The sequence below is a fragment of the Geobacter argillaceus genome, assembly GCF_007830735.1.
Lineage (GTDB): Bacteria > Desulfobacterota > Desulfuromonadia > Geobacterales > DSM-12255 > Geomobilibacter > Geomobilibacter argillaceus.
On the sequence record NZ_VLLN01000002.1, the window covers coordinates 1 to 115,343 of the forward strand.

The following is a 115,343-nucleotide window of genomic DNA, read 5'->3' on the forward strand; positions in this document are numbered from 1 at the left end:
AAGTAGAACTGCGGACGGTAGCCGTTGAAGAACGGGGTGTGGCGGCCGCCTTCTTCCTTGGTCAGGATGTATGCCTCGGCCTTGAACTTGGTGTGCGGGGTGATGCTCCCCGGCTTCGCCAGTACCTGGCCGCGCTCAATGTCTTCTCGCTTCACACCGCGCAAGAGGGCGCCGATGTTGTCGCCGGCACGTCCTTCGTCCAGAAGCTTGCGGAACATCTCCACCCCGGTGACGGTGGTCTTGGTGGTGGTCTTGATCCCAACGATCTCCACTTCCTCGCCGACCTTGACGATCCCGCGCTCTACACGACCGGTAGCAACCGTACCGCGACCGGAGATGGAGAAGACGTCTTCCACCGGCATCAGGAACGGCTTGTCAATGGCGCGCTCCGGCTCCGGGATGTAGCTGTCAACGGCATCCATGAGGGCAAGGATGGCAGGCTCGGCCAGTTCGCCCTGCTCGCCATTAAGAGCCTGAAGGGCGGAACCCTTGATGATGGGGATATCGTCGCCCGGGAAGTCGTAGGAGGAGAGCAGTTCGCGAATCTCCAGCTCAACCAGTTCCAGCAGTTCGGCATCGTCCACCATGTCGGCCTTGTTCAGGAAGACAACGATGTACGGTACGCCTACCTGGCGGGCCAGGAGGATGTGCTCACGGGTCTGGGGCATCGGACCGTCGGCAGCGGACACGACCAAGATTGCGCCGTCCATCTGCGCCGCACCGGTAATCATGTTCTTGACGTAGTCGGCGTGGCCCGGGCAGTCGACGTGGGCGTAGTGACGCTTGTCGGTCTCGTATTCCACGTGGGCCGTGGCGATGGTGATACCACGCTCACGCTCCTCGGGGGCGTTGTCGATCTGGTCGAAGGCCTTGAACTCTGCCTGTCCCTTGCCTGCCAGCACCTTGGTGATGGCCGCGGTCAGGGTCGTCTTACCATGGTCGACGTGACCGATAGTGCCGATATTTACGTGCGGCTTCTTACGCTCGAATTTCGCCTTTGCCATTGGCTTACCTCCCGGGCTGATACTAATATTTCAGAGTACGTTCTCTGGTCGCGTAGGTGATACAGAATATTCAATATTGTCCAAAAATGGAGCCCACATCCGGACTCGAACCGGAGACCTCTTCCTTACCAAGGAAGTGCTCTACCTCCTGAGCTATGTGGGCTTAGTCAACATTGGAGCGGGAAACGGGACTCGAACCCGCGACCCTCAGCTTGGAAGGCTGATGCTCTAGCCAACTGAGCTATTCCCGCCTAATTCTGCATATTACTTCTTTGAGATGACAGCCCTTGCTCCGGCCCCAGTTCTCACGACCCTTCGGCCTCCTGGACATCGGTGCGCATACTAATCATCTCTGCGGATTTTCTGGTGGAGGGAGGAGGATTCGAACCTCCGAAGTCGTACGACGACAGATTTACAGTCTGTTCCCTTTGGCCGCTCGGGAATCCCTCCAGGGTGAATTGGCCGTTGTTTCATTCAGTGGAGCTGGCGATGGGACTCGAACCCGCAACCTGCTGATTACAAGTCAGCTGCTCTACCAATTGAGCTACGCCAGCAGAGCCCGCCTTCAACTGCGGACGCGAAGCGAATTCTCTATTTAAAGCAAGCCCGCATTATTGTCAAGATTTTTTTCGCCTGTTGTTTGCATTTGCTCTGCCGGTGCCGGCCCTTCTTTGAGCGGAGCGAACCGGTTGCGCCTGCCACCCGTCCAGCAGCCGCGCCGCATCACTCTCCCGGCCACACCCCCGCAGGGCCTCCAGCACCTGCTGTCGTTCAGCCGGAAGGTGCCAGAGGAGTAGCGCCTTTTGCCGGCGCTTCTCCTTGTCGCTTCTGGCCACATACACCGCCTCTCCCGTAAAAGGATCGATTCCGGTATGGTAGATACAGGTGGCAACGGTCCCAGGGGTGGGGGTAAAGTCCTGGACCTGCTCCACGCGGATATTCAGCTGCTTCAGCATGAGTGCGAGGTCGACCATATCGGCAACGGTGCAGCCGGGATGGCCGGAGATGAAATACGGCACCACCGCCTGCCGCTTGCCGATCCTGGCGCTTTCCTGCCGGAACAGCTCCAGAAACGTTTGGAACGCCTTCCCTCCGGGCTTGCGCATCACCCTGGTCACCCGCTCCACCAGGTGTTCCGGCGCCACCTTCAAGAGCCCCCCCACCTGATGCGTCAGAAGCTCGCGAAAATATGCCGGCTGCCTCGACAGAAGGTCATAGCGGATACCCGAGGCCACGGCGGTGTGGCGCACCCCCTTGATCTGGCGCGCCTTGGCCAGCAGCCGGGCACCTTCCCCGTCGGGCACCTCAAGGTGCGGACAGATCGCCGGAAAAAGACAGCTCTGCCGGCGGCAGTTGCCCCCGGCGTCGGGACCGGTGCAGCGCATAGCGTACATATTGGCGGTCGGGCCGCCGATATCGCTGATACTGCCGCGGAACCAGGGCGCTGCCGCCAGCCGGCCGATCTCTTCCAGCACCGATGCCTCGCTGCGCGATTGGATCGTCTTTCCCTGGTGATGGGTGATGGCACAGAAGGCGCAGCCGCCGCTGCACCCCCGGTGTGTCGTTATGGATGCCTTGATCTGTTCCCAGGCCGGAATCGGCTCATGGTACGCGGGATGGGGCAGCCTGGTAAACGGCAGGGCATAGACCCGGTCCAACTCCCTGGTGGCAAGGGGGGACGCAGGCGGGTTACACACGAGCCAGCGTTCACCGTGACGCTGCACCAGCGGCTTGCTGCTGCCGGGTTGCTGTTCGAGAGCGCTCAACCGGAACGCCTCGGCATATTTAAGGGTATCGCTAGCCACCTCTTCAAATGACGGAACAGCCGTTCCGGCCGGGGGGAAGTTGCGGGCGATGACCGCCGTGCCCGGCAGATCCCGGATCGCAGCGAACGGCTCTCCGTTGCGCAGTCGCTCCGCCAGCTCCAGCAGCGGCCGCTCCCCCATGCCGTAGACCAGCAGGTCGGCCTTGCTGTCAAAGAGGATGGAACGGCGAACCTTGTCCTCCCAGTAATCGTAGTGGGCCAGGCGGCGCAGCGACGCCTCGATGCCGCCGACCACCACAGGCACATCCCGGTAGGCAGCCTTGCAGCAGGAGGTATAGACAATGGTCGCCCGGTTGGGGCGGGCACCGTGACGATTGCCCGGCGTATAGGCATCGTCGTGACGCAGCTTTTTGGCCGGCGTGTAGTGGGCAACCAGGGAGTCCATGGCCCCGGCGGAGACCGCAAAAAAGAGTCGCGGCCGGCCGAGCAGGGTAAAGGCGTCCTTACTTCGCCAGTCCGGCTGCGCAATGATGCCCACCCGGAATCCGTGCGCCTCCAGCCAGCGGGCCAGGAGCGGCACCCCGAAGGCCGGATGGTCGATGTAGGCGTCACCGGTGACAAAGATGACGTCCAACTCGGCCCAGCCGCGCTGGTGGACCTCTTCGGGTGTTATGGGAATAAAGGACATGCGGCTCCTGGTCAGGGAAACAGTGCCAGACCTTCCAGCCCCATATTTTCGGGCAGGCCGGCCAGGATGTTCATGTTTTGGATCGCCTGGCCAGCGGCCCCTTTTACCAGGTTGTCGAGCGCACTGGTGACGATCACCCGGCCGGTTCGCTTGTCAACCGCCAGGCCGATGTCGCAGAAATTGCTCCCCCGCACAAAGGCGCTGGACGGATAGCTCCCTTCGGGGAGAATCCGGACGAAAGCCTCACCGTCATAGAACTCCCGGTACAGGGCAAGGAGTTCGGCCGTGGTGGCCTCGGCCGCCAGCCGGGCGTAGATGGTGGAGACGATCCCCCGGTCCATCGGCACCAGATGCGGCGTAAAGGAAATAGTGATGGTTTCGCCCGCCAGGACCGACAGCTCCTGCTCGATCTCGGGGATATGACGGTGGACCCCGCCGACACCGTACGGCTTGAAGCTGTCGTTCACCTCGCAGAAGAGGTTGTCCACCTTGGCACTCCGCCCGGCCCCGGTAACGCCGGACTTGCTGTCGGAAATAATGGAATCGGTTTCGATGAGCCCCTTTTGCAGCAGTGGCGCCAGCCCGAGGATGACGCTGGTGGGATAGCAGCCGGGATTGGCCACCAGCCTGGCACCGGCAATCTCTTCCCGCCGGATCTCCGGCAGACCGTACACTGCCTCGGCCAGCAGGTCCGGGCTCGTATGGCTCGCATACCAGGCGCCATAGGTTTCGGCATCATGCAGCCGATAATCTGCCGAGAGGTCAACGACCTGCTTCCCCAGACGGAGGAGGGTCGGCACCACGGCCATGGCTGCCTGATGGGGCAGTGCGGTGAAGATCAGATCGGCCTTTTCTGCCGCGGCCTCGGCATCTGCCTTCTCCAGCACCAGATCACACCGGTCCCGAAGAGAGGGGAAAATATCCGATATCCTTTTGCCGGCGCTCTGCTCCGAGGTAACACAGGTCACGGCCAGCTCCGGGTGGGTGTAGAGAAGCCGCAGCAGCTCGACCCCGGTGTAGCCGCTGGCACCAATAACAGCAACGTTCAGCATGAGAAACCTCCTCGCAGAAGTTTGGATTCAATCAGTTTTGTCCGATTAAGAAATTGCTGTACAGTTTTGAAGCCCCGTTAGGGGCGCTCGCTTGTAGCCGGGGGATTCATCCCCCGGCAGAGTGTCAATACATCTCTTCGTCACGTAGGTGACGAAAGTGGCGTTTTGCCAAAGCGACCGGGGAATAAATTCCCCGGCTACAGGCATTCAGTCCCGATGGAACGTAAGCAAAAACTTACGAACACTGCTGGGACGCAATACAGAAAAAGGGGAAAACCCTGACGGATTTTCCCCTTGTCGACCGTATGGCCTTTAGCGTTAACGCTTGGAGAACTGGAAGCTCTTCCGTGCAGCGGCCTTGCCGTACTTCTTCCGTTCCTTCACGCGGGAGTCACGGGTGATGAAGCCGGCCTTCTTCAGGGTGCCACGCAGTTCGGTGTCAGCCTCAAGGAGGGCCTTGGTGATGCCATGCTTGATGGCACCGGCCTGCCCCGAGTCGCCGCCGCCGCGGACCGTGACGTAGATGTCGAACTTGTCCACGTTCTCGGTCAATTCGAGCGGCTGCCGCACGACCATCTTCGAGGTCTCGCGACCGAAGTAATCGTCGAGGGACTTGCTGTTGACCATGATCTTGCCGGAGCCGGGCTTGAGCCATACCCTTGCAATGGAGGACTTGCGCTTGCCTGTACCGTAGAAACTCTTAGTTGCTGCCATCTGTGCTATCTCCTACGAGGAACTTTCTCGCTGTGCGATCGATTAAATGTCCAGCACCTTGGGCTGTTGGGCCTTGTGCGGATGCTCGGGACCGGCGTAAATCTTCAGCTTGCTCAGCATGTGCCGGGCCAGCTTGTTCTTGGGAAGCATTCCCTTGACTGCCTTCTTGATGACATCTTCCGGCTTCTTCTCAAGAAGCTTGCCGGCAGTGATGGTCTTGAGCCCGCCCGGGAAACCGGTGTGATGGTGATAGGCCTTGTCAGCCAGCTTGTTGCCGGTAAGAGCGATCTTGGCGGCGTTCACCACGACGACGAAGTCACCGGTGTCAACGCTCGGGGTGTAGATCGGCTTTTTCTTGCCGCGCAGCACATTGGCTATCTCGGTGGCAACCCGGCCGAGCACCTTGTTATCAACGTCAACCAGGAACCATTCCCTGGTGATATCCTCTTTTTTTGCTACCTGCGTTGTCTTCATTGCTCCCTCACGACTGCGGTAAATAAACCCGGTATCCACGGAAAGTTCGTAAACTAATTCATTCCCCCCATCCTGTCAAGGAAAAAATCCTACGCAAAAACTCTTTAGTAGTAAACTTCCATCAAACAAAGCCCGTGGGCCGGGGCCGTCGGACCAGCGGCGCAGCCCTCCTCCAGGCAGCGGCTGACGCGATCGGGCTCAAAACGCCCCGCCCCCACCGCCACCAAGGTACCGACCATGATCCGCACCATATTCCTGAGGAAGCCGGTGCCATAGACGTCAATATGGATAAACGCCCCCTCCCGGACTATTTCCAGGGCAGTGATCCGCCTGACCGTGGTTCTGGCGGCACAGCCGGTGGTACGGAACGCCGCGAAATCATGTTCCCCGACAAACAGCGCCGCTGCCTGCCGCATCCGCGCAAGATCCAACGGCTTCCGCAGGTGCCAGGCATACAGACGTGCCAACGGGGAGCGGCATTGTGCGGCCAGGATGGTGTAGCGGTACTGTTTCCCAATGGCGTCCCGGCGCGGATTGAACTCTAAAGCCGCCTCGACTGCCTGACGCACGGCGATGTCCGGCGGCAGAAGCGCGTTCAACCCGTCGCGAAACGCCTGTACCGGAACGGCGGTTTCCGTGCCGAATGCCGCCACCATCCCCCTGGCATGCACCCCGGCATCGGTCCGGCCCGACGAGGACAACCGGACAGGATGTTTCACCAGCCGCGCCAATCCCTCTTCCAGCAGTTGCTGGATCGCCAGGCCGTTGGGCTGCACCTGCCAGCCGGCGTAGTTGGTGCCGTCGTATTCGATAATCAGCTTGATCGTACGCACATGCTCTCCAGCGGATGGGCTAGCCCCACCCACGTTGTCACCCGCCGCTACGACACATCCAGTTCGCGGTTTCGGTACATTTTACCATCTCCATACAACCGTTGCGGTGCTATAATTTAATGAGAGAGGAGGGAGGTCTCTGGTCATGATAGACCTCCGCATCGATACCACGCCATACCGGCTGCTTTTGAACGCTCCCCGGGAGCAGAAGAAACCGTCACCCGGCAGATCCCTACCGCTGAAGGACGCGGCAGAGAATCCGGCAGTCAATCTGAAACGAGCACCAATCGACCTGCTGGCAATCCCCCCCCAGAGCGTCAGCCCTGCCCTTGCCGCCAGCATCTACCAGGCGAACATCCCCACGGAGATCTATACCTACCCATTCCACGTCCCCCCGAAAGAGCAATCCGACACCACTGGCAACAGCGGCAACGTCCGGGGCGGGCAGGGCCATGAAGCCGTCACCTTGATCCAGTACGAACCAGGCACCCTGGTCGACTGCCACGCATGAGTCGACAAGGAAGCTGTCCCGGAAATAAAAAGCGCCCCTTGAGAAGGGGCGACTTTTCATCCACCATTGAATTCTTCACCAAGGAGAAAGGCGCTACTTCTCCAGCAGTATCCGCAGCATGCGGCGGAGCGGCTCGGCCGCCCCCCAGAGGAGCTGGTCGCCACAGGTGAAGGCCTGGACGAACTGCGGCCCCATCTTCATCTTCCGTACCCGGCCGATGGGAACCGTCAGGGTCCCGGAAACCGCCGCCGGCGTAAGGTGGGTAAGGGTATCGGCCTTATTGTTGGGCACCAGCTTTACCCACTGGTTGTCGTTCTTGATCAGGCTTTCGATGTCGCCGAGCGGCACGTCCTTGTTCAGCTTGATGGTCATGGCCTGGCTGTGGCAGCGCATGGCGCCGACCCGCACGCAGATGCCGTCCACCGGGATCGGCGAGCTGGTGCCGAGGATCTTGTTGGTCTCGGCAAACCCCTTCCACTCTTCACGGCTCTGGCCGTCCTCGACCTCGCGGTCGATCCAGGGGAGCACGCTTCCCGCCAGCGGGAACCCGAACTCCTTCTTGGGGAGGGCATCGCTCCGCAGGGTGGCGGTGACCATACGGTCGATCTCCAGGATGGCCGAGGCCGGGTCCTGGAGCAGGTGGGCAACGGAGCCGTGCAGCACCCCTTTCTGGGCCAGCAGTTCGCGCATGTTGGGTGCGCCGGCACCGGATGCCGCCTGATAGGTCATGGAGGAGAGCCACTCCACCAGACCGGCGCGGAACAGGCCGCCAAGGGCCATCAGCATCAGGCTGACCGTGCAGTTGCCGCCGATGAAGTCCTTGTCGCCCCGCGCCAGGGCCGCGTCGATAACGTTGCGGTTGACCGGATCGAGAATGATGACCGCGTTGTTTTCCATCCGAAGGGTGCTGGCGGCATCGATCCAGTACCCCTGCCACCCCTGCTTGCGCAGTTCCGGATGCACCGCCTTGGTGTAGTCGCCACCCTGGCAGGTGATGATCACATCAAGCTTCTTCAGCTCCTCGATGTCCGAGGCGTTCTTAAGGGTCCCGGCGTTCAGCGGCGCCGGAGCACCTGCCTGGGAGGTGGAGAAAAAGACCGGCTCAAAACCGAGGCTAAAATCTTTCTCCTCTTCCATCCGCTGGAGGAGAACCGAACCGACCATACCGCGCCAACCGACGATTCCGACTTTCATAGTCCAGATTCCTTTTCTTTGGGTGAAATTTCGTGAATCCGTGAGCCCCGAGCGCCACCGTTACGCTCCAAGTGCCGCTCGCACCGCCGCTGTACGGCTCATTACGCGCCAGCCCATCAACTCGCCCTGACGGGCTCAGACACGATGGTCCGACTATGCTTCATTTCGCCTACAGCGGCTGGTGTTCGGGCACAGTCGCTTCACGGGACACCAGGTTCTCACGGATTCAGATACTGTGGTTACAGCGCAGCGATGATCGCGGCGCCGATCTCTTTCGTGTTGACCAACTTCTCGCCTTCCTTGTTCTGGTAGATGTCCCTGGTCCGGTACCCCTGATCAAGCACCGTGGCCACGGCCTTGTCGATGGCGTCGGCCGCCTCAAGCATGCCGAAGGAAAACTTGAGCATCATGCCGGCGGAGAGGATCTGGGCGATGGGGTTGGCAATCCCCTGCCCGGCTATGTCAGGCGCCGAGCCGCCGGACGGCTCGTACATGCCGAAGGTCCCCTCGGCCAGCGAGGCGGACGGGAGCATCCCCAGCGAACCGGTCAGCATGGCCGCCTCGTCGGAGAGGATATCGCCGAACATGTTCTCGCACAGGATGACATCAAACTGCTTGGGCCAGCGGACCAGCTGCATGGCCGCGTTGTCCACGTACATGTGGGACAGCTCCACGTCCGGATACTCCTTGGCAATGCCGGTCACCACCTCGCGCCAGAGCACCGACGAGGAGAGGACGTTGGCCTTGTCGATGGAACAGACCTTCTTGCCCCTTTTGCGCGCCGCCTGGAAGGCGACATGGGTAATCCGCTCGATCTCCGGCACCGAGTAGCGCATGGTATCAAAACCGACCCGGTCGCGCCCCTGGCCGTCGATCCCTTTCGGCTGGGCAAAGTAGATGCCGCCGGTCAGTTCGCGGATGACCAGCACGTTGAAGCCGCCGGCAATGACCTCTTCCTTGAGCGACGAGGCACCGGTAAGCGACGGGAAGATGATGGCCGGCCTGAGGTTGGCGTAGAGGCCGAAGATCTTCCTGAGCGGCAGGAGTGCGCCCCGCTCGGGCTGTTCGTCCGGGGGAAGGGTCTCCCACTTGGGCCCGCCGACCGACCCGAACAGGATGGCATCGCTGTTTTTGCAGATAGTGACGGTCGTGTCGGGCAGCGCCTTCCCTTCGTTGTCGATGCCGGCCCCGCCAACATTGGCATGGGTCCGCTCGAACGTCACGTCATAGCGCTTCTCCACGGCATCCAGCACCTTGAGGGCCTCTGCCATCACCTCCGGCCCAATGCCGTCACCCGGCAGAACCGCAACCTTGTACACCTTGCCCATCCCGATCCTCCTCGTCGAAAAAACCTGGAAATTTCCCGCTTTGTCTGGTTAGAAAATTGACTGTAAGTTTAAGCCCCGTTAGGGGCGCTCGCCTGTAGCCGGGGGATTCATCCCCCGGATGAGAGTTGCCAATCATCTCTTCGTCACGTACGTGACGGGTGTGGCATCTTGCCAAGTTACCGGGGAATAAATTCCCCGGTAAAAATTCCCCGATATTATTCAGCCGGCCTGCGCCTTGTCAATAAGAAAAGGGGGGCATAAGAAGAGGGGGGCTACTGACCTCATCCGATCTCCTCGATCGCCCCGCCAGGGAGGAGCCGGAACAGATGTCCGCGCCAGCGGACCCGGTTGCCGAGGAACGCCAGCGCCCAGGTGGCAAAGGCGAGCAGGTCGCGCAGCGGCAGAAGCCACAGATAGCGGGGGAGAAGCCGGTCCCGCACGTACCAGCGACTGAAGATCGTGACCACCAGACCCCGCACGGCATAGAGGAGCAGGAGTGCCCACCAGCCGGCCGGGGAGAACCCGGCGATCAGGAGGGCGGCGAGCAGCCCCGCGAACGGCTGGGTGATCCCCGAGGCAAAATAACCGCCGGTACGGGAGGCCCGCATGGTCCGGCACCAGCGGAGTTGGCGGGAGAGGATGCCGGTCAGGCTCTCCCGCTTCATGACGCTCTCCACGAAATAGCCGGACAGCTCCAGCCGGTACCCGGCTAGGTGGATCTTGTTCCCCAACTGGTAGTCGTCGGCCAGGTAGTTCACGAGAGAAGGAAAGCCGCCAATGGCGTCCAGCGCCTCGCGGCGGCAGGCCATGGAGGCGCCCAGCGCAAAGGAAAGCCCTTCCAGCCTGAGCGCCACCATGACATTGGGGATCATCTCCGCCGTAAAACCGAGCGCCTCGAAGACCGTTGCCAGGCCGTCCACCCGGGAGCTCCGGTACAGGGAGGTGACCAGCCCGACGGCCGGGTCGGCAAAGGGGGCGCAGACCCGGGCGAGATACTCCGGGCCCACCCGGATGTCGCTGTCGCAGACGATGACGATCCCGTGCTTCGCCCTTGGCCAGGCGTTCATCAGGTTGCAGACCTTGTAGTTGGGACCGTGGATCGCCGGGTTGATCACCAGCTCGATATCAACCATTGAGAAGGCCTCGATCAGCCGGCGGATTACCGCTACTGCCGGGTCATCGGCCGCGGCAACGGCGAAGAGCAACTGGAACTCCGGATACTCCTGTCGGCAGAAAGATGCGAAGTTCTCGAAGCTCTCCGCATCCATCCCCTTCACCGGCTTGATGACGGTAACCGGCGGCGTGTGGTCCGCTGCCAGGGGGCGGCCGCCGAAAAAGGAGCGGGCGCAGAACAGGCTGATCAGGCCGTAGGCAAGCGACGGGAGAATGACGATAAAGGGGAGCATGGATCGGAGCATAAAACCGGTTCGAGGTTCGAGGTTCGAGGTTCGGAAAAGACATCGAACGTCGAACTTCGAACAGAATTTTACCGGCAGGGTACCACTCCATCCGGCGGCACGCAAGAATTTCGGCGCCACTCGGCCTTCCGCGGATATTGCAGTGCTGCCGCGCCTGTGGTAACGTTGCCAAAACGCGCGCGGAGGAACCCGCATGGACTTTACGGCCGCCCTGGCCCAGATCAAACCAAAACTCGGCTGCCTGGCCGACAACCTCACCCTGGTGGAAGAGGCGGTCGAAAGGGGTATCCGGGAACAGGCAGACCTGATTCTCTTTCCCGAACTGGCCCTGACCGGCTATTTCCTCAAGGACCTGGTGCCGGACGTGGCCCTCTCCCTGGACGCGCCGGAGATCGCCCGGCTCGCTGCACTCTCCCGCCACATCGCCATCGCCGTCGGCCTGGTGGAGGTCACTCCGGACTACCGCTTCTTCAACACGGCCCTGTACCTGGAGGATGGCGCCATCCGCCACCTGCACCGCAAGGTCTACCTCCCCACCTATGGCCTGTTCGACGAACTGCGTTACCTTGCCCGCGGCGACCGGTTCCGGGCTTTCGACAGCAAGTTCGGCCGGATGGGGATACTGATCTGCGAAGACATGTGGCACCTCTCCGCTCCCTACATCCTGGCCATGGACGGCGCTACCACCCTTCTCTGCCTCTCCAGCAGCCCGGGCCGCGGCATCTCCACCGACGACAGGCTCGGCTCGACCGCTGCCTGGCAGCGGCTCACCGCCACGACCGCCACCTTCCTCAACGCCCGGGTGCTCTACTGCAACCGGGTCGGCTACGAAGACGGGGTCAACTTCTGGGGAGGGTCGGAGGTGGTGGCCCCGTCCGGCAGCGCCATCGCCCGGGGTGCGATCCTGGCCGAGGATTTCGTCCTCGCCGGGCTGAAGGAAGGGGAGCTCCGCCGGGAGCGGATCTTCTCCCCCATGATGCGGGACGAAAACCTGGCCCTGACCGTCCGCGAACTGTGCCGGATCGAGGAGGAGAGCAGCCGATGAGCCAGTTGACCGTCAATACCGTGCTGCTGCGCCAGATCCTGGTCGGTTTCATCCGGGACGAGGTCTGCAAGGTGGGAGTAAAAAAAGGGGTGCTGGGATTATCGGGCGGGATCGACTCGGCCCTGGTGGTCTTCCTGGCGGCCGAAGCGCTGGGGCCGGAGAACGTCCATGCGGTCTGCATGCCGTACCGGACCAGCAACCCGCAGAGCGAGGCCCACGCCCGTCTGGTGGCCAAGGCCTGCGGCGTCCGCTTCTCCGTGGTACCGATCACGCCGATGGTCGACGCCTACTTCGACAGCTTCCCCGATGCCGACAACATGCGGCGGGGGAACAAGATGGCACGGGAGCGGATGACCATCCTCTTCGACCAGTCGGCCCTGCACAGCGCCCTGGTGCTGGGCACCAGCAACAAGACCGAGCTGCTCCTCGGCTATGGCACCCTCTACGGCGACATGGCCAGCGCCCTGAACCCCATCGGCGACATCTACAAGAGCCATGTCTGGCAGCTCTCCGAGGCGATCGGCGTACCGCGGGAGGTGATCGAAAAAAAACCGTCCGCCGACCTGTGGGACGGCCAGACCGACGAACAGGAGCTCGGCTTCACCTACCGGGACGTGGACGAACTGCTCTACCGGCTGGTGGACCTGCGGATGACCAGGGCCGAACTGGTGGCCGAGGGGTTTGCCCCGGAGTTCATCGACACGGTCTCCCGCAAGGTGCAGAACTCCCACTTCAAGCGGCGCCTGCCGGTCATCGCCAAGGTCTCCAACCGGACCATCGACCGTGACTTCCGGTATTCGCGGGATTGGGGGAAGTGAGCGGCGTTCTCTACATAATAGCCACCCCCATCGGCAACCTGGAGGATATCACCTTCCGGGCGGTGCGGACCCTCAAGGAGGTCGATCTGATCGCCGCCGAGGATACCCGCCACAGCCGCAAATTGCTCTCCCATTTCGGCATCGGTACAAAGCTCACCGCCTATCACGACCACAACGAGCGGCTGAAGAGCGACCATCTTCTTAGCCAGCTCCGGGAAGGGAAAAACCTGGCGCTGATCACCGATGCCGGCACCCCGTGTATCGCCGATCCCGGGTACCGGATCGCCCAGGCCGCTGTCGCGGCAGGCATCCGTGTCGTGCCGATCCCCGGCCCGTCGGCGGTCATGGCAGCCCTCTCCGCAGCCGGCCTGCCGACGGACCGTTTCGCCTTCGAAGGGTTCCTCCCCCCCCGTCAGGGAAAGCGCCGGGCACACCTTGCCGAGCTGGCCGCTGAAGAGCGGGTAATGCTTTTCTACGAGGCACCGCACCGGCTCGCCGCCACCCTGGCCGACATGCTGGCCGTGCTCGGCAACCGTCAGGTCGTGGTGGCCAGGGAGCTGACCAAGATCCACGAAGAGTTCCGTCGCGGCACCGTCGCAGAGTTGATTGAGTGGTGTGCCGCGCAGGAGCCGCGGGGCGAGGTGGTCATCCTTGTGACCCCGGCAGAGGTGGGCGAGGCGCCGGTTCAGGACCTGGGGACGCTCCTGGCCCGGCACCTTGTCGACGAGGGTTTCAGTGTCAAGGAAGCCGTGGCCAGGGTCACGGCAGAGACCGGCCTTCCCCGCCGGGAGGTCTATGCAGCGGCGTTGAAGATCAAGACGGCTCAGGGCTGAGGGTTCGGGGTTAGATTTTTTTTTGGGGGGGGGAATTAATTTGTTCAGGGGGATTTCGGGCAACATTCTGGCCTTGGGGCTGATCAGCCTCCTGACCGACGTCTCCAGCGAGATGATCTATCCGCTGCTCCCGCTGTTTGTCACGTCGGTACTCGGTGCCGGCCCCGCCTTCCTGGGGATGCTGGAAGGGGCTGCGGAATCCACCGCGGCCCTGCTCAAGCTGGCATCGGGGATTGTCTCCGACGGTCTGCCGCGCCGCAAACCCCTGGTCCTCTTCGGCTACACGCTTTCCTCCTGTGCCCGGCCGCTCATCGCCGCCGCCACGTCACCACTGGCCGTGCTCCTGATCCGGCTTGCCGACCGGGTGGGCAAAGGGGTGAGAACCTCCCCGCGGGACGCCCTGATCGCCGATTCTGTCGATCCATCGCTCCGCGGCAGGGCCTACGGCTTCCACCGCTCCATGGATCACGCCGGCGCGCTCATCGGCCCCTTGGTGGCCACCCTGCTCCTGGCCACCGTGGTGCACGATCTCCGCACCCTCTTCTGGCTCGCCGCCATCCCCGGCATTGCAGCAGTGCTGGTCATCGTCTTCTTCGTCAGGGAACCTTCCCGCCGTGATGCACCCGGCGCCGCCATCCGCCTGGTCACCCCACGTGGCGACCTCCGCGGATTTCTCCTGATTCTCTTCCTCTTCACCCTTGGCAACTCGTCGGACGCCTTCCTGCTCCTGAGGGCCGGGACCCTGGGGGTGACACCTGCCAGGATTCCGCTCCTCTGGTCCTTTTTTCACCTGAGCAAGATGCTCACCGCCACCCCGTTCGGCGCCCTCTCCGACCGACTCGGCCGCCGGCAACTGATCATCGCGGGCTGGCTGGTCTATGCCCTCGCCTACCTGGGTTTCGCCGTTGCCACCAGCGAATGGCAAATCTGGGCGCTCTTCGCCTTTTATGGCCTTTTCTACGGGCTTACGGAAGGGGTAGAAAAGGCGCTGCTGGCCGATCTGGCGCCGACCACGGAGCGAGGCAGCGCCTTTGGCTGGTACAACTGCGCCATCGGCGCCGGTGCGCTTCCTGCCAGCCTCATCTTCGGCTTCGCCTGGCAGCGGTTCTCGCCACAGGCGGCCTTCGGCATGGGAGCGGGATTGGCGCTCATTGCCGCACTGTTGTTGGGGTCTATGGTTAAAGAGAAGACCTGATGAACAACCCCGCCGCAAGCAGCGGGGTATCTTGGATAATTATTTTCTCTCATCGCAGCAAGCTGCGGGGAATTGCACCCCAAGAGATTAAAACATCTGTCCTTGTTTTCCTTCGTTCCCGAGCATCCAAGTCTGCCCCCTGTACCAGGGCAGAAATCATAGATAGCAAAAAGCCCCGCCTCATGGGAGGGGGGGCTTTTTGCTAAACGGTTCGAACCTTCCTTGCTACGGGCGCTCTAAGGGAGTCGTCCAGGCGCCCGTTGTCCTGCTCCACCCTATCAGATACAGCATACTGTCGGTAGTGCCGGTACCAAGGGTCGTAAGGGTCCCATCGGTGTATGCCGCCGAACCCTTGCCGTAGAGGGCCGGGTTCTGGGCTATGGCTGTGGCGCCTGCAGACCAGTTCATCACGCCGTCATCAAGGAAATCGATGGTGTCATACACGAGACGACGGGTGTAGGTGCGGGCATGGACATAGGCTGCCGGCTCACGCTGCAGCAGGTTCAGGTTGAAACAGGCTCCCGCAAGCTTCCTGGCACTGGCAAGAGTCAGAGTGCCGCCGCGGGTCCAGTCTTTTATTGCCTGCTTGTTACCGTTAACAAGCGGCAGGCTCTCGTCGTAGAAGTAAGGATATGCAGCCTGATTATAACTGATGTTGTATCTGGTCTTGAGAATATTAAAGGCCAGGTTCAGCGCGTTCTGGAACACTGCACCCTGCGGATCGACAAAAACGGACAAGAAATTGCTGGAGGTGAGTGTCGTTGCGCCTTCTTTGGTGTGACAGTTGCCGCATACCCGGGTGAAGGAGTCCGCATTGATCGCCAGAGAGTGGCCCCCCGTCATATGACAGGTAACACAGGGACCGCCGGAGTTGAGAGCAACGCCATTGAAGGCAACGTTGCCGGGAGTCCCCAACCGGCGATGGTAACTGCCGATGGCGCCGCCGTCATCAGTAGAGGTAAGCGACTGGCCATAGGTACTGGTCCCCAGCACCGCCCCGGCGGAGGTGAACCCGGTGAAGCCGGCTTTGACATACATCAGGCCGGCAGCGGCCATGTAATGGGAGTTAAAGGCGGCAAAACTGGTGTTGGTCAGATCTGCGGTTGAGGTCTCCACAGCTTGGTAACCGCCGTTCAGACCAGTATGACAGGGGATGCAGAGCTGGGTATCGCCGTTGGTAGCGGCAGGCGGGAAGCTTGTGGATGCCCCCAGTGACGGAGTGTAGGGAGTCACGAACGCAGCGGCAGGAGTAATCCGCTTCCAGCTGTAGTCGGTATGGCAGCCTTTGCAGCCGAGCGCCTCGTGGCCGGCGGTATATTTGCCGAATATGGCGGAAGTAGGAGCAGTACCGGTCGTCATTAAGTAACGGAAACCGCCTGCGGTGTGACAGCGCTGGCAGAAGTTAAAGGAGGTTCTTCTCCACTGGTAGTGTGTCCACGGATCTGCGGTGACGTTCCCATGCCCCGACTGTCTCCACTGCCGGTTAACGGTCAGCAAGGAGGTGGTGTCGTGGGGGTTATGACAGACCCGGCAGCTGTTTGCGTCATAAGGCGTCACAAAAGAGGCCTTGCCCGCCTGGTATGTTGCACCGCCATTGAAGTGGCTGCTATAGGTTTTCATGACGGCAGAGGTGTGACAGTTGAGACAGACCGTATCACCAGGTATGTTCGGCAACGCTCCACTGGACGGGTGTCCGTTGGTGGCATGGCAATCGGGGCAGGCAGCACCATTTCTGGTATTATGGGCAGAATTCTGCCATTCGGTAACGATGCTGTTACCGGTTACCGGTGATGTTATTGTGGTATGGCACGCGATACATGCCTGGGATGCGGTAAACGACGCTGTTGCCGAGCTTTCCCGGTTGTCGCTGCCACAGCCGGCAAGGGATGCTATGGCTGCTGCACCCAGCAAGGAAGCGATGAGATTCATACGTTTCATGCGTTCACTCCTCCTTCTGATGTTGGTTTAGTTAGTGACAGACCCTGCAGGTCTTATTGGTGCGGGAACTGATGTTTCCACCCTTGAAACTCTTGGGATGCGGATTGACCCTGGCACCGCTCTTGGAGCTGTGGCAGCGCAGACAGACGTCCCCTTCCGGGTGACAGGTCTGACACGACTGCAGGTTGCGCCGGGCCTCGCTGGCATGCTCGCTGCTCCAGATAAACGTCTGCCCCGAACGGCTGCTGGGGAGGTGGGACTTGATCCGCATGCTCCCTTTGGGGAAGCGGGCGTGACAAGCGTTGCAGTATTTCTGGTCATGGCAGCGGTAGCAGGTCTGCGGGTTATCCAGCGCCTTGACCGGGTGCAGGTTGACGAAGTCGCTCCGATGGCTCTTCGGGATGTAATCACGTCCGAAGGCGTCTGTAGAGAGGTCGGCGTTGATCCCCCCACCCTGGTGACAGTCGAGGCAGAATGACTGGATGTGGCACTGGGAGCAGTTGCTTCCAGCCTTACTGGCCAAGGTGCGATGGCTGCGCAGCCAATCGCTGTCGTGGTTGGGCGCAATCCCTTCAGCCTTGTGGCAGCTGTTGCACTCGGAGAGCTTTGTGTCAGCATACTCCTTGTGCTGCTGTTTCTGGGCAGACGCCTGCTGTACGTACAAGGCAGACATGACCAGAAGCAGACAGACGAAAAACAGTTTTTTCACAGAAGCACCCCCTTTCTAAAAGTCGTAATCGAACACCAGGCGTCCGGTGATATTCTCGGTGAAACGTGCATTGACGTCGTCCTGGATACGGCCTGACACGGCAAGGGCCTTGGTCAGCTTGTACTTGCCACCGATCCAATACCTGCGGGCGATCTCGTCGTTGGTCAAAGAGTCGCGCTGATAGACGTCGTACTGGAAGCCGGCCGCCACCTGGGCATTCTTGTTGATCTCTAAGTCGGCGTCCACGATGACCCCGTTCGTGCTGCCGTAGTAGCCCTGGCGGTTGTCGTATTCCACATTCAGCTTGAGCTGCTCGATCGGCCGAATCCCCGTTCCGAGGTGGTAGACGTTGGCCGCTGCTCCTTCCCCGTATCCCTGCCGGCTATACCCACCGTTGACCGACACCATGTCGTTGATGGCGTAGTCAACACGGAACAGACCTTCCTGATACTGGTTCACGGCGAATACGGAGTAGATGGAGGTGGTATCGAAGGTTGGGTAGCTCTGATAGTACTCACCGGTAAAGACCAGGTTGGACAGGGGATAATACTTCAACCCGGCCTGAACCTCGTTGAACGTTTCCGAGACGAGGTCGAAGCGGGCGTTGCCGTAGACCCTGATGCTGTTGAACAGGTACTGCTTGAATGAAGCTCCAAGAACATCGCGAGCCACGTCGCTCCGGTCCCACTTGCGAAACCAGCTGATCTCCGCGTCCGTGTTCTTGAAGCCGGTCAGGTAGGCAGCCAGCCCCAGATCGGCATTCCCGCCGTTTCCGATCTCGCCGTTGAGACCAAACAGTACATCCCGCCCGCCGAGCAGGGTGAAGCCGACCGGCCCGACGTTTTTCAGGTCGACCTGCAGGCCGTCGATGATGGCGCTGCCGGCGGCGAGGTTGACGAACTGGCGGCCAAGCTTGAAGTCGACCTTGTCGTACAGATCCCGGTAGTCCGCATAGAGGTAATACAGCCGACCGTTCAGCGCCTCGCCTTTGGTAAAGTCCTGGGATAACCGGCCATACCCGTAGAGGGATAGCTTGCCGGCCTTGTCGATGTTGGTGATCCCCACCCTAAGGTATTCGGCGGCCTCGAATTGGCGGCCATCGACGAATTCGTTGTTGTACCATAAGAGTTGGGTGGAGCTTCGGCCATGGATTTCCGCGCCCCAGCCGACAGCGGCAGGGAATAGCATCAGCGAGGCCAGAAGTAATCTCGTTACTCCTTTAATGACCATCAAGTGAACCTCCTTTCGTGAAATTGCATAGTTCAACTTCTTTGCTGACAGACTTTTTCTTGACCGTTCCTCCCTTCGTAAGAGTATTGGCAAGTTCTTCCGGCGACTCTCTACGTTCGGTGCCAGCGGCAAAGATACGCACGAATTCCGCCACAGCCCGGCTACGCTCGGTAGCCCGGTAACTCTTCCGCTGCAGAATCTCTTCAATATTGAAAAAACTGAAAAGCATCCCGTGAAACGCCCTGGCCGCCAGTTCAGGGTCGAAATCGCGCAGGCTGCCCCGCTGCTGCATGGCCCGGAAATAGGAGGCATACGTGGCAAAGAGCGTATCGAGAAAGGAATGATAGATCTTATGCATCCTGTCGGGGGAGTGCTGCAGTTCGTCATGAAGGATCTTTATCCAGTCCCGCAGGCCATCAAGTTTTGTCAGCAGCTGACTAGCCAGGATGGCAAGCCCCTCTTCATACGGGTAATCGACGATATCGGGAATGAGTTCCTGCACCTCGGACAAGGAGTAGCGGTTGATGACCTCCCCCAGCAACTGCTCCTTGGTGGGGAAATGACGAAAGAGAGTGACTTCAGAGATTTCCGCACTGCGGGCGATCTCGCGGGTGCTCGCCCCGCAGACCCCTTTAGCGGAAAAAAGCTGGAGGGCAGCTGCCAGAATGCGCTCGCGAGTACCCTCACCGGTCTTTCCGGAACGGTGATCAGGCTTCTTTGTCTGTGAAAGGGGCATAGTTTGCATGTAAGTACTTAAGTACTATCGACGGATAATATTTTTCTTTAGTGTATCAGTTAAAAAAGTTATTGCGAGTGCATTAATAACTTTTTTTGTTTCCTAACATACCGTAGGTCAACGAGTAATTCTCGGCTTACCCGTTAAACAACCATATACTGTATGCTCTCAAACGTTGGGATATTATTAATATTTTCTCTTTATCAAGCATCATTCGGTCACCGACACGCCGGTATAACCGTACGTAATGCTGGGACCATATGTTTTCGGGTTGAGGGATATTGGGCCGTGTGGTATCAATTGTTTCTGGCAACGATCATGTCGATAGCCAAGGCCCACCCCAACACTCAAGAATTCTGTGCCGCACTCCCCACTCGGATGAACATGTATCCATCTGTCCGGCTCTATCGAACACTCAGCGTCTTCTACCTTGCGACTTCCCTGGTTGCCCTCTCTCCTGGCATGCCGGTCAGCGCAAAACAGCAGCCCACTGCCACGCCGGCCGCAACTCTTGACGACGCCAACGCCTGGATTCGCCAGGGTCTCGCTAGCAACGCGGCCGGTCGTTTCCAGGAGGCACTGGATGCCTTTCTGCAGGCAGTGGCCATTGATCCGGCCAATTCCTTTGCCCTGTTCAACCTGGGCACCACCTCGGCACTGCTGGGCCGCTACCGGGAGGCTGCCGATTACCTGAAGCAGGCGGTCCGGATCACACCCGACCTCCTGCCGGCATGGAGCAACCTGGGAGCCATGTACAACCACCTGGAGCAGCCCGCCGAGGCCCTGGCCGCCTTCCGTCAGGTACTTCGGCTGCAGCCGGGCAACGCCGATGCCCATTACCAGGCAGCCCTATCCCTCCTCGCCCTGGGCAGAAGGGACGAGGCGTGCACCGAATACGAAGCACTCCGCAGCCTCGATCCTTCCCTGGCAGAAAAGCTGCTCCCCCTGCTTTCCGAACGGAACAAATAAAAAGCCGCCCTGCGGGGTGCAGGGCGGCTTTCGTAACGGTCGGAATGGCCTTTTTTCGTCTCAGGTCAGGTTCCAGATCGCCATTTCCACGATATCTTTCCAACTCTTTGAAATCTCGTTCACCACGGTCGGCTCGAAGCCGCAGTGCATCATGCACTGGGCACAGCGCTCATCCCGCCCGACCCCGTAGCGGTTCCAGTCGGTCTTCTCCATCATCTCCCTGAACGTTGGGTAGTGGGTGTCGGTGATCAGGTAACACGGCGCCTTCCACCCCTGCGGGTTGCGGGTCGGGTTCCCCCACGGGGTACACTGGAGCTTCTTCTCCCCCTTGAGGAAACGGAGGTACATGGGGGTCGACCAGAAGCGGAACCGCTTGCTCATTTCGTACACCTGCCCGAACTTCCGCTCGATCTCCTGCCGCTCCAGGAACAGCAGCTCGCCTACGGCCTCGTAGCTGAAGCCGGGGGCCACCAGCAGGCCGTCCACGCCAATTTCGGTAAGCATGGAGAAGAGCATGTCGATCTCCACCAGATCGGTGTCCTTGAAGATGGTGGTATTGGTGCAGACCCTGAAGCCGAGCTGCTTCGCCTTCCTGATCCCCTCGATGGCGGTTTTGAAGGTCCCCTTGCGTTCCAGTATCCGGTCGTGGGTCTCTTCCATGCCGTCCATGTGGACGTTGAGGGTGAAGTTGGGATGGGGCCGCAACCGGTCCAGTGACTTTTCCAGCAGGAGACCATTGGTGCAGAACTGGATATGCTTGCCGCGCTGCAGCACCGCCTCCACCAGGTCGAAGACGTGGGGGTAGAGAAACGGTTCGCCGCCGGTAATGGTGACGATGGGGGCCGGACATTCGTCCACCGAACGGAGACACTCCTCCAGGCTCATCATCGCCTGAATGGTATCGGCATACTCCCGGATCCGGCCGCAGCCGGAACAGGCCAGGTTGCACAGGTGGGTCGGCTCCAGCATCAGGACCAGGGGATATTTCTCCACCTTGGCCAGCTTGTTCTTCGCAATGTATTTCGTTAGATCGTAATTGAGTCGCCAGGGAAAACGCATCTGCAGTTCTTTCCTTTCAATCATGTAGGGGCGCCGCTTGCTGCGCCCGGTTCGGCAATTTGTCGCAAGCAAGGGCGCGGCAAGCAGCGCCCCTGCAATATCGTCTATTTCGCCACGGCCAGGACCGGCCTCTCCTTACTTCTCATGAACGCTTCCACCGTGGCGGCAATCCCTTCGGCATCAAGTCCCAGGTCCTTGCGCAGTTGGGCTTGGCTACCATGTTCGACGAACCGGTCGGGAATGCCGATCCGCTTGACCCGGACAGCGGTTTCCCGCTCGTCGGCGAGGAGTTCCAGCACGGCAGTGCCGAAGCCGCCCTGTAGGGCATTCTCTTCAACCGTGACAACGGTGCCGCACCGGCGGGCAACGGCGAGGATCAGCTCCCGGTCCAGCGGCTTGACGAAGCGGGCATTGACCACCGTGGCCCGGATACCGGCGGTCGCCAGCCGTGTCGCTGCCTCGACTGCCGGGTAGACCGTGCTGCCGATGGCGATGATGGCCACGTCGTCCCCGGCAACCAACTGCTCCCCCCTGCCAATGGGAAGTTCACGGATTTCCTGATCAAGCTGCACGCCGTAACCAGTGCCGCGCGGATAACGAAGGGCCATCGGCGCACCGGCATAGAGGGCGGTCTTGACCATGTGCCGCAGCTCGTTCTCGTCTTTCGGCGCCATCAGGGTCATCTCCGGCAGATGACGGAAAAGTGAGAGGTCGAAAACCCCGTGGTGGGTCGGCCCGTCATCCCCCACCAGACCGGCGCGGTCCATGGCCAGCGTCACCGGCAGTTTCTGCAGGCAGATGTCGTGGAAGATCTGGTCATAGGCGCGCTGGGCAAAGGTCGAGTAGATGGCCGTCACCGGCCGGTACCCCTCGGTCGCCAGGCCGGCGGCAAAGGTCAGAGCATGCTGCTCGGCAATTCCCACATCGAAGAAGCGGTCAGGATAGGCCTTGGCAAAGGGGGTCAGGCCGGTGCCGTCGGGCATGGCCGCGGTAATGGCAACGATCTTTTTATCGTCCGCGGCGAGTTGGACCAGGGTCTCGCCAAACATTGCCGTGTAGGAGGCGGGACCACCCTTGGCAGCAGCCACTTCCCCGGTGGCAATATTAAACGGACCGACGCCGTGGAATTTGCCCGGATTGTCTTCTGCCGGCTTATAGCCGCACCCCTTGCGGGTCATGACATGCACCAGCACCGGCCCCTCTACACTCTTCAGGTCACGCAGGATCTCCACCAGGTGCGGCAGGTCGTGCCCCTGGACCGGCCCCACGTAATCGAAGCCGAGCGCCTCGAACAGGGAGCCGGGGGTGAGAAACCCCTTCAGGGAATGCTCCGCTCGTTTGGCGAAGTGAAGGATGTTGCGGCCAAAGGCCGGGATGCTGGACAACAGCCCTTCCATCTCCTTTTTGAGGTCGCGGTAGTAGCCGCCGGTCATCTTGCGGGAGATGAAGGTGGAAAAGGCTCCCACATTCCTGGAAATGGACATCTCATTGTCGTTCAGGACAACGATCAGGTTCTTGCGCAGGTGGCCGGCCTGGTTCAATGCCTCGAAGGCCATGCCGCCGGTGAGGGAGCCATCGCCGATCACAGCCACCACCTTGTGCTTCTCGCCTTTCAGGTCATTGGCAACCGCCATGCCGAGTCCGGCGGAGATGGAAGTGGAGGAATGGCCGGCACCGAACGGGTCGTGGGGCGACTCACTGCGCTTGGGGAAACCGGAGAGACCGCCGTACTGACGCTGGGTATGGAACCGGTCCCGCCGGCCGGTGATGATCTTGTGGGTGTAGGCCTGGTGCCCCACATCCCAGATGAAACGGTCATTGGGGGAGTCGAAACAGTAGTGCAGGGCCAGGGTCAACTCCACCGCCCCCAGGTTGGACGCCAAGTGGCCGCCGGTCCTGGAGACGTTCTCCAGGAGAAACTGACGCACCTCGCCGGCCAGGGTGCCGAGCTGCTCCAGCGAAAGCTGTTTCAGATCGGACGGACTGTTTATCGTTTCGAGTAACTTGGACATGGCAATCTCCAAAAATGTTCGACGTTCGATGTTCGACGTAAAAACTGCGAGCCGTTAACCTCGAACCTCTAACGTCGAACGTCGAACAGCTTTACGACGCATACCCATTGGCGCGAAACCAGGAAACCGCCCGCTGCAGCGCCTCACTGGCCGGCCGCCGGGGCAGCCCCAACTCCCGGACCGCCTTGCCGGAATCGAAGAACATGAATTTTTTCGCCATCTGGACCCCGGCCAGGGGGATCAGCGGCTCGCGGCCGGTCAACCGTGAGATGGCTTCGTTCAGATAGGCCGCGGCCAGGATCGGGCGGTACGGCAGCCGGAACCGGGGGGCCGGCTGCCCGGTGAGAGCGGCCAATTGGCCAAAGATCGCCTTCAGGGTGAGGTTTTCCCCACCCAGGATGTATTTCTGCCCGACACGCCCCTTTTCCCGGGCCAGGAGGTGCCCACGGGCACAGTCTTCCACGTCGATGATGTTGAGGCCGGTGTCCAGGAAGGCGGGCATCTTCCGGTTCAGGAAGTCGACGATGATCTTGCCGGTGGGGGTGGGCTTCACGTCATACGGCCCGACCGGCGTGGACGGGTTGACGATCACCAGCGGCAGCCCTTTGGCTGCCAACTCTTCCGCCACCCGCTCCGCGAGGAACTTGCTCCGCTTGTAGTGCCCCACCATGTCGGCCAGGGTCACCGGGGTATCCTCTGTGCCGGGCGTGCCGTCGCCGGGATTACCCAGGGTGCCGACGCTGCTGGTGTAGACCGTGTGCTGCACTCCCGCCGCCAGGGCAGCTTCCAGGATCGTGCGGGTGCCGTCCACGTTGGCCGCGTACATGGCGGCCGGATCGTTCGTCCAGAGGCGATAGTCGGCAGCGGCATGGAACAGGGCCTGGCAACCGTCGAGGTCACGCGCAAGACGGTCCCGGCTGCGGAGATCCCCTTCCCGCACATCCACGTCAAGTCCCCGGAGATTGCGCCGGTCAGAGTCGGGGCGGGCCAGGACCCGAACCGCCCAGCCGTCCTTAAGGAGCTCCCTGACGATGCTCGCCCCGAGAAAACCGGTGGCGCCGGTAACAAATGCCTTCATTGCTGAACCCATAAATAAGTTGAGTGGTTGAGTAGTCGAGGGAGAAACTGCCCCCTCCTCAACCACGCAACCACCCAACGATTCTCCTGATGTAGGGGCGCTGCTTGCCGCGCCCCTGCCATTCCCACCGAATTACGCCTTTTCCCGCGTCAGCGTCCGGTAGGTGCCGAGCGCGGTCAACGGAAAGCAGTTGCGGTAGATATGGTACTTGATCATGAAAAACTTCGGGAACCCGGTACCGGTGTACTGGTCCTCGTCCCAGGTGCCGTCCCCCTTCTGGCTGGCCAGGAGATACTGGATACCCCTGTTGACCGAGGGGGATTCCGCTTCGCCGGCCGCCATCAGGGCCAGGAGCGCCCAGCCGGTCTGGGAAGGAGTGGTCTCGCCGACTCCCGCAAGAGACGTATCGTAGTAGGACTCGCAGGTCTCACCCCAGCCGCCGTCCAGGTTCTGCCTGGACTTGAGCCAGTTCACCGCCTTCTGGATGTACGGCTGGGACATATCCTCGCCAATGGCCGTCAGGCCGCAGAGCACCGACCAGGTGCCATAGATGTAGTTGACCCCCCAGCGGCCCCACCAGGAACCGGACGGCTCCTGCTCGCGCTTCAGGAACTCAAGCGCCCGCACCGCGGCAGGATGGTCTTTCGGATAACCGAAGGCACCCATCAGTTCCAGCATCCGGCCGGTAAGGTCGGCAGTGGGAGGGTCGATGAGAGCCTCCAGGTCGGCGAACGGGATCTTGTTCAGGAGGTGCTTGGTGTTGTCCTTGTCAAAGGCACCCCAGCCGCCGTTCTTGCTCTGCATCCCCAGGCACCAGTTGATACCGCGGACGATTGACGCTTCCTTGGCCTTCCCGTCCTTGGTCTTGATATCCTTGATGGCCATCATGACGAAACCGGAATCGTCCACGTCCGGGAACCAGTCGTTGAGGAACTCGAACGCCCAGCCACCTGGCTCAAGTTCGGGACTCTTGATCTTCCAGTCGCCAGGCTTGCGCACTTCCCGGTCCAGCAGCCACTGGGCACCTTTTACCAGGGCCGGGTGATCGGTGGGCACGCCGGAATCAACCAGGGCCTTGAGGGCCAGGGCCGTGTCCCAGACCGGCGAGACGCACGACTGGAGCACCAGTTCATCCTCGCCTTCGATACAGAAGTTGGCCAGCGCCTCCAACCCCTTGGCAACAGCCGGGTGGTCATTGGCATAGCCGAGGCTGTGAAGCGCCAGGACCGAATTGAGCATGGCAGGCTGGATGCCGCCCCAGTCGCCGGTGGTCTCCTGGTGATCGAGCACCCACTGTTCCGCCCGCGCCATAGCCTTGTTCTTGAAGGGGCGGATCGGGCTCGACTCGTATATCTTCAGCATATGGTCGACACCGACGAAAAAGTTCTTCCAGGTCAAGATGCCGTCTTCCTTGCTGAAGGTGTAATCGATCGGCCGGGGGGGGCGTACGTAGAGTTCCTGCACCCGCGCGCTCGGAGGGAGCTTGCGGACCGGCCGCTCGGCCATGACCAGCGAAAGGGGGATGATGGTTCCGCGCGCCCAGCTGGACAGCTCGTACATGTTGAAATAGGCCCAGTTGGGCAGCAGCATCAGCTCGATCGGCATGGAGGGAACGCCGAACCAGGCGAATTCACCGAAGAGCGCCAGGAAGATCTTGGTGAAGACCCGGGCCTTGATGATTCCCCCCTTGTCGAGAACGAACGCCCTCGCCTTGGCCATGGCCGGATGATCGGCCTGGTAGCCGGCCAGCTTCAGGGCAAAGTAGGCCTCGATGGTGGTGGAGAGATCGCCGGGGCCACCGTACCAGATGGTCCAGGACCCGTCCTCGGTCTGTTTGCTGAGGAGATAGTTGGCGATCTTCCGCTCCCGCTCCTTGTCCACCATGCCGAGAAAGTGGAAGAGCATCAGGTACTCGGCGGTAATGGTGACGTTGGACTCCAGTTCGGCCCACCAGTAGCCGGCAGGGAGCTGCTCGCGGAAGAAAAAGTCCCGACTCCGCTCAATGGCGAGATCCAGGGGGCTTTTCGCCTCTCCTCCCTGCTTTTTCCAGATGGAAGCCGGCAGGTGATGGACCTTGCCGGAAGATTTCGTTGCCGGGGCCGGCACAGGTTCAACGGCAACGCCGTTGAACGAGGTAAGCGCATGGGAGATGGGATGCTTCAGGGGTCGCATGGACGCTTGCTCTCCTTGATAGTCAATGTAGCGGCAACGGTTTCCCGAGGGACACTCGCTGGCGCAGGGCACAACAAATTTGGGTTTTTACCACATTCTGCCAAAAAGGTATACCCTTTTCAGCCCGGGCCTGGCCAAAATTGCGGCGAAACCGTTGATTTTCCTAGCCCCGTGTGGTAGATGTTCACTCCGGTTCTTATTCCCATCAGATGTCCTGAAAACGGCAATTGAAACACTGAGGCACGGAGAACACGGAGTTATCACCGACTCTGAATCCCCGTTATGGCCGATACGCGGCTGCTCAAGCGGAGACGGACTTCCAATACCCGCAATGTCGGTCTCTGTTGTTCTTCTCCGTGACCTCCGTGTCTCCGTGTTGATACTGTTTCTGGATTTAGAGGTCCCATGCGCAACCAAGCATCATACCGCGGCCTGTACGGCTTCGTCGTCAGGTTCCCGCGCCTGATCATTTTTGTGGCACTCCTGCTCGCCGTGGTCTCGGTTATCTACACGAAGCAGAACATGACCTTCCTCACCGGCAGGGATCAGTTGATGCCGGCCAACACCACGTTCAACCGCGACTATCAGGCATACCGCCAGGAGTTCGGCGACCAGGAAGAGATCGTCGTCGTCATCGAGGCGAACGATACCGAACGGGCCGGCCGCTTCGGCACACGGCTGTTCGATAAGTTCAGCAAAGACCAGCAGCATTTCCGCGAGGTCTTCTACCCCTTTGGCCTGGAATTCTTCAAAAAGAACGGCCTTCTGTTCGTTTCTCTGGACGAGGTGCGGGCACTGCGGCGCAACCTGACCCTGGCCAAGCCCGTCCTTAAGGAGTTGGCCGCCAACCCGTCGGTGGAAACCCTCTTTTCCTTCCTCACCAGGGAGATGGACGGGTATCTCCAGGCGGACCGGAATACGCCGGCAGCGAGGGAAAAGCTGGCAAGCCTCGCCTTCATGCTGGACAAGCTCGGGCTCGGCTTTCAGCAGTTCGGCACAAACGGCTCGACCGACTTCTCCCTGGAGGAGTTCTTTTTCAACGGCCCCGGCGGCCAGGCGTCCAGTTTCAGCAAGGCCGGTCGGCAACAGGTACTGACCCTGCTGCCGGTCAAGGATTCGGAGAGCTTCGTTCCGGCCGAGGAGGCGATCCGGATCATTCGCCGGGAAATCGCCGCCCTCAAGAAGCTCCCCGAGTTCAAGGGGGTGACGGTGGGGCTCACCGGGACACCGGTCCTGGAGCATGAGGAGATGACCACCAGCGAGCGCGACATCACGCTGGCCACGGTCATCTCCCTGGCGCTCACCGTGGTCCTCCTGGTGCTTGCCTTCCGCGGCGTGCTGAACGTCGGCGCAGCCGTCGTTTCCCTGGCCGTTGCCATCTGCCTCGCCTTTGGCTTCGCCACCCTGGCGGTCGGCCATCTCAACATCCTCTCCATGGTCTTCGCCATCATGCTGATCGGCATCGGCATCGAATACGGCATCCAGGTGGTGCTCCGTTACCAGGAGGAACTGACCGGAGGGGCGACCCACCTTGACGGGATCGCCACCGGCCTCAACCGGAACATCTGGGCCATCGTCATGGCAGCGGCCACGGTGGCCGCCGCCTTCCTTACCTTTGTCGCCACCGACTTCAAGGGGATCGCCGAGCTGGGGATCATCGCCGGCGGCGGCATCGCCATCTGTGTTCTCGTCACCTTCACGGTCCTGCCGGCACTGCTGGTTGTTCTTGCGCCGTACAGGAAGAAAGGAGTGAGGAGTAAGGGGTTAGGGGCAAAATCCGACCCCTCGCTCCTCACCCCTCACTCCTCACTCCGAAGAGCGGGCGTGAAACGCCTGCTCTTCGGCTATCCGAAGGCGGTCATCGCCCTGACCGTCATTCTCTGCGCTGCCGCCATCTATCCGGTTTCCCGTGTTTCCTTCGACTTCAACCTGATGAATCTCCAGGCCAAGGGGCTGGAGTCGGTGGAGTACGCCTACAAGCTGATGAAGAGCAAGGAAAACGCCGGCTACTTCGCCGTGGTCATGGCCAACTCGCCGGCCGAGGCCGCGGAAAAGGCGAAGCGGCTGGAGCGGCTGCCGACGGTGGACCATGTAGTGAGCCTCGCTACCTTCGTCCCGGAACAACAGCGGGAAAAGCTTGCCGAGCTGGCCGCCCTCCGCGCGGATCTGGCCGACATCAAGGGTGGGGCCTACGAGGAGAACCTGAATCTTATGGCCCTGCCGGCCGTGTTCGAGCACTTCCGTAACAGCGTGGAGCGGCTGAAGAAGCAGCTCGTTGCTGAGCAAAGACCGGAGGCAAAGCAGGTCGGCAGCTTTCTGGCAACCCTGGACAGTTTTTTCGCCTCCCTGGAGAAGGAAAAGGACAAAAACGCCGTGGGGATGCTGAAGAATTTTCAGGGTGGGATGCTCTCCGGGCTGCCACAGCAGATCAGCCTGCTCAGGGAGAGCCTTGCCGCCACACCGGTGACCGAGACGGACATCCCGCCCCAACTGCACGGCAGGTTTGTCGGCAAGAGCGGCAAATACCAACTCCAGGTGGCGCCGAAGAAGGAGATCTTCGACCGGGCACCGCTCAAGGAATTTCTTGATGACGTCCGCACCGTCGATCCCCATGCCACCGGCGAACCGGTCATGGTCTACGAGTCGATGACGATCCTCAGGAACTCCTACTTCGGCGCCTTTATCTACGCCTTTGCGGCCATTGTCCTGATCCTGGTGGCCACCTTCCGGAGCCTCAAGTTCGCCCTCATCGGCCTAGTGCCGCTGGTGGTCGGCATCCTCTTCATGGTGACCGGCATGTGGCTCTTCGGCATCAACTTCAACTCGGCCAACATCATCGTCCTGCCGCTGGTCCTGGGAATAGCGGTCGACTCGGGCATCTACCTGATCAACCGCTTCCGGCGCGAGGACGGTGACGGGGTCTCGGTGGTCTTCAGCAGTACCGGCGTCGGCGTCCTGTACAACACCCTGACGATCATGGCCAGCTTCGGAGCCCTCATTGTCGCCCACCACCAGGGGGTCTTCAGCATCGGCGCAGTCATGTCCCTGGGGATGGTGGCCTGCCAGATCGCCTTCGTACTGGTGCTGCCGGCGGTGCTGTCGCTGGTGAATAAAGGATGAGGAACGAGGAACGGGGAACGAAGAGCGGGGAAAACCTGCGGGGGGCCGTTCCTCTCTGCCATCTCTTTCTGCGGGAACGGGTCCGGCCAGGGGACCGGGTGGTTGACGCCACCTGCGGCAACGGTAATGATACCCTCCTGCTGGCTGGGCTGGTCGGGCCGCAGGGAAAGGTCTGGGCCTTCGACAGCCAGGAGACGGCCATCACTGCCACCGACGCGGCTCTACGCGCAACCGGGTGCCGGGAATGGGTGGAGATGGTGCAGGATGGCCATGAGCGGCTGGCACAGTATGTGGCCGGGCCGGTCGCTGCCGTGGTCTTCAACCTGGGGTATCTGCCCGGCGGCGACAAGGGATTCGTTACCAGGCCCGCATCGACCCGGGCCGCCCTGGAGCAGGCAGCATCATTGATCGCGCCGGGCGGCTTTGTCCTGGTCGTGGTCTACACCGGCCACCCGGGTGGAGACGAGGAATGGGATGTGGTCCGCACCTGGGGGGAAGCACTCGTGCCAGGGGAGTTCAATGTCTGGCAGGCCCGCCAGTTGAACCGGTCGGAGGCGGCGCCGTTTCTGGTGGTGGTGGAAAAGACAGCAGGACGCTAACCTTTTCACGCGAGCGAGATCTGATGGCTTACGTCTCGCGGAAGTTAATAGGCCAGGTCAAAGGCGTTGGGAATATGTTCGATCCGGTGGGTGCCGTTCGCAAGGAGCATGACGGCGATGACGTCGAAACGGGCCGGGGCGTCCTGCTGTCGGTTCTTGGCCAGCCAGGTAAGGGCAGCCTTGCTGATCTGGCGCTGTTTGAAGGAGGTCACTGCCAGCTGTGGCGGGCCGTAGGTCATGCTGCGGCGGGTCTTCACCTCCACAAATACCAGGGTCTTCCCGTCACGGGCCACGATGTCCGCCTCTCCCCCCTTGCAGCGGAAGTTGCGCTCCACGATCCGGTAGCCGGCCTTACGGAGAAAGTTAGCCGCTAACTCCTCCCCCTGTGCGCCTACACTCTGGTTATTGCCAACGGGTTTCTCCTCGCCCGTCACTCCCCACTCCTCACATGTTCCCGGACCCCCCGGAATGTCGTCCGGTGGATCGGCGACGGACCGAGGCGGGCAATGGCTTCCAGGTGGGCCTGGCTGCCGTACCCCTTGTGGCCGGCCAGACCGTAACCGGGGTAGAGCCGGTCGTACTCCACCATCATCCGGTCCCGCGTCACCTTGGCGATGATGGAGGCGGCGGCGATGGAGACGCTACGGCCGTCACCCTGCTTGATGGTACGCTGGGGCACGGCGAGCGGAATCATGGAGATGCCGTCGATCAGCAGGAAGTCGGGTGCCGTTGCCAGCTGCGCCACCGCCTGCTTCATGGCCGCCAGGGTCGCCTGCAGGATATTGTCCCGATCGACGACGTCGTGGTCCATGATCCCCACCCCGACCGCCAGTGCGGTCGCCATGATCCGGTCAAAGAGTCCCTCCCGCTGTTTTTCCGTCAGCTTCTTGGAGTCGTTGATACCGTCGACCACAGACCCGCTATCGAGGATCACCGCAGCCGCCACCACCGGTCCTGCCAGTGGCCCCCGGCCGGCCTCGTCAATACCGGCAATGGAGCGGTATCCCTGGCGGCGGGCAAGGTCTTCGAACTCCCACATGGTCGGTGCCGGCTCGTCGCCAAACAGGGTCAGGGTCATGGTTGCTCCGGATGGTTGTCCACAATAAGCAAAAGGCCCCGGTTTCCCGAGGCCTTTTCTTGCTTAGATGGCGCCTGCAACGTACTTTTTCTCGCGGATACGGGCCGCCTTCCCCCGGAGCTTCCGGAGGTAGTAGAGCTTGGCGCGGCGCACGTGGCCCCGGGTGATCACCTCAACGGTCTCCACTGTCGGGGAGTGCAGCGGAAACACCCTTTCGACACCAACGCCGTTGGAAATCTTCCGCACGGTGAATGACTCGCGGACCCCACCGTTCTGACGGCCGATGCATACGCCCTGGAAGGCCTGGATACGGCTCTTGTCGCCTTCCACGATCTTCACGTGGACCTTGACGGTGTCGCCCGGCTTGAACGGTACCACGTTCTTCTTCATCTGCTCCATTTCGATTCTGTCTATCGTGTTCATGTTTTCCTCCCTACGGTTAAAGCCGAAGCTTTTGATAGTAGTAACCGTCCTGACGACCGGACTGATTGCTGTTAGTGTCTGTCAACCCTGCCGTCCGCGGTCGCCCCGGAGCCGGTCCATGATGATGGCGGCTGCGGCCCGCACCGACAGGTGGTTGTATGTATCATACCCGCGAATCGGTTCCAGGACCATGTCGGCCCGGGCAAAGACCTCTTCCGTAAGCCCCCAGCCGGTGCCGAACAGCAGCAGGTGGGGTCGTTCATCCCTTGCCAGCCGTGCAGCCAGGTCAGGACAACCGATGGTATCCGTCCGCTCGGCAGCGCCGGTTGCCACCAGCAGCGGTTTGACTCCCGTTTCCCTCGAAAGGTCGGCCACTGCCTCATCCAGGCTCGGCACGACCCGCACCAGGGACAGGGCCTCTTTCCGCTTGGGGTTGTAACCGGCCCCCCACCCTTCCTGCCAGTGACCGACGATCCGGTTGGCCAGTGCCTGTTGTTCCTTCACCGGTGTCACCACGTAGTAACGAAACAGGCCGTAGGTTCTGGCGGCGCGGGCAATATCATGCAGGTCCAGATTGGTCACGGCCGTGGCCACCACCTGCCGGTTCTTGTCATAGACCGGGTGATGGATCAGGGCGATACTCAGACTGCTCATGGCGCCGCTTCTCCGGCAAGCTCACGGAGGAACTTCTCATCCTCCCGGGTCAGGTGCGCCGTGGCCAGCAAGTCGGGCCGGCGCTGCACGGTCTGGCGCAGAGCCTGCTGGCGACGCCAGCGATCGATCTCCCGGTGGTTGCCGGAAAGAAGAACCGGCGGCACCGTGCGTCCCCGGAACTCCGGAGGCCTTGTGTACTGCGGATACTCAAGGAGTCCGTCGCTGAACGACTCGTCCAGTGCCGACTCCTCGCTCCCCAGGACACCGGGAACCAGTCGGGAAACCGCATCCACGATCACCATGGCCGCCAGTTCGCCGCCGGTCAGGACAAAATCGCCGATGGAGAGTTCCCGGTCCACGTACAGCTCCAGGACCCGCTCGTCGATCCCTTCGTACCGGCCGCAGAGGATGATCAGACCATCTTCGGCAGCCAGCTCCCGGGCCATTGCCTGGGTAAACGGCTCACCGCGCGGCGAGGTGAGAATTACCCGCGCCCGCGGTGCCTGTGCCTTCACCGCTTCGATGCAGGCGGCCAGCGGCTCGACCTTCATCACCATCCCGGCGCCGCCGCCATAGGGGGCATCATCGACGGTCCGATGTCTGTCCAGGGCGAAGTCGCGGATGTTATGGAGGTCGACGCTGATGGCGCCGCTCTCCACGCCCCGCCGGAGAATGCTCTCGGTAAGCGGTCCCTGGAACATGGCCGGGAAGAGGGTCAAAATCTGGAATTTCATAGATCAAGCAGCCCTTCGAGAGGGCTTATGGTCATGATGCCGGCTTCGAGGTCGATGGCCTTGACCACCTCGTCGATCGCCGGTATCAGGTATTCCTTTTCATTGGCCCGGACCAGATAGACGTCGTTGCTGCCGGTCTCCATGATATTTTCGAGACGGCCCAGTTCCGTGCCGTCGTCGGTGACCACCCTAAGCCCAATCAGATCGAACCAATAGAACTCGTCATCTGCCAGGGGCGGAAGCTGACTGCGCTGGACGTAAATCTCACGTCCCACCAGATGCTGCACCTGATTGATATCAGCCATCCCTTTAAGGGTAAGGAGAATCTTCCGGCCATGGGCTGCTGCACCTGCTACGAAATACGTCTCTTCTTTACCGCCCGTATCTTTCAAAATAACCCTGTCGAGGGAGAGAAACGTCCCGCTCTCCCCCGAAAAGGGTGCTACCCGCAACTGGCCCTTGATGCCATGGGTGCCAGCCACCTTACCCAACAGAACCAGCTCACTGCTACCGGACATTACTCGACGATCTTGAGGACGGCCTTCTTGTTGTCCTTGGTCGAAACAGCGTTCAACAGAGTCCGGATGGCCTTTGCGGTCCGCCCTTCCTTACCGATGATCCGGCCCATATCCTCCTTGGCCACCGTCAGCTTGATAACTGTCGTATCCTCTTCCAACTCCTCGGTGGTCCTGACCTGGGTCGGGTCGTCAACAAGTGCTTTGGCGATGGTCTCTACGAGCTGTTTCATGTCGGTATCCTCGTGCTCTGGAGTGTCCGGCGGACCGGGGAAAGTCGAGCTCAGGCAGCGGTAACGAACTTGGCCCAGATTCCTTCTTTTTTCAGGAGCTGCTTCACGGTGTCGGTCGGCTGTGCTCCCTTGCCCAGCCAATCCAGGGTCGCCGTTTCATCGATGCGGCAGGCGGCCGGATTCTGGTTCGGGTCATACGTGCCAACGTTGGCGATGAAGCGACCATCCCTGCGAGCCCGCTCATCAGCTACGACAACCTGGTAGAAGGGCTTCTTCTTTGCGCCGGCCCGGGCGAGTCTGATCTTTACTGCCATTGTTTCCTCCTGGTGTTACAGCGACTGTCGCCGCCGTTCGTTTATTGGTGTATGGTGAACGCCATGCTTTACATGAAAATCAAAAAGGAAGCATCCCCTTCATCCCGCCGAGCCCCTTCATGAGCCCCTTAGGTCCCAGCTTCTGGAGCTGCTTGATTACCTTCTGGGCCTCGGTGAAACGCTTGAGCAGCTGGTTCACTTCCTGAACCGTTGTTCCGCTCCCCTTGGCAATCCGCAGCCGCCGGCTGCCGTTGATGATCGTATGGTTGGCACGCTCGCCGCGGGTCATGGAATCGATGATCGCCTCGATCCGCGTCATCTCCTTCTCGGACGGCTGGGCGTTACCCATCTGCTTCATCATCTTCCCCATACCGGGGATCATGCCCATGATCGACTCCAGGGAGCCCATCTTCTTGACCTGCTGGAGCTGATTCTTAAAGTCTTCCAGATCGAAATCGCCCTTTTTGACCTTTTTCTGGAGCCGCTCTGCCTCCTTGGCGTCAAAGGTCTGATGGGCCTTTTCGATCAGGGTGAGAACGTCACCCATGCCAAGGATACGGGAAACCAGCCGGTCGGCGTGAAATACCTCCAGGGCATCCAGCTTCTCGCCCAGGCCGACGAACTTGACCGGCTTGCCGGTGACCGCCCTGATGGAGAGGGCCGCGCCCCCCTTGGCATCGCCATCCAGCTTGGTCAGCACCACGCCGGAAATCTCCAGCTGCTCGTTAAAGCCGCTGGCGACGTTTACCGCCTCCTGGCCGGTCATGGCGTCGGCCACGAAGAGGATCTCCCGCGGCTCAACCTCGTCCCTGATCCGGACCAGTTCGTTCATCAGGTAGTCATCGATCTGATGACGGCCGGCAGTGTCCAGAATCACCGTATCCAGACCGTTCAGCTCGGCATAACGGATCGCGCTGCGGCAGATCTCCACCGGGTCCTGGTCGGCCCGCGAGTCAAAGGTCTCGATCCCCAGCTGCCGACCGAGGGTCTTCAACTGCTCGATGGCGGCCGGACGGTAGACGTCGGCCGGCACCAGCAACGGACGGCGGCGCTGTCCCTTGAGAAAGCGCGCCAACTTCCCGCAGGAGGTGGTCTTGCCGGCACCCTGGAGGCCAACCATCATGATGGCCACCGGCGGTTTGGCCGCCAGATCGAGGCCGTTCTCCTCGCCACCACCCATCAGAGCGACCAGTTCGTCATGGACGATCTTGATCACCTGCTGGCCGGGACTGAGGCTTTGCAGCACCTGGGAGCCGACGGCCTGCTCACGCACCCGCTCGACAAAATCCCTCACGACCTTGAAGTTGACATCCGCCTCAAGGAGAACCAGCCGCACCTCGCGGAGCGCCTCCTTGATATTGTCCTCGGTCATTACCCCCTGGCCGCGGAGCTTTTTGAATACCAGTTCAAGTTTGTCGGATAGTGTATCAAACATCAAGATCACTTATATTTCAGTTAATTACCCCACCCAACCACAACGGACAAACCACGGGCAGCAGTGGGACTTGTAAAGGATGGAATATAGAGGAGCACCCAAAACTTTGTCAAGACAAAAATCGGACGTTACCGTGGATTGGCAATGGTGATTGTGGCCGGTCGGTTGGTCTGGTATATACTTACGCAATGTCCAAAACGCTCGACGCCATGCCGACCGCCTCAATCGCCCTGATAGCCGCCCTTCCGGAAGAGATCAAACCTCTGCTGGCGAGGGTCGACATCATCAAAAGGGACCGGGTTGCAGGCTTCCCGCTCTACCGCGGCCGCGTTGGCGACCAGGATCTCATCCTGCTGCAGTCCGGCATGGGGCCAGCAAATGCCGAAGCAGCCACCAGGGCATTTCTGGAGACCACCAGCCCGGACCTGATCATCAACTTCGGCCTGGGAGGGGCCGTTGCCCCCGGCCCGCAGGTCGCCGACCTGGTGGTCGCCACGCGCCTCCTTGTCAGCGACGGAGTCGGATTCAGCGAGCAGAACGGCCCGGACTTGTCGCTTGCTGACGAATTTATGGTAAAGGCCGGCAACAGTCGCTGCCATCTCGGCACCTTCATCACCGCTGCCGAGACAATGCCCAAAGCAGCACTGCGCGGAAAACTTCCCGAGAACACCGAAACACCGGTCCTGGAGATGGAGACCGCCGCCATAGCCCGGGTAGCGTGCGAGCACGGCATTCCGTTCCTGGCCATCCGGGCCATCAGCGATGACTGTGATGAGGAACTCGGCTTCACCGTTGCCGAATTCTGCGACGCAAACCTGCGCATCCGGCCCGTCAAGGTCCTTTCCACCATCCTGAAACGGCCAGGGATCATCCCCCAGCTCATTCGGCTCGCCAGAAACAGCAAGCTGGCAGCCGAGGCCCTTGCAACAGGCATCATCAACTATCTGGAGCAGAGCCATGCATAAGAGAGCACTCATCGCAGCACTTGTCGCCAGCCTGACCATCCCGGCCGCGGGTCTGCCGATGGGAAGCCGGCCCGACGATAGCCGCACCATGTACTTTGACGGCAGCGCGTTCCGAGAGGAGAGCAGAGTGGGCCAGCCGGCAATAGCAACCAGGATCGGCCACTACCCCAAGCTGCTCCAGGAAGGTTCTCCCGGGAAAACCCGCCCCCTTCCCCCGGAAACCGGCGCGCTGGCCGGCATCTGCTATATCCAGCAGAGCGGCGGCAAGCTCGGCAGCCACCCGGCATTTCTGCCGCGGCCCGACATGCCGGTGACGGTGCGCGGCGCCGGCGTAGAAAAGGAAACCCGTTGCGACGGGAACGGGTTCTTCACTCTCGCCCTGCCGCCCGGTCGTTATGAAGTGCGCAGCGGGGCCGACTCCGGGACCGTGACCATCGAACCGGACAAGACAACCCTCATCCCCCTGCGGGGCGGAAAAAGGATGGTGGACTGACATGAAACGGCTGACGATGTTTCTCTGCTCATTGGTGCTGGCAGCATTGCCGCTTCTGGCCCACGGTGGCGAACTGGATGACTACTACCTCAACGCCTTCACCGGCGCCAGTGGTGGGAACCCCCCTCTGGCCGGCGCCATCCTCCAGACCGAACCAGCCACTGTCGGCGCCCACTGCGGCATGCCGCTCCGTCGCGGCGTCTCGCGGGACTGGAGCAAGCTGGCCACCGCGACCCAGGTGGTCCTGGCCAAGTATGTTGCAGCACCGGTGCTCACCGGCGAAACCATCATTCCGTCAAGCGGCGGCCACTTCAGAATCCACTACGCCACCTCCGGAACTGACCTGCCTACCCCACTTGTCCCGCTCAACACATGGATCACCACCGTTGCAGATACATTCGAGAATGTCTATAAGACCGAAATCACCTCGATGGTATATAACGCTCCACCCGTATCTGGCGGAATCTACGACGTCTATCTGCAGGCACTCAGCACCCAGTCGGAATTCGGCTTCACCCAGTCTGATGCGGCTATAACCGCAACGTCTTATTCAAGCTACATAGTCATTGACAAAGATTTTCTCAATACTATTTTTCAAAACTCGATCCCGGGTAACGACACCGCAAGCGTAAAGGCCACAAAGGCGCTCCAGATCACAGCGGCCCACGAGTTCCACCACGCCATCCAGTACGGCTACAATTTCTTCTTCGACGTATGGTACGCCGAGGCCACCTCCACCTGGATGGAAGACGAGGTGTATGATTCGGTTAACCAGCTTTACAACTACCTGCCACCGTTCATGCAGAACACCAACCTGAGTCTCAATACTGCCGTGGATGTCAACACCGGCGGTGGTTACAGCCGCTGGATATACAACCGGTATCTGGCCGAGACCTATAACCCGACCATCATCAGGAACTTCTGGGAACAGCTAGCCAAAATCCCGTCACCGACAGGCGCCGATATCCCCATGACCCCGGTGATGGATGCCGTCCTTCAAGGGAAGGGGACCACAGTCGGCTCCTCTTATTTCGACTTCAGCCGGCGCCTTTACAAACGCGACTGGCAGAGTCATGTCGGCGATATACCCATCATCTACCAGCACCCCATTGTGCCAGTCGCCTCCTATTCGGCCTTTCCCATCACATCAACCACCACCCCTTCACCGGTCATCACACTTCCCCACTACTCCATCGGGTATGTGAAGCTGTCAAAGGATACCTCAGCACCTACCGACCTGTCTCTCACCTTCAGCACGAAACCGGTGACCATGGCCATCACTGCCCTGAAAAAGCTCACCGACGGTACCTTCGTCGAGTTCCCGTTCGACACGTTCGCGAGCAAAATCGTCATCACCGGCTTCAGCAGCGCCACCACATCCGAGGCGATGCTCATCATCACCAACACCAGCACGAGCGACAACCAGTCCATCGCCTTTGCCAGCGACGGCAGCACGCCTACCGTCCCACCGTCAGGCCCTCCACCAACGACGACAACCCCGACGACTTCAACAGGCGGAGGCGGCGGTGGCGGCTGCTTCATCGCCACGGCCGCCTACGGCAGCTACCTCCACCCGAAGGTCCAGGTGCTGCGGGATTTTCGCGACCGATTCCTTCTGACCAACGCCGCCGGCCGGCAGATGGTTGCGCTCTACTATCGCCTCAGCCCGCCACTGGCCGACGTCATAGCCCGCCACGAAACGCTCAGGACCGCTACCCGCTTCCTTCTCACGCCCGTGGTCTTCGCCGTAGCTCACGGGAAAGGGACCGTCATCGCCCTCATATTAACCCTGATGGTCATTGGTAGCACAGTAACCGGAAGAAGGCGTTCTGGGCATTAATTCTTATTTTGTCAGATTACGTCCCGTTGGGACAGAATGCCCGTAGCCCGGCGATTTATCGCCGGGACGCGCGGATTATATTATATCGTTTTCGTCACGTACGTGACTGAAGGACTGCGCTAGCCCCTACCGGGGGATGAATCCCCCCGGCTACAGGCATTCTGTCCCGATAGGACGAAACTGAATGTGCGAAGTAAAACTTCTTAGTAACTTCAGCCTTGATCCATCCAGACCTCTCCCTCTGGAAGAGAGCAAACACAAAAAAGCCCCACTGGCATCCCAGCGGGGCTTTTCTGATTTCGGGTTTACCCGACTGCCTGATTAGGCCTTGCGAACGTTGGCAGCCTGCAGACCTTTCGGTCCGTTGACCACGTCGAAGGTAACCGCTTCACCTTCTGCCAGCGATTTGAAGCCTTCGCTCATGATTGCCGAGAAGTGTACGAACACGTCGTCGCCGTTCTCCTGCTCGATGAAACCGAACCCTTTAGCGTCGTTAAACCACTTAACCCTACCCTGTGCCATTTTTCCTGCCTCCTTTTGCCTTTTGTTGCTCCGGCCTGGTGCCGGATTGTGAAGGTTACTGCAGCTGCCGGAGTCTTGAGGCAGGAAAACTACGGTTCTTCTGGCGAACGGCGAGATTTCCTGATACTGCAAAAACTTCCGAATCCTACTGCGGTGGATAGCATACCATCCACCGCAAATACTGTCAAGGCATTTTCCACCTTTTCAACCAAAACATTACAACGTGTTCACTTTTCTGATAAAGGCCATCAACAGCCCATAGTGCTGGTGATCAAACTTCATAACCAGCCGGGGAAGCTCCAGCAGATCCGGCTCGTCAGACTCCTCGGAAAGCGGCCCCGACCGCTCCATCCGGCTGCCGGGACGAAGAAGCTCCGGGAACTCGCTCTCCAGTTCGGCGATCTCACCATCCGACAGCTCCTTGTTGAGCCGGATAACCAGCAGACCGTCGACAAAACGCAGCGAATGATAGTTCCGGTAAAAATCCTCGATGGCCTGAACTGCCTCTTCGACACTCTTCGTTATGGTAAAGAGCGAAAAATCCTCGCCGGAAATCAGCCCCCGTACCAGAAGCGCCCTCTTGATGAATTCGAACCAGCGATCCCAGTAGCCACTCTCGTCATCCACCAGCACGAGCGGCTTGGGAGAGGTCTTGCCGGTCTGGATAAGGGTAAAGACCTCCATCGCCTCATCCAGGGTACCGAACCCGCCGGGGAAGACGGAAATGGCGTCCGACTCCTTGACAAAGGCCACCTTGCGGTTGAAGAAGTACTTGTAGGTAACGAGCCGCGGATTCCTGGCCATTACCACGTTGGGCGACTGTTCAAACGGCAGCCGGATATTGACGGCAAAGGAATTCTCGCTGCCGGCCCCCTCGTTCCCCGCCCGCATGATCCCCCCACCGCCACCCGTGATGATCATATAGCCACGGGCGGCCAGCTCGCGACTGAACTGGATGCAGGTCTGGTAGATCGGTTCACTGGGCTCGGTACGCGCCGAACCGAAGATGGTCACCTTCTTCCGGTGTCGATAGGGGCTGAAGACCTTGTTGGTGTAACGCATCTCCTTCATGGTGTTGTTGAGCATCTTCAGGTCGGCCAGGTAGCTGGTTTCCTGTCCCGCCTTGAGGGCAGAGATGATCATCTCGCGCACCAGGCCGGCATGGTGCACCCCTTCAGCCTTCGCGACCAGTTGGTCAATCAGGGCATCGATCTCTCCGTTCTTGTGTGTAAAACTCAGCTCCATCGGCACGTGGCTCCCCATGAGAAAATGAGCGCGGATTATAACACCGTGTCGCAGGGGTAGCAAATGTTAAAGGATATCGAACAAAGATTACATTGCACGCTCACCACGTTTTGTTTACAGTATGCTGGCTACGCGACTCAAGCCCTGAAAGGAAGCTGCTACTTATGGGAAAAACCACTGCTGAAAAGATTTTTGCCACCCACCTGGTGAACGAGCCATTCCCGGGAACCAAGGTTCTGAAACTTGACGTGGTCCTCTGCCACGAAATCACCACCCCCATTGCCATTGCCGACCTGATGGCCCGCGGCAAAGACCGAATCTTTGATACCGGGAAGATCAAGGCGGTCGTAGACCATGTGACGCCGAGCAAGGACTCCAAAACAGCCACCCAGGCCAAGATCCTCCGGGACTGGGCCCGCCGGCACAATATCAAGGACTTCTTCGACATCGGCGCCAACGGCGTCTGTCACGCCCTCTTTCCGGAAAAAGGGTTCATCCGGCCCGGCTATACGGTCATCATGGGCGATTCCCACACCTGCACCCACGGTGCCTTCGGCGCCTTTGCCGCCGGGGTGGGGACGACCGACCTGGAAGTGGGCATCCTCAAAGGGGTCTGCGCCTTTCGCGAGCCGAAAACCATTCGGATCAACCTTAACGGCTCGCTGCCGAAAGGGGTGTTCGCCAAGGACGTCATCCTCTACATCATTGGCCAACTCGGCGTGAACGGCGCCACCGACCGGGTCCTGGAATTCCGCGGACCAGTGGTCGATGCCATGACCATGGAATCCCGCATGACCCTCTCCAACATGGCCATCGAGGCCGGCGGCACCTCCGGCATCTGCATGCCCGACGCCGTTACCGTCGACTACCTCTGGCCGTTCATCCAGAGCGATTACGCCTCTAAAGAGGCAGCCCTGGCCGATTTCCGCACGTGGTGGTCCGACGAAGACGCTACCTACGACAGGGTCCTGGAGTTCGACGTCTCCAAGTTGGAGCCGACGGTCACGTTCGGCTACAAACCGGACCAGGTGAAACCGGTCGGCGAACTCGCCGGTGAGCAGGTCGATCAGGTATACCTCGGCTCCTGCACCAACGGCCGCCTGGAAGACCTGCGGATTGCCGCGCAGATCCTGAAAGGGAAGAAGATCGCCCCGACGGTGCGCGGCATTCTGTCGCCGGCCACCCCGAAGATTTACCAGGACGCGCTGCACGAGGGGCTGATCGACATCTTCATGGAAGCCGGCTTCTGTGTCACCAACCCGACCTGCGGCGCCTGCCTCGGCATGAGCAACGGCGTGCTGGCGGAAGGAGAGGTCTGCGCCTCCACGACCAACCGGAACTTCATGGGTCGCATGGGAAAGGGTGGCATGGTGCATCTCATGTCGCCGGCCACCAGCGCGGCCACGGCCATAGAAGGAAAGATCGCCGACCCGAGAAAGTACCTGTAGGGGCGGGGTCTCCCCGCCCGGGCGCGGCAACCGCTCCACTACATTCATGCATAAGGAGAACGAATATATGAAAACGTTTGGCGGACCGGTCCTTTTCCTTGACCGGTCGGATATCAACACTGACGAGATCATCCCGGCAAAGTACCTGACTGAAATCACCAAAGAAGACCTAAAGCCCTACATCCTTGAAGACCTGAAGCTCCCCGGCTTCGATCCCAAAGGGGAGAAGACGAAAGCGGCCCGGGTCATCGTCAGCCGGGCGAACTTCGGCTGCGGCTCGTCCAGGGAGCACGCCCCCTGGGTCTTCGAGGTAAACGACATCACGGCGGTCATCGCAGAATCGTTTGCCCGCATTTTCCGGCAGAACATGTTCAACTGCGGCATGGCGGCCATCGAACTCCCCAAGGAAGACCTCGACCTGATCTTTTCCCATGTGAACGATGCCGATGCCACTATCTCCATCGACATTGAAGCCCAGACCCTTACCATGAGCGGCGGAGGGAAGCAGAAAACCTTCAGCTTCGACGTCTCCCCCTTCGACAAGGCGCTGGTGACGGCCGGCGGCTGGGTCGACTTCGCCGACCAGAAGTATTGATTAACCAGCTCTTCCCCCTGCAAACGAAAAAGCCCGCCGACAAAGCGGGTTTTTTCGTTTGCAGCAGCTGTCAGTCCGTATTTTATACCGCTTTCGGGTTGACTCTGCGCCTCTGGCAGGGATAATATGCACTGCTTTCGCGTTGTACCGGGAACCAGATTCGTACATCCCGGCAGCGCCCCGGACAAGATACCCGTGAACATGCGCCTGCTTCCCATATCGCAGATCTGCCTCCTGGTCGCCCTCCTTGCGGTCCTCGTACCGCATCGGTCTGCCCTGGCTGACGGGACAGGCTCTGCCGAAGGGACCATTTTCACCCTCTGGCCCCTGATCGACTACCGGGAAAGCCCGGCTGAAGGGTTCAGCAATCTGAGCATCCTCGGGCCGCTTTTCAAATTCCAGAACCAGAAGGACCAGTCGACCGTTGCCGTTCGCCCCCTCTTCTTCCGTACCGGCAACAAAAAAAACGAAACAGCCGCCACCGAGTACCTCTACCCGCTCGCCTCCAGCGAGAGCACTCCGGATGTCACCCGTTTCCAGGTACTGAAGCTCTACCAGAAGAACCTGTTCCGGAAGGACCGGGAAGAAGAGCGGGAGCGGGACTTCATGGTCTTCCCGTTCTACATTACCGGAACATCGAAGAAATACGGCCCCTACACCTCGGTCCTCCCCTTCTACGGGGATATCTACGAGCGGTTCTGGCGGGACGAATACCACTATCTCCTCTTCCCGCTCTACGGCCGGACTGTCAACAAGGGAACCACCAACTACAACGTGCTCTACCCCTTTTTCTCGGTCACCCGCGGCGAACGGGAGTCAGGCTATGCATTCTGGCCCCTGTACGGACAGTCGGCCAAGGAAGGGGTCTACCGTAAGCGCTTTGCCCTCTGGCCATTCTTCCACCAGGAAGAAAAGGGCCTCAATACGGACAACCCCATCAGCAGGTTCCAGATCCTGCCGCTCTACGCGACCGTAGACTCCCCCAAGCTGACAGTACGGGACTACCTCTGGCCATTTTTCGGCCACTACGAGAACCGGGACCCGAAAGAGGAGGGGTGGAATCTACTCTGGCCATTCTGGCAGGTTGTGCGGGGCGAAAAACGGAACGTCACCCGCTTCCTGCCGTTCTTCGACCGGGAGCGTAACGGCGACGACGAAAAACGCTGGTACCTGTGGCCGCTCTACAAGGAAGAAACGTCGGTCGCCCCCTCCTTTCGTCAGGAAAAGGAGCGGTTGCTCTATTTTCTGTACAGCAACAACCGCGAAAGTTGGCCGGCCGACGGCGCCAGCCGGCAACGGATCGCCTTCTGGCCCCTCTTCGTCTACAATCGCACCACCGACAACGTGAAGTCGTTCAGCTTTCCCGCACCAGTGGAGCCGGTGCTGGACAGGGAGGGGATCGAGCGCAGTTGGGCCCCTTTCTGGCGGCTCTATCAGCAAAGGTGGAACGATAACGGCGACTCGGCAGCATCCTTTGCCTGGAACCTCTACTGGCACGAGGCGCGTAAAGACGCCCTTGCGTACGAGCTGTTCCCGCTGCTGCGCTACCGTTCCACCACGGCTACGTCCGACCTCCAACTCCTCAAGGGGCTGTTCCGCTATACGACCGACCGGGAAGGGAAATCGGTCCGACTCTTCTGGCTCCCCTTCGGCATCTCCTGGGGAAGCGGATCGCCCGAGCACAAGACCGTGACGCGCGCCAACGGGGGCATTAACCCATGAAACCGTTCGAATTCATCGGCAGACATCTGATCCGTTTTAACGAGATCGTCGGGGAGATGATCATTCTCCTCGGCCAGACCTTCTATTTTTTCAGGGAGATCCCCCGCAACCTGCCGAGCATCGCCACCCAGATGATGATCATCGGCTACGAAACCCTGCCGGTTGCCTCGGTCATGGCCTTTTTCGTCGGCATGGTTCTGGCGCTCCAGACCGGGGTGGAATTGAACAAATACGGCAGCCAGGACATCATCGGCGCCATTGTCGGCCACTCCATGGTGCGGGAACTTGGTCCGGTCATGACCAGCTTCCTGGTTGCCGGCCGGGCCGGCTCGGCCATGGCTGCCGAAATCGGCGTCATGAAGGTCTATGAGGAAATCGACGCCCTGAAGACCCTGGACATCAACCCGGTCCGCTACCTGGCCATGCCGAGGCTCATTGCGTGCCTGATCTGCGTTCCGGCCCTCGTGGTATACTCGGACCTGATCGGCATCACCGGCGGGGCGATCATCAGCAACCTGCATCCGCAGATTTTTGTGTCATACTACACCTACTATGACAGCCTGACCAACGCTCTAAAGATCAAGGAAGTGGGCAACGGACTGATCAAGGCAACTGCCTTCGGCGGGATCATCGCCCTGGTCTCATGCTACGTCGGTTTCAACACCAGCGGGGGCGCCCGCGGGATCGGGGTATCCACCACCCGTTCCGTAGTCCTTTCATTCATGCTGATTCTTGTTGCCGACTACTTCCTCACCCGCATCCTGATGTGAGGTTCGAAACGATAGGAGCAGTCCATGGCATTTTCCACTGAAAAGAAAGTAGGCTTATTCTTTATCGTCAGCCTGATCATCCTTGGCGGACTTCTGGAAGTGGGTGAAAAATGGAACCCCTTCGAAAAACAGATCCGTTACCGGACCTATCTCTCCAGCGTCACCGGCCTCAAGCTCGGTGACCCGGTACGCTTGGTCGGGGTGGACGTGGGCCGGATCAAGGAGATCAACGTCAAGGATGAAAACGTCGAGCTTGTTTTTGACGTCAAACCGGGAACCCAGATCAAAACCGACAGTGTGGCCAGCCTCCGTCTCACCAACCTCCTGGGGGGACAGTTCCTGAGCATCTCTCTGGGGACACCGAAGGCTCCTGTCCTGGAACCGGGCGGCACCCTGTACGGCAAGGACTCGGCCAACATCGACGTCATCGTCGACAACGTGGGCGCGCTGACCAAGGACGCCAAGACCTTGATCAACAACCTGAACCGGAACCAGGACGAGGTCCTGAAAAAGATATCGGCCATGCTGGACGATAACCGGACCAATCTGCAACAGAGCGTGGCCAATTTCCGGAGCATCACCGACAAAATTGACCGGGGCGACGGCTCATTGGCCCTGCTGTTGAACGACAAGGCGCTCTACACAAATGCCAACGATGCCATCGTCAGCCTAAAGAGTGTGACTACCAAGATCGATAAGGGTGATGGCACCATCGGCAGGCTGGTCAACGATCCGGCCCTGTACAACGATGCCAGGGAAGCGGTTGCCAGCCTGAAGGACGGGGCCAGGGAGATGAGCACCGGCTTCAAGGACATCAAGGAGATCGCCGGCAAGATCAACCGCGGAGAGGGGACGGCAGGCAAGCTGGTTAATGACGAGGCCCTTTACACCGAACTGCGCGACGCCTCCAAAAACATCAAGGAGATCAGCCAGAAGATCAATTCCGGCGAAGGAACCCTGGGCAAGTTGGTGAACGAGGACAAACTCTACCGGGATACCACAGCCGCCATGAAGAAGGTGGAAAAGGCGGCCGAAGGTCTGGGTGACAGCGGCCCGATCTCGGTCCTCGGCAGCATCATCGGCACGCTTTTCTAAGCAGGTTGCTGAAAAACAGCCATCTTGCCGCCGTCCTCGCGAGCCGCCTTGTGCGGCGTAGCGCTGCTACGCCTCCGCGGTGCTCGCTGCGGGTGCGACAATCTGACTATTTTTGAGCAACCTGCATGTTCCAGCTACCTTCTGGGCTCTGGATCAAACTGACGGCTTTCTTGTACGCTGTTTCTCTTTCATTTTCTTCTTTGCGGTAACCCTGATACTTACTTCCGGAGTACTGTCTTGCCTGACTTCCTGCAGATCGCCGTTGGTACGGTCACCATGCGGCCGTACGTTTTCGCCTTCTTTGCCGCCTTTCTCCTGGCTGCGGTCCCCCATATCGGCTGGCGCCGGACCCTGGCCTTTACCGGCTGCGGCTACCTGATCTCCTTTGCCTCCGAAGTCTCCTCCATCAACACCGGCTTCCCCTACGGCTGGTACTACTACGTCGACAAGACCAGTGCAAAAGAACTCTGGATCGCGGGGGTGCCGTTCTTCGACTCCCTTTCCTACGTTTTCCTTTGCTATTGCAGCTATGCCACGGCCCTGTTCGTCCTCTCGCCACTCAAGTCCTGGCGCTGGCAACTGGTTCCGCTGGAGACCCGCGCCATCCGGAGATCGTTTGCCGCACTCTTCCTCGGTTCCCTGCTCCAGGCCTACCTGGACATCATCATCGACCCGGTCTCGCTCCAGGGGAACCGCTGGTTCCTGGGGCAGATTTACGGCTATCGCGAGCAGGGGTACCATTTCGGCGTTCCCCTTTCCAATTACCTGGGGTGGTGGCTGGTGAGCGCGGCCATGATCTTCACCCTACAACGACTGGCAGCCTCCGGCAAGCCCACCGACAAGCCGCCGGCCGGGGTGGGGAACTTCTTGTTCAGTGCGCTCCTGGGGCCGATCCTCTACCTATCGGTGCTCGGCTTCAACCTGACCATGGCCATGGTAATCGGTGAGATGACCATCGCGGTCACCGGCTTGTTCATCATCGTCCTGCCCCTGGCGCTGGTCGTCACCCTGGCGCTGCGCCGGGTCAACCGTTACACGAAGGATGAACTCGCCGCCCATATCAGGGACGTTCCCTGGTCTCCCGCAGCAGGGAAGCGGTAAAGCAATTCTTTCGCAGATGCAAAAAGGCCCACCGGCAATGCCGACGGGCCTTTTCTGCGCTATGCATGTAACGAGTTATTTCTTGCCGCCGGAGGCGATGGCTTCATGCCCCTTGTGCACGGCCTTCTCCAGGCGCCGGCGCCTGGGCCAGGTAACGAGGTAGGTAATCGGGCCGGACAGGATATAGCAGAGGAAGAACACAAACATCATGATTGCCGGCTCTGCGGCAATGATGATGATGAGCAGGACCGCCAGGACCAGGAACCCGAACGGCTGGCGCTTGATCAGTTCCGGGTCCTTGAAGGAATAATACTTGACCCCGGAGACCATCAGGAACGCCAGGAAGTAGATGAGAACCAGGATGGCCAGCTTTTTGTACGAACCGGGCCAGCCGAAATGGTAGAAAAAGATGACCGTTGACGAGACCATGCTCGCCGCTGCCGGAATGGGAAGGCCGATGAACCGCTTGCTTTCGACGGTGTCCACCTGCACGTTGAAGCGGGCCAACCGCAGTGCCCCGCAGACGACGAACAGGAAGGCCGCCAGCCACCCCAGGCGGCCGAACGGCTTCAGCGCCCAGGAGAACATCAGGAGGCCGGGCGCCACGCCGAACGCCACTAGGTCGGCCAGGGAGTCGTACTCCACACCGAATTTGCTGGTGGTGCCGGTTGCCCGGGCCACCTTGCCGTCCAGACCGTCAAACACCGACGACACCAGAATCCAGATGGCCGCGGTCCGGTAATCCCCCCCCATGGTGGCCACCATGCTGTAAAAACCGGCAAAGAGGCTGCCAGTAGTAAAGAGATTGGGGAGGATATAGATCCCCTTACGCATGCTCTCGATTCGGTGGCTCTTTTCCTCGCTCACGGCAGTATCCCCAGCACTGTTTCGCCACAACGGGTCTTCTCACCCATGGCGACCTTGATTTCGGTCCCCTTGGGAAGATATACGTCGAGCCGGGAGCCGAAACGGATCAGCCCGTACCGTCTTCCCCGTTCGAGTGTATCACCTTTTTTAGCATAACAGACAATCCGACGAGCAATAAGTCCGGCCACCTGCACCACGACAATCTTCACTCCCCTGGCCGTCTCCAGGATGATGCCAAGCCGCTCGTTTTCGAAGGTGGCGCGTTCGTCCCGCACGTCCAGAAACTTGCCGGACACGTAGAAGGTATCAACCACCCGACCGGTAAGTGGCGCCCGGTTCACGTGCACATTGAAGACGGACATGAAGATGCTCACCTTGCTCATCTCCTGCCCCAAATGTTCCTCGTGGGCATCGCCCAGGTAGACGATGACCCCGTCGGCCGGGGCCAGCACGGCACGTTCGTCACTGGTACCGGTCCGCTGGGGATTGCGGAAAAAGAAGACAATGAAGCCGGTCAGGAGCAGCAGGAAACAAACTAACGCAAGCAGCCAGGCAGAGCAGGTGCGCCAGTACAGAAAGGCAACAACGGCCGTGAACGCGGCAGCGATGGCAATGAACGGGAAACCTTCGACAGCTATCGGTGTATGTGTATTGCGCATAATACGGAGACACCTTCAGCAGAAAGGCCGGGCAAGGGCACTGGAAATTACCAACCCCGCCCGGCCCTTACGGAAAGTGCCGCTGTTCTCCTAGTTCTTGGTCTTGTCGACGATCTTCTTGATCCAGGGCATCATGCTCCGCAGCCGCTCGCCAACCACTTCGATCGGATGGGCGGCATTGAGCCGGCGGCGTGCCGTCATCTCGGGATAGTTGGCCGCCCCTTCGAGGATGAAACGCTTGGCGTACTCACCGTTCTGGATATTGGCCAGACACTCCTTCATCGCCTTACGGCTCTGCTCGTTGATCACCTGCGGACCGGTGACGTATTCGCCGTATTCGGCATTGTTGGAGATGGAGTAGTTCATGTTGGCAACGCCACCTTCGTACATCAGGTCAACGATCAGCTTGAGCTCGTGCAGGCACTCGAAGTAGGCCATCTCCGGGGCATACCCCGCCTCCACCAGCGTCTCGAAGCCGGCCTTGACCAGCTCCACCGCCCCGCCGCACAGCACGGCCTGCTCGCCGAACAGGTCGGTCTCGGTCTCGTCCTTGAAGGTGGTTTCGATGATGCCGGTACGGCCGCCGCCAATGGCGCTGGCATAGGAAAGCGCCACCTCGCGGGCCTTGCCCGAAGCGTCCTGGAATACCGCGATCAGGTCGGGAATCCCGCCCCCCCTGACGAACTCGGAGCGGACCGTGTGACCCGGTGCCTTGGGGGCAATCATGATCACGTCGAGGTCGGGCCGGGGGACGACCTGGTTGTAGTGGATGGCAAAACCGTGGGCAAAGGCCAGGGTGGCGCCCTGCTTCAGCTGCGGCTCAATCTCGTCGCGGTAGAGCCGGGACTGGAACTCGTCGGGGGTAAGGATCATCACCAGGTCTGCCGCGGCCACGGCGTCGGCAACGCTCGCCACCTTCAGACCGGCATTCTGTGCCTTGACCGCCGAGGTCGAACCGGCGCGAAGGGCCACGGTCACGTCAACCCCGGAATCCTTGAGGTTGCAGGCATGGGCGTGCCCCTGGGAACCGTAGCCAACCACCGCCACTTTTTTGCCCTTGATGATCGCGAGATCACAATCTTTGTCATAATAAACGTTCATGTGCTTCCTCCATGTATTTTCTGCGCAGATAAACTCTGGCACGTGATTCTATTGCCATTCGGGATGGCTCGTGTAGGGGCGCTGCCGGGCTACGGTTCTTAACCTTTCCAACCTTTGGAGCCGCGACCGATAGCCACCGCCCCGGTCCTGACCAGCTCCTTCAGCCCCAGTGGCCGGAGCAGTTCCAGGATGGCATCGATCTTTGCCGGCGCGCCGGTTGCCTCGATGGTATACGACTTGGGGGTGACATCGATGATCTTGGCCCGGAAGATGTCCACGATCCTTAAGACCTCGGTCCGGCTGTCGTCCTCGGCCGACACCTTCACCAGCGCCATTTCCCGCTCGATGGCGCTGCCGTCCGTGAAATCGATCACCTTGATCACGTCGATCAGCTTGTTCAACTGCTTGGTGATCTGCTCCAGAATCTGCTCGTCACCGCGGGTAACCAGCGTAATCCGGGAAATAGCTTCATCATTGGTCGGCGCCACCGCCAGGGAGTCGATATTGAACCCCCTGCCGGAGAAAAGCGCCGCCACCCGCGATAGTACTCCGAATTCGTTCTCGACGAGAACCGAAATTGTGTGTGTCATGGAAGAACCTCCATCAAAAGGGTCATTACGCGTTCAGCACCATCTCGTTCAGCGACGCCCCGGCAGGCACCATGGGGAGCACCTTCTCCTCCCGGGCGATCTTGAACTCCATGATGACCGGTCCGGGTGTGGCAAACCCCTTCCTGATGGTCTCCTCCACCTCGTCATGCCTGGTGGCCTGAAAACCGGTGGCGCCGAACGCCTCGGCCAGCTTGATGAAGTCGATCGGCAGTTCCATGCAGGTCTGCGAGTAGCGTTTGTCGAAGAAAAGTTCCTGCCACTGGCGGACCATCCCCAGGAAGTTGTTGTTCAGGATGACGATCTTGACCGGCAGGCGGTTCTGGACCAGGGTGGCAATCTCCTGCATGTTCATCTGAAAACCGCCGTCGCCGCAGACCGCGATCACCTGCCGGTCCGGGAAGGCCGCCTGGGCACCCATGGCCGCCGGCAGACCGTACCCCATGGTGCCGAGTCCGCCGGAGGAAAGGAGGGTGCGGGGGCTGGTAAAGGTGAAGAACTGGGCGGTCCACATCTGGTGCTGTCCCACGTCGGTGGCAACAATGGCGTCCGGTTCCGAGAGTTCGCGCAGCTTCTCAATGACGTACTGAGGCTTGATGACCGCAGCGGCATGCTTGTAGGTCAGCGGATGCTTGGCCTTCCACCCCTCGATCTCGGTCTGCCAAAGTTTGATCCCTTCCAGGAACTCTGCCAGCTTGCCGGGATGCGCCTCGACCTCCTTGATCATCTTGGCGAGGACGTCCTTCACGTCGCCCACGATGGGGAGGTCTACCCGGACATTCTTCTTGATGGAAGTCGGGTCCACGTCGATGTGGATGATCTTGGCATGGGGCGCAAAGGTGGAGAGCTTGCCGGTCACCCGGTCGTCGAAGCGGGCACCGACTGCCACCAGCACATCGGTATGGGTCACGGCCATGTTGGCATAGTAGGTGCCGTGCATGCCGAGCATCCGCAGGGCATTGGGCGCATTTTCCGGATAGGCGCCGAGCCCCATGAGGGTGGTGGTCACCGGTACGTTCAGCATTGTGCAGAGCCGGGTCAACTCCTCGGAAGCATTGCCCAGGATGACGCCCCCCCCCACGTAGACCACAGGTTTCCTGGCAGTCATCAGCATGGCCACGGCCCGCTCGATCTGCTTCGGGTGCCCCTCAACGGTCGGCTTGTAGCTGCGGATCTCGATGGTCTCCGGGTACTTGAACTCGGCCAGGGCGATCTGCACATCCTTGGGGATGTCCACCAGCACCGGGCCGGGACGGCCGGTACGGGCAATGTAGAAGGCCTTCTTCATAATGGTCGGCAGTTCCTTGACGTCCCGGACCAGGAAATTGTGTTTGGTGCAGGGACGGGTAATGCCGATGATGTCCACTTCCTGGAAGGCATCGTTGCCGATCAGGGCCGTGGGGACCTGACCGGTAATGATGACCAGCGGAATGGAATCCATGTACGCCGTGGCAATGCCGGTAACGGTGTTGGTTGCGCCGGGGCCGGAGGTGGCGATGGCGACACCGACCTTGCCGGTGGCGCGGGCATAGCCGTCGGCCGCATGCACGCCGGCCTGCTCGTGGCGCGGCAGGATGTGCCGGATCCCCTTGAAGCTGAATATTTCGTCGTAGATATTGATGACCGTGCCGCCGGGATAGCCGAAAACCGTATCGACCCCTTCCCGCTTCAGGCACTCCAGAAGCATTCGTGCTCCGTTTATTTTCATATATATGTCCCTCTGTAGGGGCAAACCTTGTGTTTGCCCTGAACATGGGCGATCACAAGGATCACCCCTACAATCATGGTTATTCCGCCGTGGTTACCGCACCGGTATGGGCCGAGGTCACCACCTTGGCATACCTGGCCAGCCAGCCGGTCCTGATCTTCGGTTCCGGGGCCGTCCAGCGCGTCCGTCGGGCCGCCAGCAGTTCGTCGTCCACCAGGAGCTGCAACTGGCGGTTGGGGATATCGAGACGTATCCGGTCCCCCTCCTCGATCAGGGCGATGGGTCCCCCCTCGGCTGCTTCGGGAGAGATGTGGCCGATGCATGGCCCGCGGGTGCCGCCGGAAAAGCGTCCGTCGGTGATCAGCGCCACCGAATCGCCGAGCCCCATCCCCATAATGGCGGCCGTCGGAGCCAGCATCTCCCGCATCCCCGGACCACCCTTCGGCCCCTCGTACCGGATCACCACCACATCGCCGGACGTGATCCGGCCTTCCATGATGGCAGCCATGGCAGCCTCCTCGGAATCGAAGCAGCGGGCCGTCCCTTCGAACTGCATCATGGCCGCTGACACGCCGGACTGCTTGACAACCGCCCCCTTCGGCGCAATGTTGCCGAAGAGGACAGCTATCCCTCCTTCCTGCTTGACCGGGTTGTCGAGCGGCCGAATAACCGTTTCGTCGACATTTTCGACACTGGCAGCCAGCTGCAGGGTCGAAATACCCAGTACCGTAGGATTGTCTTTGATTTTGTTGCCTAACTGTTTGAGCACGCCGGCCACGCCGCCGGCCGTGTCCAGGTCCTCCATGAAATGCTCGCCGGCCGGGTTCATGGACGCCAGCTGCGGGGTCTCCTTGGCCAATTGGTCGAAGGTCTCCAGCGGCAAGTCGACTCCTGCCTCGCGGGCGATGGCCAGCAGGTGGAGAACCGTATTGGACGAGCCTCCCAGGGCCAGGTCGACCCGGATGGCGTTTTCGAAGGCAGCGCGGGTCAGGATGCTCCGCGGGGTCACATTGTTCTGTACCAGCTCGACGATCCGCTCGCCGGAGGCAAAGGCGATCCGCCGCTTCAGCGCCGACACCGCCAGGGCCGTGCCGCAGCGGGGCAGACTCATCCCCAGGGTCTCGGTCAGGATCGCCATGGTGTTGGCGGTGAACAGCCCCTGGCAGGAGCCCATTCCGGGACAGGCGTTATCCTCGCAAACCTGGAGCTCCTTGGCGTCGATCACGCCGGCCTTGTAACGGGCCATCGCCTCGAAGGTATCGGTCACGAAGGAGTACTTGCGATCCCCCTCCCCCCGGCCGCTCATCATCGGTCCGGCAGTTACCACGATGCAGGGGATATCGAGCCGGGCGGCAGCCATCAGCATGCCCGGAGTGATCTTGTCACAGTTGGTCAAAAGGACCAGGCCGTCCAGCCGGTGGGCCTCGGCGACCGACTCCACCATATCGGCGATCAGTTCCCGGGTGGGGAGGGAGTAGTGCATTCCCCGGTGCCCCATGGCAATGCCGTCACAAACGCCGGGGATACCGAAGAAAAAGGCATAGCCGCCGCCGGAGTGCACTCCCTTCTCGATGAACCGCTCCAGATCACGCATCCCCACATGGCCGGGGATCAGGTCGGTGAAACTGGTGGCCACACCGATGAACGGCTTGTCGAAAGCGCTCTGGGGAACGCCGGTCCCCTTGAGGAGCGCCCGGTGGGGGGTCCGCTCCAGCCCCTGCTTTATGGTATCACTGCGCATATGCACGCTCCACTTTGGCCATCTGCACGGAAAAACTGTCAGTGCGTAAATAAGATTGTTGAAAATACTACAGGATAGAATCGGTGTCAACCGCAATGAAAATGGCACTATACCCATGTTTCGGGGGGTCAAATTTCAGTTTCGCGAAGACGGCCATCAGCGGCACAACCGAAGGGATCAGGAGGCGGCCAACCTGGCCACTTCGGCCTCGGAAAGACGGTGGTAGACGGGATTGAGGAGGGGGAGCGGCGGAATGTCGCCCTGGGCAAAGGCAGCAAGGGCAAGTTGGGCGCCGGCAGAAGCGCGGGGAGTGTTCGCCGACTCCGGCGCAAAAATGGCGAGATCACCCAGGCGCTCCGCAATCAATGCACGGTAACGCACTGCCCCGTCGCCCACAAAGATGGTCGGCTCGCAGATCCCGTCGACAAGTTCGGCGGGCGGTACTGCCCGGACTGCCACCAGCGGTTCCGGCAGCTCACGGCAGCGGTAGATGCCTGCGTACACCTCTCCCTTGCGGGCGTCAAACAGTGCACATACCGGATGGGCCGCCCACGGCAGATTCTGGGCCAGCATGGCCAGGGAAGAGAAGCCGACCGCCGGCTTTCCGGACGCAAGCGCCAACCCCTTGACCGTTGCCAGTCCGACCCGGATACCGGTGAACGAACCGGGACCAAACGCCACGCCGAACCCGTCCAGCTCGGCGATCGGCAGTCCGGCATCGGCAAGCAACTCCCGGATGGCCGGCACGAGCCGTGCCGCCGCTTTCTTGCCGGGAGAAAACAGGTACTCCGCAACAAACCGGGAACCGTCGCTCAGGGCAATGCTGCAGACATTGGTGGAGGTATCAACGGTGAGAAGTTTCATAAATCCGTGACTCGTGACTCGTGACTCGTGACTCGGCAAGGCACTGGGTCTGCATTTCCCAGTTACGAGTCACCAGTTACCAGTCACGGCTTTTATCCCTGATTGACGAAATACCGGACGATATCGTTGTAGAAGGCCAAGACCATGAGGCTGAGGAGCAGTATCAACCCTACCTGCTGGGCGATCTCCCGCGCCTTGAAGCTGACCGGCTTGCGCAGGATCAACTCGATGACGTAGAAAAAGAGGTGGCCACCGTCAAGGATCGGCACCGGCAACAGGTTGAGGATTCCCAGGTTGACCGAGAGCAGGGCCATGAAGGCGATGAAACTGACCGCACCGGCGGTGGCCTGCTGGCCGGCCATCTTGGCGATCATGATCGGCCCCCCCACCGTGTCGAGCGGGATGGCCCTCTCCACCAGCTTGACAATGGAAAGTGCCGTCAGCTTGATGACGCTCCCGGTCTGGACCGTCCCCTTGACCAGGGCATCGCCGGCGCCGAACCGGTCGACCACGGTCTCGCCGGCCGACACCACACCGATGACCGGCATCGTAACGGACTCGCCGAACAGGTTCTTGCTGCTCCTGGTCTCCGGCATGATCCGGAACGAGAGTTCCCGGGCTCCGCGCCGTACCCGCACCTCAACGGCCTGTCCCTTGCCCGTGGTGATCGCCTTGGCCACATCGTCCCACCTGGTAACCGCGGTGCCATTGATGGCGGTGATCAGGTCATTGGCCACGACCCCGGCCCTGGCCGCCGGCTTGTCCTTGAGCACCTCGCCGATGCGGGCCGTCACGGCCGGCACGCCGACCATATAGACAACGATAAAGGCAAGCCAGGCAAAGAGGAGGTTGAAAACCGGCCCGGCAGCAACGATGACGATCCTCTGCAGAGGGGGCTTGGCCTGGAATGAACGGTCCAGGTCCTCCGGGGAGAGCTCCGCATCGGGCGACTCGCCCACCATCTTTACATAGCCCCCCAACGGAAAGGCGGACACGAGGTATTCGGTCTCGCCTCTGCGGAAACCAACCAGTTTGGGGCCAAAACCGAGGGAAAACTTCTCGACTCCCACGCCGAACAGTTTGGCAAAGATAAAGTGCCCCAGCTCGTGCACGAAGATGAGCACGCCAAGGACAACGATTGCGGAAAGAACACTGATCATAAGAATAACCCGTGACCCGTGACCCGTAACTCGTGACCGGTAAGTCGCAAACTCAATTTCATGCCTGATTCCTCCTAGTCCCTAGTCCTAGTCCCCAAAAACTCCCTGGTCTTTTCCCTGCTCCATCGGTCAACGGCCAGCACCTCGTCAAAGGAGCCCACCCGGTGGGACTGGTGGGCATTCATGGTCCGCTCAATCAGTTCGGCAATGGCCAGGAAGGGAATCCTTCCCCCGAGGAACGCCTCAACAGCGATCTCATTGGCAGCGTTCATGACCGCCGGCATGCTTTCCCCCGCCTCCATGGCGTCATAGGCAAGCTGCAGGCAACGGAACTTCTGCAGATCCGGCTTGAAAAAGGTGAGCCCTGAGAGCGCCGTCAGGTCGAGGGGTTTGACGCCGGTGGCGACCCGCTCAGGATAGGAGAGGGCATAGGCGATGGGCCCCTTCATGTCCGGCGTTCCCAACTGGGCGATGACACAGCCGTCAATGTATTCGACCATGGAGTGGATAATGCTCTGCGGGTGAATGTTCACGTCGATCTTGGCGGGAAGCACATCAAACAGCCAGCGGGCCTCGATCACCTCCAGCCCCTTGTTCATCATGGTGGCCGAATCGATGGTGATCTTCTTCCCCATGCTCCAGTTGGGGTGATTGAGCGCATCGCTGACCGTAACCTCGGACAGCTTTGCCAGTGGACTGTTCAGAAACGGCCCCCCTGACGCGGTCAGGATGATCTTCTCGATATCCTCGCTCCGGTGCCCTTCCATGGACTGGAATACCGCGCTGTGCTCGCTATCGACCGGATAGAGCTTGACGCCGGCATCGGCAACCGCCTGCATGATCAGGTGGCCGGCAGTCACCAGGGTCTCCTTGTTGGCCAGGGCGATCTCCTTGCCGGCCTTGATGGCGGCAGCGGTCGGCACCAGGCCGGCAGCCCCGACAATGGCAGCCACCACCATGTCGGCTTCGGCCACCGTGGCCGCGGCGATCATCCCCTCGACGCCGGCCATGATCTCGGGCCGGTTCGCCAGCGGCAGCATCCCCTTCAGCTCTTCGGCCAGCCGGTCGTTCAGCACCGCCACCAGGCGGGGGGAAAACGCCTCGATCTGGCGCTTCAGGAGATCGAGATTGGACCCGGCAGTAAGGGCCTCGACGGAAAATTTGTCCCGATGGGCGTCAACCAGTTCCAGGGTGCTGACACCGATGGAACCGGTCGAGCCGAGTATGGAAAGTCGCTTCATAGCTGTGTCCTTGTTGGTCTACGATCTCTCAAAACAGATAATGGGCATACCACCAGGCAGCCGGCGCGGCGAAGAGGATGCTGTCCAGCCGGTCCAGGATACCTCCGTGGCCCGGAATGATGGTGCCGGAGTCTTTCACGCCACAGCTCCGCTTGAGCAACGATTCGAACAGGTCCCCCAGCTGCCCAAGCGGGCCGAGGAGCAGTGCCGTGCCACAGCAGTCGGCAATGGTTAGTTCCGGGAAAAAGGTTTGGCTGGCGATCAGGGCTCCGACCAGACTGCCGGCCAGGCCACCGATGGAGCCCTCGACACTCTTGTTCGGGCTGACCACCGGGTAGAGTTTGCGGCGACCGAGCGTGCTCCCCACGTAGTACGCCCCGGTATCGCCGCACATGACAATGACCAGCAGCAGAAAAATCCAGGCGACACCGTGGGGTTCGTTACGCAGCATGATCATCTGCCCCAGCAAGAGCGGGACATAGAGAAAACCGAACAGGCGCAGCGACACGTCGCCGACCGCAGCGCGAATTTCACCGAACCTGAACAGGGCAACGAGACAGCAAAGGATGACCAGCCCCACGCCGACAGGGAGGATGAGCGACTGGAAAACGGGAAGGAAGCCGATGGTGAACAGTCCGCCGATCAGGGCTGCCGGCAGGTTTTCTGCTCCTCGGTTTGGCAGGGACATCCGGAAGAATTCCCGGAGCCCCAATAGCGAAAGGAGACCGATGAACACCGCAAACAGACGTTGATCCGCCTTTAGTACAAAGAAAATGAGAAGCGGCAGGGCAACGGCCGCAGTCAACAGACGCTTAATGGTTGTCTCCTGTAGTAGAAACGCTGAGGGCTCAGCCTTCCCTCAGCTGGTCGCTGGTAAGACCGTAGCGCCGCTCCCGCTGCCGGAAGTCGTTAAACGCCTTGTGCAGTTCCTGAACGGTAAAGTCGGGCCAGTTGACCTCGGTGAAGTACAGTTCGGTGTAGGCCATCTGCCACAAGAGAAAGTTGCTGACCCTGGTTTCGCCGCTGGTCCTGATGAGCAGGTCCGGGTCGGGCATGTCCGCTGTGTAGAGATAGCTGGCCAGATCCTTTTCCGTCATCGCTTCCGGTGCGATCCTGCCGGCAGCGATATCCGCGGCAACACTACGGCACGCCCGGACAATCTCCTGACGGGCACCATAGGAAAGGGCCAGGGTAAGAGTCATGCCGGTATTGCCGCTCGTTACGGCAATGGCATCGCTGACGACCTGGCGCACATCGGGCGGCAACTCCTCCCGGGCACCAATGACGTTGAAGCGGATGTTGTTCTGCTGCATCCGCGGCACTTCCATTCTGATGTACTTTTTGAGAAGTGCCATCAGGGCATGGACCTCGGTTTTGGGCCGGGACCAGTTTTCCGCGGAAAAGGCATAGAGCGTGAGAAAGCCGATACCGACCCGGGAGCACTCCTCCACGATCACCCGGACCGTCTCCACCCCCTTGCGGTGACCAACTATACGGCGCAGCATCCGGGCCTTTGCCCAGCGGCCGTTGCCGTCCATGATCACTGCCACATGCCTGGGAAGCTTGTCACCCTTTATCATTACCACCGCCATCTCTCGTGCCCATTACGGAGGCACAAACAAAAAACCCCCATATCGGGGGAATGGCTCATATAATCACAACCAGGTTGCCGGCGCAAGGAAAAACCTGGGGAAGTCCGAGTCGTCGTGAAACGGTTCAGACTTCCATCACCTCTTTTTCCTTGTGCAGAAAGACCTCTTCAACCCGATGGACATGCTTGTCGGTCACGTCCTGAACCTCTTTCTCGGACCGCTTGAGCTCGTCTTCGGAGATTTTCTTGTCCTTTTCCAGCTTTTTCAGATGATCGATGGCATCCCGGCGGATATTCCGGATGGCCACCTTGGCATCCTCGGCAAACTTCTTCAGCTGTTTCACGGTCTCCTTGCGGCGTTCTTCAGTCAACGGCGGGAGATTGAGCCGGATCAGCTTGCCGTCGTTGGCCGGGGTCATGCCGAGGTTGGCGTTCATGATCGCCTTCTCGATGACCGGGATCATCTTGGTTTCCCACGGCTGCAGGGTGATAGTCCGTGGTTCGGGAACCGCCAGGGTTGCCACGGCGCTCAGCGGCGACGGCGTCCCGTAGTAATCGATTCTGATCTCCTCCAGAATACCGGTACTGGCGCGCCCGGTCCGCACTTTCTGATACTCGCGCCGGAGGGATTCGATCGTCTTGTCCATATGGGCGGACATGTCCGCGATGACTTCCTTGCTCACGTCACTCTCCTTTCACGATGGTGCCGATCTCCTCGCCGAAGACCACCCTTTTCACGTTGCCGCCGGTAGTCACGTCGAACACAACGATCGGCAGGCTGTTGTCCATGCAGAGGGAAACGGCCGTGGCGTCCATGACCTGCAACCCCTTGCGCAGAACGTCGATATAGGTGAGGGAGCGGTACTTGACAGCCTGGCTGTCCTTCTTGGGATCGGCGGTGTAGACCCCGTCCACCTTGGTCCCCTTCATGATGACGTCGGCCCCGATCTCCATGGCCCGCAGGCTCGCTGCCGTGTCGGTGGTAAAATACGGATTGCCGGTGCCGGCGCCGAAGATGACCACCCGCCCCTTTTCCAGATGCCGTATGGCCCGGCGCCGGATATACGGCTCGGCCACTTCCTGCATGGCAATGGCCGACTGGACCCGGGTATCCACTTCCAGGTGCTCCAGGGCATCCTGCATGGCCAGGGCGTTGATCATGGTGGCAAGCATTCCCATGTAGTCGGCGCTGGCACGATCCATCCCCTTGGACGAGGCTGCCAGACCGCGGAAGATATTGCCGCCACCGATCACCAGTGCCAGCTCCACGCCGCACTGGACCACTTCCTTGATCTCGTTGGCAATGGAGGTGATGGTCACGGGGTCGATGCCATACCCCTGCTCACCACCGAGCATCTCCCCGGAGAGCTTCAACAGGACCCGCTTATATACCGGTGCAGCCATCCAATCCCCCGATTTGTTGGTAAGCCGCGCTACCTATGAGCGGAGCACGGACACAAAAAAGCCGACCCTCATCAGGCCGGCTCTTTGTTTCGTTAAAGGCCTGCTGCTGCCGCGACTTCCGCGGCGAAGTCCGATTCCTTCTTGGCCAGCCCTTCACCCAGGACATACTTGGTAAAGCGCCGTATGGTTATGTTCTCGCCGATGCCGGAGATGGTTTCGTTCAGGTAGGTCTGAACCGTCTTGTCCGGGTCCTTCACGTAGGGCTGCTCCAGCAGACAGATGTCAGCGTAGAACTTGTTGACCTGCCCCTCGATGATCTTTTCGATGATGTTCTCGGGCTTGCCGGTTTCACGGGCCTTGGCGCGGTAGATCTCCTTCTCGCGCTCCACCACGTCGGCCGGCACCTCCTCGCGTCGTACGAACTGGGGACCAGCGGCGGCGATGTGCATGGCAACGTCCTTGACGAATGCCTGGAAGTTCTCGTTCTTGGCCACGAAGTCGGTCTCGCAGTTGATCTCCACCAGCACGCCGATTTTGCCACCGGCATGGATGTAGGACCCGACGATCCCTTCGCTGGCAACCCGCCCGGCCTTCTTGGAGGCGGCAGCCAGACCCTTCTTGCGCAGGTAGTCGATCGCCTTCTCGTGATCGCCATCGGTCTCGGTCAGGGCCTTCTTGCAATCCATCAGGCCGGCGCCTGTTGCTTTTCTCAGTTCATTTACCTGTGCAGCTGTGATACTCACGGCATCCTCCCTATCTCAGGACAGCGCCAGTGCGCGCTGTGCGTGTGTCTAATATCGATTACTCGGCAGCCCCGGCCACTTCACCGGCTTCGGCGCCAGCCTCTTCCCCTGTAGCCTCGTCACCGGTCTGCAGGTACTGGTCGCGGGCCTCACGCCCCTCGAGAATCGCGTCGGCCATCTTGCTGGAGAGCAGGCGAATGGCGCGAATGGCGTCGTCGTTGCCCGGGATGACGTAATCGATGTCGTCCGGGTTGCAGTTGGTGTCGACAATGGCGACCACCGGGATGCCGAGCTTCTTGGCCTCGCTGACGGCGATCTCCTCATTGTTCGGGTCAACCACGAAGAGGACGCCGGGGAGCTTGCCCATCCCCTTGATGCCTCCGAGGGTCTTCTCCAGCTTGATCCGGTCCTTCTCCAACTGGAGCCGCTCCTTCTTGGGATAGGCCTCAATGGTGCCGTCGGTGAACATGGCGTCGAGCTTCTTCAGACGGTCGATGCTCTGCTTGACGGTGGAAAAGTTGGTCAGCATGCCGCCCAGCCAGCGCTGGTTGACGTAGTACATGCCACAGCGGCTCGCTTCTTCGGCCACGGCGTCCTGCCCCTGCTTCTTGGTGCCCACGAAGAGAAAGGTCTCGCCGCCCCGGGCGGACTCCACCACGTAGTTGTACGCATTCTTGAACATGCGTACGGTCTTCTGCAGGTCGATGATGTAGATGCCGTTACGTGCCCCGAAGATATACGGCTTCATCTTGGGGTTCCAGCGCTTGGTCTGGTGGCCGAAGTGTACACCGGCCTCCAGCAGTTCCTTCATGGTAATCGAGGACATTGCTTATTCTCCTTTGGGTTTTTCCTCCGCCCCCCGCTCCAGCCGCGGAACCCGACAATCCGGGCACCCCCGCGCAACAAAGGGGACGTGTGAAATGAAATAGCGAGCTTGTATAGCATGATGGCCGGTTGATGGCAAGATTTTTTTCCTGCAAAGGGAGGGGGGTCTGATCAGTAAAGACACAGGGTGCGTAGATAGCTTTTTTCGCTGGTCACTTCAGTGGGTCGGCAACAATGCCAGAGAAACCTCGTGTAACCTTTTGTCGCGTGTCCATAGAGGCATCCTGGTCAACAGGGCGGACATAAGCAGATGGATATCGATGTAACCAAGGCCTTTCCCCATAAGCTTGTGATCTTCGATGAAGCGAATCACCTCGTCATCGTCTGCGTGGGATGTCATTGGCAGGTCCTGAAGGAGAGAGAGTATCTCCGTTCTGTTTTTGAGGTTTCCGCAGGCCAGTTCACCAAGTATGAATGGATGACAAGCCACATGACCATCACGCAATAACGCTTCAAGTTCGACAGTTCCGGATCTAAGGTGTTCAACCCAGACCGACGTATCGACAAGAATCATGTCAAATATCCTCTATTCTTCTTCGCGGAATCTTCTTCAACTCCCGTTCAGTCCCCCCCAATCCGGCAAGACGTTTCGCGCTTTCTCTGGCAATAAGCGCCTGCAAGCCAAGTCGTACAAGAGATGTTTTTTCCGTTACGCCGGTCAATTTGGCCGCTTTTTCCAGCAAGCTATCTTCGATATTAAGCGTAGTCCTCATGAAGCCCCCATATGCATAAATAGTATGCCTCAATATGCATCCGTCATATGCATTTGTCAACGGGGATCTTAGACCTTAGACCTTAGGGGACGTTGTTAATTTTGCAAACCAACCTCAACATCATGCAGCGCCGGGGTCATCTTATAAATCTCTTCGCCTCTACGTGCTGCCAGGCTTACTCCGGCGCGACTGATATTCAGTGCTCTCGCTACCGATGCTCCATTAAGCCCCATCCTGATGACGGCAATATAGCATAATGCGCCCCTGGCATCGGAAAGCTCTTTGCGTTTGCCCCCTTGGCGTAATGAAACCGGTTCTATGGAAAATAAGTGCGCGATGCTACGGATAATCACTTCAAGGGACACGCTGCCCGTTTTTGCCGATGTCTGCGGTTCCTGTTGCAGGCGCTCCACAAACGCACCGCTGCCCAGAATTCTTTCATCGTAAGCTTCGTATTCTTCTGATCCTGACAAGTTACGTGACCTCCGCAATCCACCACCAACCAATTCATCTCTTTTCCCCTGTCGAATTCCGTCCTCGATAAATGATCGATACTTTTTGCGCGCACTCCCTTTTCTGTTACCGAACATCAGGAGCAGCTCATCCTCGTTCTGTCCTGCGAATGCTCCCTTCCCCATGATAACAGCATGCCCCGACCACTTATACGAATCCAAATCGTCCAGCGAATCAACCAGACCGACCCGCAACGGGTTGAGATGAATATAGCGGACAAGCTCAAGTAAGTACGCATCTTCTTCGCAAACAATTGACTTGTAACGGTTCTGAAAGAGATGGCCGCTACGGTGGTGGCGAAGGTTGAAGACCACTGCATAGCCTGTCAGAAGGCGACGCATTAAGACGGATAGCTTAGTCGCTCTGGGGCGTAGGAGTAGATGGAAGTGATTTGACATGAGCGCCCAAGCAAGGCAGTCAGTTCCGGTCGCAATGAGGAGTTTCGATAAGCGTTCAATAAATAGCGCTTTGTCATCGTCGTCGAGGAAAATATCTCGCCGCTCAATGCCGCGCACGATCACATGCTGGAGAAGACCTGGAATATCAATACGGGCTGATCTTGGCATATCTGAATTTTAGCGAAAAAAATAAATAAAGTAAACAAACTTAACTACGTCCCCCTAGCCCGCCTATCGGCTTTTCATTTTTCCAACGGCTATGAGCGTGACCGGCGCGGGGTCTTTGCGTCCGCGTCCACGCGAGAGTTGTGACTCATCTTGTCGCCTCTTCCATGAAAATGGAAAATGGGGAGTTGACCCTTACTTACGTCTGCTCGGTTCTGTTGTCCTTTCTAATTCTTTCGTTTTGGTGCCGAACAATGCTCCAATGCCGACGGCTATCGCAGCAATAATTCCTCCGCCAGCGGCAGAATAACCTTGATCAAAGACTGCAACTTTACCAACCGATGCACCAACAAGAGCAGCGGCAAAAATTATAAGAAGCCTTGGGAAGATCCATTGCATTTTCATGATCTTCAATTTCTCTCTCTTTTGCACAACCCGTTAATCATCAGTTTCCCTATATAAGCGACTCAAGGCCTCCTGCTCATTTCGCTCAGCATGTATCCCTCCCCCCCCTGCAACAACAGATGGATAGTTTGTAATCCCCGAGCCAGTCGCTGTCAAGCAACGGGATGGCAAAATCCCCCCCGTATTTACTTCACCTGCCACATGGGGTATGATGCCCGCCGATGAAGCGCCTACACCTCTACATTCTGCGGGAGATCGCCGCCCCCCTGATCCTTGGACTGGCGACCTTCACCGCCGTCCTCCTGATGGGGCGCATGCTCAAACTGGCCGACATGGTCATCAGTAAGGGAGTGCCGCTCGGCGATGTCCTGCTGCTGGTCACGTATCTCCTCCCCTACTTCGCCATATTCACCATCCCCATGGCTTTTCTCCTGGCGGTCCTGCTCGCCTTCGGCCGTCTCTCCGCCGACAGCGAGGTAACCGCCATGAAGGCCTGCGGCATGAGCCTCTCCGCCATGCTGCCGCCGGTCCTTCTGGCGGCTCTCGTCGCCTACCTGGCAACGACCTTCATGGCCCTCTACGCCCTGCCCCGCGGCAACACTGCCTTCAAGGAACTGCTGCAACAGGTGGTGGAAAACAGGATAAACCTGAGCGTCAAGCCCCAGGTCTTCAACGACGACCTCCCCGGCCTGGTCCTCTACACGGACCGGTTCGACGAACGGACCGGCACCATGCACGGCATCCTGGTCCAGGACGACCGAAACCGCACGACCCCGACCACCATCTTTGCCAGGAGTGGCACCCTGCGCCATGACCAGGGACGCTCAATGGTCATTCTCACGCTGGAGCAGGGAAGCATCCAGCAGTTGGTTCCGGGCAAGACGTTTCGCCAGCTCTGCTTCGACTCCTATCAACTGGCCGTGAGCCTGGCACGGGCCGACAAGGATATCGCCCGCAACGAACTGGACATGGACCTGGACGAGATCCGGGGGAATTTGCGTACCGGCGGCTTCCCGGCCAAGCTGATGAAGGACATGGAACTGGAGGTACACCGCCGCTTCGCCCTACCCTTTGCCTGCTTTGTCTTCGCCGTCATCGGCCTCCCCCTCGGCATCCAGAACCAGCGTTCCGGCAGGGGAGCCGGCTTTGCCGTCAGCATCGGCGTGCTGCTGGCCTACTACATCGCCTTTTCCGCCTTCCGAACCCTGGGGGAAAAGGCGATCTTGTACCCGGCCGTGGCCATGTGGTTGCCCAACGTCCTGTTCCTGGCCATCGGCCTCCTGTTCTTCCGGCAGGCAAGCGAAGAGCAGCGCATCCTCCCCTCCAGGCTGCGGCTGACACGGTTTCTGCGGCGACGGGGGGGCACTGCATGAAGATCGTCGACCACTATCTCCGGTCCTGCCACCTGCGGCTCATCAGCCTCTGTCTCGGGGCGTTCGTCGCCATCTTCCTGGTCATCGACTTTCTGGAAAAGATCGGCAAATTCAGCCGCGGTGGAGCCACCCTGGCGCAGATGGGGACCTTCTTCGCCTGCCGCCTGCCCGAGGTGCTGGTCCAGGTTATCCCCCTGGCGGTCCTGATGGGGACCATCCTCAGCATCGGCGCCCTCTCCCGCCAGAGCGAAATCACGGCCATGCGGAGTGGCGGCATGAGCCTGCTCAGGATCGGGCGGCCGCTGCTCATGGTCGGTGCGGCAATCAGCATCGGCACCTTTGCGATGGAAGAGTTCCTGGTCCCGCCGGCCAGCGGTAAGGCCAGCTACCTGGAAGAGGTGGCGATCGGCAAAAAGAACCCGAACACCTTTTTCAGGCAGGACAATATCTGGTACCGGGACCGGCAGGCCATTCTCCAGGCCCGCCACTTTGAGCCGGCCACCCGTTCCCTGCGCGGAGTTACCCTCTGGCGTCTGGGCGATGACCTCCAGCCGCAGACCCGCCTGGATGCCGACCGCGCCCTCTTCACGGACCGGGGATGGGAGTTTCAGAAGGTGAGCGAACGGCAGGTGGCCGGCGGCACTGCCATAGCACCACGGAGCCTTGACACCATGACTGTTCCGCTCTCCCTGAAGACAGATGACCTGAAGGTCGTGGGAAAGTATTCGGAAAACATGGGGTATTTCGCACTGCGCCGCTACTGCGCAAAGCTGGAGCAGGGTGGATATGAGACCACCGCTTACCGTGCACTCCTCCAGTCCAAACTCTCGCTCCCCTGTACTTCCCTGGTCATGGTCTTTCTCGGCATTCCATTCGCTCTGAAGAGCAGCCGCTCAAGCGGCATCGCCGTCGGGGTGGGCTTAAGCCTCGGCATCGGCTTCAGCTACTATATCCTGAGCGCAATCCTGATCTCCTTTGGCCAAGCCGGCACCCTGCCGCCACTGTTGGCGGCCTGGGCCGCCAACGTGCTCTGTGCCGGCGCCGGCGTCTGGCTGGCCATGACCGTCGAGCGTTGACAAGAGGGCCGGCGGTGGTTTACTTGACGAGAAAGGCCCCAAGAGGAGAACCCGTCATGCCCGTACGACTTCCGCTGCTCCTGCTCCTGCTCCTGACGCTGGCCCAGCCGGTCCTGGCCCAGACCAGCGTCAAGGCCCCTGCGGCCAAACCGGCCATTCAGACGAAACAGCCGCCGGCGCAGCCAAGCCCGGCGATTCTCAGTATCATTCCCGCCCAGGCCGAACCGGCGGCCACCGTCACCCTCTCCGGTTCCGGCTTCACCGCAAAGACCACCGTATTCCTCGGCAGCACGGAAATAGCGGCCCAGGTTATCGATGCCGGGCATCTCTCTTTCACGCTCCCCGCCCTTGAACCGGGAATCTATGCCCTGTACCTGCGCCGCGAGGATGGCATCGCCAGCCGGACATACTCGTTTACCGTCCAGCCGCTCAAACCGACGGTGAGCGACATCTCGCCCGACTCCGTCCCGTTCTGCGCCACCGGCACGGAGCGCAACGTCACGGTCGTCGGCAGCAATTTCCGAAAAGGGGCACTGGTCCTGTTCGACGGGGTGGCAGTGAGGAGCCGCTATGTTTCCAGCGAATCCATATCCTTCACCGTGCCCCAGATCAAGGGCGGCCTCCACCAAGTCCAGGTGAAGAACTCGGACGAAACTGCCTCCGGAGCAGTCGGGCTGCTCATCGACACCAAGCCCGAAATCAGTAACGTCAGCCGGGGCGAGGACTATGTGAACTACTACAACCTGATCATCGAAGGACGGAATTTCCTGCAGAATTCGACCATAGTGGTCATGGAAGAGAGGACCTTCGAACTGACCGGGCAGTCCCCCATGGTGGACGTCCGGCGCCTTTCCAGCGGTTCGGGCGGCGGGGCCGAGCGGGACCGGGTCACCTATGTCAACTGTAACCGGATCATCTACCAGCGCTATCCCTACAGCCCGGTCAGCAAGAGTTTCCAGGTCCAGGTGATCAACCCCGGCGGCGAAGAGAGCGCGACCGTGTCAGTCAGCGCGCCGTAAGCGGGTAGCAACGACTACCATCTATGGGACAACCGACTTGGCGGCGGCCCCCCCCCTCTATCTACCCGTGCTGCGGTGGAACGCCGCACTCCGACCCTGCATCGGGCCATGACGGCTGCGGCGGTGCGATACATAAGAAAAGGCCGTGCACTTGGCACGGCCTTTTTGACGTTGCAACAGGTACCCCTTCCTGATCAGGGGAGCGGGGGGATCGTTAACGGTTCAGCCGATTTGTGGGACGTTACGGTGCGCAGCAGATTCTTCACCTCTTCGGGCATCTGCTTTCCACTCTCCTTCATCGCAGCCTTCATCTGACCGGCTAAATAGGAATGGTTAATGAAAATATCGAGCACCGACAGCATGAACTCCTGCTTCCAGGGTGTGAGTTCGTGGAGATGCTGGAATTTGTGCATGTAGAATTTCTGGGAGGCCTTGCCAAGCTCCCGCTCCAGTTCCGCCATGGTCATATTCTTTGGCTTGAGGACCGGCTCCACCAGATTGTACTTCCGGTAATCCTTGGTGCCGACGTATGGTTCAAGCTCGGGATAGAGCTCGGCATATGGCCACGGGGCGATGGCCAGAAAGAACGCCATATCCGGGTTGTAGTGCTTGGCCAGCTCAATAGTCTCGGCAATCGACTCGGGAGTATCCTCCGGCATACCGAGAACAAAGGAGGTTTCTGAAACGATATCGGCGCCGTTGATCAGGTCGAGTGCCTGTTTGGACTGCTCGACCTGGGTATCCTTCTTGAAAAGGTCCAGGGTCGCCTGGGAACCGGCCTCAACGCCGACATAGATATGCTCTACACCCGCACGCCTGTACTTGTCCATGATATCCGCATCCCTAAGGATGTCATCCACCCTGGTCTCCATCAGGAGCTTGACGCCGACCTCCCGCTCGATCATCAGGTCGAGGATCTTCACCCAGCGCTCCCGGTCAAAGGTGGGAATCTCGTCGGAGAGCATGGCCACCTCGACGCCGTACTTCTGGCTGAGCAGTTCCAGCTCGGCGACAAAATTCTCGGCACTCCTGGCCCGCCAGGATTGCGACCAGAAGAGCTGCTGGGAACAGAAGGAACATTTCTGCTGGCAGCCGCGGGACGAGGAGACTATGGCCAGACGGGCGTTATGCTTGGCCCGGTAGGTGTAGATCGGCCACTCGACCAGGTCCCAGGCCATGGGCAGGCTGTCCAGGTCGTGAATGTACGGCCGCCGCGGTGTCACAACCACCCCGCCGCCCCGCCAGTAGGCCAGTCCCTCGACCTTGGCCGGGTCATCACCGGCATTGAGGCAGGTCAGGAGCTCAGGGAGGGTGAGTTCCCCTTCCCCGCGGACGACGAAATCAACCTTGTCGTGATCGGCTTTCAGCAGTTCGTCGTAGCAGAAGGTGGCATGAACGTTGCCCAGCACCGTTACGATGCGGGGGTTTATCTCCTTAGCAAAGCCGCAGAGCCGGACGGCATCCACGATGGAGGCGGTGAAGGCCGTGGTGGCAACCACGTCGGGCCGGAACGCCTCGATCCGCTTCCGGATATCCGGCCATTTATGCCAGAGCGACATGGCGTCGTAATAATCGACCTCGAAACCGGCAGCCCGCAGGGCACCGGCTACGTAGACAAAGCCGACGTTCAGCCAGGTACCGGCAGACTCAACAACACCCGAATGATAGGGGGGGGTTATCAGGGCAATGCGTTTGATCGTCATTTGACGTAGTTCCTTCTGAAGTCTGGTGGTGTTCCGAAATGACAGCAATTTCTGCGCCGAATCAAGGAAGACAACGTGCCAATAATAGTTAAATCAGTTTGTTTTGTCTTCTATTTTTTCACCAACGCTTTGCCCCTCCGCAAAGACAGCCGAAGTTCCGCAAGCAACCGGGCACACTGCGCCACCGGTTGTCATCAGAACGCGATCTCCTTGTTGGCGTATATCTTTGTCAGTAGCCCCGCACTGTCCTCAAGCGGATAACTGTAGAATGTGCCATCAGTCTTTGCATCAATTTTCGACACCATTCCCACAAAAAAGGAACCGTCCGGATTGATAACGAACTTCACATCTATCCCCCTGGCTGAAACGCCATCCTTTATGCTCACAGCATCAAGGGCGTTGGTGCCAACCCAGCCAATAAAGTCAATATAGATCTTTCCATTCTGCGCAGATGTTTCTTTCCATTCCTTTTTCGTGAAATACTTATAGCTGTCGAACGCAGTTCCTATGGTAGTCGATTCATAGCCAGCCAAAGTTTTATCCTTAAGTGCGTCGGCAATACCGGAACCGGTAATTCCCTTTGCATTACTTTTATCTACCTGGTTTTCAGCAGGATACTCGTCGGTATTCTTTGTGTCATTTTTGGAACAGGCAATGACACTCAAGAATGTTGCTATCATCAGTGTCAATAAAAAAAAGTTCCGCACTGTCATCTCTCCCATTGTTATCGTATGTAATGGTGGATACAAGACCGGGAATGGAGCGCTCCACGGTAAAAGGAATGCCCTGAGGAGCCTTATCTGTCGACTTCGATCAGATTCCGGAAACCGGCCCTCTTCTCCTGCTTTTTCTGATCCGGCCGATGGTAGTGATGATCATGCCCAACAGCCCCACACACAGGCTCGCCAGCACAATCGGCTTGCCCGGCTCGTGGCGTACGTTCATGGCAGCCCAGTAGCGAACCTCCCTGGCCGAAAGATAGTATTCACCAGCGTCAAATTTCTCTCCGATCGCCGCCTTCCCCTCTGCAAGAACCTTCCCCCCCTGTCTCACATCTGGTTGAGGAAGCGGCCACACCTGAAAAAAAACGTCTCCCCCCCGCTCCTTTATCGGTACCGGTCGATAGGCCACCTGAAGATTGAGCAAAGGTTTCGCCATAACCTGCGGGAACGGGAAACTTCCGGGGCCATCCTTTGTCCCGGTCGTGTAGAGATATGCGCCGTTCTTCTGTTTGATGCTCTGCAGCGGGACGTACGCGCCGCCAAGCTCTCTCCCCTGCTTGTCATAGAGGACAATCAGGACGGAATAACCTTCCTTGTCGCGGAAATAACTGAACCCGTCGGAGTCGAAGCTGTTCGTGATGTAGACAACTCCCCGCTTCCTGGTGCGCCCCTCACCGACTGCGATCTCGTATGCCACCTTCTTGTCGGCACCGTCAACCTTGTAGCCTGTCTGCATCCTGATGAGCGTTGTTTCGCCTTTCAGGTGCGAAAGGTTGAAAAAACGTCCCTGTTCGGTCAGATCGTAACTCTGCAACTGCCCATTGGGAAGAGTTTCCCCTTCGGTAAGCCTGATAATCCCCCTAAAGCTGAACAGGCTGTTATAGATAATGCCTGCGAACATGGCAACGAAGCTCAGATGAAAGAGAATCATGCCAAAGGAGATGATTGTCAGCCTGCGGCCCCATATTCTGCCGAAAAAACAGCAGGCAACGTTCACCACCAGCAGGACCAACAGTCCGTTGAACCAGAGCGTTCCGAATATCAACTCTCCGGCCCGCTGCCCACGAACGACGGTTACGCCGGCAACGCAGCACGCAAGGATGATCCCCAGCAGAGCCATGGCCAGCTTGGAAGAGGCCAGGAAATCATAAATTTTCCGTGGTATCCTGTGCACAGGGTGATAGCGGGGCTCGATCGGGAACTGCTCGTTCTCGGAATCCGGGTCGGGCATGTTATTGAATTCAGTCATTACAAGTTCTCCACCTTCCAGATAAGCTGCTGCCCATCCTTGACACCATAGGCAACCGATTTCCCGTCAGCGGTAAACACCGGGGGAAACACCATCTCGTAGTTGGGGTGCTGGCGCATCACCACGCCGTTTGCATCCGCTACCACGACAAACCGTTTGCCGTCCTTGCGGGCCCGGTAGATGAGCCGACTGCCGTCAGGGCTGAACATGGGCGTAACCACCCGGTCGAACGCCGGCCCTTCCTTGCCGTTCACAACCAGAAACCAGTTCTTCCCATTCCGCGCGGTATATGCATGCCGACTGCCGTCCCTGTTATAGACCAGTTCAGCTGCCTCATCGTACTGTTTTTCCTTTGGCTCATCATGGGAAAAGGGCTCATGCAGGAAATAGCGGTGCTTAATGGCCATAATGATGCCGGCTTTTTTTCGGTCCGGGTGGACCACGGGCGCCTCTATCAGATCCCCCTCCGGCAGGGGGCGCTCCTGGCCGTTCAGCACCAGCACCCTCGCCTCACCTTTCTTCGCTACGTACGCCACGGCATCACCGTCTTTGCCAAATGCCGGAAATTCGATGGAATCGTACAGCGGACCTTCCTGCATCGCATCAGGCCGGTCAAAGCCGAACACTATCACCCTCTGCTTGTTGTTTATGTCGTTGATCGCGGCAATCCTGGTCTTGTCTCTGTTTGTAACCATGAGACTCCCGCAGGATTCCTTGACAATCTTTTTCTTGAATGCCAGGTCGCTGACAATCAGTCTCGTCTTACGATTCTCCTCTGCGCCCTCGACATACGCGACTTTTGCGGAATCGGCGCTGAATACAGGATTGCCGCCATACGCCCGGTACCCGTCACTTAACTCGTTATCCACAACGATGTGGATCTTCCCCCCCATGATGACCTTATGGGCAACATGCCGGCCATCCGGACTGAACACAGGGACGCCTGTATCATCGAACAGCTGCCCTTCCCTGCCATCCGTCACCGGGCAACGCTTGCCGTTAACGGAAGCACTGTAGGCTATGCGCTGGCCATCGGGATTTATTTGCAAATTGTCGATCGCTTGATAGGGCCTGCCAATCGTGCCGTCATGAACGACATGAAGTGTGCCCGCTATCTCGGCAATGTATGCCACGCCCCTTCCCCGTTCGTTGAACACAATGTTGAAAACTGCTTTGTTTCCTGCAGCGTAATCGACACTGTGCGGTTTCTCCCGGTCACCGATAGTTGCGAGAAGGGTTGTTTGCGTTACGACATCGCCGGGGGGCTGCAGATGGGATTCTTTCTGTTCTCTGCGGCACCCGGTGACTGACAGAAAGACCGCGATACACATGCATATCCGAAGGGACAACCTCTTTGCAGACAGATAGTTCACGCCATGCCACTCCACTTCTCAATCCGTAATAAAGCCTCAAGCTACTCACCATACCAGTTTTTCAGGGCTTGTGACAAGCTTGGGAAGAGTCTTGATAACCACAGAGAGCGATGGGGTATTCCAAAAAAAGCCCCGCCTTTGCGGGCGGGGCTTTTTGGGCTTGACCATGTCAGCTGCTGCTAATACACGCCACCAGGGGTGTACCCGGTCATGGTGTCGCCGCAGGTTGAGGTGGTCATATTGCCGCCGCATTGGGCGCCACCGGCCGGGACACCCGGGCCTGACAGCGGTTGCCAGTTGGTACTGCTCCATTGATTCGTGTTCCTGATGAACGCATACATCTTGTACGTTTCGGTTGCGCCGCGGGGCCACATCTTGTCCGTACCGTTACCGGCGAAGTAGCTGAACCCGTGGGCATCCTCGGCCCGCGTCGGACGTACTGCCGTATCGGTGCTGGCATGACATTTCTGGCACTGGTTCGTCATGTAGGTGTCCATGCCGGAGTCTACCGAGGAATAGAACGCCGAGCCGGAACCGTGGCCCATCCCGCCAGTGGCGGTTTGATACCCGTTATGGCATATCTTGCACAACGAGTTGGTGGTGTCGTACACGGTGCCGCGCAACCAGGCCGCGTTGCCGTGTGCGGATACCGTACGGCGGGTGAGCGGTGCGCCGGAGACGTTATGGCAGTCGAAGCAGTTGATGACGACGCCGGCTGACGGTGTGCCGTTCGTCTTGGTTGCGCCGTAGGGGGCGTTCATCCTGGTGTTGGCCGCATAGCTGTTGTTCTGCGGCCCCTTGACCGGATGGAACGTGGAGTTGGTCGTTGCGAACATGCTATCCACGTCAACCACGCCATTGGTGACCCCGGCGCTCAGAGGCACCACGTAGTTGGCGTCGCCGGTGTTCCGGTTGAACGGCTTGTACTGGGAGGTCGCCGCCCCCCCTACCCGGGCGCCGGGGTTGGTGGCGCCGGTGGCATCATGGCACTTGAGACAGAACTTCTGGGTGATGACGTTGTCGATGTTGTTCGATGTGTTGCCGGTGGAGGTTCTGGAACCGGCAACATACGATGTGGTGAAGCGCTGGAAGGTGAAGGCCGCTCCGGACATGTTGGTGATCGGTGCCTCGGTGGTGGCGCCGTCCGGGTCACGCAGGTCGATGTTGCCGTTTTTGTGATAGGTTGCCGATACCTTGCCGGTGGTCGAATCGCCTTCGAGGTGGCAGACGATGCAATCCGCATCGGTAACCGCACTATTCCCGGATTTTTTGTGGCCAAACGCGAGGCCGAATTCGGCGACGATATTTGCCAGCTGCTCTCCAGGTCGGCCAAGGGTACGGGTTATGGTGGTATTGTGGCAGTTCACGCAACCGAGCTGCCCACCCCATTTCGCCGACCCATGGCAACCGGGGGTCGCACAGGTTCCCCCCTTGACGCCGAAGGTGTAGCCGAGCGACGCCTTCAGGCTGTACCTGCCATTGTTGTGGGACGTATACGTGGTATACGTAACGCCGCCGTTGGTGGTGCTGACGCTGTTATGACAGACATCGCAGGTCTGCGCCAAGTGCGTGGTGCCCTGATGGCTGTTGGCCTTCTGGCCGGTGATGCTGGTGTTGCTCGTGTAGTTGGCATAGTTGGGCGGCGAGGCGTGACAGGTGGTGCAGCTGTCGGTGCTGCCCCAGGCCGGCGACGTATTCGCCGCGATGCCGCGGGTATCGCCGGTCTGCAGCGTACCGCCGGTGCCGTTGGAGTGGCAGTAACCGTTGGAGCAGGTACCGTAAACAGCGCTGCCGGGGGTGATGCTCTTCCCTTTGCTGTAGGTGGTCCCATTGGCATAGCCATTGGTGGAGATATTGATAAAACCGTTGGCATGCTTCGGATACGTTACCGTGGTGGAGTTGTAGCCGACCCCATGACAGAGGCTGCAGGCAATCTTTGCGGTGTTGGCATGCTTCGGATGGCTGCCGCTGCCGGAGACGCCGGACATGTCAGCATGGCAGCTGCCGCAGGTCAGCGCCGCCCCTCCCCAGGTGGGGGTGGCATAGGTGGCCGGGGCACCGGAGCCGGTGGCCCCCTGAACGGTGCTGTGGCAATAGACGTTGTTGCACTGTCCATAGGAGGCGCTCGGCGCCACGGCATTGGTGCCGCCAGTGGTTGCATAGACGCCGGCCGGCGTCTTGTACTGAGCCGTGGCGGCGATGCCGGTCAGGTCCCATTTCACATTGCCATTCACATGGCTGTTGTCGGTATGGGCGCCATGGCACTTGTCGCAGGTAAGGGCCAGACTGGTGGCACCGTTACCGGCATGGCGGACATGGCTGCCGGTGGTTGGCGGAGTTGCCGCCGAGGCGCCGTGGCAGGTGCCGCACGCCTTCTGGGTGCCGTCGGTGATCACCCAGGAAGGGTTGAGGGAGCCGTTGCTGCCGGGCCAGTTGGCATGGCAGTAGACGTTACAGGAGTTGCGGTAGCCGGCGCCGGTGGCAACCGTGGTCGTGACGCTCCCGGAGTTGAAGGTGTAGGGTGAGTTGAGCGGGGTATGGCCGCTGTAAGTATTGTAGGTACCCACACTGCCGACAAAGCCGGGCCAGTTGCTGCCGTTGATGGCAAAACCGACAGTGATCTTGTTGTCGAGCGTCGGCATGGTGGTGCCGGTGTGACAGGTGTTGCAGGTCATGCTGCGGGTGGTCACGTGGATCGCGTGAGCGCCGGCGCTGGCAGGGCTGGTGGCGCCGGAGACCGGCGAAACCAGGCCGGTGGAGGTCCCGAGGGTGGCGTCTGTCGGCGGATAGCCATGACAGCCGCTGCAGCCCGCCTTGAAGCCGACGCTGTGCGGGTGGCACAGCATGCAATCCTTGCGGTTGTTGTGGGTCAGGTTGACGCCGGCCTTGGAGGAACTGTACTGGTGATAGATGGTGTTGTGGTGACAGACCTCGCAGACGTTGGTCGTCTGGGTCAGGGTGGCGCGCTGGTCGTTGCCGAACACCCCCATGGCCGTGGTCTGGGAGGCGGTCAACTGGTTGAAGACCACTGAGCGGGCACCGGTCGGCGTGGTAATGGTGGCGGCGATGTTCTTGATGTTGTTCGTGGCCTCGTTGTGACAGGTAGTGCAGTTGTAGCTCGTCCCCCAGTTGCCGTACTTGGTCCCCAGGTTGACGCTGCTGTGGGTAAGGGGACTAATGACCGTGTTGTTGACCGTGGTCACGCCGGTCACGTTCGCCGGTGCAGTGTGCCCGGTTGCCGAGACACCTACGGTGGAGGTGTTGGCCGCGCCGGTGGCAGCGGCCGCACCAGCCGTTACCGTGAAGCTGGAGGTACCACTGATGCCCGGGGCAAGTGAAAGCGTCAACGGCGTCAGGGAAGTTGTCGTGAAGTCAGTCGTATTACTGTTGGCAAGGCTCAGGGTAAACGTGGTCGAGCTGCAGGCTGTGGTATCGTTGTTGACCACGGTCACCGTATACCCCTGGCCATTGCCGGCCTTTACCGTGGCCGAAGCGGGGGCGATACTGAGGGAGGGAGTGTTCGCCGTGCAGACGACTGACGCGTTGACGGTGAAGCCGTTGGTCAGGGTCGCCGACTGGGTATCCGGGTTGGTGACCGTGATGTTACGGACGCCGGTGGTGGCGCCAGCGGCAATCGTGATGTTGGCGGTCAGTTGGGTAGCACTGACAAAGGTGGTGGAGTTGACGGTAACCCCGGTGCCGCTGAAGGCGGTCGTGGCGCCGCTCGCGAAGTTCGTACCGCCGATGGTGACGCTCAGGCTCGTGGCCCCTTGTGTGCCACTGTTCGGGGTGGCCGAGGTGACGGTCGGGGCCGGGTTGCTCACGGTGGTGGTGGCCGTGATGTTGGCCGGTGCAGTATGTCCGGTGGCTGAGACCCCCAGGGTGGTGACGTTGGATGCGCCGTTGGCGGCCCCGGCCGGGGCCGCGACGGTGAAGGTGGCGGTGCCGTTGGCACCGGGAGCAAGGGTCAGGGTCGTCGGGCTCAGCGTACTGCTGGTGAAGACACCGGCGTTGTTGTCCGATTTGGTCAGGGTGAAAACCGTGCTGGCGCAAGCGGCCGTATCGTTGTTGGTTACCGTTACGGTGTAGGTGGTGGCGGCTCCGCCGGAGGTGACCGTCGACGAGGCTGGGGTCACCGAGATGGTCGGCGTATTTGCCGTGCAGACTGCTGCCGGGTTGACGGTAAAGACTCCGGTGCCGGTGCCGGCCCCTGCATCCGGATTGGTGACCGTTACGTTGAGTGCTCCGGTGGTGGCTCCGGCTGCAACGGTAACGGGAACAGTGATGGTTGTTGCGTTCACGACCGTGACAGCGCCGGTGGTGACCCCGGTACCGCTGAAGGCGACTGCGGCACCGGACTGGAAGCCGGTCCCGGTTATGGTTACCGTGGTCGGGCCGGTTCCTTGCGCCATATTGTTCGGTGATGTAGAGGTGACCGTGGGAGCCGGGGCTCCGGCCGCCGGCTTGAACACGGCGATGGCACCGGCCCACCAATCGTTGGCGCCGGTACACCCCATGGTTGCCGATCCGGCGGAGTTCGTGATGGAGTCGGCAAGACCGAGCTGCGTACCAAAGGCGGCAGTTTGCGCGTACATGGAGGCGTTGGTTCCGGTAACGGCACTAAGCGTTGAGGACGTGTTGTCGCCAAAGGCACCGATCCAGAGTTCGTTGGCCGCGCTGCTCGTGGCCGTGCCGGTGCTGAGGGTGCTACTTGAGGTACTGCTTCCGGCTGAGGCCGTAACGTCAAGCGGGCTCGTGGTGGCAATCCCCGAGTATTCGGCGACAACGGCGCCGTTATCCACCGCAGTACTGGTATAGGTCACCGTTGTCTGCCCGGAGGGGATGTTTGCCAGGTACCAGATCGAGACATACTGCGGACCACCGCTGACAACTATGTCTTTTGCCAGTGTCAGCGCCGTTGACCCGAGCTTAACGTTGGACACATTGCCGGTTGCAGTCTGAATCCCGCCGATTACGACGACCAGAAGGTTTCCGGCATGGGTGGGCGCAATGGTGATCGTCCCAGTGGTGTTGGACCCGTTGTTCAGAGTCACCGACTGTACACGGGCAATCGCCGCCTCAGCATTCAATGGCTTGTACCACCCCTTGTACATGAAAATACTGGTTAGCAGGGTGAAGAGCAGAACGATGCTCCACTTGGCCCAGCGGCTCATCCCCCCGATCTTCCCGGCGATCACTTTTCCCATGACATCAACTCCTTTACTTTACCGCAAGATATTCGTCTTTATGTGCATCATTGACCGGCCAGTGCCGGAACTCTAACGGCCAACAGACGGCCTTGCTGCAGAGTTACCGGCGACGTTGCAATCATCTGAACCTGTTTCCGCGCTGGCTGCTCCGCAGAGCGAAGATGGCCGAACGACAGGCCTTCAGGTTGCTGATATAGGTCGACAGCGAGGCGCTCTCGCCGGAGTAGAGCCGACCCATTTCGTCGGAGATCTTCCCGTGCACCTGGAAGGAGACCTTGCCGTCGGCCCCCTGCACCGGCTTGTATTTTATGCTCGGATCGAGGGTCACCAGTGCGGCTACCAGATAGCTGTCCTCAATAATGGATGTTTCCTGATCCTTGATAATGATGGTCTTGAAGCGTTTAGCTGTTTCCAGTTGCTCTGTGTTACCCATGATGACCTCACCTTTTCCCGGAACGGAAACCGTTCCCGTAACTAACTATTATCTCTCAATGAACACGAAGCTCAGAAGATGACTTCGCAATCACAACGAATGCGACTCCATATAAACGAAACGCGTCACGAATGCACTGCACGCCTTGGACGGAGCCATTAAGAGACCGTCGTCAAATGATTATGATTCAATGCGGATTTTTAGTTGGAAAAACCTGGGATCAAGCTGGTGGTGCCCGGGCGGGCAGTGATACGGGGAACGTTACTGATGCACAGGCAAAATGGACAACTTCATGCGGTGCCGGTGCAACCGGCGGCAGGAGAAGCTGCCATTTCAACGGTACAAAATTGACGAGTGCCTGAACCTTGTGCTTCGAATCATCGGCAACACAGGCCGAATTGTCGCTGCTCTCCAGGTGGGATTTCTTGAAATCGAAATGATAGTCGGAAAAATCGCAGGCATCCGCCAGCCTCCCGCCCAAAAAGGCGAAAACTAACAGGAGCGGGAGAAACCAGTTTTTGAAGATACGTTGGAACATTGTGCGTGTGTCCATCGATTGCTGGCCGTTTTTGCGGGTCTATCGGGCAAGGCATTCTGCAAAAAAGGTGCCACCCATAACAGGAGTCATCGAGAATCTTTCGTTAAAAATTTGAAAGGAAAGCGAATCGTACACCTTCGTTAGAGAAAAAACTACCGGTTTACCACAACTGATTTCTGACGCTATCGGTCCTCGGCATCGAGTCCTGACCGACATACGCCAATTGGCAGATTATTAAAACTCGCTAACCGCTTTTTCGCCGCAAGGAAAACAGTCATGACCATTCAATGAAATGTCGCCCGATAGGCCCACCAGCCACCCATCCCGAAGATGGCCAACAGGACGATATGCTTGATGATCAGCATGTTTCTCCGGGTTACTTCGGTCTGCTCGCCAAAAACATTGTCCACGTAGGTGAAGGTACGGCCGGCACCGGTAGCCAGGATCACGACAGCTGCAGCAAGCGAGTTCCAGAAAAAAAACCGCTCGATAACATTCAACTGTGAGGAAAATTCCGGATACCTGGCCTGATATCCATGAAGAAAGTAGATCGCGATCAGGTCGGACACCCAGTAACCGGTCATGAAATCGTGAATGAATCCGTTCAGAACGATGGCGCTTTTTTTCAGGTTCATGTGCTAACCATCCATTTCTATTTCAAAATATCCCACAGGGATGGAGGTCCCCAGTAGGAAGCAACAAAGGGGGGCACCGATGAAGTCAACGATGGAATACCAGGCAGCCGCCCTGGACCAGAGAGCAATCTTCCAAATCCCGGCAGCGGTTGTCAACGTAAAATCTTTCCTCCGGCAGATTACACGGCTGTCAAAATCCAGATTGCTCTTTACAAACGGCCCGGGCATGACTACGTTATTTAATGAACAGTAGCCTCAGCAGATACCATCGAGACCGCCATTCCTTTTTCGACCTCGCCACCGATTACAACGGCTAGTGGCGATTATAGCGGCAGCATATTTCAAAAGACCCGTCAGGCTATTTTCACGTACTCTTCCGAGCCATCTGCATGCACGATATACATACACCGTATTGCCCAATTAATCGGCAACCGGTTACCCATGCAACTACCAGGGACTAATCATGTCCCGCTTATCAGCGCCGTCATGCGCCACAGCGCTTGACGGCACAAATATTGCGTGTTTGGCGCTACCCAATCAATCCAGCCGAAAAAACCAGCTGTTTGAACAGGAGATGTTTTTATGTCCACGAGTAACAGCACCAGTCATCGTCTGACCGAGGAGATCCTCGGCTTCATCGAAGCAGGGGTCGATGCCGAGCTTTCCGATGCCACGTTCAACGATTACTGCATGCAGTTGTTCGCTCTGCACTACGAAACCAACAAGATTTTCCGGGAATTCTGCGATATCAAGAAAGTGGGGCCGGGCGACATCAATCGCTGGCAGGATGTCCCCATGGTCTACAACGACGTCTTCAAGACCCATCTGGTCGCCTCCTTCCCCCTGGAACAGTCGGTCATGGCCTGCCTGACCGGCGGCACCACCAGCCTCACGCAGAGGGGACGCATCTTCCGCGACGAGGACGGCAAACGCCTGGTCTTTGGTGCCAACAAGATGATGACCGGGTCATATCTGTTCCCCGATTTCGAGGAGGGGAAACGGTGCCGCATCCTGATCCTCGCCCCAAGCCCTGAGTTGGCCCCCTCCATGGGAATGGCAATCGGCATGGACCAGACGAGACAGGCATTCGGCACGCCCGACAGCACGTTTCTCCTGGGCAAGACCGGTATCGATGTCAAAAATCTGCTCAAGGCCTTGCGCGAGTCGGAGGCATCAGGCGTCCCGGTGGCTCTGATCGGCGCCACGGCCGCCTATGTGTTTTTCTTCCAGTCCTGCCGCCGCAAGAAGATGAAATTCAAGCTGCCACCCGGAAGCCGGATCTGCGATGGAGGCGGCTATCGGGGCCGTTTCGGCGTCGTCACCCGCGACGATTACTATGCCATGGTAAAGGAGATTCTCGACATACCGGAGACCCACTGCGTCAACGTGCTGGGAGAAGCGGAAACCGCCACCAACCTGTTTGACGATGCCCTGCGCCGCCACGTCAAGGGGCTCCCACCGCGCAAACGAACCCGGCCGGTTCCCCCCTGGTCCCGCGTACTGGCCATGAATATCGATGACTTGAGCCCGCTGCCGGATGGCGAAGTCGGCCTGCTTGCCCACTGGGATCTTGCCAACGTACCGACGGTCCTGGCGGTCATAACGGACAACCTGGGCTACACGACCGACAACGGTACCGGCTGCGAAATGGTCGGCCGGGCCAAGATCGAGAACGGCAAGGTCTCGCCCCTTCCAGATGAGGACCGCACCATGGGGCCGATGGGAGACTCGGGAATCTTCCGCATGCTGGAGGCGTACACCAACTTCTCCATTGACCTGAAGATGCGTTTCGCCAAGGATCTCAAGGTGGAGCCCGCGGTCAGGGAAGAGATCGAAGCCCGGCCCGGCTCGGTTGCTTCATGCCCGCAGGTGGTGGACGAGATCCTGGTGGCCCAGGCCGACGCAGAAGCCGCCAAACTGCGCGACGCATCCCTGAACACATTCAAAGATCAGACCGAACGACCACTGGAGTGGTACGTCAAGGAAGCGGAGAAGCAGAAGCTGACGGACCATCCGGCAGGACTGCAGTCGGAAAAGCAGGCGCAGCAAAAAAAGACGTAGGGAAAGACGAGCAAGCTTCCGCTGATCAGCCCCCGCACCGCCCAACCTGCGGGGGGCTGATCAGTATTTCAGTCAGTCATCATTCCCCGTATTGCCCCTCCCGGTTCGTACCTTTTGACCGTCACTGCAAAATAGATTACAACTGACTAACAAGTCTGCCGATAAGAAGAACTCTGTACCGACCAGATGAGGAGGGCAGATCCTTTTGAAAAAGATCAGGGTGCTCATTGTCGATGATTCGTACCTCGTATGCAAAACGCTCAGCGAGATCCTCACCTCGGACCCCCATATCGAGGTCATGGCGACCGCCGGCGACCCCATCACGGCAGCCAACAAGATCCGCGACGAACTGCCGGATGTTATGATCCTTGATGTGGAAATGCCCCGGATGGATGGCCTGACCTTTCTCCAGATGATCATGGCCCTCAGGCCGATCCCGGTGGTGATGTGCTCAAGTCACGTGGAACAGGGCTCGAAAACCGCATTCAGGGCCATCGAGTACGGCGCGGTGGAACTCATCCACAAGCCGCGCCTCGGTGTCAAACAGTTTATCGAAGAAGCGAAAATCAGGATCTGCGACATCGTCAAGGCAGCAGCCCAGGCAAGGCCAAGCTCAGCACTCCCCCACTTTCCGCGCATGGAAGGGGAACCCAAGCTGACCGCAGATGTCATGCTCGACAAACCTGCCGCGCACGTTGTCCCCTCGATCAGCACCACAGAGAAAGTGGTGGTGGTCGGTGCGTCAACCGGCGGCATTGAGGCGTTGCGGGCCGTTCTCCAGGAATTGCCCGCCGATGCGCCGGGGGTCGTAATCGTTCAACATCTGCCGGAGCACTTCACCCACGACTTCGCCGCCCGGCTCGACTCCCTCTGTAAAATAGAGGTCAAGGAAGCCGAAAACAACGACCGGGTAATCCGGGGCCACGCCCTCATCGCCCCCGGCAACAGGCACACCCTGCTCAAAGAAGCCAGTGGCACCTATCACGTTGAGGTAAAAGACGGGCCACTGGTCTCGCGGCACCGGCCATCGGTCGATGTACTGTTCCGTTCTGCCGCCCGCTACGCCGGAAGCAATGCCGTGGGGGTGATCATGACCGGCATGGGAGACGATGGGGCGGCGGGCATGCGTGAGATGAAGGATGCCGGCGCCGCAACCATAGCCCAGGATGAAACGAGCTGTGCCGTCTTCGGTATGCCAAGGGAAGCGATCGCCCATGGCGGCGTTGATATCGTCGTGCCGCTGGACCGGATCTCCAAGGAAGTCCTGCGGCTGTGCGCAGCATAAAGGGCCGCTACAACTCCCCCACGATCAACCATATGCAGCACCGTTCCATCATCCTCAGGAGGAGACATGTCCGCGGCTTCTCTGGCTGTCCTCACCGGCGCCCTCTTTCTTGCCGCTGCGCCTGACTTCGGTGAGATCGAGCAGCATATCGACCCGCAGTTGGCCGCGAGTATTGAACGGATAGAAATTGTCAACGTTAACGGCACCTTCTCCCATATCGAATACCAGACAACGCCAAACCCCATCATTCCGGTAACTCCACCCCTCTCCGGATATACCATCATCGATCCCAAGCTGATACCGTTCGGTCCATGCCCAGTCAACGGGCCGGAGCTGAGCCGCCCTGACAACCGTCCGTGCGGCTTTCTGCTTGATCTCGGCCAGAAAACCACTGCACTCAACGTCCTTCCTTTCGACAGGCTGGAGCTGGTCGGCAACGTTACCGGCAGTTGGCAGATAGCCATGGCAGACACAAACCTCGCGCTAAAGGAGGATAATATCCCCTTTGCCCGTCTGGAAACCGGTGGCCCCTTTTCTCTGCCGCTCCCCGCCCCGACCGGCCGGCTTGATCCAACCCGGGCCAGACAGTTCGTATTCATCCTGACGTCACGCCACGGCTCACTGGATATGCGCCAGATCCGCCTGCACCGAAACGAAAGGATACCAGCCAATAACATACGGGGTATCTGGCTCTGGGATCGCCGAAAGATCATCGATAGCGGCAAGGAAGTTATAAACGAGCTTGTCAGTCGGGATATCAATCGTGTATATATACAAATCCACGATCACCCCGGAGAATTGATCCCCTTTCTGCTGGCAGCCGGACAGGCAGGCATCGCCGTCTATGCCCTGGACGGCAGCCCTTCCTACGTCAATGCACCGGAAAAACTTCTGCAGCGACTCGGAGCCGTGCTCGCCCATAACCGGGCACACCCGGAGGCGCCATTCGCCGGTTTCCAGATCGATGTGGAACCCTATCTGCTCAAGGACTTCAACCTGAAGCGCGACATCTATGCGGCGCGCTTCACCACCTTGATCAGTTCACTACGGAAGCATGCCGCCGGAGCACTCCCGGTCTCGGTAGTCATCCCCCTCTGGTTCGACCAGGTGCCGGCCGGCGACCGCTCACTGGCCCAGCGCACCGTAGCCGAAGCCGACGAAGTAGTGGTCATGGCATACCGGACAACCCTTGACGCCATTGTCAATAGCGCCGTCACCACCCTTGCCTGGGGGGAACGGCTGGGGAAACCGGTCCTGTTGGGAATTGAGCTATCCAGGCTTCCCGACGAGGAACATCGTGTCCTGGAGAAATCTCACCAAGGGGGAACCGGAACCGTCCTGTTGGGCGGCACCCGGTGGCGCGAACGCCAGAGTTACCGGGTGTACGGAGGCAACCTGTCGTTTGCCGGCAAACAGCATGAACTGGGAGCAATACTCGAACACCCACCACCGTTCTCCTCTTTTGCCGGCTGGGTACTACATGATTATGAAGCACTGGACCGCTAATCTCATCCTCACCGCCTTCCTGATTCTGCAACAGACCGCTGCTGCCGAGGCAATCGGCTACGAACAAGGGCTTGCTGAAGTAAGAAAAGCCATTACCGGTAAGCAGTACATACGTGCTGAACGTCTTCTCAACCAATTGCGCCGCCGCGAGCCACGCGACCAGGAACTGGCTGCCATGGCAGCTCGGGTACAGCTATGGCAGGGACGGCACCAAGCCGCGATCCTACTCTTCCGGGAATCGCTGGCAATCCGGCCGAACCGGCAGCTGCAAACTGAATTGGAACGGGTGGAAGCACTGGATGCCCTGGCACCGATCGACCGGCTGCTTGCCGCCGGCAGGGATGATGAGGCGGAAACCAGGCTGTCCGATCTCTACCAGAGCGGCAGCATCCCCTACGAAGCTGGACGTCGCCTCGGGCCGCTCCTCATCAGCCGCGGCGATATGGCTGCGGCCCGCAGCCTGTATGCTGCTCTGACCGGGGAATTCCCCCGGGACCGGGATTTCGCCTACCGGTATGCCAGACTGCTGATCCGGCTTGGCGAATGGGACAAGGCCAAAAATCTGCTCGACCAGGTCCCGTGGCAGGAGCATGCCGAACAGGCGGAACTCCGTGCCGAACTTGACGCAATCTCCGGGAATCGGTCAGTTTCGGATCATACTTCGCGCACCTCTTACGGTGTAGAACTGACCAAGGCTGAGGTGCTGGTTCAGAACGGCTCCACAGCTGAAGCGGAACAGCTGCTGCGCACACTTATCGACAATGGCCGCAACCGCTATGAAGCCGGTCATCGCCTGGGCTACCTCTACCGGAAACGGGGTGACAACGCTGCTGCCCGCGATCTCTACGCCGAGCTGCGTCGCAGCTACCCCACGGACCGTGATTTTGCCAAGCTCCAGATCGCAGCCATGCTGGCCATGGGAGATGACCGTGGAGCAGAACGTGAACTGGACGCAATCCCGGGACCGTACGATGCCGAAACGACCGCCATCCGGGGGCGCCTGGCCGTTCGGCAAAAACGCTACGACGAGGCCATCGCCTGGTTCAACGCGTCACTGGCCATCCAGGAAGACACCGGCGTCAGGGAGGAGCTTTCCCGCCTGGAAGTGGCCATGCAGCTCGCCGAAGCGGACAGGGCCGCACAGGGGAAGGACCGGGCAAAGGCCGAAGAAGTCTGGCACGAGCTGTTCAACAGCGGCCGGGAAACCTACCAGAGCGGATACCGCCTGGGAATGGCGGCAGTCGCCCGTCGCGACTACTCCCTGGCCCGCGATCTGTTTTCCGACCTGTCTGCACGCTATCCTGCCGACAGCGGCTTCCGCCAACTCCGGATCGAATCGCTCATCCTGGCCGGCGATTACGAGGCGGCACAACGGGAAATCGCAGCCCTGCCGCCCGGAGAGCTCGCAAAGCTCAAGAGTGAACGGGAGGATCTCCTCTACCGGGTCCGCCACAACTCGCTCAAGCTCTCTGCCGGCTGGTATGGCTACACCGGCGGCTACCCCAACGAGCAGGACTACTCCGTCACCCTGACCCAGCACCTGAAGAGAGTCACCACAGTCGCGACCGCCTCGGCGACCACGCGCTTCAACAAGACGGACAGTCAGATAGGCGTTGATTTATACCTGGGGAAAGGGGAAGGGGCGCGCCGCTATGGCTATCTCTCCCTGGCAGCAAGCCCCAACGCCAGCTTTCTTCCCTGCACCCGGGCCGGCGGCGAACTGTTCCAGGCCATCGGCCCTGCCGAATATTCCCTCGGCTACTTCCGCATGGATTTCAAGGACTCGTCAGCAAACATCATTGTTCCCGGCGCCTCCCTCCCCCTTCCGGCCGGTCTTGCACTGAACGAACGGATTTACCTGGTCACGGACAATGGCGGGTTTTCCTTCCTCACCACCCTCCTGTATGAGCCGAACCATCGATTCCGTGCCAGCTATTCAGTTGGTGCGGGCACCGCCCCGGACAAGCTGCAGGACAAACTCGACACGGAACGGCTCTTCACCCTGACCAACCGGTTCACCATGGAATACCGACCTGTTTCGGCCTACAGCTGCGGAGCCGAGATGGGCCACGAGCACCGGGCGGGGCAGTACGACAAGGCGGGCGCCACCCTCTTCTGCCGGTACTGGTGGTAAGATGTACGATACCCTGGTCCGCATCCTTTCGCCGTTCCTCTCCAAACCGTTGCTGTCGGCAGCCATCCGGGGCATCCTGCTCAGTACCCTGGTCATGGTTGCTGTCATGATCGGCCACAAGCTGCTGGTCGAGCACCGTGAACGCCTGGCCAGACGTCTCAGGGGCCGTTATCTCTCCTTTTTCCTGAGTCACGGCATCCATCCGACACCCGATCAGGTAAGGCCGACCGGCCGGCTCAGCTGTAACAGTTGCGCCGATGTGGCGATCTCCCTTTGCAGCCGGGTACGAAGAGACGAAAGCACCCGCTACCGGGAGATGCTGCAGGGGCTGGGTGTCATTGACCGGATCAGGCGCGACGCAGTTGCCCGCTCCTGGATCATGCGCCACAAGGCTGTGGAAAAACTCGGGTTCCTGCTCTTTCCCGAGCTCGCACCGTTTTTTCGCCAGCGACTGGCATCGGAAAAGGACGTCAACGTACGAAGCAAGCTCATCTGGGCCTTGAGCCGTATCGCCGAACCGGACGACATCCCCCTCATAAACGGTTTCATCGACGATCCCCGCTTCATGTCGGCCAAATTCAACGAGTCGATCTACTGCAACATTATTACCGCGTTCCGGTCCCGGAATGAAGAGAACCTCTGCCTGGATCTTCTCGAACGCTGCATCATGGACGAAGGACTCCATCCGCTCCTGAGGCGCGACATCATAGAAGCATGTGGCGCTGCGGCATTCTTCGCGGCCAATCAGTTGATCACGGCCGCCTATTACCGCCTGAGCAGTCTGCCGGAGGTAAAAATCACCTGTCTGCGGGCACTGGCAAGCATCGGCGGCGATACCAGCGGCACCATGACCCGCAGTTGCCTGACCGACCCGGACTGGCGGGTGCGGGCAGTGGCTGCCAAGGGGGTCCAGAAGCGGCACGGCAGCCAGACCATCGCAGTCCTGGCCGAACTCCTCGGCGACCGGAACTACACGGTCAGACTCAATGCAGCCGTAACGCTCGGCACCCTGGGAGAAACCGGCAGGGTCCTGTTGCACAAGCAGGCCGACAGCAGCGACCGTTTCGCCCGGGACGTGGCCCGCTTCATGCTTGAGGGACACTGACGTGCTGGCCATCATCACCCTCTGCCTGCTCCTGTTCCAGTTGATCGTCCTCCTCTTTTTCCTGCTGGTGAACGGCTCCTACACCCTGTTCACCATCATCTCCCTGCTGGACATCCGCGGACAGCTGGCCATCGCCACCCGGCAGCATATCCGCTCGCTCGTCAGTGGTGTCTTCTACAAACCGATCACGATCATCGTCCCGGCCTACAATGAAGAAGCGACCATTGTCACCTCGGTGGCCCAGCTCCTGGAGCTGAACTACCCCGAATACGAAGTCGTCGTGGTCAACGACGGCTCCACCGACGCCACCCACGCACGCCTCACCGAAGCATTCCGCCTGGTAAGGATCGAACGGCCGATCGCTCTCAATTTGAGCCACGAACGGGTGAATGCCGTGTACATCTCCATCGACCATCCGAACCTGACCGTTCTGGTGAAGGAAAACGGCGGCAAGGCCGATGCCCTCAACGCGGGGATCAATGTGTCGAGGTTTCCGCTTTTCTGCTCGGTTGACGCCGATTCCATTCTGGAAAACGATGCCCTGATGCGGGCCGCAAAGCTGTTTGTCGAAGACCGTGAGGTGATTGCAACCGGCGGCATCGTCCGGGTGCTGAACGGCTGCAGCGTGGTCAATGGCGCCGTTACCGAAATCAAGGCTCCGCGGAAGGGAATTGAATGCTTCCAGGCCGTGGAATACGTGCGGGGATTCCTTACCGGCCGGACATCCTGGAGCTTCGTGAAGGGTCTTCTGATCATCTCCGGCGCCTTTGGCATCTTCCGCAAGGACCTGGTGCTGGCCATCAACGGCTACCGCAAGACAGTCGGGGAGGACATGGACCTGGTCGTGCGCCTCCACCGCCATTGCCGAGAAAAGAAGATCCGCTACAAGGTCCTGTTCGTTCCCGACCCGGTCTGCTGGACCCAGGTCCCCACCGACTACCACTCCCTCCTGAAACAGCGCAATCGTTGGCACCGCGGCCTGATCGACAGCCTGCGCCACAACGCCGTCATGTTCTGCAACCCCCGTTACGGCGCGGTCGGGCTGTTCGCCTTTCCCTACTTCCTCTTTGTCGAGGCACTGGGTCCGCTCATCGAGTTCTCAGGCTATATCGGCTTTATTGTCTTCTACCTGCTCGGCCTCATCGACCGGGAGTTTGCCCTGCTGTTCTTCATCGTCGCCATGCTCTGGGGGATGTGGCTGAACGTGGGCGCCATCCTGATGGACAACCTGGTCTACCGCCGCTATCAGGGGGTACGGGACCTGCTCAAACTCGCCCTGTTCGGGTTTCTGGAATATTTCGGCTACCGCCAGTTGATCGTTGTCGAGCGGGTCATTGCCACCTTCTTCTTCTGGCGAAAAGCTTGGGGAAAACATAACCGACAGGAAATCAAGAATGAAAAGACTGCTCGCACGAGGTAGGTGGGTGCTGTACTTCCTCCCCCGCCTGCTGATGGTCGGGGTCTTTTTCGTCGTGCTGGTGCTGACGCTCCTGGGCAACTTCGACGCGCTGGAACCGTACCTGTTTCCCCTGCGAGCCGCCCAGGGGACCGAAACCCGCCTGAGCGAGCGCCTGGCCATCGGCCCCTACCCCCAGCGTGCAGACCTGCTCCGCCTGAAGCGGCAGGGGTATGGAACGGTCATCGTCCTGCTGGACGACCGCCTGCCCCAGGAACGGGCATTAAAACTCCGGGAAGAGGAACGCGCCCGGGAGATCAGCCTGAACATCAGCCCGTTTCCCTTGGGCTACCTGCCGGTGAACAGCGCCGCCAACCGGGCAATGGCCGCTCGACTGGCCAACTTCGTGGCCGCACACCCGAAGGAGAAGATCTACATTCACTGCTACCTGGGAAGACACCGGGTGGGTTTTGTGCGGGACACGCTGATCAGGCGCGGGCTGCTGACCATGCCACAACAAGGCAATGCCTCAATTTTGCCGAAACGGATCAGGTAAGGGTTCATGCGGCAGATTACCACAAGGGAACATGGAGAAGGACTGAAAAATCTATCCCTGACAGACGGGACACCAGCAGGTGGACCTGCCTCCGAGGCGGTTTGAGAGGATCGCCGCTCCGCAGCGGCGGCAGGGCTCCCCGGCCCGGCCGTAAACCGCCAGCTTGAGCCGGAAATAACCGGGACGCTCCTCGCCGACCATAAACTCGTTCAGTGTGGTTCCCCCCTCTGTGATCGCTTCTTCCAGCACCGACCGCACCGCCTCCACCAGCGTGGCACACTCCCTATCGGACAAGGCCCCGGCCGGTCTGGCCGGATCGATGCCGGCCCTGAACAGCGCCTCGCTGGCGTAGATGTTCCCCACCCCCACCACCACCCGGCTATCCATCAGGAACGGTTTTATCGCCACCCGCCTGCCGCTGCTGGCCGCACGGAGGTATGCCCCGTCAAATCCGCTCTCCAGCGGCTCCGGTCCCAGTGAGGCCAGCAGCGGATGCTGCAGCGGCTCACCGGCGGTCCAGACGAGCGTCCCGAACTTGCGCGGATCGGTCAGCCGCAGCAGCAGGCCGTTGTCCAGCGCCAGGTCGACGTGGTCATGCCTCCCGACCGGGGTATCCGTCGGAACCACCCGCAGATGCCCGGTCATCCCCAGGTGGATGATGAGGCACCCGGCGCTGCAGCGCACCAGCAGGTACTTGCCGCGCCTCACGACCTCGGCGACCCGCTGGCCGACGAGCTGCCCGCTGAGGTCCTCCGGCAGCGGAAGCCGCAGCTTCGGGGTCCGGGCCGTGAAAGCGGTTATGGTCCGCCCGACGAGGTGCGGCTCAATGCCGCGCCGGGTGGTCTCTACTTCGGGTAACTCAGGCATGATGACTCCTCGTTAAATACGATTGTTCTGGATAAATTAAGTTGTCACCCTCTGCCCGTCGTGCTATCAGGCAACGTTTACCATGACATCCAGAACGGGGCAGACCGATGATCCACCTTTCCAATATCGTTAAACAGCACGGCTCGCAACTCCTTTTCCGCGACGCGAGCTTCCAGATCCTTCCCGGCACGCGGACCGGCCTGGTCGGTCCCAACGGGGCCGGCAAGACCACGATCTTCCGGATCATCACCGGCGAGGAAGAGGTGGACAGCGGTGAGATCACCTGTGCCAAAAGGACCACCATCGGCTACTTTTCCCAGGACGTGGGAGATATGGCGGGCCGTTCGGTCCTGGAAGAGGTCATGGCCGGCGCCGGCGATACGGTCAGGCTCGGTGCCGAGCTCAAGGTGATGGAAGAGGCCATGTGCCGGCCGATGCCGGACGACGAAATGGCTGCCCTGCTGGAGCGGTACGGGACTGCCATGGAGGAGTTCGAGCACAAGGGGGGGTACGACCTGGACGTCCGCGCCCAGACCGTGCTGACCGGCCTCGGTATCGGCCCGGACCGGTTTCACCATCCGGTGGAATCGTTCAGCGGCGGCTGGAAGATGCGGATCGCCCTGGCCAAGATCCTGACCCTCAAGCCGGACGTGATCCTCCTGGACGAACCGACCAACCACCTGGACGTGGAGTCGATCATCTGGCTGGAGGAATGGCTGGCAGACGAGTTCGACGGCGCCCTCCTGATGACGAGCCACGACCGCGACTTCATGAACCGGGTCGTCACCCGCATCATCGAGGTGGCCAACAAGACGGTCACCACCTATGGCGGCAATTACGACTTCTACGAACGGGAGCGGGATATCCGCCGCGACCAGCTCCTGGCCAGCCACAAGCGGCAGCAGGAGATGCTGGCCAAGGAGGAGGAGTTCATCGCCCGCTTCGCGGCCCGGGCATCCCATGCGGCCCAGGTGCAGTCGCGGGTGAAGAAGCTGGACAAGATCGACCGGATCGAGATCCCGGCCGAGGAACGGGCCATCCGTTTCGAGTTCAACGAGCCACCCCGCAGCGGCGAAGACGTGGTGGCGATGGAGGGTCTGGGTAAAACCTGGCAGACCCCTGACGGCCTGGAGAAGCGGGTCTTTTCAGGCGTTTCCGGCATCATCCGCCGCCAGAGCAAGATCGCCGTGGTCGGGGTGAACGGTGCGGGGAAATCGACCTTCCTCAAGATCCTGGCCGGCCAGACCGCCCCCAGTGAAGGGAGCGTCACCCTCGGGGCCAACGTGGAGCTCGGCTATTTCAGCCAGCACGCCATGGAGATCCTTGATCCGGGGAAAACGGTCTTCGAGACCGTGCAGGACGCCATGCCCCTGGCAAACATCGGCGTCATCCGCAACCTGCTCGGCGCCTTCCTCTTTTCGGGGGATGCGGTGGACAAACGGGTCGCTAACCTCTCGGGCGGGGAAAAGAGCCGGGTCGTGCTCGCCACCCTCCTGGCGCGGCCGGTCAACTTCCTGGTGCTGGACGAGCCGACGAACCACCTGGACATCAGGTCGCGGGAGATCCTGCTCGACGCCCTCCGGAACTTCACCGGCACGGTGGTGCTGGTCAGTCACGACCGCCACTTCCTGCGCCTCCTGGTGGACCGGGTGTTCGAGATTGATCATGCGGAGATGCGGGTCTACGAGGGGAGTTACGACTACTATCTGGGGAAGGTGCATGAACGGGAGCAGTGATCTACCCCTTCAACAACTCTCACACCTTGCCGACCATGGCAGAATGCAGTATAGTTCCGCAAACGAGGTGCCGCCATGAACATCAACAAGACAGCTCTTGAGTTGTGCATTGCCGACATGCCCGATCCGGTAGACATCGACGAGGTCATGTACCGCCTGTATCTGCTGGAGAAAATTGAAGCCGGCGAGGCCGATATCAAGGCCGGCAGAACTATCTCGCACGAAGATCTCGCCGATCGGCTTGCCCGCAGATGGTCCGCCTGACCTGGTCGGAAAAGGCGGCTGCCGATCTGGAGCAGATTCGCGACTTCATTGCCGTCGACTCACTATTTTACGCCCGTGTCCAGATTGAACGGCTGATAACGGCCGTAGGACGGCTACTGCATTTCCCCGAATCCGGCCGCTCCCTGCCGGAATTCCCCCATCTTCCCCACCGTGAGCTGATTGCCGGTTCCTACCGTATCATCTATCGCTATGAGCCTGCTGCCGAAGCGGTCATGATAGTCACCGTCGTTCATTCCGCACGACTACTCCAGCAGGATCAAATCGCCTGAAACCGCGAAGAAGCTTGGCAGAATTCACCCTACGCGGGATGATCCCCGTATATAGTCCTTGACACACCGCGTTTTTCTGGTTACTCTATCGCGCCTAACCCATTGGATTGCGTAGGGTTTTTCAGCCCCACCAAATCCGTTTTTACCTGCAATTAATTTATCTATTTACCCAAGGAGGGTACATTCGTGACCTTTCAGGACCTGATCCTCTCCCTGCAGGGCTACTGGGCCAAGCAGGGGTGTGTCATTCAACAACCCTACGATACCGAAAAGGGGGCCGGGACCTTCAACCCCGCCACCTTCCTGCGCGTTCTCGGTCCGGAGCCGTGGAAAGTGGCCTATGTGGAGCCGTCCCGCCGACCGACCGACGGCCGTTACGGCGAGAACCCCAACCGGCTTCAGCACTACTACCAGTTCCAGGTCATCATGAAGCCCTCCCCCGCTAACATCCTCGACCTCTACCTGGACTCCTTACGCGCCTTCGGCATCGACCCGAACAGGCACGACATCCGCTTCGTGGAGGACGACTGGGAATCACCGACCCTGGGGGCCTGGGGGCTGGGGTGGGAGGTCTGGCTGGACGGGATGGAGATCACCCAGTTCACCTACTTCCAGCAGGCCGGCGGCATCGACCTGAAACCGGTCTCCGGCGAGATCACCTACGGCTGCGAGCGGATCGCCATGTACCTGCAGGGGGTGGACAACGTCTACGACCTGGAGTGGGTCAAGGGGGTGAAGTACGGCGATATCCACCACGAAAGCGAGGTGGAGTTCTCCCGCTTCAACTTCGAGGAGGCCGACGTGGCGCTCCTCCTCGACCTGTTCGGCAAGTACGAGAAGGAGTGCATCCGGCTGGCGGAAAAGGAACTGGTGCTCCCTGCCTACGACTATGTCATGAAATGCTCCCACACCTTCAACCTGCTGGACGCCCGGGGCGCCATCTCGGTCACCGAGCGGGCCTCCTACATCGGCCGGGTCAGGAACGTGGCCCGCATCTGCGCCGAGGGGTACCTGCGGATGCGCGAGCGGTTGGGCTTTCCGCTCCTGAAAGGAGGTGCCGCCTGATGAGCACGAAAGAACTGTTCCTCGAAATCGGCACCGAAGAGATTCCGGCCGGCTTCCTCCCCAAGGCGATGGCCGACATGGAAGCACTCATCAAGAAGGAACTGGAGAACGCCCGGCTCGGCTTCGGCGAGATCAGGACCCTTGCCACCCCCCGCCGCCTGGCCCTCTCGGTCAAGGATATCCCGGCAATCCAGCCCGATGCGGAGATCACCGCCATGGGGCCGGCCAAAAGCATCGCCTTTGGCCCGGACAACAAGCCGACCAAGGCTGCCGAAGGTTTTGCCCGGGGCCAGGGGGTCGATGTGACCTCGCTGCAGCTGATCGCCACCGACAAGGGCGAGTACGTGGCCGCCGTCAAGAAGGAGACCGGCCGGCCGACGCCCGACCTCCTTGCCGAGATGCTCCCCCGCCTCATCGCTACTATCCCGTTCAAGAAGTCCATGCGCTGGGGCGACTTCGACGTCCGGTTTGCCCGGCCGATCCACTGGATCGTGGCCCTGTTCGACAGGGTCGTGGTGCCGTTCACCTTCGGCCCGATCGCAAGCGGCGACATCTCCCGCGGTCACCGGTTCATGGCCAACCAGCAGTTCCCGGTCCGCGACTTCGTCCACTATGTGGAGGAGTGCGAACGCCACTTCGTCATCCCCGACCCGGAACAGCGCAAGGAGACCATCCGTCGGGAGATCCACCGGGTGGCCAAGGCCGCCGGCGGACATCTGCTCCCGGACGAGGGACTCCTGGACGAGGTGACGTACCTGGTCGAGTACCCGAGCGTGGTGCACGGCACCTTCCCGGCCGACTTCCTCAAGGTACCCAAGGAGGTACTGATTACGTCCATGCGGAGCCACCAGCGCTATTTCTCCATTGTCGACGACAACGGGAAACTGCTGCCCGGCTTCATCACCATCAACAACACCCTGACCGAGGACCCGACCGTGGTGGTGAAGGGGAACGAGCGGGTACTGCGCGCCCGTCTCTCCGATGCCCGCTTTTTCTTTGACGAGGACCGGAAGGTCAAGCTCGAAACCCGCGTGGAATCCCTGAAATCGGTGGTCTACCAGCAGAAGCTCGGCACCTCCTTCGAGAAGATGGAGCGTTTCCGGGCGCTGGCCGAGGGGCTGGCTGACCGGCTCAACCCGGCAGTGAAGGCCAAGACCTCCCGCGCCGCCTTCCTCTGCAAGGCCGACCTGGTGAGCGGCATGGTGGGGGAGTTCCCCGAGGTCCAGGGGATCATGGGACGGGAATACGCCCTGCTGGAGGGAGAGGACGCGGCGGTGGCCACGGCCATTGCCGAACACTACCTCCCCACCCAGGCCGGCGGCGACCTCCCCGCGTCCGACATCGGCGCCTTCGTTTCCATCGCCGATAAGCTGGACACCATCTGCGGCTGCTTCGGCGTCGGCCTGATCCCCACCGGTTCCGCCGACCCCTACGCCCTGCGGCGCTCGGCCCTGGGGGTCATCAACATCATCCTCGACCGGGAATACCGACTCTCCCTGGAATCCCTTACTGATGCCGCCCTCGGCCTTCTGGCCGCCAAGCTGACCCGCCCGGCAGCCGACGTGAAGACCGACGTGCTGGAATTCTTCAAAGGGCGCTTCGTCAATCTCCTGGCAGACCGCTACCCGACCGACGCCGTGGATGCGGCGGTTGCCGCCGGTTGCGACGACCTGGTGGACACGACGGCCCGGATCGGCGCCCTGGCCGCCTTCAAAGGGCGCGACGATTTCGAGCCGCTGGCCGTGGCCTTCAAACGGGTCGGCAACATCGTCAAGGATGGGACCGACGCAGCGGTGCAGGCAGGTCTCTTCCAGGACGTAGTTGAAGGGGAACTGCATGCCACCTTCCTGGAGGTGCAGGACAAGGTAGTCGCTGCCGTTGCCAGCCGCGACTACGTGGTCGCCCTGGCCGAGATTGCCACCCTGCGCGGCCCGGTTGACCAGTTCTTCGACAAGGTCATGGTCATGGCCGAAGACGAACAGGTCCGCACCAACCGGTTGGCATTGCTGACAAGCATAGCCAGGCTGTTCGGCGGCATCGCCGACTTCTCCCGCATCACCACCTGACAAAGGAAGCCGCCCACTGGGCGGCTTTTTTCTTTGCCGATTTTATTGCCATTAAACCGACGTGAGTTTTATTAAATTTATTTCAATATCTTTAAACAGAGTTCAGCAACAGTAAATATGAAGGAGGCACATCATGGCAGCTAAGTACGTCTACTTCTTCGGCAACGGCAAGGCCGAAGGAAATGCGGAGATGAAAAATCTTCTCGGCGGCAAGGGAGCCAACCTGGCGGAAATGACCAGCATCGGTCTGCCGGTACCACCCGGCTTCACCATCTCCACCGAAGTCTGTACCGAGTTCTACAAGAATGACAGTCAGTATCCGGCCGGACTCACGACCGAGGTGGAGGCACACCTGAAAAAGGTCGAGGAGTTGATGGGGCGCAGATTCGGCGACGCGAAGAACCCGCTCCTGGTCTCGGTCCGCTCCGGCGCCCGGGCATCCATGCCCGGCATGATGGACACGATCCTCAACCTGGGGCTGAACGATACCACGGTCCAGGGAATCATCGCCCAGAGCGGCGACGAGCGCTTCGCCTACGACGCCTACCGCCGCTTCGTCCAGATGTACTCCGACGTGGTCATGGGGATGGAGAAGGATATTCTGGAACACCTGCTGGAGCAGAAAAAGGACGAAAGGGAAGTCCATCTCGACACCGACCTGACCGCAGCCGACTGGCGTGACCTGGTGACCAAGTTCAAGGTGAAGATCAAGGAGACCCTGGGCAAGCCGTTTCCGGACGACCCGCAGGAGCAACTCTGGGGCGCCATCGGTGCCGTGTTCGGCTCATGGATGAACCAGCGGGCCATTACCTACCGGAAACTGAACAACATCCCGGCCGACTGGGGGACCGCGGTCAACGTCCAGTCCATGGTGTTCGGCAACATGGGTGACGACTGCGCCACCGGCGTTGCCTTCACCCGCGACCCGTCCACCGGCGACAACTACTTCTACGGCGAGTACCTGGTGAACGCCCAGGGCGAGGATGTCGTGGCCGGCATCCGCACCCCGCAGCCGATCAACAACCACCAGAAAAAGCCGGGCGATCTCCCCTCCATGGAGGATGTCCTCCCGGAGTGCTATGCCCAGCTGGCGAACATCCGGCAGATCCTGGAAAAGCATTACAGGGATATGCAGGATATCGAGTTCACCATCGAGAAGGGGAAACTCTTCATGCTCCAGACGAGAAACGGCAAACGGACCGCCAATGCGGCCATCAAGGTTGCCGTTGACATGGTGCAGGAAGGGCTGATCGACGAAAAGACCGCGGTGCTCCGGGTCCAGCCGTCACAGCTCGATCAGCTCCTCCACCCCTCACTCGACCCCAAAGCGGATAAAAACATCATCGCCAAGGGGCTGCCCGCATCGCCGGGCGCTGCCAGCGGGGCAGTGATCTTCACCGCCGACGAGGCAGAGGCGGCCGCCAAGATCGGCCTCAAGGTGATCCTGGTTCGGGTGGAGACCAGTCCGGAGGACATCCACGGCATGCATGCCGCCCAGGGGATACTTACGGCCCGTGGGGGGATGACCTCGCACGCGGCGGTCGTGGCCCGCGGGATGGGCAAGTGTTGCGTGGCCGGCTGCGGCGACATCAAGGTCGACTACGCCAGCGACACCTTCACCGCCAAGGGTGGCGTGGTGGTGAAGAAGGGGGATGTCATCACCCTGGACGGCTCCACCGGCGAAGTCATGCAGGGCCAGGTGCCGACCGTCCCCCCCCAGTTGACCGGCGCCTTCGGCGTTCTGATGGGATGGGTGGACAAATTCCGGAAACTGAAGGTCCGGACCAACGCCGATACCCCCAACGACTCCCGGGTGGCGCGGGAGTTCGGGGCCGAGGGGATCGGCCTCTGCCGGACCGAGCATATGTTCTTCGAAGCCGACCGGATCGCCGCGGTCCGGGAGATGATCCTGTCCGAGGAGCTGGAAGGCAGAAAAAAGGCGTTGGCCAAGATCCTTCCGATGCAGAAGGGGGACTTCATCGGCATCTTCCGGGAGATGAAGGGGCTGCCGGTCACCATCCGGCTCCTCGATCCGCCGCTGCACGAGTTCCTCCCCCAGGAGGACAGGGAGATCGAGGCGCTCTCCCGTACCATGGGGGTTTCTGCCCAACAGCTGAAGCACAAGGTGGAGTCACTGCACGAGGTAAACCCGATGCTCGGCCACCGGGGATGCCGGCTGGGCCTTACCTACCCGGAAATTTACGACATGCAGGTCCAGGCCATCATGGAGGCGGCCTGCGAGCTGGTCAAGAACGAAGGGTTCACCATCGTGCCGGAGATCATGATCCCGCTCGTCGCAACGGTGAGCGAGCTGAAGGCGCTCAGGGCCAATGCCGTCACGATCTGCGACGAGGTCATTGCCCGCTACGGGGTGAAGATAGAATACCTGATCGGCACCATGATCGAACTGCCGCGGGCAGCCCTCACCGCCGACGAGATCGCCACCGAGGCGGAATTCTTCTCCTTTGGCACCAACGACCTGACCCAGACCACCTTCGGCCTCTCCCGCGACGATGCCGGTAAGTTCCTCCCCTTTTACGTGGAGAACAACCTGCTGCCGGAAGACCCGTTTGTCTCGCTGGACCAGAGCGGCGTCGGCAAACTGGTGAAAATGGCCTGCGAACTGGGCCGGAGCACCCGCACGAACATCAAACTCGGCATCTGCGGCGAACACGGCGGCGATCCGGCATCGGTGATCTTCTGCCATAACGTCGGCCTCGACTATGTCTCCTGCTCACCCTTCCGGGTTCCCATCGCCAGGCTGGCCGCAGCCCATGCGGTGTTGGCCGGGAACTGACTCGAAGGCCAGCGGGTGAGTTTCGAGGTCGTCAAGGGGAACAAAGGGCTGACAACGAAAAGCCCCGGAGAACCGCTCCGGGGCTTTTCGGGTAAAGGAGACAAAAATGACGCAGCGCCTGACAGCTGCACTGCTACTCGCAATCTGTCTTGCTGCGACCGGTTGCAGCGGCGACAAGGGAAAGGAACTGTTCGACACCGCCCAGTTCGAGGAGAAGCAGAATAATCGGGAGCACGCAACGAAACTCTATGGGGAGATCGTCCGAAAGTACCCGGACAGCCCGATGGCAGCCAAAGCGAAGGAGAGGCTGAACGCCCTTACGATAAAACAGTAAGGGCAGGTGGTTCGAGGAAAAAAGATTACAGACGACAACCTCGTTCCTTGATCCTCGCTCCTCGATTCTGCCTTATCTCACCAGTTTGGACAGCTTCTTGAACTCTTCGGTGCCCGCCACCCGAAGCAGCTGGAACAGGGCCGCCTCGGTGGAGGTGATGACCGCACCGGCGTCCCGCGCCGCCTCCATTCCGATGAACCAGTTCTCCTTGCGCCGGCTCATGACCGCATCGCGAACAACGTGTACGACAAAGCCCGCATCGAGCAGCTGCAGGACGGTCTGGAGCACGCAGACGTGGGTCTCCATCCCCGTAATGATCACCTGCCGGCGGCCGAGCGCCTTCAGCCGGCCGACAAAGGCATCGTCACCACAACAGCTGAAGGTCATCTTCTCCAACGCGGCATCGGTCAGCCGTTCCGTGAGAACCGGCAGGGTCTCGCCCAATCCCTTCACATACTGCTCGGTAGCCACCATCGGCAGCTCCAGCTCACGGGCCGTCTCCTGAAGGATGACAACATTGCCGGTCAACCGCTCCAGAACCTTCTCGTTCATTGCCCGGCAGAGCTTTTCCTGCACATCGATCACCACCAGTATTGCCTGGCTCCTGTCCAGCATGAACTTTTCCGCTATTCCCATGACGTTCTCCTTGACCATTTAGAATTGTAGGTTGGGTTAGCGCCAGCGTAACCCAACAAATACCGCTGATTCGTTGGGTTACGACGATACAATCGCCTCGCTAGTCTTTCTTCACCGGAATCCCGAGCTCCGTAATCCTTTTCCTCAGGGTATTCCGGTTGATGCCGAGGATCGAAGCTGCCCGGACCTGGTTGCCCCGCGTCTTTTCCAGTACGAACCTGATGAGCGGTCTCTCCACCTGCTCCAGGACCATGGCGTGAACATCGCCGCTCTCCAGCTTGTCCAGATTGATGAGACTGCTCCTGAGTTTGGTCTCCACCAGGCTTTCCAGTGAAAGCTCTTCGCTGGGGGCCTGACTACTCCCCTTTTCCCGGCGGAGCCCGGGGAAGTCCGCCACGGTCAGCAACGGGTCGGCAGACAGGATGATTGCCCGCTTGATGGTGTTTTCCAACTCCCGGACGTTGCCGGGCCACGAGTAGCCCATCAGGAACTGCATCGCCTCGCCGTCGATCTGCTTGGGCGGAATCTCCAGCTCCGCAGAGGTCTTCTTCAGGAAGAAATCGGCCAGGAGCGGGATATCTTCGGACCGTTCCCGGAGCGGCACCAGCTGGAGCGGCACCACGTTGAGGCGATAGTAGAGATCCTCCCGGAACGCCTTTTCCCGCACCAGCTGTTCGAGCTCCTGGTTGGTCGCCGCCACGATCCGGACATCCACCCTGATGCTCTGGTTACCGCCGGTCCGGGTAACCTCCCGCTCCTGCAGCACCCGGAGGATCTTGGCCTGCAGATCCAGCGGCATGTCGCCGATCTCGTCCAGGAAGATGGTGCCGCCGTTGGCCTGCTCGAACTTGCCGAGCTTCCGTTCGGTGGCGCCGGTGAACGACCCCTTCTCGAAGCCGAACAGTTCGCTCTCCAGGAGCTCCTTGGGAATGGCAGCGCAGTTGAGGGCGATGAACGGCTTGCCGATGCGGCGGGAGTTGAAATGGATGGCGCGGGCGATCAGCTCCTTGCCGGTGCCGGACTCCCCCTGGATCAGGATGGTCATGTCGCTGGGGGCCACCTTGCCGATGGTCTTGTAGATCTCCCGCATGGCCGGCGAGTTGCCGATGATGTTCTTTTCCAGCTGATAGCGGTCCTTCAGCTCCTCCTTGAGGACCGCCACCTGGGAGGTCATCTCCCGTGCCCGGCTCACCTTTTCGATCAGGGCGTCGATCACATCCAGATCGAACGGCTTGGTGAGATAGTCGTAGGCGCCCCGCTTCATCGCCTCCACCGCGTTACGCATGCTCGCTTCGGCGGTCATGATCACCATGAGCAGGTCGCTTCTCACCTCCCGTGCCTTTTCCAGGAGATCGAGACCGGAGATGCCCGGCATCTTGATATCCAGGATGGCCAGGTCGTAGCTCGCCGTCTGGATAAGGCGCAACGCCTCGTCCCCGTCCCTGGCGAGATCCACCGTATACCCCTTTTTGCGCAAAGCTTTGGAAAGGACCCAGCGCATACTCTCTTCGTCGTCGGCCACTAAAATACGGTTAATCATTAGAACCTCGGTTCGATGTTCGATGTTCGATGTTTTAACCCTCGAACATCGAACGTCGAACAGCTTCATTGAATTAACGGCAGCATCACCGTAAACGTCGTTCCCCTGCCAAGGTCGGACTCCACCTTCAGCATCCCCCGGTGTTCGGCCACGATCTTCTGACAGATGGCCAGGCCGAGGCCGGTCCCCCGCGCCTTGGTGGTAAAGAACGGGGTAAACAGGTTGTCCAGCACCTCCGTCGGGATACCCGGCCCGTTATCGCTCACATCCAGGGCCACCATCCGGGAACGCCCCTCCCCCTTCTGGGTCAGGCTGTAATCGGCCACGATCCGGCTCGTGATCCTGACCATCCCCTCCTCGGCAACGGCCTCCACGGCGTTCCGGATCAGGTTCAGCAGGAGTTGGGTGATCAGCCCCTCGTCCACCAGGATCGGTGGGATACTCGGGTCCAGGTGCTGCTGGAAGACGATGCTCTTACCAACGACTGCCCGCTTCTGGAGCAGCACCAGATCGCCCAGTACCTTGTGGATATTGACCCGCGACAACTGCAGCTTGCGGGGCGCTGCCAGGTGCAGCAGCTCTTCGACTATCCGGTTGACCCGCTTGACCTCCTTGAGCACCACCCGGATATGCTCCTGAAGTTCCGAATCATCCGGCAGCTCCATCTCCAGGAGCTGGGCCGCCCCCGTGATCCCTCCCAGCGGGTTTTTGATCTCGTGGGCCAGGCCGGCGGCCAGGGTACCCAGCGACGACAACCGGTCGGAGTGGCGGACTGCCGCCTCCAGTTCCCGGATACTGGTCAGGTCCCGCAGCACCACGATGGTCCCGACCCGCTCGCCGCTGCTCATCAGGAGCGGCGAGGTAATGACGCTCACCGGGGTGATCTTTCCCAGCTTACGCAGCACCACATTCTCGTGGTCTGCAACGCTCATCCCGGTGGCGGCGGTCTTCAGGACCATCTCCAGCAGCGCTTCCTCCCCCTTGAACAGGGTGGCGAAGGGGGCACCATAGGCCTGTCGCCGGGAGACACCGGCAATCTCCTCTGCCGCCGGGTTCATGAGCGTCACCAAGCCGTCGCGGTCGATGACGACGACGCCGTCGCCCACGCTGTCGATGACGTTGGAAAAGAACTCCTGGCTTACGTCAACTTGCCGCATCATTGGCCGAAAAATTCCTCCATGGCCGCGATCAGCTCATCGACCGTGGCCAATCGGTTCACCCGGTCCCGGAACTGGGCCGCGCCGGGAATACCCTTGGCATACCAGGCCGCATGCTTTCGCATCTCCAGCACCGCCACCCGTTCACCGGCCGTAGCCACAAACAGCTCCAGGTGACGCCGGGCTACGGCCAGCCGCTCGGCCGGGGTCGGCATGGCAGGTTCCTCACCCCGGAGGAAGGCCAGCGACTGGCGAAACAGCCAGGGATTCCCCAACCCGCCCCGGGCGATCATCACCCCGTCGCAGCCTGTCTCCGCCAGCATGGCCACTGCATCGCCCGGCCGAAACAGGTCCCCGCTGCCGATCACCGGAATGGCAAGGGCCTTCTTCAGTTCCCTGAGCCGGTTCCAGTCGGCGCGCCCCTCGAACATCTGGGCCCGGCTCCGGGGGTGCAGGGTCACGGCATCGCACCCCTCTGCCTCGGCAATCCTGCCGATTTCCAGAAAGGTCGGCTCCTCGCAGGTCCAGCCGGTGCGGATCTTGATGGTCAATGGGAGGCCGGTGGCCCGTCGCACCGCCCTGACGATCGCCCGCACCTTGGCCGGCTCGCGCAGCAGGGCACTGCCGGCGCCGCTCCCCACCACCTTGCGCACCGGACACCCCATGTTGATGTCGATCAGCTCCCCGTACCCCTCCACGAGCCGCGCCGCCTCTGCCAGGAGTGCCGGGTCGTCGCCGAAGAGCTGAATCCCCAGGGGCCGGTCCTCTGGCGTGCCGGCAATGAGGGCGAAGCTCTTCTGCCCCTCCCGGACCAGGCCGTTCACGCTCACCATCTCGGTAAAGCAGAGCGCGGCCCCTTCCCTACGGGCAATGAGCCGGAACGGAAGATTGGTGATCCCTGCCATGGGGGCGAGCAGCAAAGGATTGGCCAGAACCAGGGAACCTATTTTTAGTGGTTGTGTCATGGAGCAGAATAAAAAGAGAGGTGGGGCTCCCATGATGCGGCTCCCCACCTGCTTAATTTTTGGGCATACTATCACAGCGGAGAAAAAAGGCAAGATTTTTCCCAGGGCAACAGTCCAAAGAAAAAAGTGTTTGGAATCGAAGAATTAACTCAGGAGCGCCGGCGCAGATAGGCGAGAAACTCGTCCCTGCTGAGGTCCTTTTTCCGCACCAGGTGCTCCACCTCGCGACTCATGGCGAGCCGCTCCCCCTCCTTCATGGAATCCTTCAGCAGCACGAAGAACGGAATTTTTCTGGTCTGGGGAAAGAGCTGAAAGCGCTCCAGGAGCTCGAATGCGGACATATCCGGTAGCATGAGGGCCGAGAAGACAAGATAGGGATGAGTGGTGGTGGCAAGGGCAAGCCCCTCCTTACCGGTATAGCCGTTCACCACGCTGAAGCCGAGATGATCAAGTGCCCGGGTAACCCGCTCCTCCCCCTTGCGGGTCACGACGAGGGTCTGGAGATCGTAGTCTTCGGTGTCCTCGGTGAGTCCGAACACCGCAAGCCGCTCGGCCATATGCTCCGGGTCAACCGGGAGGAGAAAGAAGCCGGCCACCGGAAAGACCCCGCCCACCGTCCCCTTTTCACTGAGGAACACGGGAAGGACCGGAATATTGCGGGTTTCCGGATTCCCCTTGAGGGTCAGAAGCGTTCCCCAGCCGTCGACAGAATGGGGCGACAGATCGAGGACAATCCCCAGCGGGCGCTCCTCGGCCACCTCTTCAATCCGGGCTGTGCGCGCTCGATATCCTCCTTCGGCCAGATAGCTGCAGATCACCGCACCGCGCTCGATCTGCTCGCCCAGCCCCATCAGCCAGAGTTCCCGTTCGTTGACGGTATCCCTCATAGCGGTATCACTCCTCCATGCATAACGCTTATTGAATCCTTTATCATACTTTCGGCGCACTGCAACCGAACTTGACCCGTGAGCCGTTGAAAATTGGCGTTTTGTATGGTAGCGTCCTACAATCACCCCGCTACGGAGGAACGCACCATGACAAACAAGGTCTTTTTTGCCGACCTGCGGACCGGTCAAAGGGAAAACCTCTTTGGGAAGATCGGTCGCCTGATGAAGAGCTGCGACCTCTCAAACCGCATCGCCGCCGGCGACCTGGTGGCCGTGAAGGTCCACTTCGGCGAAAAAGGGAACCATACCTTTATCCGCCCTATCTTCATCCGCCGGGTGGTGGACGAGATCCGGTCGGTCGGCGGCCGGCCGTTCCTCACCGACTCCTCCACCCTCTATGTGGGCGAACGGAAAGAGGCGGTTTCCGCCCTTACCTGCGCCATCGAGAACGGGTTCGCCTATGCCGTGGTCAACGCCCCGCTGGTAATGTGCGACGGGCTCAGGGGCCACACGGCCGTAGACGTGCCGTTGAACGGTGAGATCCTCAAGAACGTCAGCATCGGCGCCGAAATCATCGAGGCCGACGTCCTGGTGGCGGTCTCCCACTTCAAGTGCCACGACCTGACCGGCTTCGGCGGCGCCCTCAAGAACCTGGGGATGGGGTGCGCCAGCCGGACCGGCAAGATGCAGCAGCACTCCACCCTGGCCCCGACCGTGACGGCCGCGTTCTGCAACGGCTGCGGCGCCTGCCTCAAGACCTGCGCCCACAACGCAATAGCCATCATCGAAGGGAAGGCCGAACTCGATCCGGTCGACTGCGTCGGCTGTGGCCGCTGCGTGACCGCCTGCCAGCAGAAGGCGATCAATGTCCAGTGGAACGAGAACAGTTCGCTGATCATGAAAAAGATGGCCGAGTACGCCACCGGTGCCGTGGCCGGCAAGGGCGATAAGCTCCTGTTCATGAACTTCATCACCCAGGTGTCGCCGTCCTGCGACTGCTATGGCCATGCCGATGCGCCGATCGTCAACGACATCGGCATCTGCGCCTCCTGCGACCCGGTGGCCCTGGACCAGGCCAGCGCAGACCTGGTGAACGCGGCCCCCGGCAACGCCAACACGGCCCTGGCAACCGGGCATGAGCCGGGCGGCGACAAGTTCAGGGGGGTCCACCCGGAAATCGACTGGGAGGTGCAGCTGGCTCATGCGGAAAAGATGGGGCTGGGAAACAGGCGGTATGAACTGGTAAAGATCTGACGGAGCGAGCCCCCACTCCGAACGTCTGCGAATGAGGTTGCCATGAAGCCCGACATGAATGAGATCAGGCAGGTTTTCGCCGAGGCAGACTGCCTCTTCACCCCGGACGACGTGGAGGCCGCCCTGGACCGGATGGCCACCGCCATCACCGAGCGGCTGGCCGACACCGACCCGGTGGTGCTCTGCGTCATGCACGGCGGCCTGATCGTCACCGGCCGCCTCCTCCCCGGGCTCGTCTTTCCCCTGGAGATCGGCTACCTGCACGCCACGCGCTACGGCCACGACTTCTGCGGCAGCCACCTGGACTGGCGGGTCAGGCCGACCGAAGACCTGCGCGGACGCACCGTCCTCTTGGTGGACGACATCCTTGACGAAGGGACGACCCTGGCGGCGATCATCGACTACTGCCGGGAGGAGGGAGCCAAGGAGGTCTTCACCGCCGTCCTGATCGACAAAGACCACGACCACAAGGCGCCCGGCCTGACCGCCGACTTCGTCGGCCTGGTATCGCCCGACCGTTTCCTGTTCGGCTGCGGCATGGACTATCGCGGCTACTGGCGCAATGCTCCCGGCATCTATGCCGTGAAGGATCTATGACATGGAAACTGACGACGTTGCTATCGCTTCCGGGCTGCGCGCCCTGCGGCGGAGAAGATGGTTCCTGTGGGGGGTCATCCTGATCTATGTGCCGGCGATCTGGCTCTCCCTTGCGCTGACCGGGTCGGACCGGAAAACCGGCTACCTGTTCTGCGTCTGGCTGGTCTTCGTCTGTATCGCCGTTTTCCGGGCCGCCTTTGCCCGCTGCCCCCGCTGCGGCAACACGTTCCACATGCACGGCGTCATCCCGATGTACCTGCGCCAGTGCCTGCACTGCCAGCTTCATGTCTGTGCGGATAAACGGCGAAAGCCATGACAGATATTTCAACACCTTTTCAGTGCGCCTCACTCCAGTTATTCCCGTAACTCATATCCACCTTCAGCGGCACCCTGAGCGGCACGGCCTGCTCCATCTCATGGGCCACCAGCTGCTCCATGGCCACCAGTTCGCTTTCCGGTACCTCGAAGACCAGTTCGTCATGGACCTGCATGATGAGCCGGCTTTTGAGCCGTTCCCGCTGCAGCCTCGCCGCGATGTTCACCATGGCCTGCTTGATGATGTCCGCCGCCGAACCCTGGATCGGATAGTTGATGGCGTTTCGCTGGGCAAAGGCCCGGACGTTGAAGTTGCTGCTTGAAATGTCGGGAATCGGAAGCCGCCGGCCAAGCAGGGTGGTGACGAACCCCTGCTCTCCGGCAAGGTGAATGCACCGGTCGAGAAAGGCGATGGCGCCGCTGTGGCGGGCCTTGTAGCTGTCAATGAAATCCTCGGCCACCCGGCGCGCCACCCCCAGTTGCCTGGCCAGGCTGAAGGCCCCCTGGCCGTAAATGACACCGAAGTTGATGGTCTTTGCCTGGCGGCGCATCTCCGGAGTGACCATCTCCGGGAAGAGGCCGAACACCTCGCTGGCGGTCCGGGTGTGGATGTCCTCGTCCCGGGCAAAGGCGTCGCAGAAGACCCGGTCCTCGGAGAGGTGGGCCAGGACCCGGAGCTCGATCTGGGAGTAGTCGGCGGAGAGGAGCAGGTGCCCCGGTTCGGCTATGAAGGCGTGGCGGATCAGGCGTCCCTCTTCGGTGCGGACCGGGATGTTCTGCAGGTTCGGCTCGGACGAGGAGAGGCGGCCGGTGGCGGTCACGGTCTGGTTGTAGGAGGTGTGGACACGGCCGGTGACCGGGTCGACCATCTTGGGCAGGGCATCGGTATAGGTGGACTTCAGCTTGGCCATGCTCCGGTACTGGAGGATCTGGAGGGCGATCTCGTGCCCCGCCTCGGCCAGCCGCTCCAGCTCCTCCACATTGGTGGACCAGCCGGTCTTGGTCTTGGTCTTCTTGCCGGTGGGGAGCTTGAGCCGATCGAACAGTATCTCCCCGAGCTGCTTGGGAGAATTGATGTTAAACTGGCCACCGGCCAGGGCGCAGATCGACTCTTCCAGTCGGGCCAGTTCCCCCCCGAAGCGTGCCGACAGCTCACCGAGGAGCTCCAGATCGAGCCGCACGCCGGCCAGCTCCATCTCCGCCAGGATCGTCACCAGCGGCATCTCCAGCTCCCGGAAGAGCCCGGTCATCCCCTCCTTTGCCAGCATGGGGAGGAAGAGCCGGTGCAGGAGGAAGGTGGCATCCGCATCCTCGCACGCATAGCGGCTGGCCGCGGCCACCGCCACGTCGGCGAAGTTCTTCTGCTCCTTTCCCTTCCCGGTCACCTCGGCATAGCTGATCATCTTGTGGTCCAGGAACTCCACGGAGAGCGAGTCGAGTCCCTGGCTCTGGCGGGACGGGTTGTGCAGGTAGGCGGCCACCATGGTGTCGCACCAGACTCCGGCCAGGGTGACGCCGGCGCGGCGGAGCACCTGGTAGTCGTACTTGATGTTCTGGCCCACGATCCGGCGCTCCGGGTCAATGAACAGTGGCCGTAAAGCGTCGAGGACGACGGCGAGGGGAAGCTGTTCGCCGGCGCCGGCCTCGCGGTGGCCAACCGGGATGTAGTACGCCTGGTGTTCCCGGTGGCTGAAGGAGAGGCCGACGATATCGGCCTCCAGAGGGTTGAGGCTCGTGGTCTCCAGATCGAAGGCAAAGGCCTCGGCCCCGGCCAGCTCCGCCACCAGCCGCTCCAGTTCCGCGGCGGTCGTGACGGTCCGGTACTCCTCCGTGGAGAGGGTGGCCTGGCTGGTCAGCTCCCGCATCAGGGTGGTGAAACCGTACTCCTTGAACAGTTCGGCCAGCCGCTGGTTGTCCGGCGCACAAGCCGCAAAGTCGGCCAGGGCAAAGGGGATGGGGGTATGGTCGTCGATGGTGGCCAGCTGCCGGGAGAGTCGCGCCTGGTCGGCGGACTCCCGCAGCCGTTCGCCGGTCTTTCCCTTAACCTCGCCGGCCCGCTCCAGGAGCTCGTCCATGGAGCCGAACTCCTGGATCAGCTTCATGGCAGTCTTCTCCCCCACGCCGGGAACGCCGGGAATGTTGTCCGAACTGTCGCCGGCCAGCCCCAGGATGTCGATAACCCGTTCCGGGCCGACGCCGAACCGCTCCACCACCTCGGGGGGGCCGCTCTCCTTGTCCTTCATGGTATCCAGGAGCCGGACCGAGTCGGTGACGATCTGCATCAGGTCCTTGTCGCCGGTCACCACCATCACCGCCAGCCCCTCTTCCCGGCAGACCCGGGCAATGGTGCCGATGATGTCGTCCGCCTCATAGCCGGCGAGTTCCAGGGCCGGGATATTGAAGGCCCGCACCATCTCCTTGATGGGGGCGATCTGGGGAACCAGGTCGTCGGGCATGGAGGCCCGGTTGGCCTTGTAGTCGGGATAGAGGGCGTTGCGGAAGGTCGTGCGGCCGGCGTCGAACACCACGGCCACGTGCTCGGGCCGACGGTCCTTGAGGACCTTGAGGAGCATCTGGGTGAAGCCGTAGAGGGCGTTGGTCGGAAAGCCGCTCGGCGAGGAGAGGTGGCGGATCGCGTAATAGGCCCGGTAGATGTAGGAGGAGCCGTCGATCAGGTAGAGGGTGGGGCGGTCGGCCATCTTAGGCCCCCTCTTCCGTGGTAAAGAGCACAAAGCCCATGGACGGCCGTTTCTGGGACTCGCGCATGGCGAAATGGATGCCGTCGAAGCACCACCCCTTGGCAGTCCACTCGTTCAGAATCTCTTCCAGGACATCCTCGGAAACCGTGTTCACTTCGACCACCTTGTAGCGCAGCATCTCTCCCCCTCGTCTCCCATGATGCGGCCATAGTAGCCGAGTTACCCCCACCCTTCAAGGGGATTCGTCGCAGGTTGCATCCCTCGTCCCTTGTGGTATCGTTTGTTCACCCGCCACATGTCTGGCAACCATGGCGAAAAGGAGCGTGCACATGACAGAGAAGGAGATTGCGGTGCTGGAGCAGTTGGCAGAAGAAAAGGAGCTGGCACTGGAAAGCGACTGTAGCCGCAAGGATCTGAAGGAACGCCGGGCAGTCGCCAAGACCATGCTCTACGACGGCTCCAAGAAGTTGAAACACAGTGTCCCCAAAGGCAAGAAAATCTAGTCAGCGCACGGCACCATACGCCAATCCATCGGGCGGGAGCAGAATGACTGCTCCCGCCTTGACTTTTCCAATGTCATGATTATGTTGTTGGCAACAAGAGACTGTTCGGAAGGAGGAAACAACCATGGCGATCGTCAAGTACAATCCGTTTCGGGACCTGCGGGCCATGCAGGAGCAGATGAACCGGCTCCTCGACATGGCGTGGAACCGGGAGATCGGTGAGGAGTTGAAGGAAGGAATCTGGCAGCCGCCGGTTGACATCTACGAGGACGAGAATTCAGTGGTGATCAAGGCGGAACTCCCCGGCGTCGACCAGAAGGAGATCGACATCAGGATCGAGGACAACACCCTGACCCTCCGGGGCGAACGGAAACACAGCCAGGAAGTGAAGAAGGAAAACTACCACCGGGTCGAGCGCTTCTACGGCACCTTCCAGCGCAGCTTCTCACTCCCCCACACCATCGACCAGGAGCATGTCAAGGCGACCTGCGACCAGGGGGTGCTCACCGTCACCCTGCCGAAACGGGAAGAGAAGAAGCCGAAGCAGATCAATGTGGAAGTGAAGTAATACGCTCGGTGCTGCTTTTCAATTCATGCTTCCGGTCCGATACCCTTCCAGATCCAGGGCAACGTACCTGAACCCCGCCGCCTTGAAAGCCGCGACGAGTTCGTGCCGCAGCTCGGGTTCCAGAAGGCGGCCCATTTCCTCCGGTGCCAGTTCGATGCGGGCGGTCTCGCCGTGGTAGCGCACCCGGTAGACCCGGAACCCCCGCTCCCGCAGGAACTCCTCCCCCTGCCCCACCATGCCGAGCCGCTCCCGGGTAATGGCCGTTCCATAGGGGAAGCGGCTGGAAAGGCAGGCGAACGGCTGCTTGTTCCAGGTCGGCAGCCCCAGCTCCCGGCTCAGCTCACGGATGTCGGCCTTGCCGAGCCCGGCCTCCAGCAGCGGGCTCCGCACGGCCAGCTCCCCTGCCGCGGTGCGGCCCGGGCGATAGTCCCCCAGATCGTCCGTGTTGCTGCCGTCAACGACCCAGGCAAGACCCAGTTCGTCCGCCTTGGCCCGGCAGAGGGAGAACAGCTCCTTCTTGCAGTGGTAGCAGCGGTCCCGTGGGTTGTCCGCAAAACCGGGGATCTCCAGCTCGTTGGACTCGATCACCACCTGCCGCACCCCCGCCAGCTCCGCCAGCGACACCGCCTCCCTGAACTCGTACTCCGGGTAGGTGGGAGAGGTGGCCGTCACCGCCACCACCCGGTCGCCCAGCAGTTGATGGGCCACCGCAACGAGAAAGGTTGAGTCGACGCCGCCGGAAAAAGCCACCAGCATCGACCCCATATCCTTGATGATCGCATTGAGCGTGGCGAGTTTTGTGTGCAGTTCGTCCATTTGCATCCCCGTAAAAAAACAAGGCCCGCCAAAGCGGGCCGCGTAACCCTCAATTGAGCAGGTCAGATGTAGTACACGAAGCGGTGATCCTGTTCCCTGGTCACCCCCATGGCCACCCCTCGGTCACAGAGGGTCTTCAGGGTGATCTCGTCGAAGTAGCCGTTCAAAAGGGTGCTGGCTTCCTGCCAGATGATCTGGGTGACACAGGCGCCGTCAAAGGTGCACTCACCCGTTTTTTTGCGTTTGGTAGTATTGCACTCCACCAGCACCAGATCCCCCTCAGTCGCCTGGATAATCTGCTTCAGGGTGATCTCCTCCGGCTTTTTGGCCAACATGTATCCCCCTTGGGGACCACGTTTGCTCTTCAGGATGCCCGCTTTCTTCAGGGATTGGAATATCTGCTCCAGGTAGCGCGGCGAGATCTGCTGGCGCCGGGAGATGTCCTGGATCTGCGCCGGGAGGGTACCGGAGTTGTAGGCAATGTCAAAGAGCGCCCGCAGACCGTAACGACTCTTGGTGGAAAGACGCATTGTTTTCTCCTCGTGCAATAAGATACATCACTATAGAAAACTCTAGCGCTTTTGTCAAAAATAACCTTATGAATAACCGACCATTCCCCGGTCTTTTCCATGAGGTCATCCACACACCGTTGGCATCAGATCTGGTGGCAGGCAAGGCAAAGAGAACTCCGGGTCATACCGACCGGCAGGTGCCACGGTTCCCGGTTGCGCAGATCATGGCAGGTAAGGCAGGTAAGTTCACCGTTTTGCACGTCAATACCCCGTGCGGCCAGCTGCCGGACGGGAGTGTAGCGCTGCTCGCTCCCCGACGGAGGATAGGGAACATGGGACGGGTGATGACGGGCTTTCTCGAAGGTATGACATTCAACGCAGACCGCCTGCCGGTCCATGCCGACCAGAGAACGGCCGTGGTGCTCCGCACCGCCTGTACCCCGGCCAGTGACGCAGGCAGCCACCGGCACAACCAGTATCCCGACCAACAGCATTCGCATGCTCGCCATGATTACCCCCACACGTTCACTGCACCCCGACCATCATTCCGCCGGTTCGCCGCTGCCGCGCTCCAGCCGTACGATCTCGTCGTTCTCCACCCGGAACCGGTCGCCGAACTGGTTGGTCCAGCTGTCCCCCTCGTCCAGCGGATAGGGAACCTCCCTGCGGCCGAGAAACAGTTCCTCGTCGCCGATATAGGCAAACCAGTCAAGGTTGCCGGTCATCCAGATCTTGTTCTTTATCGCCATGGTTCCCCCTGAATGATGTTTGCTGTATTGAAACACAAACCGGGCAGCGGTTCAAGCGCTCCTGTGTTTTTGCTTGTTGGTTGTCGGCAATTTTGCTATGTATTTGCAATTCCCGCCCGGAAACGATCCCCATTGCACCAAAGGAGCCAGACCCATGAAATTCACCAAAATGCACGGTGCCGGCAATGATTACGTCTATGTGAACTGTTTTGCCGAACCGGTTGAGAATCCAGCAGACACCGCCATTAAGGTTTCCAACCGCAACTTCGGCATCGGCTCCGACGGCCTGATCCTGATCCTTCCCTCGGACAAGGCGGATGTGCGGATGCGGATGTTCAACAGCGACGGCTCGGAATCGGAAATGTGCGGCAATGGTATCCGCTGCGTGGCAAAATACGCCTATGACCACGGCATCGTGAGCAAAAAGGAAATCACCGCCGAAACCGGTGCCGGCATCCTGACCCTGCAGCTCTTCACCGGCAGCGACAACAAGGTGGAGCGGGTACGGGTCAACATGGGCAAACCGCGGCTCACCAAGGCGGAGATCCCGATGATGGGCGAGCCGCAGGGGGATCAGACCGTCAACCAGCCACTGAACATTCTGCATACCACCTTCAACATCACGACCGTTTCCATGGGGAATCCGCACTGCGTCATTTTCGTGGATGACGTCGAAACCTTCCAGGTGGAGAAGTACGGCCCGCTCATCGAGAACCACGACCTCTTCCCCCGGCGGACCAATGTGGAGTTCGTCCAGATCATCTCCCGCACCGAGGTGCGCCAGCGGACCTGGGAGCGCGGTGCCGGCGAGACCCTGGCCTGCGGCACCGGCGCCAGCGCCGTCTGCGTGGCCGGAGCCCTCAACGGCCTGACCGAGAAGAGGATACGCAACCACCTCTCCGGCGGCGACCTGGAGCTGGAATGGGCCGAGGACGGTCACCTGTACATGACCGGTCCGGCAACCGAGGTATTCTCCGGCGAGATCAACCTGAGCAAGCTGTAACCGTTGCCACACTCTCAATCACAAGGGCTAAAGGCATCCACCTTTGGCCCTTTGTCGTTAAGGACGATATTAAGAACCTCAGGTTGCTCAAAAATAGTCAGATCGTCGCACCCGCAGCAAGCTTCGAGGGAGGCGTAGCAGCGCTACGCCGCACCGAAGAGCTTGCGAGGACGGCGGCGAGATGGCTGTTTTTCAGCAACCTGCTATGGAGCGCCGGATGACCGACTGCCCGATGTGCCGCAAGTGGAGTGACGACGCCGATCTCAGGATCGCGGAACTGGAGCGGTGCTATGTCCTCCTGAACCGCGACCAGTTTTTCCCCGGCTATACCTTTGTCTTCACGAAAGAACATGTCACGGAGCTGTTCCACCTGGACCGCTTTACCCGGATAGCCGTCATGGAGGAGGTAACTGCAGTGGCCGCGGCCCTGTACAAGCTCTTCCAACCTGATAAAATCAATTACGAACTGCTCGGCAACATGGTGCCGCACATGCACTGGCACTTGGTGCCCCGCTTTGCCGGTGATCCGCTCTGGCCCCGCCCCATCTGGAGCGAGCCGCACGAGCCGGCGACCGTTTCGGCTGCGGCTTACGCGGAACGCATTGCCGCAATACAACAGACCCTGGGGGAGCGATGAAAGACTATCTTGGCGCGCACATGTCCATTGCCGGCGGTATCCACCTCGCCATCGATCGGGGCGTTCAGGCCGGCTGCGGTGTCGTCCAGGTATTCACCCAGGTCTCCAACCAGTGGCGCGGCAAAATGCCGTCCGACGCCGATGCTGCCCTGTTCCGCGAAAAGCTGGCCGCCTCCGGCATGCACGAGGTGGTGAGCCACGACATCTACCTGATCAATCTTGCGGCCGCACCGGGCGAGACCAGGGACAAGAGCCTGGCAGGCTTTGGCGAGGAGATGCGGCGCTGTGCTCTCCTGGGGATCAACAAGATCGTCATGCACCCCGGCTCACATGTGGGGGATGGCGAAGCAACCGGCATCGCCCGCATCGTCGAGGCATTCGATCACCTATTGACTGCTGTGCCCGAATTCACCGGCACGGTGCTGCTCGAAACCACCGCCGGCCAGGGGACCAACCTGGGGTACTCCTTCGAGCAGCTCGCGGAGATCATCCACGGATCAAGCTTCCCCGACCGCTTCGGTATCTGCTTCGACACCTGCCATACCTTTGCCGCCGGCTATGACCTCACCACCCGGGAAAGCTACGACCAGGTCTGGGCCGCATTCGACCGGCTCATCGGCATCGACCGGCTGGCCTGCTTCCACATTAACGACTCAAAGAAAGGGCTCGGTTGCCGAGTCGACCGCCACGAACATATCGGCCAGGGTGCCATGGGGCTGGAGCCGTTCCGGTTCATCATGAACGACCCTCTCTTCGCGGCCATTCCCAAGCTTCTGGAGACCCCCAAGGGGGACAGCGACGAGATGGATGCCATCAACCTCTCGCTGCTGCGGGGGCTGATCAAAACATAGGGGGAACGTTCATGCACGAGCGTATCGAAATCATCCCGGGAGACCTCACGAAACTGTCAGTGGACGCCATTGTCAATGCGGCCAACACCTCGCTCTTGGGCGGTGGCGGGGTGGATGGCGCCATCCATAGGGCTGCCGGGCCGGAACTGCTGGCCGAATGCCGGAAGCTGAACGGCTGCGAAACCGGCGATGCCAAGATAACCAATGGGTATCGGCTGCCGGCCGGACATGTCATTCACACCGTCGGCCCGGTCTGGCACGGTGGCAGCCGGGGCGAGCCGGAGCTTCTCAGAAGCTGCTACCAACGGTCCTTTGCCGTGGCCCACGAACACGGCCTCCACTCCATAGCCTTCCCTGCCATCAGCTGCGGAGTTTACGGCTATCCACTGGCCGAGGCCTGCGCCATTGCCATGGAAGAA

110 protein-coding genes and 4 tRNA genes (1 of these 114 running past the window's edge) are annotated in these 115,343 nt (G+C 60.2%); 43 read left to right on the forward strand and 71 right to left on the reverse strand.

All coding sequences use genetic code 11. From position 1 onward, the window contains the following. The 10 genes from tuf to truA all read right to left on the reverse strand — a co-directional run. Positions 1–1,004 (reverse strand): elongation factor Tu (tuf, locus tag JN12_RS01480; RefSeq protein WP_145017396.1); only part of this gene is annotated, 1,004 nt, incomplete at its 3' end. Positions 1,005–1,091: 87 nt separating this feature from the next. Further along, a tRNA-Thr gene (locus tag JN12_RS01485) sits at positions 1,092–1,167 on the reverse strand. An 11-nt stretch (positions 1,168–1,178) separates the two neighbouring features. Then, a tRNA-Gly gene (locus JN12_RS01490) sits at positions 1,179–1,255 on the reverse strand. Between the two features lie 113 nt (positions 1,256–1,368). Next, a tRNA-Tyr gene (locus JN12_RS01495) sits at positions 1,369–1,454 on the reverse strand. Between the two features lie 28 nt (positions 1,455–1,482). Further along, positions 1,483–1,558: transfer RNA gene (locus JN12_RS01500), tRNA-Thr, on the reverse strand. 63 nt (positions 1,559–1,621) lie between these two features. Continuing rightward, on the reverse strand, positions 1,622–3,457 hold the full coding sequence (locus tag JN12_RS01505; protein WP_145017398.1) for a YgiQ family radical SAM protein: 1,836 nt from the start codon (positions 3,455–3,457) through the stop codon (positions 1,622–1,624). An 11-nt stretch (positions 3,458–3,468) separates the two neighbouring features. Next, a complete protein-coding gene (gene argC / locus JN12_RS01510) occupies positions 3,469–4,509 on the reverse strand; it encodes an N-acetyl-gamma-glutamyl-phosphate reductase (protein ID WP_145017400.1) in 1,041 nt (346 codons plus the stop codon). Between the two features lie 318 nt (positions 4,510–4,827). Then, a complete protein-coding gene (rpsI, locus tag JN12_RS01515; protein WP_145017401.1) occupies positions 4,828–5,223 on the reverse strand; it encodes a 30S ribosomal protein S9 in 396 nt (131 codons plus the stop codon). Positions 5,224–5,265: 42 nt separating this feature from the next. Continuing rightward, on the reverse strand, positions 5,266–5,697 hold the full coding sequence (gene rplM / locus JN12_RS01520) for a 50S ribosomal protein L13 (protein WP_145017403.1): 432 nt from the start codon (positions 5,695–5,697) through the stop codon (positions 5,266–5,268). A gap of 104 nt (positions 5,698–5,801) precedes the next feature. Next, positions 5,802–6,530 carry a tRNA pseudouridine(38-40) synthase TruA gene (gene truA, locus JN12_RS01525; protein WP_145017405.1) on the reverse strand — a complete coding sequence of 243 codons (729 nt, stop codon included), beginning with the start codon at positions 6,528–6,530 and terminating at the stop codon, positions 5,802–5,804. A gap of 145 nt (positions 6,531–6,675) precedes the next feature. On the opposite strand from truA, the gene JN12_RS01530 reads away from it, so the two are divergent. Further along, positions 6,676–7,041: a hypothetical protein gene (locus JN12_RS01530; protein ID WP_145017407.1), complete on the forward strand. Its 366-nt coding sequence runs from the start codon at positions 6,676–6,678 to the stop codon at positions 7,039–7,041. A gap of 93 nt (positions 7,042–7,134) precedes the next feature. Here the strand turns inward: JN12_RS01530 and asd are convergent, their stop codons facing one another. From asd to hpnI, 3 genes are all read right to left on the reverse strand, one after another. After that, entirely contained in the window at positions 7,135–8,235 is a 1,101-nt protein-coding gene (gene asd / locus JN12_RS01535; RefSeq protein ID WP_145017409.1) for an aspartate-semialdehyde dehydrogenase, read from the reverse strand. A 239-nt stretch (positions 8,236–8,474) separates the two neighbouring features. Beyond that, positions 8,475–9,563: a 3-isopropylmalate dehydrogenase gene (leuB, locus tag JN12_RS01540; RefSeq protein WP_145017411.1), complete on the reverse strand. Its 1,089-nt coding sequence runs from the start codon at positions 9,561–9,563 to the stop codon at positions 8,475–8,477. 281 nt (positions 9,564–9,844) lie between these two features. Then, the gene (gene hpnI / locus JN12_RS01545; protein WP_145017412.1) at positions 9,845–10,981 is read right to left on the reverse strand and encodes a bacteriohopanetetrol glucosamine biosynthesis glycosyltransferase HpnI; all 1,137 of its coding nucleotides are present in this window, start codon (positions 10,979–10,981) and stop codon (positions 9,845–9,847) included. A gap of 193 nt (positions 10,982–11,174) precedes the next feature. Here hpnI and JN12_RS01550 point away from each other — a divergent pair, with 193 nt between their 5' ends. From JN12_RS01550 to JN12_RS01565, 4 genes are read left to right on the forward strand one after another with little or no spacing between them, the layout of a single operon-like run. After that, positions 11,175–12,026, forward strand: coding sequence for a nitrilase-related carbon-nitrogen hydrolase (locus tag JN12_RS01550; protein ID WP_145017414.1), 852 nt, complete (start codon positions 11,175–11,177; stop codon positions 12,024–12,026). Then, on the forward strand, positions 12,023–12,844 hold the full coding sequence (locus tag JN12_RS01555; protein ID WP_145017416.1) for an NAD+ synthase: 822 nt from the start codon (positions 12,023–12,025) through the stop codon (positions 12,842–12,844). The genes JN12_RS01550 and JN12_RS01555 overlap by 4 nt, the downstream gene beginning before the upstream one ends. Next, positions 12,841–13,677 (forward strand): 16S rRNA (cytidine(1402)-2'-O)-methyltransferase, encoded by an 837-nt coding sequence (gene rsmI / locus JN12_RS01560; protein ID WP_145017418.1) that lies wholly within the window; start codon positions 12,841–12,843, stop codon positions 13,675–13,677. Before JN12_RS01555 ends, rsmI begins: the two co-directional genes overlap by 4 nt. Positions 13,678–13,717: 40 nt before the next feature. After that, a complete protein-coding gene (locus tag JN12_RS01565) occupies positions 13,718–14,872 on the forward strand; it encodes an MFS transporter (protein WP_145017420.1) in 1,155 nt (384 codons plus the stop codon). 225 nt (positions 14,873–15,097) lie between these two features. Here the strand turns inward: JN12_RS01565 and JN12_RS01570 are convergent, their stop codons facing one another. The 4 genes from JN12_RS01570 to JN12_RS01585 are packed head-to-tail and all read right to left on the reverse strand — an operon-like array spanning position 15,098 to position 19,494. Next, positions 15,098–16,810 carry a hypothetical protein gene (locus JN12_RS01570; RefSeq protein ID WP_145017422.1) on the reverse strand — a complete coding sequence of 571 codons (1,713 nt, stop codon included), beginning with the start codon at positions 16,808–16,810 and terminating at the stop codon, positions 15,098–15,100. Positions 16,811–16,841: 31 nt separating this feature from the next. Beyond that, positions 16,842–17,519 (reverse strand): cytochrome C, encoded by a 678-nt coding sequence (locus JN12_RS01575; RefSeq protein ID WP_145017424.1) that lies wholly within the window; start codon positions 17,517–17,519, stop codon positions 16,842–16,844. Between the two features lie 15 nt (positions 17,520–17,534). Beyond that, positions 17,535–18,749 carry a hypothetical protein gene (locus tag JN12_RS01580; RefSeq protein ID WP_145017426.1) on the reverse strand — a complete coding sequence of 405 codons (1,215 nt, stop codon included), beginning with the start codon at positions 18,747–18,749 and terminating at the stop codon, positions 17,535–17,537. Further along, a complete protein-coding gene (locus JN12_RS01585; RefSeq protein WP_246125711.1) occupies positions 18,739–19,494 on the reverse strand; it encodes a TetR/AcrR family transcriptional regulator in 756 nt (251 codons plus the stop codon). The genes JN12_RS01580 and JN12_RS01585 overlap by 11 nt, the downstream gene beginning before the upstream one ends. Before the next feature lie 279 nt (positions 19,495–19,773). On the opposite strand from JN12_RS01585, the gene JN12_RS01590 reads away from it, so the two are divergent. Continuing rightward, positions 19,774–20,454, forward strand: a complete 681-nt coding sequence (locus JN12_RS01590) for a tetratricopeptide repeat protein (RefSeq protein WP_170241810.1) — start codon at positions 19,774–19,776, stop codon at positions 20,452–20,454. Positions 20,455–20,514: 60 nt separating this feature from the next. On the opposite strand, the gene hpnH is transcribed toward JN12_RS01590, so the two are convergent. From hpnH to shc, 4 genes are all read right to left on the reverse strand, one after another. Continuing rightward, entirely contained in the window at positions 20,515–21,513 is a 999-nt protein-coding gene (gene hpnH, locus JN12_RS01595) for an adenosyl-hopene transferase HpnH (RefSeq protein WP_145017896.1), read from the reverse strand. Positions 21,514–21,617: 104 nt separating this feature from the next. Further along, on the reverse strand, positions 21,618–23,525 hold the full coding sequence (gene dxs, locus JN12_RS01600) for a 1-deoxy-D-xylulose-5-phosphate synthase (protein WP_145017430.1): 1,908 nt from the start codon (positions 23,523–23,525) through the stop codon (positions 21,618–21,620). Positions 23,526–23,616: 91 nt separating this feature from the next. Continuing rightward, entirely contained in the window at positions 23,617–24,603 is a 987-nt protein-coding gene (gene hpnA, locus JN12_RS01605; RefSeq protein WP_145017432.1) for a hopanoid-associated sugar epimerase, read from the reverse strand. A gap of 132 nt (positions 24,604–24,735) precedes the next feature. Beyond that, a complete protein-coding gene (gene shc / locus JN12_RS01610; RefSeq protein WP_145017434.1) occupies positions 24,736–26,775 on the reverse strand; it encodes a squalene--hopene cyclase in 2,040 nt (679 codons plus the stop codon). Between the two features lie 405 nt (positions 26,776–27,180). Here shc and JN12_RS01615 point away from each other — a divergent pair, with 405 nt between their 5' ends. After that, a complete protein-coding gene (locus JN12_RS01615) occupies positions 27,181–29,895 on the forward strand; it encodes an MMPL family transporter (protein WP_145017436.1) in 2,715 nt (904 codons plus the stop codon). After that, entirely contained in the window at positions 29,892–30,494 is a 603-nt protein-coding gene (locus tag JN12_RS01620; RefSeq protein ID WP_145017438.1) for a class I SAM-dependent methyltransferase, read from the forward strand. The genes JN12_RS01615 and JN12_RS01620 overlap by 4 nt, the downstream gene beginning before the upstream one ends. Before the next feature lie 44 nt (positions 30,495–30,538). Here JN12_RS01620 and JN12_RS01625 read toward each other — a convergent pair whose 3' ends face one another. The 9 genes from JN12_RS01625 to ffh form a co-directional block, all read right to left on the reverse strand. Beyond that, a complete protein-coding gene (locus tag JN12_RS01625) occupies positions 30,539–30,928 on the reverse strand; it encodes a YraN family protein (protein WP_145017440.1) in 390 nt (129 codons plus the stop codon). Further along, positions 30,925–31,572, reverse strand: a complete 648-nt coding sequence (locus JN12_RS01630; RefSeq protein WP_145017442.1) for a ribonuclease HII — start codon at positions 31,570–31,572, stop codon at positions 30,925–30,927. The genes JN12_RS01625 and JN12_RS01630 overlap by 4 nt, the downstream gene beginning before the upstream one ends. 63 nt (positions 31,573–31,635) lie before the next feature. Further along, the gene (gene rplS / locus JN12_RS01635; protein ID WP_145017444.1) at positions 31,636–31,995 is read right to left on the reverse strand and encodes a 50S ribosomal protein L19; all 360 of its coding nucleotides are present in this window, start codon (positions 31,993–31,995) and stop codon (positions 31,636–31,638) included. Positions 31,996–32,076: 81 nt separating this feature from the next. Beyond that, a complete protein-coding gene (locus tag JN12_RS01640; RefSeq protein WP_145017446.1) occupies positions 32,077–32,649 on the reverse strand; it encodes an RNA methyltransferase in 573 nt (190 codons plus the stop codon). Further along, the gene (gene trmD / locus JN12_RS01645) at positions 32,646–33,383 is read right to left on the reverse strand and encodes a tRNA (guanosine(37)-N1)-methyltransferase TrmD (protein ID WP_145017448.1); all 738 of its coding nucleotides are present in this window, start codon (positions 33,381–33,383) and stop codon (positions 32,646–32,648) included. Before trmD ends, JN12_RS01640 begins: the two co-directional genes overlap by 4 nt. Then, positions 33,380–33,901 carry a ribosome maturation factor RimM gene (rimM, locus tag JN12_RS01650; RefSeq protein ID WP_145017450.1) on the reverse strand — a complete coding sequence of 174 codons (522 nt, stop codon included), beginning with the start codon at positions 33,899–33,901 and terminating at the stop codon, positions 33,380–33,382. Before rimM ends, trmD begins: the two co-directional genes overlap by 4 nt. Then, positions 33,901–34,131, reverse strand: coding sequence for a KH domain-containing protein (locus JN12_RS01655; protein ID WP_145017452.1), 231 nt, complete (start codon positions 34,129–34,131; stop codon positions 33,901–33,903). Before JN12_RS01655 ends, rimM begins: the two co-directional genes overlap by 1 nt. Before the next feature lie 50 nt (positions 34,132–34,181). Next, positions 34,182–34,445: a 30S ribosomal protein S16 gene (rpsP, locus tag JN12_RS01660; protein WP_145017454.1), complete on the reverse strand. Its 264-nt coding sequence runs from the start codon at positions 34,443–34,445 to the stop codon at positions 34,182–34,184. A 79-nt stretch (positions 34,446–34,524) separates the two neighbouring features. Then, on the reverse strand, positions 34,525–35,880 hold the full coding sequence (gene ffh / locus JN12_RS01665; RefSeq protein ID WP_145017456.1) for a signal recognition particle protein: 1,356 nt from the start codon (positions 35,878–35,880) through the stop codon (positions 34,525–34,527). A gap of 188 nt (positions 35,881–36,068) precedes the next feature. On the opposite strand from ffh, the gene JN12_RS01670 reads away from it, so the two are divergent. The 3 genes from JN12_RS01670 to JN12_RS01680 are packed head-to-tail and all read left to right on the forward strand — an operon-like array spanning position 36,069 to position 39,178. Continuing rightward, complete coding sequence (locus tag JN12_RS01670) at positions 36,069–36,845, forward strand: phosphorylase family protein (RefSeq protein WP_145017457.1); 777 nt, start codon at positions 36,069–36,071, stop codon at positions 36,843–36,845. Next, complete coding sequence (locus JN12_RS01675) at positions 36,838–37,338, forward strand: hypothetical protein (RefSeq protein WP_145017458.1); 501 nt, start codon at positions 36,838–36,840, stop codon at positions 37,336–37,338. The genes JN12_RS01670 and JN12_RS01675 overlap by 8 nt, the downstream gene beginning before the upstream one ends. Before the next feature lies 1 nt (position 37,339). After that, on the forward strand, positions 37,340–39,178 hold the full coding sequence (locus JN12_RS01680) for an MXAN_6640 family putative metalloprotease (protein ID WP_145017459.1): 1,839 nt from the start codon (positions 37,340–37,342) through the stop codon (positions 39,176–39,178). Between the two features lie 321 nt (positions 39,179–39,499). Here JN12_RS01680 and JN12_RS01685 read toward each other — a convergent pair whose 3' ends face one another. Both JN12_RS01685 and JN12_RS01690 read right to left on the reverse strand, forming a co-directional pair. Beyond that, positions 39,500–39,700, reverse strand: a complete 201-nt coding sequence (locus JN12_RS01685; RefSeq protein ID WP_145017460.1) for a cold-shock protein — start codon at positions 39,698–39,700, stop codon at positions 39,500–39,502. Positions 39,701–39,916: 216 nt separating this feature from the next. After that, positions 39,917–40,945 (reverse strand): LOG family protein, encoded by a 1,029-nt coding sequence (locus tag JN12_RS01690; protein ID WP_145017461.1) that lies wholly within the window; start codon positions 40,943–40,945, stop codon positions 39,917–39,919. A 164-nt stretch (positions 40,946–41,109) separates the two neighbouring features. Here JN12_RS01690 and JN12_RS01695 point away from each other — a divergent pair, with 164 nt between their 5' ends. The 6 genes from JN12_RS01695 to JN12_RS01720 all read left to right on the forward strand — a co-directional run bounded on the left by JN12_RS01695 (position 41,110) and on the right by JN12_RS01720 (position 47,676). Then, positions 41,110–42,393 (forward strand): 3-isopropylmalate dehydratase large subunit, encoded by a 1,284-nt coding sequence (locus JN12_RS01695; protein WP_145017462.1) that lies wholly within the window; start codon positions 41,110–41,112, stop codon positions 42,391–42,393. A gap of 67 nt (positions 42,394–42,460) precedes the next feature. Continuing rightward, positions 42,461–42,988, forward strand: coding sequence for a 3-isopropylmalate dehydratase small subunit (locus tag JN12_RS01700; protein WP_145017463.1), 528 nt, complete (start codon positions 42,461–42,463; stop codon positions 42,986–42,988). 126 nt (positions 42,989–43,114) lie between these two features. After that, a complete protein-coding gene (locus JN12_RS01705) occupies positions 43,115–44,710 on the forward strand; it encodes a hypothetical protein (protein ID WP_246125716.1) in 1,596 nt (531 codons plus the stop codon). After that, positions 44,707–45,480 (forward strand): MlaE family ABC transporter permease, encoded by a 774-nt coding sequence (locus tag JN12_RS01710; RefSeq protein ID WP_145017464.1) that lies wholly within the window; start codon positions 44,707–44,709, stop codon positions 45,478–45,480. The genes JN12_RS01705 and JN12_RS01710 overlap by 4 nt, the downstream gene beginning before the upstream one ends. Positions 45,481–45,504: 24 nt before the next feature. Continuing rightward, on the forward strand, positions 45,505–46,575 hold the full coding sequence (locus JN12_RS01715; protein ID WP_145017465.1) for an MlaD family protein: 1,071 nt from the start codon (positions 45,505–45,507) through the stop codon (positions 46,573–46,575). Positions 46,576–46,812: 237 nt separating this feature from the next. Further along, on the forward strand, positions 46,813–47,676 hold the full coding sequence (locus JN12_RS01720) for a carotenoid biosynthesis protein (protein WP_145017466.1): 864 nt from the start codon (positions 46,813–46,815) through the stop codon (positions 47,674–47,676). A gap of 75 nt (positions 47,677–47,751) precedes the next feature. On the opposite strand, the gene pssA is transcribed toward JN12_RS01720, so the two are convergent. From pssA to JN12_RS01815, 19 genes are all read right to left on the reverse strand, one after another. Continuing rightward, the gene (gene pssA, locus JN12_RS01725) at positions 47,752–48,510 is read right to left on the reverse strand and encodes a CDP-diacylglycerol--serine O-phosphatidyltransferase (protein ID WP_145017900.1); all 759 of its coding nucleotides are present in this window, start codon (positions 48,508–48,510) and stop codon (positions 47,752–47,754) included. Between the two features lie 29 nt (positions 48,511–48,539). Continuing rightward, positions 48,540–49,202, reverse strand: a complete 663-nt coding sequence (locus tag JN12_RS01730; protein WP_145017467.1) for a phosphatidylserine decarboxylase family protein — start codon at positions 49,200–49,202, stop codon at positions 48,540–48,542. A gap of 90 nt (positions 49,203–49,292) precedes the next feature. Next, positions 49,293–50,303 (reverse strand): ketol-acid reductoisomerase, encoded by a 1,011-nt coding sequence (ilvC, locus tag JN12_RS01735; RefSeq protein ID WP_145017468.1) that lies wholly within the window; start codon positions 50,301–50,303, stop codon positions 49,293–49,295. Between the two features lie 98 nt (positions 50,304–50,401). Continuing rightward, on the reverse strand, positions 50,402–50,893 hold the full coding sequence (gene ilvN, locus JN12_RS01740; protein WP_145017469.1) for an acetolactate synthase small subunit: 492 nt from the start codon (positions 50,891–50,893) through the stop codon (positions 50,402–50,404). A 25-nt stretch (positions 50,894–50,918) separates the two neighbouring features. Continuing rightward, complete coding sequence (ilvB, locus tag JN12_RS01745; RefSeq protein WP_145017470.1) at positions 50,919–52,619, reverse strand: biosynthetic-type acetolactate synthase large subunit; 1,701 nt, start codon at positions 52,617–52,619, stop codon at positions 50,919–50,921. A 79-nt stretch (positions 52,620–52,698) separates the two neighbouring features. Beyond that, positions 52,699–54,360 (reverse strand): dihydroxy-acid dehydratase, encoded by a 1,662-nt coding sequence (ilvD, locus tag JN12_RS01750; RefSeq protein WP_145017472.1) that lies wholly within the window; start codon positions 54,358–54,360, stop codon positions 52,699–52,701. Positions 54,361–54,537: 177 nt separating this feature from the next. Beyond that, positions 54,538–55,224, reverse strand: coding sequence for a tRNA (adenosine(37)-N6)-threonylcarbamoyltransferase complex dimerization subunit type 1 TsaB (gene tsaB, locus JN12_RS01755; protein ID WP_145017473.1), 687 nt, complete (start codon positions 55,222–55,224; stop codon positions 54,538–54,540). 92 nt (positions 55,225–55,316) lie between these two features. Next, complete coding sequence (gene rseP, locus JN12_RS01760) at positions 55,317–56,384, reverse strand: RIP metalloprotease RseP (RefSeq protein WP_145017476.1); 1,068 nt, start codon at positions 56,382–56,384, stop codon at positions 55,317–55,319. Between the two features lie 74 nt (positions 56,385–56,458). Continuing rightward, positions 56,459–57,625: a 1-deoxy-D-xylulose-5-phosphate reductoisomerase gene (locus tag JN12_RS01765; RefSeq protein ID WP_145017478.1), complete on the reverse strand. Its 1,167-nt coding sequence runs from the start codon at positions 57,623–57,625 to the stop codon at positions 56,459–56,461. A 28-nt stretch (positions 57,626–57,653) separates the two neighbouring features. Then, positions 57,654–58,430, reverse strand: a complete 777-nt coding sequence (locus tag JN12_RS01770) for a phosphatidate cytidylyltransferase (RefSeq protein ID WP_456237308.1) — start codon at positions 58,428–58,430, stop codon at positions 57,654–57,656. A 43-nt stretch (positions 58,431–58,473) separates the two neighbouring features. Beyond that, positions 58,474–59,217 carry an isoprenyl transferase gene (locus tag JN12_RS01775; RefSeq protein ID WP_407925367.1) on the reverse strand — a complete coding sequence of 248 codons (744 nt, stop codon included), beginning with the start codon at positions 59,215–59,217 and terminating at the stop codon, positions 58,474–58,476. A 124-nt stretch (positions 59,218–59,341) separates the two neighbouring features. Then, complete coding sequence (gene frr / locus JN12_RS01780) at positions 59,342–59,899, reverse strand: ribosome recycling factor (RefSeq protein WP_145017481.1); 558 nt, start codon at positions 59,897–59,899, stop codon at positions 59,342–59,344. A gap of 1 nt (position 59,900) precedes the next feature. Further along, complete coding sequence (gene pyrH, locus JN12_RS01785) at positions 59,901–60,620, reverse strand: UMP kinase (RefSeq protein ID WP_145017483.1); 720 nt, start codon at positions 60,618–60,620, stop codon at positions 59,901–59,903. 92 nt (positions 60,621–60,712) lie between these two features. Beyond that, positions 60,713–61,363, reverse strand: a complete 651-nt coding sequence (gene tsf, locus JN12_RS01790; protein ID WP_145017485.1) for a translation elongation factor Ts — start codon at positions 61,361–61,363, stop codon at positions 60,713–60,715. A gap of 58 nt (positions 61,364–61,421) precedes the next feature. Then, entirely contained in the window at positions 61,422–62,189 is a 768-nt protein-coding gene (gene rpsB, locus JN12_RS01795; protein ID WP_145017488.1) for a 30S ribosomal protein S2, read from the reverse strand. Positions 62,190–62,405: 216 nt separating this feature from the next. After that, entirely contained in the window at positions 62,406–62,762 is a 357-nt protein-coding gene (locus JN12_RS01800) for a type II toxin-antitoxin system VapC family toxin (protein ID WP_145017490.1), read from the reverse strand. Position 62,763: 1 nt separating this feature from the next. Further along, a complete protein-coding gene (locus JN12_RS01805; RefSeq protein WP_145017492.1) occupies positions 62,764–62,961 on the reverse strand; it encodes a type II toxin-antitoxin system VapB family antitoxin in 198 nt (65 codons plus the stop codon). Positions 62,962–63,056: 95 nt separating this feature from the next. Next, positions 63,057–63,989 carry a transposase gene (locus JN12_RS01810; protein ID WP_246125718.1) on the reverse strand — a complete coding sequence of 311 codons (933 nt, stop codon included), beginning with the start codon at positions 63,987–63,989 and terminating at the stop codon, positions 63,057–63,059. 243 nt (positions 63,990–64,232) lie between these two features. Continuing rightward, the gene (locus tag JN12_RS01815; protein WP_145017495.1) at positions 64,233–64,451 is read right to left on the reverse strand and encodes a hypothetical protein; all 219 of its coding nucleotides are present in this window, start codon (positions 64,449–64,451) and stop codon (positions 64,233–64,235) included. 212 nt (positions 64,452–64,663) lie between these two features. Here JN12_RS01815 and lptF point away from each other — a divergent pair, with 212 nt between their 5' ends. From lptF to JN12_RS01830, 3 genes are read left to right on the forward strand one after another with little or no spacing between them, the layout of a single operon-like run. Then, the gene (gene lptF / locus JN12_RS01820; RefSeq protein WP_145017497.1) at positions 64,664–65,815 is read left to right on the forward strand and encodes an LPS export ABC transporter permease LptF; all 1,152 of its coding nucleotides are present in this window, start codon (positions 64,664–64,666) and stop codon (positions 65,813–65,815) included. Further along, positions 65,812–66,891 (forward strand): LPS export ABC transporter permease LptG, encoded by a 1,080-nt coding sequence (gene lptG / locus JN12_RS01825; protein ID WP_145017499.1) that lies wholly within the window; start codon positions 65,812–65,814, stop codon positions 66,889–66,891. Before lptF ends, lptG begins: the two co-directional genes overlap by 4 nt. 56 nt (positions 66,892–66,947) lie before the next feature. Continuing rightward, the gene (locus JN12_RS01830; RefSeq protein WP_145017501.1) at positions 66,948–67,910 is read left to right on the forward strand and encodes an IPT/TIG domain-containing protein; all 963 of its coding nucleotides are present in this window, start codon (positions 66,948–66,950) and stop codon (positions 67,908–67,910) included. 194 nt (positions 67,911–68,104) lie between these two features. On the opposite strand, the gene JN12_RS01835 is transcribed toward JN12_RS01830, so the two are convergent. The 8 genes from JN12_RS01835 to JN12_RS01870 form a co-directional block, all read right to left on the reverse strand. Then, positions 68,105–69,613, reverse strand: coding sequence for a B12-binding domain-containing radical SAM protein (locus JN12_RS01835; protein ID WP_145017503.1), 1,509 nt, complete (start codon positions 69,611–69,613; stop codon positions 68,105–68,107). Between the two features lie 194 nt (positions 69,614–69,807). Beyond that, complete coding sequence (locus JN12_RS01840; protein ID WP_145017505.1) at positions 69,808–70,278, reverse strand: hypothetical protein; 471 nt, start codon at positions 70,276–70,278, stop codon at positions 69,808–69,810. Between the two features lie 148 nt (positions 70,279–70,426). Continuing rightward, positions 70,427–71,584 carry a cytochrome c biogenesis protein ResB gene (locus tag JN12_RS01845; RefSeq protein ID WP_145017507.1) on the reverse strand — a complete coding sequence of 386 codons (1,158 nt, stop codon included), beginning with the start codon at positions 71,582–71,584 and terminating at the stop codon, positions 70,427–70,429. Then, a complete protein-coding gene (locus JN12_RS01850) occupies positions 71,584–72,717 on the reverse strand; it encodes a TolB-like translocation protein (protein ID WP_170241811.1) in 1,134 nt (377 codons plus the stop codon). The genes JN12_RS01845 and JN12_RS01850 overlap by 1 nt, the downstream gene beginning before the upstream one ends. Before the next feature lie 419 nt (positions 72,718–73,136). Beyond that, positions 73,137–78,164, reverse strand: a complete 5,028-nt coding sequence (locus JN12_RS20935; RefSeq protein ID WP_145017511.1) for a CxxxxCH/CxxCH domain c-type cytochrome — start codon at positions 78,162–78,164, stop codon at positions 73,137–73,139. 121 nt (positions 78,165–78,285) lie between these two features. Next, entirely contained in the window at positions 78,286–78,600 is a 315-nt protein-coding gene (locus JN12_RS01860) for a hypothetical protein (RefSeq protein ID WP_145017513.1), read from the reverse strand. A 220-nt stretch (positions 78,601–78,820) separates the two neighbouring features. Beyond that, entirely contained in the window at positions 78,821–79,138 is a 318-nt protein-coding gene (locus JN12_RS01865) for a hypothetical protein (RefSeq protein ID WP_145017515.1), read from the reverse strand. Between the two features lie 284 nt (positions 79,139–79,422). Continuing rightward, positions 79,423–79,773, reverse strand: a complete 351-nt coding sequence (locus tag JN12_RS01870; protein WP_145017517.1) for a hypothetical protein — start codon at positions 79,771–79,773, stop codon at positions 79,423–79,425. Between the two features lie 582 nt (positions 79,774–80,355). Here JN12_RS01870 and JN12_RS01875 point away from each other — a divergent pair. From JN12_RS01875 to JN12_RS01905, 7 genes are all read left to right on the forward strand, one after another. Next, positions 80,356–81,834, forward strand: coding sequence for a LuxE/PaaK family acyltransferase (locus tag JN12_RS01875; RefSeq protein WP_145017519.1), 1,479 nt, complete (start codon positions 80,356–80,358; stop codon positions 81,832–81,834). Positions 81,835–82,039: 205 nt separating this feature from the next. Then, positions 82,040–83,119 (forward strand): protein-glutamate methylesterase/protein-glutamine glutaminase, encoded by a 1,080-nt coding sequence (locus JN12_RS01880; protein WP_145017521.1) that lies wholly within the window; start codon positions 82,040–82,042, stop codon positions 83,117–83,119. A 66-nt stretch (positions 83,120–83,185) separates the two neighbouring features. Then, on the forward strand, positions 83,186–84,625 hold the full coding sequence (locus JN12_RS01885; RefSeq protein ID WP_145017523.1) for a hypothetical protein: 1,440 nt from the start codon (positions 83,186–83,188) through the stop codon (positions 84,623–84,625). Further along, a complete protein-coding gene (locus JN12_RS01890; protein WP_170241812.1) occupies positions 84,600–86,759 on the forward strand; it encodes a tetratricopeptide repeat protein in 2,160 nt (719 codons plus the stop codon). The genes JN12_RS01885 and JN12_RS01890 overlap by 26 nt, the downstream gene beginning before the upstream one ends. A 1-nt stretch (position 86,760) precedes the next feature. Beyond that, complete coding sequence (locus JN12_RS01895; RefSeq protein ID WP_145017527.1) at positions 86,761–87,864, forward strand: HEAT repeat domain-containing protein; 1,104 nt, start codon at positions 86,761–86,763, stop codon at positions 87,862–87,864. 1 nt (position 87,865) lies between these two features. Continuing rightward, positions 87,866–89,284, forward strand: coding sequence for a glycosyltransferase family 2 protein (locus JN12_RS01900; protein WP_145017529.1), 1,419 nt, complete (start codon positions 87,866–87,868; stop codon positions 89,282–89,284). Then, a complete protein-coding gene (locus JN12_RS01905; protein ID WP_145017531.1) occupies positions 89,259–89,816 on the forward strand; it encodes a hypothetical protein in 558 nt (185 codons plus the stop codon). Before JN12_RS01900 ends, JN12_RS01905 begins: the two co-directional genes overlap by 26 nt. Before the next feature lie 51 nt (positions 89,817–89,867). On the opposite strand, the gene mutM is transcribed toward JN12_RS01905, so the two are convergent. Then, positions 89,868–90,683: a bifunctional DNA-formamidopyrimidine glycosylase/DNA-(apurinic or apyrimidinic site) lyase gene (mutM, locus tag JN12_RS01910; protein WP_145017533.1), complete on the reverse strand. Its 816-nt coding sequence runs from the start codon at positions 90,681–90,683 to the stop codon at positions 89,868–89,870. A gap of 107 nt (positions 90,684–90,790) precedes the next feature. On the opposite strand from mutM, the gene JN12_RS21285 reads away from it, so the two are divergent. From JN12_RS21285 to JN12_RS01945, 7 genes are all read left to right on the forward strand, one after another. Continuing rightward, a complete protein-coding gene (locus tag JN12_RS21285; protein WP_145017535.1) occupies positions 90,791–92,419 on the forward strand; it encodes an ABC-F family ATP-binding cassette domain-containing protein in 1,629 nt (542 codons plus the stop codon). Positions 92,420–92,494: 75 nt separating this feature from the next. Continuing rightward, a complete protein-coding gene (locus JN12_RS01920) occupies positions 92,495–92,683 on the forward strand; it encodes a hypothetical protein (protein WP_145017537.1) in 189 nt (62 codons plus the stop codon). After that, positions 92,671–92,973, forward strand: coding sequence for a type II toxin-antitoxin system RelE/ParE family toxin (locus JN12_RS01925; RefSeq protein WP_145017539.1), 303 nt, complete (start codon positions 92,671–92,673; stop codon positions 92,971–92,973). Before JN12_RS01920 ends, JN12_RS01925 begins: the two co-directional genes overlap by 13 nt. Positions 92,974–93,159: 186 nt before the next feature. Further along, complete coding sequence (gene glyQ / locus JN12_RS01930; protein ID WP_145017541.1) at positions 93,160–94,038, forward strand: glycine--tRNA ligase subunit alpha; 879 nt, start codon at positions 93,160–93,162, stop codon at positions 94,036–94,038. Next, positions 94,038–96,104 carry a glycine--tRNA ligase subunit beta gene (gene glyS, locus JN12_RS01935; protein ID WP_145017543.1) on the forward strand — a complete coding sequence of 689 codons (2,067 nt, stop codon included), beginning with the start codon at positions 94,038–94,040 and terminating at the stop codon, positions 96,102–96,104. Before glyQ ends, glyS begins: the two co-directional genes overlap by 1 nt. Positions 96,105–96,237: 133 nt before the next feature. Beyond that, a complete protein-coding gene (gene ppdK, locus JN12_RS01940) occupies positions 96,238–98,901 on the forward strand; it encodes a pyruvate, phosphate dikinase (RefSeq protein ID WP_145017545.1) in 2,664 nt (887 codons plus the stop codon). A gap of 106 nt (positions 98,902–99,007) precedes the next feature. After that, positions 99,008–99,235: a tetratricopeptide repeat protein gene (locus JN12_RS01945; RefSeq protein WP_145017548.1), complete on the forward strand. Its 228-nt coding sequence runs from the start codon at positions 99,008–99,010 to the stop codon at positions 99,233–99,235. A 72-nt stretch (positions 99,236–99,307) separates the two neighbouring features. On the opposite strand, the gene JN12_RS01950 is transcribed toward JN12_RS01945, so the two are convergent. The 5 genes from JN12_RS01950 to JN12_RS01970 all read right to left on the reverse strand — a co-directional run bounded on the left by JN12_RS01950 (position 99,308) and on the right by JN12_RS01970 (position 104,420). Continuing rightward, positions 99,308–99,871 (reverse strand): hydrolase, encoded by a 564-nt coding sequence (locus tag JN12_RS01950; protein WP_145017550.1) that lies wholly within the window; start codon positions 99,869–99,871, stop codon positions 99,308–99,310. Positions 99,872–99,971: 100 nt separating this feature from the next. Next, positions 99,972–101,411, reverse strand: a complete 1,440-nt coding sequence (locus JN12_RS01955) for a sigma-54-dependent transcriptional regulator (protein WP_145017551.1) — start codon at positions 101,409–101,411, stop codon at positions 99,972–99,974. Between the two features lie 65 nt (positions 101,412–101,476). Further along, positions 101,477–102,568, reverse strand: a complete 1,092-nt coding sequence (locus JN12_RS01960) for a two-component system sensor histidine kinase NtrB (RefSeq protein WP_145017904.1) — start codon at positions 102,566–102,568, stop codon at positions 101,477–101,479. Next, positions 102,568–103,533 carry a tRNA dihydrouridine synthase DusB gene (dusB, locus tag JN12_RS01965; RefSeq protein ID WP_145017906.1) on the reverse strand — a complete coding sequence of 322 codons (966 nt, stop codon included), beginning with the start codon at positions 103,531–103,533 and terminating at the stop codon, positions 102,568–102,570. Before dusB ends, JN12_RS01960 begins: the two co-directional genes overlap by 1 nt. Before the next feature lie 149 nt (positions 103,534–103,682). After that, positions 103,683–104,420: a response regulator gene (locus JN12_RS01970; RefSeq protein ID WP_145017553.1), complete on the reverse strand. Its 738-nt coding sequence runs from the start codon at positions 104,418–104,420 to the stop codon at positions 103,683–103,685. A gap of 147 nt (positions 104,421–104,567) precedes the next feature. On the opposite strand from JN12_RS01970, the gene JN12_RS01975 reads away from it, so the two are divergent. The 3 genes from JN12_RS01975 to JN12_RS01985 are packed head-to-tail and all read left to right on the forward strand — an operon-like array spanning position 104,568 to position 106,587. Beyond that, on the forward strand, positions 104,568–105,674 hold the full coding sequence (locus JN12_RS01975) for a DUF362 domain-containing protein (protein ID WP_145017555.1): 1,107 nt from the start codon (positions 104,568–104,570) through the stop codon (positions 105,672–105,674). A 42-nt stretch (positions 105,675–105,716) separates the two neighbouring features. After that, positions 105,717–106,271, forward strand: a complete 555-nt coding sequence (locus JN12_RS01980; protein ID WP_145017557.1) for a hypoxanthine-guanine phosphoribosyltransferase — start codon at positions 105,717–105,719, stop codon at positions 106,269–106,271. 1 nt (position 106,272) lies between these two features. Next, positions 106,273–106,587 carry a hypothetical protein gene (locus tag JN12_RS01985; RefSeq protein WP_145017559.1) on the forward strand — a complete coding sequence of 105 codons (315 nt, stop codon included), beginning with the start codon at positions 106,273–106,275 and terminating at the stop codon, positions 106,585–106,587. Between the two features lie 19 nt (positions 106,588–106,606). Here JN12_RS01985 and polA read toward each other — a convergent pair whose 3' ends face one another. Together polA and JN12_RS01995 are read right to left on the reverse strand one after the other, a co-directional pair. Next, complete coding sequence (gene polA, locus JN12_RS01990; protein ID WP_145017561.1) at positions 106,607–109,285, reverse strand: DNA polymerase I; 2,679 nt, start codon at positions 109,283–109,285, stop codon at positions 106,607–106,609. A 1-nt stretch (position 109,286) separates the two neighbouring features. After that, positions 109,287–109,463 (reverse strand): DUF4177 domain-containing protein, encoded by a 177-nt coding sequence (locus JN12_RS01995; RefSeq protein WP_145017563.1) that lies wholly within the window; start codon positions 109,461–109,463, stop codon positions 109,287–109,289. Between the two features lie 151 nt (positions 109,464–109,614). Here JN12_RS01995 and JN12_RS20400 point away from each other — a divergent pair, with 151 nt between their 5' ends. Further along, entirely contained in the window at positions 109,615–109,788 is a 174-nt protein-coding gene (locus JN12_RS20400) for a hypothetical protein (protein WP_170241813.1), read from the forward strand. A 124-nt stretch (positions 109,789–109,912) separates the two neighbouring features. Further along, positions 109,913–110,356, forward strand: a complete 444-nt coding sequence (locus JN12_RS02000; RefSeq protein WP_145017565.1) for an Hsp20/alpha crystallin family protein — start codon at positions 109,913–109,915, stop codon at positions 110,354–110,356. A gap of 18 nt (positions 110,357–110,374) precedes the next feature. On the opposite strand, the gene larE is transcribed toward JN12_RS02000, so the two are convergent. From larE to JN12_RS02020, 4 genes are all read right to left on the reverse strand, one after another. Continuing rightward, positions 110,375–111,172, reverse strand: a complete 798-nt coding sequence (gene larE / locus JN12_RS02005) for an ATP-dependent sacrificial sulfur transferase LarE (protein WP_145017567.1) — start codon at positions 111,170–111,172, stop codon at positions 110,375–110,377. 62 nt (positions 111,173–111,234) lie between these two features. After that, positions 111,235–111,702: an RrF2 family transcriptional regulator gene (locus JN12_RS02010; RefSeq protein WP_145017569.1), complete on the reverse strand. Its 468-nt coding sequence runs from the start codon at positions 111,700–111,702 to the stop codon at positions 111,235–111,237. Between the two features lie 125 nt (positions 111,703–111,827). Next, positions 111,828–112,193: a hypothetical protein gene (locus tag JN12_RS02015; RefSeq protein ID WP_145017571.1), complete on the reverse strand. Its 366-nt coding sequence runs from the start codon at positions 112,191–112,193 to the stop codon at positions 111,828–111,830. Between the two features lie 33 nt (positions 112,194–112,226). Continuing rightward, positions 112,227–112,433 (reverse strand): hypothetical protein, encoded by a 207-nt coding sequence (locus tag JN12_RS02020; protein WP_145017573.1) that lies wholly within the window; start codon positions 112,431–112,433, stop codon positions 112,227–112,229. A gap of 154 nt (positions 112,434–112,587) precedes the next feature. Here JN12_RS02020 and dapF point away from each other — a divergent pair, with 154 nt between their 5' ends. From dapF to JN12_RS02040, 4 genes are all read left to right on the forward strand, one after another. Then, a complete protein-coding gene (gene dapF / locus JN12_RS02025) occupies positions 112,588–113,436 on the forward strand; it encodes a diaminopimelate epimerase (RefSeq protein WP_145017575.1) in 849 nt (282 codons plus the stop codon). Positions 113,437–113,653: 217 nt separating this feature from the next. Continuing rightward, entirely contained in the window at positions 113,654–114,073 is a 420-nt protein-coding gene (locus JN12_RS02030) for an HIT family protein (protein WP_145017908.1), read from the forward strand. Next, positions 114,070–114,924 carry a deoxyribonuclease IV gene (locus tag JN12_RS02035; RefSeq protein ID WP_145017577.1) on the forward strand — a complete coding sequence of 285 codons (855 nt, stop codon included), beginning with the start codon at positions 114,070–114,072 and terminating at the stop codon, positions 114,922–114,924. Before JN12_RS02030 ends, JN12_RS02035 begins: the two co-directional genes overlap by 4 nt. Positions 114,925–114,935: 11 nt before the next feature. Continuing rightward, a protein-coding gene (locus tag JN12_RS02040; RefSeq protein WP_145017579.1) for an O-acetyl-ADP-ribose deacetylase crosses the window boundary here: on the forward strand, positions 114,936–115,343 show its 5' portion. Its footprint extends 111 nt past the window's final position; only the first 408 of its 519 coding nucleotides appear in the window; it begins with the start codon at positions 114,936–114,938; its stop codon lies off the right edge, out of view.

Bases quoted from the DNA above. Each gene is read 5' to 3' on its own strand.
- JN12_RS20400 (WP_170241813.1), top strand. From the start codon at position 109,615: ATGACAGAGAAGGAGATTGCGGTGCTGGAGCAGTTGGCAGAAGAAAAG.
- JN12_RS01775 (WP_407925367.1), bottom strand. From the start codon at position 59,217: ATGGCGGTGGTAATGATAAAGGGTGACAAGCTTCCCAGGCATGTGGCA.
- JN12_RS01970 (WP_145017553.1), bottom strand. From the start codon at position 104,420: ATGAGGGATACCGTCAACGAACGGGAACTCTGGCTGATGGGGCTGGGC.
- JN12_RS01975 (WP_145017555.1), top strand. From the start codon at position 104,568: ATGACAAACAAGGTCTTTTTTGCCGACCTGCGGACCGGTCAAAGGGAA.
- JN12_RS01690 (WP_145017461.1), bottom strand. From the start codon at position 40,945: ATGGAGCTGAGTTTTACACACAAGAACGGAGAGATCGATGCCCTGATT.
- JN12_RS02010 (WP_145017569.1), bottom strand. From the start codon at position 111,702: ATGCGTCTTTCCACCAAGAGTCGTTACGGTCTGCGGGCGCTCTTTGAC.
- JN12_RS01680 (WP_145017459.1), top strand. From the start codon at position 37,340: ATGAAACGGCTGACGATGTTTCTCTGCTCATTGGTGCTGGCAGCATTG.
- JN12_RS02015 (WP_145017571.1), bottom strand. From the start codon at position 112,193: ATGGCGAGCATGCGAATGCTGTTGGTCGGGATACTGGTTGTGCCGGTG.
- JN12_RS01985 (WP_145017559.1), top strand. From the start codon at position 106,273: ATGGAAACTGACGACGTTGCTATCGCTTCCGGGCTGCGCGCCCTGCGG.
- rplS (WP_145017444.1), bottom strand. From the start codon at position 31,995: ATGAACACGATAGACAGAATCGAAATGGAGCAGATGAAGAAGAACGTG.
- JN12_RS01640 (WP_145017446.1), bottom strand. From the start codon at position 32,649: ATGAGCAGTCTGAGTATCGCCCTGATCCATCACCCGGTCTATGACAAG.
- dusB (WP_145017906.1), bottom strand. From the start codon at position 103,533: ATGACACAACCACTAAAAATAGGTTCCCTGGTTCTGGCCAATCCTTTG.
- JN12_RS01805 (WP_145017492.1), bottom strand. From the start codon at position 62,961: ATGAGGACTACGCTTAATATCGAAGATAGCTTGCTGGAAAAAGCGGCC.
- shc (WP_145017434.1), bottom strand. From the start codon at position 26,775: ATGCGACCCCTGAAGCATCCCATCTCCCATGCGCTTACCTCGTTCAAC.
- JN12_RS01695 (WP_145017462.1), top strand. From the start codon at position 41,110: ATGGGAAAAACCACTGCTGAAAAGATTTTTGCCACCCACCTGGTGAAC.
- JN12_RS01960 (WP_145017904.1), bottom strand. From the start codon at position 102,568: ATGCGGCAAGTTGACGTAAGCCAGGAGTTCTTTTCCAACGTCATCGAC.
- JN12_RS01955 (WP_145017551.1), bottom strand. From the start codon at position 101,411: ATGATTAACCGTATTTTAGTGGCCGACGACGAAGAGAGTATGCGCTGG.
- JN12_RS01945 (WP_145017548.1), top strand. From the start codon at position 99,008: ATGACGCAGCGCCTGACAGCTGCACTGCTACTCGCAATCTGTCTTGCT.
- JN12_RS01685 (WP_145017460.1), bottom strand. From the start codon at position 39,700: ATGGCACAGGGTAGGGTTAAGTGGTTTAACGACGCTAAAGGGTTCGGT.
- leuB (WP_145017411.1), bottom strand. From the start codon at position 9,563: ATGGGCAAGGTGTACAAGGTTGCGGTTCTGCCGGGTGACGGCATTGGG.
- JN12_RS01620 (WP_145017438.1), top strand. From the start codon at position 29,892: ATGAGGAACGAGGAACGGGGAACGAAGAGCGGGGAAAACCTGCGGGGG.
- rseP (WP_145017476.1), bottom strand. From the start codon at position 56,384: ATGATCAGTGTTCTTTCCGCAATCGTTGTCCTTGGCGTGCTCATCTTC.
- ilvB (WP_145017470.1), bottom strand. From the start codon at position 52,619: ATGAAAATAAACGGAGCACGAATGCTTCTGGAGTGCCTGAAGCGGGAA.
- hpnA (WP_145017432.1), bottom strand. From the start codon at position 24,603: ATGAAGGCATTTGTTACCGGCGCCACCGGTTTTCTCGGGGCGAGCATC.
- JN12_RS01870 (WP_145017517.1), bottom strand. From the start codon at position 79,773: ATGAACCTGAAAAAAAGCGCCATCGTTCTGAACGGATTCATTCACGAT.
- JN12_RS02000 (WP_145017565.1), top strand. From the start codon at position 109,913: ATGGCGATCGTCAAGTACAATCCGTTTCGGGACCTGCGGGCCATGCAG.
- dapF (WP_145017575.1), top strand. From the start codon at position 112,588: ATGAAATTCACCAAAATGCACGGTGCCGGCAATGATTACGTCTATGTG.
- JN12_RS01550 (WP_145017414.1), top strand. From the start codon at position 11,175: ATGGACTTTACGGCCGCCCTGGCCCAGATCAAACCAAAACTCGGCTGC.
- argC (WP_145017400.1), bottom strand. From the start codon at position 4,509: ATGCTGAACGTTGCTGTTATTGGTGCCAGCGGCTACACCGGGGTCGAG.
- JN12_RS01710 (WP_145017464.1), top strand. From the start codon at position 44,707: ATGAAACCGTTCGAATTCATCGGCAGACATCTGATCCGTTTTAACGAG.
- rplM (WP_145017403.1), bottom strand. From the start codon at position 5,697: ATGAAGACAACGCAGGTAGCAAAAAAAGAGGATATCACCAGGGAATGG.
- polA (WP_145017561.1), bottom strand. From the start codon at position 109,285: ATGGCCGACCGCCCCACCCTCTACCTGATCGACGGCTCCTCCTACATC.
- pyrH (WP_145017483.1), bottom strand. From the start codon at position 60,620: ATGGCTGCACCGGTATATAAGCGGGTCCTGTTGAAGCTCTCCGGGGAG.
- rpsB (WP_145017488.1), bottom strand. From the start codon at position 62,189: ATGTCCTCGATTACCATGAAGGAACTGCTGGAGGCCGGTGTACACTTC.
- JN12_RS01905 (WP_145017531.1), top strand. From the start codon at position 89,259: ATGAAAAGACTGCTCGCACGAGGTAGGTGGGTGCTGTACTTCCTCCCC.
- JN12_RS01920 (WP_145017537.1), top strand. From the start codon at position 92,495: ATGAACATCAACAAGACAGCTCTTGAGTTGTGCATTGCCGACATGCCC.
- JN12_RS21285 (WP_145017535.1), top strand. From the start codon at position 90,791: ATGATCCACCTTTCCAATATCGTTAAACAGCACGGCTCGCAACTCCTT.
- JN12_RS01980 (WP_145017557.1), top strand. From the start codon at position 105,717: ATGAAGCCCGACATGAATGAGATCAGGCAGGTTTTCGCCGAGGCAGAC.
- JN12_RS01865 (WP_145017515.1), bottom strand. From the start codon at position 79,138: ATGTTCCAACGTATCTTCAAAAACTGGTTTCTCCCGCTCCTGTTAGTT.
- JN12_RS02020 (WP_145017573.1), bottom strand. From the start codon at position 112,433: ATGGCGATAAAGAACAAGATCTGGATGACCGGCAACCTTGACTGGTTT.
- JN12_RS01580 (WP_145017426.1), bottom strand. From the start codon at position 18,749: ATGGTCATTAAAGGAGTAACGAGATTACTTCTGGCCTCGCTGATGCTA.
- rpsP (WP_145017454.1), bottom strand. From the start codon at position 34,445: ATGGCAGTAAAGATCAGACTCGCCCGGGCCGGCGCAAAGAAGAAGCCC.
- JN12_RS01700 (WP_145017463.1), top strand. From the start codon at position 42,461: ATGAAAACGTTTGGCGGACCGGTCCTTTTCCTTGACCGGTCGGATATC.
- JN12_RS01715 (WP_145017465.1), top strand. From the start codon at position 45,505: ATGGCATTTTCCACTGAAAAGAAAGTAGGCTTATTCTTTATCGTCAGC.
- JN12_RS01670 (WP_145017457.1), top strand. From the start codon at position 36,069: ATGTCCAAAACGCTCGACGCCATGCCGACCGCCTCAATCGCCCTGATA.
- JN12_RS01615 (WP_145017436.1), top strand. From the start codon at position 27,181: ATGCGCAACCAAGCATCATACCGCGGCCTGTACGGCTTCGTCGTCAGG.
- rpsI (WP_145017401.1), bottom strand. From the start codon at position 5,223: ATGGCAGCAACTAAGAGTTTCTACGGTACAGGCAAGCGCAAGTCCTCC.
- dxs (WP_145017430.1), bottom strand. From the start codon at position 23,525: ATGTCCAAGTTACTCGAAACGATAAACAGTCCGTCCGATCTGAAACAG.
- JN12_RS01995 (WP_145017563.1), bottom strand. From the start codon at position 109,463: ATGCTGCGCTACAAGGTGGTCGAAGTGAACACGGTTTCCGAGGATGTC.
- JN12_RS01890 (WP_170241812.1), top strand. From the start codon at position 84,600: ATGATTATGAAGCACTGGACCGCTAATCTCATCCTCACCGCCTTCCTG.
- lptG (WP_145017499.1), top strand. From the start codon at position 65,812: ATGAAGATCGTCGACCACTATCTCCGGTCCTGCCACCTGCGGCTCATC.
- JN12_RS01630 (WP_145017442.1), bottom strand. From the start codon at position 31,572: ATGACCCTGACCCTGTTTGGCGACGAGCCGGCACCGACCATGTGGGAG.
- JN12_RS01505 (WP_145017398.1), bottom strand. From the start codon at position 3,457: ATGTCCTTTATTCCCATAACACCCGAAGAGGTCCACCAGCGCGGCTGG.
- rimM (WP_145017450.1), bottom strand. From the start codon at position 33,901: ATGTCCGGTAGCAGTGAGCTGGTTCTGTTGGGTAAGGTGGCTGGCACC.
- asd (WP_145017409.1), bottom strand. From the start codon at position 8,235: ATGAAAGTCGGAATCGTCGGTTGGCGCGGTATGGTCGGTTCGGTTCTC.
- JN12_RS01705 (WP_246125716.1), top strand. From the start codon at position 43,115: ATGCACTGCTTTCGCGTTGTACCGGGAACCAGATTCGTACATCCCGGC.
- JN12_RS01925 (WP_145017539.1), top strand. From the start codon at position 92,671: ATGGTCCGCCTGACCTGGTCGGAAAAGGCGGCTGCCGATCTGGAGCAG.
- JN12_RS01570 (WP_145017422.1), bottom strand. From the start codon at position 16,810: ATGAAACGTATGAATCTCATCGCTTCCTTGCTGGGTGCAGCAGCCATA.
- glyS (WP_145017543.1), top strand. From the start codon at position 94,038: ATGAGCACGAAAGAACTGTTCCTCGAAATCGGCACCGAAGAGATTCCG.
- JN12_RS01845 (WP_145017507.1), bottom strand. From the start codon at position 71,584: ATGACTGAATTCAATAACATGCCCGACCCGGATTCCGAGAACGAGCAG.
- JN12_RS01835 (WP_145017503.1), bottom strand. From the start codon at position 69,613: ATGACGATCAAACGCATTGCCCTGATAACCCCCCCCTATCATTCGGGT.
- larE (WP_145017567.1), bottom strand. From the start codon at position 111,172: ATGGACGAACTGCACACAAAACTCGCCACGCTCAATGCGATCATCAAG.
- JN12_RS01555 (WP_145017416.1), top strand. From the start codon at position 12,023: ATGAGCCAGTTGACCGTCAATACCGTGCTGCTGCGCCAGATCCTGGTC.
- mutM (WP_145017533.1), bottom strand. From the start codon at position 90,683: ATGCCTGAGTTACCCGAAGTAGAGACCACCCGGCGCGGCATTGAGCCG.
- JN12_RS02030 (WP_145017908.1), top strand. From the start codon at position 113,654: ATGACCGACTGCCCGATGTGCCGCAAGTGGAGTGACGACGCCGATCTC.
- hpnH (WP_145017896.1), bottom strand. From the start codon at position 21,513: ATGCGTTTTCCCTGGCGACTCAATTACGATCTAACGAAATACATTGCG.
- JN12_RS01885 (WP_145017523.1), top strand. From the start codon at position 83,186: ATGTCCGCGGCTTCTCTGGCTGTCCTCACCGGCGCCCTCTTTCTTGCC.
- JN12_RS01765 (WP_145017478.1), bottom strand. From the start codon at position 57,625: ATGAAGCGACTTTCCATACTCGGCTCGACCGGTTCCATCGGTGTCAGC.
- hpnI (WP_145017412.1), bottom strand. From the start codon at position 10,981: ATGCTCCGATCCATGCTCCCCTTTATCGTCATTCTCCCGTCGCTTGCC.
- JN12_RS20935 (WP_145017511.1), bottom strand. From the start codon at position 78,164: ATGGGAAAAGTGATCGCCGGGAAGATCGGGGGGATGAGCCGCTGGGCC.
- JN12_RS01585 (WP_246125711.1), bottom strand. From the start codon at position 19,494: ATGCAAACTATGCCCCTTTCACAGACAAAGAAGCCTGATCACCGTTCC.
- JN12_RS01950 (WP_145017550.1), bottom strand. From the start codon at position 99,871: ATGGGAATAGCGGAAAAGTTCATGCTGGACAGGAGCCAGGCAATACTG.
- JN12_RS02035 (WP_145017577.1), top strand. From the start codon at position 114,070: ATGAAAGACTATCTTGGCGCGCACATGTCCATTGCCGGCGGTATCCAC.
- JN12_RS01655 (WP_145017452.1), bottom strand. From the start codon at position 34,131: ATGAAACAGCTCGTAGAGACCATCGCCAAAGCACTTGTTGACGACCCG.
- pssA (WP_145017900.1), bottom strand. From the start codon at position 48,510: ATGCGTAAGGGGATCTATATCCTCCCCAATCTCTTTACTACTGGCAGC.
- JN12_RS01800 (WP_145017490.1), bottom strand. From the start codon at position 62,762: ATGATTCTTGTCGATACGTCGGTCTGGGTTGAACACCTTAGATCCGGA.
- JN12_RS01875 (WP_145017519.1), top strand. From the start codon at position 80,356: ATGTCCACGAGTAACAGCACCAGTCATCGTCTGACCGAGGAGATCCTC.
- JN12_RS01830 (WP_145017501.1), top strand. From the start codon at position 66,948: ATGCCCGTACGACTTCCGCTGCTCCTGCTCCTGCTCCTGACGCTGGCC.
- tsaB (WP_145017473.1), bottom strand. From the start codon at position 55,224: ATGAAACTTCTCACCGTTGATACCTCCACCAATGTCTGCAGCATTGCC.
- JN12_RS01675 (WP_145017458.1), top strand. From the start codon at position 36,838: ATGCATAAGAGAGCACTCATCGCAGCACTTGTCGCCAGCCTGACCATC.
- trmD (WP_145017448.1), bottom strand. From the start codon at position 33,383: ATGAAATTCCAGATTTTGACCCTCTTCCCGGCCATGTTCCAGGGACCG.
- JN12_RS01860 (WP_145017513.1), bottom strand. From the start codon at position 78,600: ATGGGTAACACAGAGCAACTGGAAACAGCTAAACGCTTCAAGACCATC.
- ilvC (WP_145017468.1), bottom strand. From the start codon at position 50,303: ATGAACGTTTATTATGACAAAGATTGTGATCTCGCGATCATCAAGGGC.
- ffh (WP_145017456.1), bottom strand. From the start codon at position 35,880: ATGTTTGATACACTATCCGACAAACTTGAACTGGTATTCAAAAAGCTC.
- JN12_RS01530 (WP_145017407.1), top strand. From the start codon at position 6,676: ATGATAGACCTCCGCATCGATACCACGCCATACCGGCTGCTTTTGAAC.
- ilvD (WP_145017472.1), bottom strand. From the start codon at position 54,360: ATGCGCAGTGATACCATAAAGCAGGGGCTGGAGCGGACCCCCCACCGG.
- JN12_RS01895 (WP_145017527.1), top strand. From the start codon at position 86,761: ATGTACGATACCCTGGTCCGCATCCTTTCGCCGTTCCTCTCCAAACCG.
- ppdK (WP_145017545.1), top strand. From the start codon at position 96,238: ATGGCAGCTAAGTACGTCTACTTCTTCGGCAACGGCAAGGCCGAAGGA.
- ilvN (WP_145017469.1), bottom strand. From the start codon at position 50,893: ATGACACACACAATTTCGGTTCTCGTCGAGAACGAATTCGGAGTACTA.
- JN12_RS01730 (WP_145017467.1), bottom strand. From the start codon at position 49,202: ATGCGCAATACACATACACCGATAGCTGTCGAAGGTTTCCCGTTCATT.
- lptF (WP_145017497.1), top strand. From the start codon at position 64,664: ATGAAGCGCCTACACCTCTACATTCTGCGGGAGATCGCCGCCCCCCTG.